Source organism: Nonomuraea sp. NPDC050786, assembly GCF_040654115.1.
GTDB lineage: Bacteria > Actinomycetota > Actinomycetes > Streptosporangiales > Streptosporangiaceae > Nonomuraea.
This window is the reverse complement of sequence record NZ_JBFAHJ010000028.1, coordinates 55931-171273: the sequence shown is the minus strand read 5'-3', so window position 1 is coordinate 171273 and position 115343 is coordinate 55931. Positions and strand designations below refer to the sequence as shown.

Annotated in this window: 99 protein-coding genes and 1 pseudogene (2 of these 100 running past the window's edge); 60 read left to right on the top strand and 40 right to left on the bottom strand. The window is 71.8% G+C overall.

What is annotated here, in order from left to right:
- On the top strand, window positions 1-357 hold the 3' portion of the coding sequence (locus tag AB0H84_RS39100) for a carboxylesterase family protein (RefSeq protein ID WP_357616291.1). The gene continues 48 nt to the left of window position 1, outside the view; 357 of the gene's 405 nt are visible here — the last part of the coding sequence; its start codon lies off the left edge, out of view; its stop codon occupies window positions 355-357.
- Between the two features lie 90 nt (window positions 358-447).
- On the top strand, window positions 448-882 hold the full coding sequence (locus AB0H84_RS39095; RefSeq protein WP_357616276.1) for an SRPBCC domain-containing protein: 435 nt from the start codon (window positions 448-450) through the stop codon (window positions 880-882).
- Window positions 883-946: 64 nt separating this feature from the next.
- Here the strand turns inward: AB0H84_RS39095 and AB0H84_RS39090 are convergent, their stop codons facing one another.
- Window positions 947-1708 (bottom strand): SDR family oxidoreductase, encoded by a 762-nt coding sequence (locus AB0H84_RS39090; RefSeq protein ID WP_357616273.1) that lies wholly within the window; start codon window positions 1706-1708, stop codon window positions 947-949.
- Between the two features lie 43 nt (window positions 1709-1751).
- Window positions 1752-2288 (bottom strand): GNAT family N-acetyltransferase, encoded by a 537-nt coding sequence (locus AB0H84_RS39085; protein WP_357616270.1) that lies wholly within the window; start codon window positions 2286-2288, stop codon window positions 1752-1754.
- Between the two features lie 84 nt (window positions 2289-2372).
- On the opposite strand from AB0H84_RS39085, the gene AB0H84_RS39080 reads away from it, so the two are divergent.
- Together AB0H84_RS39080 and AB0H84_RS39075 are read left to right on the top strand one after the other, a co-directional pair.
- The gene (locus AB0H84_RS39080) at window positions 2373-3197 is read left to right on the top strand and encodes a MurR/RpiR family transcriptional regulator (RefSeq protein ID WP_357616267.1); all 825 of its coding nucleotides are present in this window, start codon (window positions 2373-2375) and stop codon (window positions 3195-3197) included.
- 10 nt (window positions 3198-3207) lie between these two features.
- On the top strand, window positions 3208-4041 hold the full coding sequence (locus AB0H84_RS39075; RefSeq protein ID WP_357616264.1) for an aldo/keto reductase: 834 nt from the start codon (window positions 3208-3210) through the stop codon (window positions 4039-4041).
- A gap of 25 nt (window positions 4042-4066) precedes the next feature.
- Here AB0H84_RS39075 and AB0H84_RS39070 read toward each other — a convergent pair whose 3' ends face one another.
- Entirely contained in the window at window positions 4067-5080 is a 1014-nt protein-coding gene (locus AB0H84_RS39070) for an alcohol dehydrogenase catalytic domain-containing protein (protein WP_357616261.1), read from the bottom strand.
- A gap of 111 nt (window positions 5081-5191) precedes the next feature.
- Here AB0H84_RS39070 and AB0H84_RS39065 point away from each other — a divergent pair, with 111 nt between their 5' ends.
- A complete protein-coding gene (locus AB0H84_RS39065; protein WP_357616258.1) occupies window positions 5192-5380 on the top strand; it encodes a DUF1918 domain-containing protein in 189 nt (62 codons plus the stop codon).
- Here the strand turns inward: AB0H84_RS39065 and AB0H84_RS39060 are convergent.
- Window positions 5338-5901 carry a type II toxin-antitoxin system prevent-host-death family antitoxin gene (locus AB0H84_RS39060; protein ID WP_357616255.1) on the bottom strand — a complete coding sequence of 188 codons (564 nt, stop codon included), beginning with the start codon at window positions 5899-5901 and terminating at the stop codon, window positions 5338-5340. The genes AB0H84_RS39065 and AB0H84_RS39060 overlap by 43 nt on opposite strands.
- Before the next feature lie 67 nt (window positions 5902-5968).
- Window positions 5969-6970 (bottom strand): MerR family transcriptional regulator, encoded by a 1002-nt coding sequence (locus AB0H84_RS39055; RefSeq protein WP_357616252.1) that lies wholly within the window; start codon window positions 6968-6970, stop codon window positions 5969-5971.
- 169 nt (window positions 6971-7139) lie between these two features.
- On the opposite strand from AB0H84_RS39055, the gene AB0H84_RS39050 reads away from it, so the two are divergent.
- Window positions 7140-11192, top strand: a complete 4053-nt coding sequence (locus AB0H84_RS39050) for a hypothetical protein (protein ID WP_357616249.1) — start codon at window positions 7140-7142, stop codon at window positions 11190-11192.
- Between the two features lie 15 nt (window positions 11193-11207).
- Here the strand turns inward: AB0H84_RS39050 and AB0H84_RS39045 are convergent, their stop codons facing one another.
- Window positions 11208-12431: an alpha/beta hydrolase gene (locus AB0H84_RS39045; RefSeq protein ID WP_357616246.1), complete on the bottom strand. Its 1224-nt coding sequence runs from the start codon at window positions 12429-12431 to the stop codon at window positions 11208-11210.
- A gap of 25 nt (window positions 12432-12456) precedes the next feature.
- On the bottom strand, window positions 12457-12729 hold the full coding sequence (locus AB0H84_RS39040; protein ID WP_357616243.1) for a hypothetical protein: 273 nt from the start codon (window positions 12727-12729) through the stop codon (window positions 12457-12459).
- Window positions 12730-12831: 102 nt separating this feature from the next.
- Between AB0H84_RS39040 and AB0H84_RS39035 the strand changes: the two genes are divergently transcribed.
- Window positions 12832-13812, top strand: coding sequence for an acetylxylan esterase (locus AB0H84_RS39035; protein WP_357616240.1), 981 nt, complete (start codon window positions 12832-12834; stop codon window positions 13810-13812).
- A 45-nt stretch (window positions 13813-13857) separates the two neighbouring features.
- On the opposite strand, the gene AB0H84_RS39030 is transcribed toward AB0H84_RS39035, so the two are convergent.
- Window positions 13858-14145: a Fe-S cluster assembly protein HesB gene (locus AB0H84_RS39030; protein WP_357616237.1), complete on the bottom strand. Its 288-nt coding sequence runs from the start codon at window positions 14143-14145 to the stop codon at window positions 13858-13860.
- Window positions 14146-14268: 123 nt separating this feature from the next.
- On the opposite strand from AB0H84_RS39030, the gene fxlM reads away from it, so the two are divergent.
- Window positions 14269-15441 (top strand): methyltransferase, FxLD system, encoded by a 1173-nt coding sequence (gene fxlM, locus AB0H84_RS39025; RefSeq protein ID WP_357616234.1) that lies wholly within the window; start codon window positions 14269-14271, stop codon window positions 15439-15441.
- A 90-nt stretch (window positions 15442-15531) separates the two neighbouring features.
- The gene (locus tag AB0H84_RS39020) at window positions 15532-16170 is read left to right on the top strand and encodes a DUF4142 domain-containing protein (RefSeq protein WP_357616231.1); all 639 of its coding nucleotides are present in this window, start codon (window positions 15532-15534) and stop codon (window positions 16168-16170) included.
- On the opposite strand, the gene AB0H84_RS39015 is transcribed toward AB0H84_RS39020, so the two are convergent.
- On the bottom strand, window positions 16161-17855 hold the full coding sequence (locus AB0H84_RS39015) for an exo-alpha-sialidase (protein WP_357616228.1): 1695 nt from the start codon (window positions 17853-17855) through the stop codon (window positions 16161-16163). The two genes, AB0H84_RS39020 and AB0H84_RS39015, sit on opposite strands and share 10 nt — an antisense overlap.
- A 245-nt stretch (window positions 17856-18100) precedes the next feature.
- Here AB0H84_RS39015 and AB0H84_RS39010 point away from each other — a divergent pair, with 245 nt between their 5' ends.
- The 9 genes from AB0H84_RS39010 to AB0H84_RS38970 all read left to right on the top strand — a co-directional run bounded on the left by AB0H84_RS39010 (window position 18101) and on the right by AB0H84_RS38970 (window position 27045).
- A complete protein-coding gene (locus AB0H84_RS39010; protein ID WP_357616225.1) occupies window positions 18101-18997 on the top strand; it encodes a hypothetical protein in 897 nt (298 codons plus the stop codon).
- A gap of 69 nt (window positions 18998-19066) precedes the next feature.
- A complete protein-coding gene (locus AB0H84_RS39005) occupies window positions 19067-19333 on the top strand; it encodes a hypothetical protein (protein WP_357616222.1) in 267 nt (88 codons plus the stop codon).
- Between the two features lie 17 nt (window positions 19334-19350).
- Window positions 19351-20751, top strand: a complete 1401-nt coding sequence (locus AB0H84_RS39000; RefSeq protein WP_357616219.1) for an FAD-binding oxidoreductase — start codon at window positions 19351-19353, stop codon at window positions 20749-20751.
- 79 nt (window positions 20752-20830) lie between these two features.
- The gene (locus AB0H84_RS38995) at window positions 20831-22411 is read left to right on the top strand and encodes an MFS transporter (RefSeq protein WP_357616216.1); all 1581 of its coding nucleotides are present in this window, start codon (window positions 20831-20833) and stop codon (window positions 22409-22411) included.
- A 26-nt stretch (window positions 22412-22437) separates the two neighbouring features.
- On the top strand, window positions 22438-23586 hold the full coding sequence (locus AB0H84_RS38990) for an FAD-dependent oxidoreductase (protein ID WP_357616213.1): 1149 nt from the start codon (window positions 22438-22440) through the stop codon (window positions 23584-23586).
- 136 nt (window positions 23587-23722) lie between these two features.
- Complete coding sequence (locus AB0H84_RS38985) at window positions 23723-24742, top strand: acyl-CoA desaturase (RefSeq protein ID WP_357616211.1); 1020 nt, start codon at window positions 23723-23725, stop codon at window positions 24740-24742.
- Between the two features lie 40 nt (window positions 24743-24782).
- The gene (locus AB0H84_RS38980; protein ID WP_357616208.1) at window positions 24783-25265 is read left to right on the top strand and encodes a cation:proton antiporter regulatory subunit; all 483 of its coding nucleotides are present in this window, start codon (window positions 24783-24785) and stop codon (window positions 25263-25265) included.
- 8 nt (window positions 25266-25273) lie between these two features.
- Window positions 25274-26434, top strand: coding sequence for a cation:proton antiporter (locus AB0H84_RS38975; protein ID WP_357616205.1), 1161 nt, complete (start codon window positions 25274-25276; stop codon window positions 26432-26434).
- 17 nt (window positions 26435-26451) lie between these two features.
- On the top strand, window positions 26452-27045 hold the full coding sequence (locus AB0H84_RS38970; protein ID WP_357616202.1) for a pentapeptide repeat-containing protein: 594 nt from the start codon (window positions 26452-26454) through the stop codon (window positions 27043-27045).
- A 12-nt stretch (window positions 27046-27057) separates the two neighbouring features.
- On the opposite strand, the gene AB0H84_RS38965 is transcribed toward AB0H84_RS38970, so the two are convergent.
- The 4 genes from AB0H84_RS38965 to AB0H84_RS38950 all read right to left on the bottom strand — a co-directional run bounded on the left by AB0H84_RS38965 (window position 27058) and on the right by AB0H84_RS38950 (window position 29936).
- Complete coding sequence (locus AB0H84_RS38965) at window positions 27058-28047, bottom strand: hypothetical protein (protein WP_357616199.1); 990 nt, start codon at window positions 28045-28047, stop codon at window positions 27058-27060.
- Window positions 28037-28624: a copper resistance protein CopC gene (locus AB0H84_RS38960; protein ID WP_357616196.1), complete on the bottom strand. Its 588-nt coding sequence runs from the start codon at window positions 28622-28624 to the stop codon at window positions 28037-28039. The genes AB0H84_RS38965 and AB0H84_RS38960 overlap by 11 nt, the downstream gene beginning before the upstream one ends.
- Window positions 28625-28734: 110 nt before the next feature.
- Complete coding sequence (locus AB0H84_RS38955) at window positions 28735-29286, bottom strand: hypothetical protein (protein ID WP_357616193.1); 552 nt, start codon at window positions 29284-29286, stop codon at window positions 28735-28737.
- Window positions 29287-29663: 377 nt separating this feature from the next.
- Entirely contained in the window at window positions 29664-29936 is a 273-nt protein-coding gene (locus tag AB0H84_RS38950; RefSeq protein ID WP_357616190.1) for a hypothetical protein, read from the bottom strand.
- Here AB0H84_RS38950 and AB0H84_RS38945 point away from each other — a divergent pair.
- The 4 genes from AB0H84_RS38945 to AB0H84_RS38930 all read left to right on the top strand — a co-directional run bounded on the left by AB0H84_RS38945 (window position 29920) and on the right by AB0H84_RS38930 (window position 32916).
- Window positions 29920-30486 carry a hypothetical protein gene (locus tag AB0H84_RS38945; protein ID WP_357616187.1) on the top strand — a complete coding sequence of 189 codons (567 nt, stop codon included), beginning with the start codon at window positions 29920-29922 and terminating at the stop codon, window positions 30484-30486. The genes AB0H84_RS38950 and AB0H84_RS38945 overlap by 17 nt on opposite strands.
- A gap of 150 nt (window positions 30487-30636) precedes the next feature.
- Window positions 30637-31281 carry a response regulator transcription factor gene (locus AB0H84_RS38940; protein ID WP_357616184.1) on the top strand — a complete coding sequence of 215 codons (645 nt, stop codon included), beginning with the start codon at window positions 30637-30639 and terminating at the stop codon, window positions 31279-31281.
- 93 nt (window positions 31282-31374) lie between these two features.
- Window positions 31375-31794, top strand: coding sequence for an ATP-binding protein (locus AB0H84_RS38935; protein WP_357616181.1), 420 nt, complete (start codon window positions 31375-31377; stop codon window positions 31792-31794).
- A 90-nt stretch (window positions 31795-31884) separates the two neighbouring features.
- Window positions 31885-32916, top strand: a complete 1032-nt coding sequence (locus AB0H84_RS38930; RefSeq protein ID WP_357616178.1) for a PAS domain S-box protein — start codon at window positions 31885-31887, stop codon at window positions 32914-32916.
- A gap of 68 nt (window positions 32917-32984) precedes the next feature.
- Here AB0H84_RS38930 and AB0H84_RS38925 read toward each other — a convergent pair whose 3' ends face one another.
- Window positions 32985-35285 (bottom strand): phosphoketolase family protein, encoded by a 2301-nt coding sequence (locus tag AB0H84_RS38925; protein WP_357616175.1) that lies wholly within the window; start codon window positions 35283-35285, stop codon window positions 32985-32987.
- Between the two features lie 62 nt (window positions 35286-35347).
- On the opposite strand from AB0H84_RS38925, the gene AB0H84_RS38920 reads away from it, so the two are divergent.
- The 6 genes from AB0H84_RS38920 to AB0H84_RS38895 all read left to right on the top strand — a co-directional run bounded on the left by AB0H84_RS38920 (window position 35348) and on the right by AB0H84_RS38895 (window position 41751).
- Window positions 35348-37054 carry an IlvD/Edd family dehydratase gene (locus AB0H84_RS38920; protein ID WP_357616173.1) on the top strand — a complete coding sequence of 569 codons (1707 nt, stop codon included), beginning with the start codon at window positions 35348-35350 and terminating at the stop codon, window positions 37052-37054.
- Between the two features lie 100 nt (window positions 37055-37154).
- The gene (gene pgi, locus AB0H84_RS38915; RefSeq protein WP_357616170.1) at window positions 37155-38786 is read left to right on the top strand and encodes a glucose-6-phosphate isomerase; all 1632 of its coding nucleotides are present in this window, start codon (window positions 37155-37157) and stop codon (window positions 38784-38786) included.
- 1 nt (window position 38787) lies between these two features.
- Window positions 38788-40179 carry a glucose-6-phosphate dehydrogenase gene (zwf, locus tag AB0H84_RS38910; RefSeq protein WP_357616167.1) on the top strand — a complete coding sequence of 464 codons (1392 nt, stop codon included), beginning with the start codon at window positions 38788-38790 and terminating at the stop codon, window positions 40177-40179.
- A 36-nt stretch (window positions 40180-40215) separates the two neighbouring features.
- Window positions 40216-40572 (top strand): spore germination protein GerW family protein, encoded by a 357-nt coding sequence (locus tag AB0H84_RS38905; protein ID WP_357616164.1) that lies wholly within the window; start codon window positions 40216-40218, stop codon window positions 40570-40572.
- Window position 40573: 1 nt separating this feature from the next.
- Complete coding sequence (locus AB0H84_RS38900; protein ID WP_357616161.1) at window positions 40574-41110, top strand: hypothetical protein; 537 nt, start codon at window positions 40574-40576, stop codon at window positions 41108-41110.
- The gene (locus tag AB0H84_RS38895) at window positions 41107-41751 is read left to right on the top strand and encodes a LysE family translocator (protein ID WP_357616158.1); all 645 of its coding nucleotides are present in this window, start codon (window positions 41107-41109) and stop codon (window positions 41749-41751) included. Before AB0H84_RS38900 ends, AB0H84_RS38895 begins: the two co-directional genes overlap by 4 nt.
- Window positions 41752-41763: 12 nt before the next feature.
- Here the strand turns inward: AB0H84_RS38895 and AB0H84_RS38890 are convergent, their stop codons facing one another.
- Window positions 41764-42486: a VIT1/CCC1 transporter family protein gene (locus tag AB0H84_RS38890; RefSeq protein WP_357616155.1), complete on the bottom strand. Its 723-nt coding sequence runs from the start codon at window positions 42484-42486 to the stop codon at window positions 41764-41766.
- 229 nt (window positions 42487-42715) lie between these two features.
- Between AB0H84_RS38890 and AB0H84_RS38885 the strand changes: the two genes are divergently transcribed.
- The gene (locus AB0H84_RS38885) at window positions 42716-43291 is read left to right on the top strand and encodes a Uma2 family endonuclease (RefSeq protein WP_357616152.1); all 576 of its coding nucleotides are present in this window, start codon (window positions 42716-42718) and stop codon (window positions 43289-43291) included.
- A 42-nt stretch (window positions 43292-43333) separates the two neighbouring features.
- Here the strand turns inward: AB0H84_RS38885 and AB0H84_RS38880 are convergent, their stop codons facing one another.
- Both AB0H84_RS38880 and pulA read right to left on the bottom strand, forming a co-directional pair.
- Entirely contained in the window at window positions 43334-43990 is a 657-nt protein-coding gene (locus tag AB0H84_RS38880) for a hypothetical protein (RefSeq protein WP_357616149.1), read from the bottom strand.
- 93 nt (window positions 43991-44083) lie between these two features.
- Window positions 44084-46645, bottom strand: a complete 2562-nt coding sequence (gene pulA, locus AB0H84_RS38875) for a pullulanase-type alpha-1,6-glucosidase (protein ID WP_357616146.1) — start codon at window positions 46643-46645, stop codon at window positions 44084-44086.
- 175 nt (window positions 46646-46820) lie between these two features.
- Here pulA and AB0H84_RS38870 point away from each other — a divergent pair, with 175 nt between their 5' ends.
- Both AB0H84_RS38870 and AB0H84_RS38865 read left to right on the top strand, forming a co-directional pair.
- Window positions 46821-49043: a hypothetical protein gene (locus AB0H84_RS38870; protein WP_357616143.1), complete on the top strand. Its 2223-nt coding sequence runs from the start codon at window positions 46821-46823 to the stop codon at window positions 49041-49043.
- A 54-nt stretch (window positions 49044-49097) separates the two neighbouring features.
- The gene (locus AB0H84_RS38865) at window positions 49098-51188 is read left to right on the top strand and encodes a hypothetical protein (RefSeq protein ID WP_357616141.1); all 2091 of its coding nucleotides are present in this window, start codon (window positions 49098-49100) and stop codon (window positions 51186-51188) included.
- Here AB0H84_RS38865 and AB0H84_RS38860 read toward each other — a convergent pair.
- Complete coding sequence (locus AB0H84_RS38860) at window positions 51108-52319, bottom strand: cytochrome P450 (RefSeq protein WP_357616138.1); 1212 nt, start codon at window positions 52317-52319, stop codon at window positions 51108-51110. The two genes, AB0H84_RS38865 and AB0H84_RS38860, sit on opposite strands and share 81 nt — an antisense overlap.
- A gap of 96 nt (window positions 52320-52415) precedes the next feature.
- Between AB0H84_RS38860 and AB0H84_RS38855 the strand changes: the two genes are divergently transcribed.
- Window positions 52416-55823: a phosphodiester glycosidase family protein gene (locus AB0H84_RS38855; protein WP_357616136.1), complete on the top strand. Its 3408-nt coding sequence runs from the start codon at window positions 52416-52418 to the stop codon at window positions 55821-55823.
- 88 nt (window positions 55824-55911) lie between these two features.
- Here the strand turns inward: AB0H84_RS38855 and AB0H84_RS38850 are convergent, their stop codons facing one another.
- Window positions 55912-56721, bottom strand: a complete 810-nt coding sequence (locus AB0H84_RS38850; protein WP_357616133.1) for an SHOCT domain-containing protein — start codon at window positions 56719-56721, stop codon at window positions 55912-55914.
- A gap of 198 nt (window positions 56722-56919) precedes the next feature.
- On the opposite strand from AB0H84_RS38850, the gene AB0H84_RS38845 reads away from it, so the two are divergent.
- Window positions 56920-57153: an acyl carrier protein gene (locus AB0H84_RS38845; RefSeq protein ID WP_357616288.1), complete on the top strand. Its 234-nt coding sequence runs from the start codon at window positions 56920-56922 to the stop codon at window positions 57151-57153.
- A 28-nt stretch (window positions 57154-57181) separates the two neighbouring features.
- Here AB0H84_RS38845 and AB0H84_RS38840 read toward each other — a convergent pair whose 3' ends face one another.
- Window positions 57182-57871 carry a PIG-L family deacetylase gene (locus tag AB0H84_RS38840; RefSeq protein ID WP_357616130.1) on the bottom strand — a complete coding sequence of 230 codons (690 nt, stop codon included), beginning with the start codon at window positions 57869-57871 and terminating at the stop codon, window positions 57182-57184.
- Between the two features lie 206 nt (window positions 57872-58077).
- Here AB0H84_RS38840 and AB0H84_RS38835 point away from each other — a divergent pair, with 206 nt between their 5' ends.
- Window positions 58078-59229, top strand: a complete 1152-nt coding sequence (locus AB0H84_RS38835; RefSeq protein ID WP_357616127.1) for an amidohydrolase family protein — start codon at window positions 58078-58080, stop codon at window positions 59227-59229.
- Window positions 59230-59309: 80 nt separating this feature from the next.
- Window positions 59310-62111, top strand: coding sequence for a glycoside hydrolase family 2 TIM barrel-domain containing protein (locus AB0H84_RS38830; RefSeq protein ID WP_357616125.1), 2802 nt, complete (start codon window positions 59310-59312; stop codon window positions 62109-62111).
- Between the two features lie 202 nt (window positions 62112-62313).
- On the opposite strand, the gene tuf is transcribed toward AB0H84_RS38830, so the two are convergent.
- A complete protein-coding gene (tuf, locus tag AB0H84_RS38825) occupies window positions 62314-63501 on the bottom strand; it encodes an elongation factor Tu (RefSeq protein ID WP_357616122.1) in 1188 nt (395 codons plus the stop codon).
- A gap of 299 nt (window positions 63502-63800) precedes the next feature.
- On the opposite strand from tuf, the gene AB0H84_RS38820 reads away from it, so the two are divergent.
- The 13 genes from AB0H84_RS38820 to AB0H84_RS38760 all read left to right on the top strand — a co-directional run bounded on the left by AB0H84_RS38820 (window position 63801) and on the right by AB0H84_RS38760 (window position 76100).
- Window positions 63801-64274, top strand: a complete 474-nt coding sequence (locus AB0H84_RS38820; RefSeq protein WP_357616120.1) for a nitroreductase family deazaflavin-dependent oxidoreductase — start codon at window positions 63801-63803, stop codon at window positions 64272-64274.
- Window positions 64275-64311: 37 nt separating this feature from the next.
- Window positions 64312-66009: a sensor histidine kinase gene (locus tag AB0H84_RS38815; protein WP_357616117.1), complete on the top strand. Its 1698-nt coding sequence runs from the start codon at window positions 64312-64314 to the stop codon at window positions 66007-66009.
- Window positions 66000-66647 (top strand): response regulator transcription factor, encoded by a 648-nt coding sequence (locus tag AB0H84_RS38810; protein WP_357616114.1) that lies wholly within the window; start codon window positions 66000-66002, stop codon window positions 66645-66647. The genes AB0H84_RS38815 and AB0H84_RS38810 overlap by 10 nt, the downstream gene beginning before the upstream one ends.
- Before the next feature lie 96 nt (window positions 66648-66743).
- A complete protein-coding gene (locus AB0H84_RS38805; protein WP_357616111.1) occupies window positions 66744-67832 on the top strand; it encodes a hypothetical protein in 1089 nt (362 codons plus the stop codon).
- The gene (locus AB0H84_RS38800; RefSeq protein WP_357616108.1) at window positions 67829-69091 is read left to right on the top strand and encodes a hypothetical protein; all 1263 of its coding nucleotides are present in this window, start codon (window positions 67829-67831) and stop codon (window positions 69089-69091) included. Before AB0H84_RS38805 ends, AB0H84_RS38800 begins: the two co-directional genes overlap by 4 nt.
- Window positions 69088-69474 (top strand): hypothetical protein, encoded by a 387-nt coding sequence (locus AB0H84_RS38795; protein WP_357616105.1) that lies wholly within the window; start codon window positions 69088-69090, stop codon window positions 69472-69474. Before AB0H84_RS38800 ends, AB0H84_RS38795 begins: the two co-directional genes overlap by 4 nt.
- Before the next feature lie 305 nt (window positions 69475-69779).
- Window positions 69780-70448, top strand: a complete 669-nt coding sequence (locus tag AB0H84_RS38790; RefSeq protein WP_357616102.1) for a response regulator transcription factor — start codon at window positions 69780-69782, stop codon at window positions 70446-70448.
- A complete protein-coding gene (locus AB0H84_RS38785) occupies window positions 70448-71566 on the top strand; it encodes a histidine kinase (protein WP_357616099.1) in 1119 nt (372 codons plus the stop codon). The genes AB0H84_RS38790 and AB0H84_RS38785 overlap by 1 nt, the downstream gene beginning before the upstream one ends.
- A gap of 700 nt (window positions 71567-72266) precedes the next feature.
- Window positions 72267-73514, top strand: coding sequence for a DUF418 domain-containing protein (locus tag AB0H84_RS38780; RefSeq protein ID WP_357616095.1), 1248 nt, complete (start codon window positions 72267-72269; stop codon window positions 73512-73514).
- Between the two features lie 411 nt (window positions 73515-73925).
- Entirely contained in the window at window positions 73926-74252 is a 327-nt protein-coding gene (locus tag AB0H84_RS38775) for a PadR family transcriptional regulator (RefSeq protein ID WP_357616093.1), read from the top strand.
- The gene (locus AB0H84_RS38770; protein WP_357616090.1) at window positions 74249-74605 is read left to right on the top strand and encodes a DUF1048 domain-containing protein; all 357 of its coding nucleotides are present in this window, start codon (window positions 74249-74251) and stop codon (window positions 74603-74605) included. Before AB0H84_RS38775 ends, AB0H84_RS38770 begins: the two co-directional genes overlap by 4 nt.
- 1 nt (window position 74606) lies before the next feature.
- A complete protein-coding gene (locus tag AB0H84_RS38765) occupies window positions 74607-74933 on the top strand; it encodes a DUF1048 domain-containing protein (RefSeq protein ID WP_357616087.1) in 327 nt (108 codons plus the stop codon).
- A gap of 378 nt (window positions 74934-75311) precedes the next feature.
- Window positions 75312-76100: an alpha/beta hydrolase gene (locus AB0H84_RS38760; RefSeq protein ID WP_357616084.1), complete on the top strand. Its 789-nt coding sequence runs from the start codon at window positions 75312-75314 to the stop codon at window positions 76098-76100.
- Between the two features lie 159 nt (window positions 76101-76259).
- Here AB0H84_RS38760 and ligA read toward each other — a convergent pair whose 3' ends face one another.
- Window positions 76260-78335 carry an NAD-dependent DNA ligase LigA gene (gene ligA, locus AB0H84_RS38755; protein WP_357616081.1) on the bottom strand — a complete coding sequence of 692 codons (2076 nt, stop codon included), beginning with the start codon at window positions 78333-78335 and terminating at the stop codon, window positions 76260-76262.
- 276 nt (window positions 78336-78611) lie between these two features.
- Between ligA and AB0H84_RS38750 the strand changes: the two are divergent.
- Window positions 78612-78701, top strand: a pseudogene (locus AB0H84_RS38750) (hypothetical protein); the annotation flags it as partial.
- Between the two features lie 40 nt (window positions 78702-78741).
- Here the strand turns inward: AB0H84_RS38750 and AB0H84_RS38745 are convergent.
- Window positions 78742-79635, bottom strand: a complete 894-nt coding sequence (locus tag AB0H84_RS38745; RefSeq protein ID WP_357616078.1) for a helix-turn-helix transcriptional regulator — start codon at window positions 79633-79635, stop codon at window positions 78742-78744.
- 154 nt (window positions 79636-79789) lie between these two features.
- On the opposite strand from AB0H84_RS38745, the gene AB0H84_RS38740 reads away from it, so the two are divergent.
- Both AB0H84_RS38740 and AB0H84_RS38735 read left to right on the top strand, forming a co-directional pair.
- Window positions 79790-80707, top strand: a complete 918-nt coding sequence (locus AB0H84_RS38740; protein WP_357616075.1) for an NADP-dependent oxidoreductase — start codon at window positions 79790-79792, stop codon at window positions 80705-80707.
- A gap of 15 nt (window positions 80708-80722) precedes the next feature.
- Window positions 80723-80923 (top strand): hypothetical protein, encoded by a 201-nt coding sequence (locus AB0H84_RS38735; RefSeq protein WP_357616072.1) that lies wholly within the window; start codon window positions 80723-80725, stop codon window positions 80921-80923.
- Between the two features lie 18 nt (window positions 80924-80941).
- Here the strand turns inward: AB0H84_RS38735 and AB0H84_RS38730 are convergent, their stop codons facing one another.
- A complete protein-coding gene (locus tag AB0H84_RS38730) occupies window positions 80942-82141 on the bottom strand; it encodes an MFS transporter (RefSeq protein ID WP_357616069.1) in 1200 nt (399 codons plus the stop codon).
- 152 nt (window positions 82142-82293) lie between these two features.
- Here AB0H84_RS38730 and AB0H84_RS38725 point away from each other — a divergent pair, with 152 nt between their 5' ends.
- The gene (locus AB0H84_RS38725) at window positions 82294-82902 is read left to right on the top strand and encodes a dihydrofolate reductase family protein (RefSeq protein WP_357616066.1); all 609 of its coding nucleotides are present in this window, start codon (window positions 82294-82296) and stop codon (window positions 82900-82902) included.
- Window positions 82903-82925: 23 nt separating this feature from the next.
- On the opposite strand, the gene AB0H84_RS38720 is transcribed toward AB0H84_RS38725, so the two are convergent.
- Window positions 82926-83330: a cupin domain-containing protein gene (locus AB0H84_RS38720; RefSeq protein ID WP_357616063.1), complete on the bottom strand. Its 405-nt coding sequence runs from the start codon at window positions 83328-83330 to the stop codon at window positions 82926-82928.
- A 133-nt stretch (window positions 83331-83463) separates the two neighbouring features.
- On the opposite strand from AB0H84_RS38720, the gene AB0H84_RS38715 reads away from it, so the two are divergent.
- The gene (locus AB0H84_RS38715; protein ID WP_357616060.1) at window positions 83464-84114 is read left to right on the top strand and encodes a restriction endonuclease; all 651 of its coding nucleotides are present in this window, start codon (window positions 83464-83466) and stop codon (window positions 84112-84114) included.
- A gap of 8 nt (window positions 84115-84122) precedes the next feature.
- Here the strand turns inward: AB0H84_RS38715 and AB0H84_RS38710 are convergent, their stop codons facing one another.
- The 5 genes from AB0H84_RS38710 to AB0H84_RS38690 all read right to left on the bottom strand — a co-directional run bounded on the left by AB0H84_RS38710 (window position 84123) and on the right by AB0H84_RS38690 (window position 90027).
- Entirely contained in the window at window positions 84123-84512 is a 390-nt protein-coding gene (locus AB0H84_RS38710) for a nuclear transport factor 2 family protein (protein WP_357616057.1), read from the bottom strand.
- A 71-nt stretch (window positions 84513-84583) separates the two neighbouring features.
- Window positions 84584-86833, bottom strand: coding sequence for an alpha-xylosidase (gene yicI, locus AB0H84_RS38705; protein ID WP_357616054.1), 2250 nt, complete (start codon window positions 86831-86833; stop codon window positions 84584-84586).
- Between the two features lie 9 nt (window positions 86834-86842).
- Window positions 86843-87709: a carbohydrate ABC transporter permease gene (locus tag AB0H84_RS38700; protein WP_357616051.1), complete on the bottom strand. Its 867-nt coding sequence runs from the start codon at window positions 87707-87709 to the stop codon at window positions 86843-86845.
- On the bottom strand, window positions 87706-88632 hold the full coding sequence (locus tag AB0H84_RS38695; protein ID WP_357616048.1) for a sugar ABC transporter permease: 927 nt from the start codon (window positions 88630-88632) through the stop codon (window positions 87706-87708). The genes AB0H84_RS38700 and AB0H84_RS38695 overlap by 4 nt, the downstream gene beginning before the upstream one ends.
- Before the next feature lie 51 nt (window positions 88633-88683).
- The gene (locus AB0H84_RS38690; RefSeq protein ID WP_357616045.1) at window positions 88684-90027 is read right to left on the bottom strand and encodes an extracellular solute-binding protein; all 1344 of its coding nucleotides are present in this window, start codon (window positions 90025-90027) and stop codon (window positions 88684-88686) included.
- 134 nt (window positions 90028-90161) lie between these two features.
- Here AB0H84_RS38690 and AB0H84_RS38685 point away from each other — a divergent pair, with 134 nt between their 5' ends.
- On the top strand, window positions 90162-91715 hold the full coding sequence (locus AB0H84_RS38685) for a glycoside hydrolase family 43 protein (RefSeq protein WP_357616042.1): 1554 nt from the start codon (window positions 90162-90164) through the stop codon (window positions 91713-91715).
- Window positions 91716-91730: 15 nt separating this feature from the next.
- Here the strand turns inward: AB0H84_RS38685 and AB0H84_RS38680 are convergent, their stop codons facing one another.
- Both AB0H84_RS38680 and AB0H84_RS38675 read right to left on the bottom strand, forming a co-directional pair.
- Window positions 91731-92750: a LacI family DNA-binding transcriptional regulator gene (locus tag AB0H84_RS38680; protein WP_357616039.1), complete on the bottom strand. Its 1020-nt coding sequence runs from the start codon at window positions 92748-92750 to the stop codon at window positions 91731-91733.
- 142 nt (window positions 92751-92892) lie between these two features.
- Entirely contained in the window at window positions 92893-94311 is a 1419-nt protein-coding gene (locus tag AB0H84_RS38675) for an FAD-dependent oxidoreductase (protein ID WP_357616036.1), read from the bottom strand.
- Between the two features lie 81 nt (window positions 94312-94392).
- Between AB0H84_RS38675 and AB0H84_RS38670 the strand changes: the two genes are divergently transcribed.
- On the top strand, window positions 94393-95016 hold the full coding sequence (locus tag AB0H84_RS38670; RefSeq protein ID WP_357616033.1) for a TetR family transcriptional regulator: 624 nt from the start codon (window positions 94393-94395) through the stop codon (window positions 95014-95016).
- Window positions 95017-95149: 133 nt separating this feature from the next.
- Here the strand turns inward: AB0H84_RS38670 and AB0H84_RS38665 are convergent, their stop codons facing one another.
- The 3 genes from AB0H84_RS38665 to AB0H84_RS38655 form a co-directional block, all read right to left on the bottom strand.
- Window positions 95150-98503, bottom strand: a complete 3354-nt coding sequence (locus AB0H84_RS38665) for a beta-N-acetylglucosaminidase domain-containing protein (RefSeq protein WP_357616030.1) — start codon at window positions 98501-98503, stop codon at window positions 95150-95152.
- Window positions 98504-98697: 194 nt separating this feature from the next.
- Window positions 98698-99114 (bottom strand): RNA-binding S4 domain-containing protein, encoded by a 417-nt coding sequence (locus AB0H84_RS38660; RefSeq protein ID WP_357616027.1) that lies wholly within the window; start codon window positions 99112-99114, stop codon window positions 98698-98700.
- 89 nt (window positions 99115-99203) lie between these two features.
- Entirely contained in the window at window positions 99204-100475 is a 1272-nt protein-coding gene (locus tag AB0H84_RS38655) for a hypothetical protein (RefSeq protein ID WP_357616024.1), read from the bottom strand.
- Window positions 100476-100590: 115 nt separating this feature from the next.
- Between AB0H84_RS38655 and AB0H84_RS38650 the strand changes: the two genes are divergently transcribed.
- From AB0H84_RS38650 to AB0H84_RS38630, 5 genes are all read left to right on the top strand, one after another.
- Window positions 100591-101313 carry a TetR/AcrR family transcriptional regulator gene (locus AB0H84_RS38650; RefSeq protein WP_357616021.1) on the top strand — a complete coding sequence of 241 codons (723 nt, stop codon included), beginning with the start codon at window positions 100591-100593 and terminating at the stop codon, window positions 101311-101313.
- A gap of 98 nt (window positions 101314-101411) precedes the next feature.
- Complete coding sequence (locus tag AB0H84_RS38645) at window positions 101412-102026, top strand: hypothetical protein (RefSeq protein ID WP_357616018.1); 615 nt, start codon at window positions 101412-101414, stop codon at window positions 102024-102026.
- A 94-nt stretch (window positions 102027-102120) separates the two neighbouring features.
- Complete coding sequence (locus AB0H84_RS38640; protein ID WP_357616016.1) at window positions 102121-102543, top strand: hypothetical protein; 423 nt, start codon at window positions 102121-102123, stop codon at window positions 102541-102543.
- Window positions 102544-102931: 388 nt separating this feature from the next.
- Complete coding sequence (locus AB0H84_RS38635; RefSeq protein ID WP_357616013.1) at window positions 102932-105169, top strand: Orn/Lys/Arg decarboxylase N-terminal domain-containing protein; 2238 nt, start codon at window positions 102932-102934, stop codon at window positions 105167-105169.
- Between the two features lie 43 nt (window positions 105170-105212).
- Complete coding sequence (locus AB0H84_RS38630) at window positions 105213-107759, top strand: polysaccharide lyase family 8 super-sandwich domain-containing protein (RefSeq protein ID WP_357616010.1); 2547 nt, start codon at window positions 105213-105215, stop codon at window positions 107757-107759.
- 6 nt (window positions 107760-107765) lie between these two features.
- On the opposite strand, the gene AB0H84_RS38625 is transcribed toward AB0H84_RS38630, so the two are convergent.
- The 5 genes in view from AB0H84_RS38625 to AB0H84_RS38605 are tightly spaced (at most 26 nt apart) and all read right to left on the bottom strand, a layout consistent with a single transcriptional unit that may run on beyond the window.
- A complete protein-coding gene (locus tag AB0H84_RS38625; RefSeq protein ID WP_357616007.1) occupies window positions 107766-109370 on the bottom strand; it encodes an FAD-dependent oxidoreductase in 1605 nt (534 codons plus the stop codon).
- Complete coding sequence (locus AB0H84_RS38620; RefSeq protein WP_357616003.1) at window positions 109367-111214, bottom strand: trehalase family glycosidase; 1848 nt, start codon at window positions 111212-111214, stop codon at window positions 109367-109369. The genes AB0H84_RS38625 and AB0H84_RS38620 overlap by 4 nt, the downstream gene beginning before the upstream one ends.
- Complete coding sequence (locus AB0H84_RS38615) at window positions 111211-113082, bottom strand: beta-L-arabinofuranosidase domain-containing protein (protein ID WP_357616000.1); 1872 nt, start codon at window positions 113080-113082, stop codon at window positions 111211-111213. The genes AB0H84_RS38620 and AB0H84_RS38615 overlap by 4 nt, the downstream gene beginning before the upstream one ends.
- A complete protein-coding gene (locus AB0H84_RS38610) occupies window positions 113079-115181 on the bottom strand; it encodes an exo-alpha-sialidase (RefSeq protein ID WP_357615997.1) in 2103 nt (700 codons plus the stop codon). The genes AB0H84_RS38615 and AB0H84_RS38610 overlap by 4 nt, the downstream gene beginning before the upstream one ends.
- 26 nt (window positions 115182-115207) lie before the next feature.
- Window positions 115208-115343 carry the 3' portion of a dihydrodipicolinate synthase family protein gene (locus tag AB0H84_RS38605; RefSeq protein ID WP_357615995.1) on the bottom strand. The gene runs 833 nt beyond the window's last position, so the window shows 136 of its 969 coding nt (coding positions 834-969); its start codon lies off the right edge, out of view — the gene reads right to left on this strand; it ends in the stop codon at window positions 115208-115210.

The window sequence follows — 115343 nt, the reverse complement described above, 5'->3', positions numbered from 1 at the left end:
GGCCGCGAGCACGCCAGAAAGGCGCCCACCTACGCCTACGTCTTCACCGACCCGTCCGCGCCCACCCCCAGCGGACAGCCCCTTCCCGCCCACGTCCGCCCCGCCACCGCGCACGGAGCCGAGACCTTCTACCTGTTCGACTTCCCCGACGCTCCGAAACTCACCGCCGACCAGCGGCGCCTGGCCGACCAGCTCGTCGGCTACTGGACGCCGTTCGTGCGCACCGGCGACCCCAACGGGGCGGGCGACCCGGCCTGGCCCCGGCTCAACGCCGCCGACAGTGCGCTCAACCTCGCTCCGGATGCGGTACGCCCAGTCAACATGAAAGTCGCCCACCACTGCGGCCTCTGGTCCTGACGGCGCAGTTGTGCCCAGAAAACCCTGAAGGGCCCGCTTGATCCTTATAAGTAGAGTTTGCGTGGCATTGCTATAGAACGGGAGCCCCGCATGCGGCACATCAGCACGTCAATCGAGATCCACGCGACACCTGACCAGGTCTGGGACGTGCTCGTCGACTTCGCCGGATACAAGACGTGGAACCCCTTCATCCAGGAGGGCTCAGGACAGGCCACGGTGGGCAGCACCCTGACCCTGCGCATGCATCCGGAGGACGGGAAGCCGATGACGTTCCGTCCCAAGGTGCTGGCGGCCGAGGCAGGCAGCCGGCTCCGCTGGATCGGGCATTTCATCGTGCCCGGCCTCTTCGACGGCACCCATGAGTTCGTCCTGACCGCGACGAACGGCGGAACGCGCCTGGTCCAGAGTGAGACCTTCAAAGGCATCCTCGTGCCCTTCCTCGGCAAGATGATCGCCGGCACCGAGCGGAACTTCGCGCGTCTGAACGAGGCGTTGAAGAGGCACGTGGAATCGTCCCGGGTCTGACGAGGGCCTGGCCCCTCGCCGGTCCGGGCTCGTCCGCCCTGCTCTGGGGAATGGCGGCGGCGGATCAGTTGGGCGGGTCGAAGCGGCCGTCCACGGCGGTCCAGCCGCCGTCCACGTACAGGACGGAGCCGGTCACGAAGCTCGCCGCGTCACCCGCCAGGTAGACCACCGCCCCGGCCATCTCCTCCGCCGTTGCCCACCGGCCGAGCGCGCTCTTGGCGGCGTACGCGTCGTACCAGCCGGGGTTCTCCTTGATCTGCCTGGTCAGCGGCGTCTCCACGACGCCGGGCGCGATGGCGTTGACCCGCACCCCGTGCGGGCCGAACTCGGCAGCGGCCGTGCGCAGCAGCTGCACGAGGCCCGCCTTGGTGGCCGAGTAGACGCTTTGACCGGGCTCGGTCACGGACGCGCGGATCGACGCGAACCCGATGATCGAGCCGCGCCCCCGCTCGACCATGCCCGCCCCGAACGCCCGTACCACGTCGAAGGAGGCCCGCAGGTTCAGGCCCACCACCCGGTCGAACTCCTCGCCGGAGTAGTCGAGCAGCCGCTTGCGGACGTTCGTGGCGGCCGTGAAAACCAGCACGTCGGCGGGCTCCTCCTCGGCCGCCCTGCGCACCTCCGCGGCGTCCAGCACGTCGAGCAGCCGGGCGGCCCCGCCGCACGCGGCCGCGGTCGCCTCGGCCGAGGGCAGGTCGCGGTCGGCGCACACCACCGAGGCCCCGTGGGCGGCCAGCGCCAGCGCCGCCTCCCTGCCGATCCCGCTGCCTGCCCCGATCACCACGGCCTTCCGCCCGTCCAGGCGGAACAGTGCGTCATATCCCATGGAGGAACCCTAGCGACTGGTCCGACCAGTGCACCAGGTTAGGTCAGCGGCTCTCCCAGTCGGCGCGCGTCAGCTCGTACTCCACCTCGCCCTCCTCGGCGCCCGGCAGGGGGTCGTCCCACTCCGGGTGGAACGTCCGGGTGTGCCGCAGCCCGCACTTCTCCATGACCCGCCGGGACCGTACGTTCACGGCCATCGTCTGGGCGTACACGCGGCGCGCGCCGCGCTCGCGGAACGCCTTGTCGATCAGCGCGAGCGAGCCCTCGGTCGCGTACCCCTTGCCCCAGGCGGACTTGTGCAGCCGGTAGCCCAGCTCCGGCTCGTCGTCCGGCTCTTCCTTGCGCGGCCGCAGGTGGAACCAGCCGAGGAACGCTCCCGACGGCTTCTCGACGACGGCGAAGAAGTCGTGCGTGATGAACCAGGGCAGCGTCTCCTCGACGATCTCCTCGCGCGGCGTGGGCCTGCCGCCGTTGATGAACTCCATGACCTCGGGGTCGTTGTCGAGCGCGAAGAGGTCGTCGGCGTCCGACTCGGTGAAGCGGCGCAGGATCAGCCGCTCGGTCTCCAGGAAGATGTCCACCCTCGAAACGCTAGACATCCCGTGGCGGCGGCTCGACAGGTTTTTCCGGCAGTACGGAATTTCGTTCTCTGTTACTCTAGCGCCGTGGAACAGAATTCCGTGACCGCCACCGTGCGGGCCAGGCTCTCGGCGTTGCACGACGCCGAGGCGCGGGTCGCGCGGGTGGTGCTCGACCAGGGCGTCCGGCTCGTCCATCTGAGCGTGAGCGACGTGGCGGCGCTCGCGGGCACGTCGGCGTCCACCGTGGTGCGCTCGTGCCGGCGGCTCGGGTTCGGCGGTTACCAGGAGCTCAAGATCGCCGCCGCCCGCGAGGCCCCCGTCGGCGCCGAGCCCCCGGACGACCTCGACCCGCTGGCCGCGACCGTCCGCGCGGCGCGGGAGGCGCTCGGCGGGCTGAGCGCCACGCTGTCACGCGCCGATCTGAGGGCCGCGGCCGAAGCGCTCAGCGGGGCCTCCCGGGTGCTGCTCGCCGCCACCGGCCTGTCCGGGGCGACCGCCACCGACGCCGCCTACCGGCTACGGGCCCTCGGCCTGCCCGTGGACCTGCCGCCCGACCCGCTCACCGCGCACCTGGCCGCCGAGCTGCTGCCGGACCAGGCCGTCTGCCTGGCGATCAGCCACAGCGGCGCCACCCGCTCCACCGTCGAGACCGCCCGGCGGGCCCGCGCCGCCGGGGCGCGGGTCGTGGCCGTCACCAGCTACGCCAGCTCGCCGCTGACCGAGGAGAGCACGTGGGTGCTGGTCGGCGGCGGGCAGGACCTCGTCTTCGGGATGGAGGCGGTCGCCAGCCGCCTCGCCCACCTCACGATCGTCGACACGCTCTCCATGATCGTGCTCGCGCTGCGCGGCGGCGCGGCCGACCGGGCGGTCTCGGCCTCAGCCGAAGTCACGGCGAGCCACAGCTACTGAAGGGGCGGCATTGATCAGCCAGAGTTTCACCATCGCGGGCGAGCTGCGGGTCCAGCGGCTCGGGTACGGGACCGGCATGCTCACCGGGCCCGGCTACTGGGGGCCGCGCCTCGAGCCCGATGAGGCCGTGGCCGTGCTGCGCCGCGCCGTAGAGCGCGGGGTGACGCTCATCGACACGGCCGACAACTACGGGCCGGACATCGCCGAGGAGCTGGTGGCGCGGGCGCTGCACCCGTACCCGGACGACCTGGTGGTGGCGACCAAGGGCGGCGTCGTGCGTACCGGGCCCGACGTCTGGCACGTCGATGGTCGGCCCGAGCGGCTGCGGGCCATGTGCGAGGCCAGCCTGCGCCGGCTCAAGGCGGAGACCATCCACCTCTACCAGCTCCACCGCATCGACCCCGCCGTGCCGCTGGCCGACCAGCTCGGCACGCTGGCCGAGCTGCGCCAGGAGGGCAAGATCCGGCACATCGGCCTCGACACGGTCACCCTGGAGGAGCTGGAGCGGGCGCTGGAGATCACGGAGATCGCCTCGGTGCAGAACCGCTTCAACCTGCTGGATCGCGAGTCCGCGCCGGTGCTGCGGGCGTGCGAGGAGCGAGGGCTGGCGTTCCTGCCGTGGTTCCCGTTGGGCAACGGGGCGCTGGCCCGTGCCGACCTGCCGGAGGTGGCGCGGCGGCACGGGGCCACCGCCGGTCAGGTGGCGCTGGCGTGGCTGCTGCACCATTCGCCGGTCATCCTGCCCACGCCGGGCACGGGCGCGCTCGCCCACCTGGAGGAGAACCTGGACGCGGCCGCCATCGACCTCACCCCGGACGACCTGGCCGCTCTGGACCGGCCGTAGCGCGGACGGCTGCGACCGGCCGAGGCTACCGGCGGAGGCGGGGATCGATGTGGATCTTCGGGGCGGTGCCCCATTCCGGGCGCCGTTTCCCGGCCAGGACCATGGCCGCCTCGTCCAGCGAGACGGTGGCCGCGACCAAAGGCCGGGGATCGACCTGGCCGGACGCGTACAGCTCGGTGGTCCCCGCGAGGCCGCCGGACGCGCTGAGGACCCCGACCGCCGTGACGTCCTTGAGCACGAGTCGCCGCGTGTCGGCCGGGCTGGGGTCCGCCGACAGCCCGATGAAGACCACGTGCCGTCCCGGCTCGACGAGCTCCACGGCGAGCGCGGGCGAGCCGGGGCCGTTCGACGCGTCGATCACCGCGTCGAACGGTCCCGGGGGAGGGGCCGTCCAGGTGTGGGGGAAGCCCAGCGAACGGGCGAAGTCCAGCGAGTGCTCCGTGAGGCCCAGGAGGTGGACCTCCACGCCCTGCGCCGCCGCGATCAGGGCCGCCAGCAGGCCGATCGTGCCAGGGCCGATGACCAGCAGGCGTTCGCCGGGCTCCAGTGCGCCGGCGCGTACGGCCCGCAGCGCGTTCCCGCCCGGCTCCACCAGCGCGCCCAGCGTGGGATCCACCGTGTCGGGCAAGGGCTGGAGCGCCCAGGCCGGCACCGGGAGGCGTTCGGCCAGCGCGCCGGGGCGGCCATGGCGGATGCCGATCTCGTACCGGTCGGCGCACAGATGCTGCCTGCCCGCCCCGCAGCGCGCGCACCGCCCGCACCCGAGCATCGTGTCGCCGGTGACGCGGCGGCCCAGCCAGGCGGGATCCACGCCGTCGCCGACCTCGCGCACGATCCCCGCCCATTCGTGGCCGATCCGTACGGGATAGCGCGCCTCGCCCGTGTGCAGGTACGTCATCGCGCCCGAGTAGAACTCCATGTCCGTGCCGCACACCCCGGCCCGCTCGACCTCGACCACCACCTCGCCCTCGAGCGGTGCGGGAGGCTCGACCTCCTGGACCTCCGCGCGTCCCGGACCTGTGATGACGAAGGCACGCATGGCGGCAACGCTAGGGCATATGGGAAAGGCATGTCTTTCCCGGGCGGCCTGCCTGGTGCAAGGTGGGAAGGAACCTCAACGTTGCCGCAGTCCAACCGAGAGGAACCCATCATGCACGCGAGCGTCGGTGACACCCTGATCGTCCATGGTCACGTCGTCGGCCAGGGGGACAGGAAGGGCCAGATCATCGAGGTCCGGGGCGATAACGGGGCGCCGCCGTTCTTCGTCCGGTTCGACGACGGGCACGAGGAGCTCGTCTATCCGGGACCCGACGCGGTGGTGCAGCCGGCCGGGCCCTGAAAGTCGAGCGACCTGAGCGCCCCGGCCGCGCCGGCGGCCGAGCCGGTGGCGATCTCGTTGCCGTTCGCGTCGCGGGCGGTGGCGGTGATCCGGTCCCAGGGATCGAGGGCCAGGGTGATCGTGTGGCCGGCGCGCAGGAGCTCGTCGGGGTCCGCGCGGCGTCGCGGGGCCGGCCTGTCGAGCAGCCGGCGGGCGGCGACCAGGGCGGCGACCGGGGTGCGATGGCGGGACAGCAGCACGGGCATCTCGTCGTACGGCTGGGCGACCTGCCGTACGAGCTCCCCGAGCTTGCCGCGCGCCGTCGACAGCGACACCACGGGCAGGCCGCTCAGCATCCCCGGCACCTCCGACAGCGGGACCAGCGCGGCCCACTCCCAGCGCTCGCGGGTGATGAGGGTGGTGTGTCCGCTCCTGGCGCCGCGCACGAGGGCGCCCCATTGGGCGCGGGCGTCCTCGACACCGAGCGGGGCGCCGTAGCGGGACTCCAGCTCGTCGTACGGGGGGCGGTCGGGGTGGATCATCCGAAGATCGTAAGGCGTCTTACAAAAATTCCGCAAGCCGCCTTACGATTTGGCCGCGGGACGGTCGTCAGCACGCGCTCGGGAGCCGGGTGCGCAGGGCCGCGGTGAACCAGTCGAGGGCGGGGGACAGGCTCTCGGGCGCGGGCCAGCCGTTGACCACCGCCAGGAGCTCGAGGTAGCGCTCCCTGCGCGGGTCGTTCGCGCTCTCCAGCCGGGTCAGCAGCCGTCGCCGGTGCTCGGGGGAGTCGGGCAGGCCGCGGTCGCGGGCGTACCGGGTCGCGACCGCCGCCACCACCCGATCGGCCTCGGGCGAGGCCGGGTCGATGCCCGCCGCCAGGGCGGGACGGGCGTGGTCGCGGGCCAGCGCGGCGGCGTCAGGCCGTGGCGGGGCTGCGGGGTGTCCAGCGGTGGGGTGTCCAGCGGTGGGGTGTCCAGCGGTGGGGTGCCCGGCGATGGGGTGTCCGGTGGCGTGGTGTTCGGTGGCGTGGTGTTCGGCCGTGCGGCGGAGGCGGGCGCGGAAGGCCGGGTCCTGCGCCAGCTCCGCCAGCTCCACCCACGCCTCCAGCTGCTCCGGTGAAGGGTCGTCGGGCAGCTCGGGCGTCATCGAGCGCATGATCCCGGCGAACCCCGGGACGGAGTCCAGGCCGTCGAAGGCGGCGTCCAGGAAGTCGGCGACGAGGCGGCGGCGCTCGTCCGCGGAGAGCCGGGCCAGTCTGTGCATGAGATCCATCTCCTCAGGGCTGGAGCCGCGCCTGGCCACCGCCGCGAGCACCGCGCGCCGCAGGCCGAGCGTGCGGATCTGTACGGCCAGCGCCTCGGCGTGGGCCGCGGCGACCTCGGGGAGCGAGGCCTCCCGCTCCACGACCCGCCGGATCGTGGGCAGGTCGATCCCGAGGTCGCGCAGTGTCCGTACGAGCTCCAGGCGTGCGACGGCGTCGGCGTCGTAGCGGCGGTAGCCGGCGGGGCTGCGGTCGGCAGGCGGCACGATCCCCTGATCGGAGTAGAACCGGATGGTCTTGACGGTCAGCCCGGTACGCCGGGCCAGCTCGCCGATCGAGTAGTGCGCCATGCCCTCACCTTCCTGCCTCCCCTAAGTGGAGAGTCCACCGCATCCGGATAAGTCCTGAAAATTGGGGTCCCATGTCGAGGCAGGTTTGACTACCAGTGAGGGAATGTGGTCGCATCGTGACCTATGTTTCTGATGGGGTGAAGTTCACCGATCCGGGGGAGAACGTTTCATGCCGCACGCCCTCCCGCGCGTGCTCGCTTCCGTGTTCATCGCAGCGTCCATGGCGACCGTCACGCTCCTGGTGGCCGTGCCACCGAGCGCCCGAGCTCAGACCCAGCCGCAGCCCCTGACGGGGATCCAGCCCGTGCCCGCCGTGGAGGAGCCGCCGGCCGCCGCGGTCAGCGTCCCCACGCGGCCCTCGCCGGCGCTCCGGCCGGCGGGCAACGGGGCGGGCAACGGGGCGGGCAACGGGGCGGGGAGCGGGCGGGTGGGGCCGGCCGAGCCCGAGGTCACCACGCCGGCGGGGCCGCAACTGATCGACGAGATCACCGACGAGGCCGCCTCCATCCAGGAGAAGCGGGGCCTCGGCAGGCAGGCGCCCGCCGTGCGCAACGTGCTGCCCGACACCTCGCACGCCGAGACGCTGACGCTGATCAAGCCGCTGGCGGCCGTGGTCAAGGCGTTCGACGGGCTGGGCAAGGTCCTGCCGGGGCTGACGTACCGGCTCTGCGTCGAGAGCGAGGCGGTGCCGGTCTCCTGCACCGTCTCGCAGCCCGTAGCCACGCCGGTGGCCGCCGACGTCACCGGCGACGGCAGGCCCGACCTGGCGGCCGACCTGCTGCCCACCGCGGACCCGACCGAGGGCTCCGTCGGGCTGGGCTTCGCGGTCAAGCGGCTGTCGCGGAGCAGCCTCAAGGCGCAGGTCTGGGCGGAGTACGACGGCAAGGTGTCGGTCGGATTCGACGGCCTGCGGCGCGGCTCGTCGCTGTCGGCCTTCGACTGGGGCAACTTCACCGTGGACCTGGCGGGCAAGCAGGTCAAGGCCAGCCTCAAGCGCACCGAGCCGGGTCGGTCCGCGACGATGATCGCGGGGCTGACCGGCCGCAGCGCGGTGAGCCTGCGGCAGACGCCCGCCACCGCGAAGCTCGCCGTGACCGCCGCGCTCGACCCGCCCTCCCTGGACGTCGACGCCTCCGGCCCCGCCAGGCTGGAGGCGGTGGCGGTGACCGGCCGCCAGTTCACGGAGGCGGTGCTCGACCGGATGCCCTCCCGCGCCGAGGTGCGGCTGACGGACGGCCGGATCGGCTTCACCGGCCCGTCCTCGATCGCCCGCGCCCAGGTGCACAGCTACACCTACCGCGACGGCAAGCTCGCCAGGGTGCTGAGCGCCGAGCTCACGAGGGTGCCGCCGTCCCTGACCGCCGAGTACGGCGCCGCGGACGGCAAGCAGACCCTGACCGTCGACTCCCGCAAGGGCCGGGCCGGGGGCGGCACGCTGCTCTACTACGACCGCGCCGCGGACAAGACCGTCGTGAAGGCCGAGCTGAGCCACCTGCCGGCCAAGGTCCGCCTGGTCAACGACCTGGCCGAGCACCGCGTCACGCACACGACCAGCTCGCCCATCGGCAGGTTCGCCGTGGTGCTGCAGCGGAACGAGGGTGCCATCTCCAGCCCGCGCGGCGGCCACGTCACCATGATCAAGAAGGGTTCCGCGCTGGGGGTGTCCGGGCTGCTGTCGAAGCTGTCCGGGTTCGACATCACGTACGGGGCCGTGCCGCACGCCCGCCTGGAGGTGGGCTCCAGCGGGCGGTCGTTCCTGGGCGCGGCCAGCATCGACGGCACCCGGCTGGCCCGGCTGGAGATCTCCAACACGCCCGCCACCGTGGACGTCACCCTCGACCCCGCCCGCAGGAAGGCCGTCTACCAGGCCAGCGGCGTGATCAGGAAGCTCCGCGCCGCCTACGCCGACCGGAAGTCGGGCCCGACGATCGACGGAACCGTCATGGGCGTGCACGACGACGTCAAGGCGTCATGGGAGCTGGGCGGGCGCTCGACCGTGAAGGTGGCGACGCCCTCCACGATCGATGAGGTCCGGTTCTACGCGAGCAAGGCGTACGTGACGTCCCCCTCCGGGGAGGATCTGGAGGCGGCCGTCCAGGGCGTGCGCGGGGACGTCGAGCTGGTCGCCGACACGAACGCCAGGACGCTCACCTGGACCGCGGACCACCCGGTCGGCAAGGTCTCCGCCCTGGCCAGGGCGAAGGTCGGCGACCGGTACGTCAGGGCCGCCGCCGAGGTGAGCGGCGTCCCGGCCCGCTTCGACGCCTCGTGGGACCCGGCCTCGTACCGCTTCCGCGGCCTGTCTGGACCGGTCGGATCGGCGGAGCTGGCCTTCACCAACCACGACGGCGCCACGTCGCCCACGGGGCCGCACCTTTCCGCGCACTACAGCCAGGCCACCGGCAACCTGGACGCCAGCGTGCTGGTGAAGGGGCTGAAGCAGGTCGCGTTCGGCCCGGCGGAGAAGGGCTTCACCGCCGACTTCCGCTCGGCCAGGCAGACGCTCGCCGTGGACACGGACGTCACGCAGGGCGACACGCGCTTCGGGCTGATCGGCACGCTCGGGCCCGTGCCCGGCCGCCTGGCCGTCACCGCCGACGGCGGCAAGCTCACGTACGCCGGCTCCCGGCTGGACGTGCGCGCCCGCGCCTGGCTCGGCAAGGCGGCGGCGCTCGACCGCATGCGTGCCGCCCCCGCCGTGCCCGGCGGGGTGTCCCTGGTGGACGGCGGCTGCGCGGCCGGATCGCCGGGCTGCGCGCAGGGCCCGTTCTGCACGCCGGATCGCGGCTGCTTCGGCCTGCAGGGCTACCTGGACGTGACCGGGCTGCCCGACCAGGTGACGGTGGACATGACGGGCAGGACGTTCGCGTTCTCCGGCTTCAGCCCGCGGCGCAAGAGCCTCGGCGTCTACCTGGCCAGCAGCGTCCTGTCGCCCGTGCCGGTCAAGGTCAGAGCCACCCTGACCGGGCTGCCCGCCACGATCACCAGCATGTCGGTGGGGCCGTTCGGCGTCGCCGGTCAACCGGCCCAGGGCAACGTCGTGCAGGCCGCGTACCGCATCGAGCCGCCCGCCACGCTCGGCGCGCTCGACGTGCGGGCCGAGTCGGGGGACCTGCGCGGCCACGTGGCGATCGACCCCGTGCCCGCCTCGGTGTCCGTCCAGGGCACGTACGGCGCCAGGACCCGCATCCGCGTCAACAACTCCGCGGCCGTCAAGCGCCTCGAGGCCCAGGTCACCCTGGCCGGCAAGGGCAGCGGGGAGCTGCGGTTCTCGGACGTGCCGGCCGTGTTCGGGGTGGACGCCGACGCCTCCGCCGCCGGGCTGAGCGTGCCGGCGCTCACGTACAAGTCGAACGTCAGCACCCTCGACGGCCACCTCGGCGTCGAGGGCGGCCTCGTGGACCCGCAGGGGCGGCTCGGGGACGTGTCGTTCTCGGTGAAGGACCTGGCCGCCGACACCACGATCCGGCTCAACCCCGACCAGTCGCTCGACCTGGTCTCGCGACCCGCCCCCACGGGCCGTATCACGGTGCACGTGGGGCTCCGCGTCGACGCGGTCGCGCCGCAGCGGATCGCCGTGAGCAAGGAGGTCCCGTACACGACGGGCTTCCTCACCTACCACCTCGGGGGGAAGTTCGGGCTCGGGGCGAGCTCGGTCAAGGACCTGTCGCTGGAGCTGCAGCGGGTGTCGTGGCTCCGCATCCGCCCCGGGAAGATCCCGTTCGGCCTGAAGGCCGCCCCGGCGCTGGGGTACGTCGCGCCCGGCTTCGAGGGCAACTACGGCCAGGCGAAGATCGCCGCCAAGGGCGTGGACCTGCGGCCCGACGTGTCCCTGGACGTCCGGCTGAGCAGGGACGTCGGCAGCGACGTCTTCCACGACGCGGTACGGCTGGCGCCCACCGGCACGCTCGCGCTGCGCCGCTACGACCAGCGGATGCGGCGGATCGGGGCCAGGCAGGAGATCAAGGCGGCGGGGGTCAGCCTGGCGTGCGTGACGGTGGACGCCAAGCCGGGCTTCGCCGCCGGGGGAGACGGCGACTCCATCACGCTGCGCGGCGCGGACGGGCCCCAGATGGTGTCGCTGCTGGATCCCGGGGGCCAGGTGCCCGACTACGCGGTGGACCTGCTGACCCACTTCATGAGCCCGTTCCCCGGGGCGGAGTGGAAGGTCGCGGGCGCCAAGGCCGGCGCCTGCCCCGGCCGCGGCCCCGAGTCCCGCTGACCGCGCCCCCGCCCCTCAGCGGGGGCCGCGGTAGTCCGCGGGCGGGGCGTCGCCCTCGTACGCGCGCATCTCGCGGCCGGCCAGGAACGCGCGCAGCAGCCCGAGATACTCCTCGCCCCGGTACGTGCCGCCGCCGAGGTAGGCGAAGGTGGAAGAGGGCAGCGCCCGCCGGTACTCCGTGGCCGAGGCCCAGCTCTGCTCGTCGCAGGCCGCCTTGACGATCAGCACGGGCGCGGTCACCTCGGTCAGGCTCGGCCGCTGCGCGCCGGGCGCGGACGGCGCGGCCAGGCCGACGTAACCTCCGGTGCCGCCCGTCGCGGCGGCGGGGCACGGATGCGCGGCGCCCCGGCGGACGAGGCCGAGGTAGCCGTCCAGCTCCCGATCGCCCGCGAACGCGTGCGCCGCCAGGGGCTCCACCCGCAGCAGCGTGGAGACGGCGAGCAGGCGCGGGTCGGGCGTGCCGTCCCGGGCGAACACCGCCGCCTCCTCGACCGTGCCGCCCGGCCGCCGCTTGCGCTCCTCCCACGCGGGCGAGGCGAGGACCGCCCTGGCCACGCGGTCCGGGTGGGCGGTCAGGTAGGCGGACGCGAGCCGGGCTCCGTAGTCCTGGGCGATCAGGTTCAGCCGCCTGGCGCCCACGGCCTCGCGGATGGCCTCGAGGTCCGCCACGTCGCGGGTCAGCCCGTACCCGCGCGGGTCCGGCAGCCGCGCCGAGCGCCCGGCGCCGAGCTGGTCGTAGACGTACACCTGGTAGCCGTCCGCCGTCAGCTTCCGGAAGAACGCGGCGGACGCCGCCAGGTCCGCCACCCCGGGGCCGCCGTGCAGGAAGATCACGGGGTCCGGCCGGGTGACGTGCTTGGGCGCGAGCCGTACGTACGCCAGCTCCGAGCCGGTCGGCAGCCGCCACTCCCGCTGCCCGGCCACCGGCGCCAGGGGAGCGGGGGCGGCGGGCGGGCGCAAGGTGGCCACGCTCACGTGCCACACCACCACCGTCTCCACGCCGAGGATCAGCGCGGCCCGCAGCCACCGCCCCCACGCCGCCCTCGGCCTCGGCACGCACAGCAGCAGCCCCAGGAAGAAGACGGACGCGAACGCCGCCAGCCCCGTCACCGCGAACGCCGCCGGCTCCGCGCCCACCATCGCCATCCCCGCCAGCGCGGCCAGCCCCAGGACGGGCGAGAGCGCCAGCACTCCGGCACCCGCGACCGCCCGCCCGGCCAGCCTGGCGAAATAAGCCATAAGGGGACGTTAGTGGACTCCGCTCCTACAGCGTGTGGCCGATGCGCAGGCGGACGCGGTCGCCGTCGCGAATGCTCTCGCTCACGGTCCACACGGCCTCGTCGACGACCGCGCCGGTGGCCGTCATGTAGCCGCCCATCCTGAGCACCGGCCGGCCCGTGTCGTCGAGCAGCAATCGGGCGCGGGACTCGGTGTCGGCGCTGAACTGCACCAGGAAGTCGTCGGTGCCCGCGGGGAGCTCGAGCCACAGGCCGGGACGGAGGTGGGAGTCGGGGACCTCGATGACGTAGATGCTCACCTTGATCTCCCTACCCCGCCGAGACGCCCTCAGAGCTTGGGATAGCGCTTTCCAGGCACGATGTGGTGAAGTATCAGCATCCCTCTACAGGCTGGAGATTCCGTGCCACTGTTCGACCTGCCGCTTGAGCAACTCCGCGGCTACCTGCCCGATCGCGACGAGCCTGCCGACTTCGACGCGTTCTGGTCACGCACCTTGAGCGAGGCCAGGGAGCTCGACCTGGACGCGGAGTACGTCCCGTACGACCTGCCCTTCGCCTCCGTGGACGTGTTCGACGTCTCCTACGCGGGCTGGGGCGGGCACCGGATCAACGGGTGGTTCCTGGTGCCGCGTGGCGTGCAGGCTCCGGTGCCGTGCGTGATGCACTACATCGGCTACAGCGGCGGGCGCGGGTTCCCCAAGGACCACCTGTTCTGGCCGGCCGCGGGGTACGCGGTGTTCGTGATGGAGACGCGCGGCCACGGCGGCGTGAACCCCGGCGCCCCTGGCATGACGGGAGACCCGCACGGCGGCGCGACGCCGCAGGCGCCGGGCATGATGACCCGGGGCATCCTCGACCCGGACGACTACTACTACCGGCGGGTCTTCACCGACGCCGTCAGGGCCGTGGACGCCGCGCTCGAGCATCCGTCGGTCGACGCGAGCCGCGTCGTCGTCTCGGGCGGCAGCCAGGGTGGCGGCATCGCCCAGGCGACGGCCGCGCTGCACCCGTCGGTCAAGGCGGCGCTCATCGACGTGCCGTTCCTGACCCACTTCCGCCGGGCCGTCGAGATCACCGGCAAGGACCCGTACCAGGAGCTGGTCCGGTTCCTGTCCACCCGCAGAGACAGCGCCGAGCAGGTGTTCCGCACGCTGTCGTACTTCGACGGCGTCAACTTCGCCGCGCGCGGCCAGGTGCCCGCGCTCTACTCCGTGGCGCTGATGGACGACATCTGCCCGCCCTCCACGGTGTTCGCCGCGTACAACCACTGGCAGGGCCCGAAGGAGATCACCGTGTGGCCGTGGAACGGCCACGAGGGCGGCGGTGGGTACCAGTCCGAGGAGCAGCTGCGCTACCTGCACAAGCTGCTCGGCGAGGACTGACGGGTACGCCCGCCGTGCCGCGCGCCGGCACGGCGGGCGCCCGGCTCAAGCCGACTGCTCCTTGACCAGGAACGACACGCTCCCCTGGTCATCGGCTCCGGCGTCAAGAGACTTGTCGTCCAGCACGCTGGCCGCGACCGGGTCGAGATAGACCCGCGCCCCCTCGGTCTCGACCACCGCGTCCGCCGGCTCCGGCGCGGTGGCCAGCGTCAGGGTGAGCGCGCTCGCGCCCTCCCCCTGAGACGAGATGCGGATCCCGCTCTGGGAGGGCTCGGGCGTGGCCGCGGTCAGGTCGCGAATCGCCTGGGCTGCGTTGGCTGTCAGGGTGAGCACTACGGCTCCTCCTCTGAGTCGACGTTCAGGAATTGCCTGCCCTTCCCCCTGATCCCGCACCCAACCCTTCTTGACTTGTTCTTTACCAAGAATTCCGCGCGAGCCGCGTGGACAATGAGGGCCATGGACTTCTCGGAGCAGCGGCGGGCCCTGGTGGAGCGGCTGCGGGAGCGCCAGGAGATCAGCGGGCGCGTGGCCGGCGCGCTGCTGGCGGTGCCGCGTCACCTCTTCCTGCCGGGCGTCGCCCCCGAGGACGCCTACCGCGACGAGGCCATCGTCACCAAGCGCGACGACGCGGGCCTGCCGACCAGCTCGTCCTCCCAGCCCGCGATCATGGCCACGATGCTCGACCAGCTCGGCGTCGAGCCAGGGCAGCGGGTGCTGGAGATCGGCACGGGCACCGGCTACAACGCGGCGCTGCTCGCCCACCTCGTGGGGCCGGACGGGCACGTGGTGAGCGTGGACCTCGACGCGGACGTCGTCGCCCAGGCCAGGCTGAACCTGGCCGCCGCCGGGGCGTCGCGGGTGGAGGCGGTGTGCGCCGACGGCGCCCAGGGGCACGCCGCGGCGGCCCCGTACGACCGCCTGATCGCCACGGTCGGCGTGTGGGACCTGGCGCCGGCCTGGCTGGAGCAGCTGGGCGCCGGCGGGCGGCTGGTGGCGCCGCTCGACCTGCGCGGCGTGCAGGCGTCCGTGGCCTTCGAGCGCTCCGGCGACCACTGGGCCGGCCGGTCCGTCGCGCCCTGCGGGTTCATGCGGATGCGCGGGCCGTTCGCCGGACCGGAGGCGGTCGTGGTGCTGCGCCGTGATCCCGACCTGCTGCTGGCGCTGCCCGAGCGGCGCGACGTCGGCGACGTGCAGGCCGCGCTGGAGGCGCCGCCCGCCGAGATCGCCGTGCCGGAGGTGGGACCGGCCCACATCGCGAGCTTCTCGCTCTGGCTGGCGTTGCACGAGCCCCGGTGGTGCGCGCTCAGCGGGAAGCTGGGCCATGGCTACGGCATGAGCGTCGGCCTCGTCGAGGGCGACGGCATCGCCCTGCTCGCCGCCGAGGGCTCGCACGTGGCCCGCGGCCGGGCGGCCACCGGCGACGGGGTGGCGGCGCAGGGGCACGGGCCCGGTGGCGCCGGGCTGGCGGCCGAGCTGGCCGGGCACGTCCGGGCGTGGGACGAGGCCGGCCGCCCGGACATGCGCGATCTCCGCGTGGCGGCGTACCCGGGCCACGCCGGGAGGGCGGGCGGCGGGACGGTCATCCGCAAGCGGCACACCACGCTGGTGCTGAGCTTCACGGACGCCTGACGCGCCAGGATAACCGGAATGCCGCGGGCCGGCCATGACGGTGATTACGCTCTGTGACATAATCGTATCGCTATGTCATAGGAAAAGCTCATGCGCACTCTGTTGCTGGCAGCCGTGGCCGTCGCCGCCCTCGGAGGGTGCTCCGGCGCGCCGACGGACACCGCGGGCCTGGCGCCGCATACCGACTCCTCACCCTCACCCTCACCCTCACCCTCGCAGCCCTCCGAGCAGGACAGGGCCTGGATGCGGGGCATCCACGAGGGCAACCTGGCCGAGATGCAGCTGGGGCAGCTCGGCGCGGGCAAGGGCGGCACGAAGCAGATCAGGGCGATCGGCAAGCTGATCGTCAAGGACCACACCGAGTTCGACACCAAGGTCACCAAGGCGGCCACGCAGCTGGGCATCAAACTGCCCGAGTCCCCGACCGCCGATCAGCGTGCCGACGTGGTGCGGCTGCGTGAGGCCACGCGCAAGGGCTTCGACCAGGAGTTCCTCGCCATCATGACCAACGCGCACACGCAGGCGATCGCCGCCACCCAGACGGAGATCGCCCGCGGGTCGTCGCCGGCCGTGGTGGCGCTGGCCAGGACCGCCCTGCCGACGCTGGAGAAGCACCTGGCCGTGCTGCGGCAGGCCGAGGGCGGCGGCGCGTCGCCGTCACCGTCGCTGTCTCCGTCCCCCGGGACGGAGACGCCCGTGTCGCCGATGACGCCCACGGGTCACGAGTAGAGCTCGACCTCGTTGAGCATGCTGCACGACCGGCCGATCTCCGGCTCGCAGCCGGAGGTCGGGTCGGTGACGATCTTGACGTGGCGGCCGGTCGCGGCGATCTCCGAGTAGCGGAGCGCGTAGTCCGTCCTGTCGCTGATCGTGACGATCGGGCGGCCCCATGAGCGGCCGTCCCTGGAGACGTACACGCGGGCGCCGGCCGCGTGCCCCGGACGCAGGCTGAGGCCGATGCGGGTGAGCCGGTACTCCCGGTCCAGGTGCAGCACGTACCGGCCGCGGCCGGGGGCGACGGCGCTCGACCAGTAGCCGGTGCCGCCGTCGAAGGCCGCGCCGGGGCGCGACCTGGGGCGGCCGGTCCAGCGCATGGTGGTCTCGACGCCGAGCGCCCCGCGCCGGCGCATGGCGGCCAGGTCCAGCAGGCCCGGGGCGGGCCCCGCGATCGTGAACAGCCTGCGCTTGATCGCGTACCAGCCGCCGTTCTCGAACCGCCCGTGCGCCGGGCAGGCCGTCTCGTTCAGCGGCCCGTCGGGCCGCGCTCCGGGCAGCTTGCAGTTGTCGAACACCTGGATCAGCTTGTGCGGGCCCAGTGCCGCGATCCCGGTGTAGCCGGACGAGCCGTGCTTGTCCCAGATCCCGTCGCGGTTGTGGTACGTCACCTGCGGCCAGAGCCATTCGTCGCCGAGCCCGTCGGGGGAGACGGCCAGCCAGTTGTCCGGGCGCCCGGCGCTGAGCACCAGGACGCCGCCGGGGGTGAGCAGCAGCCGCGGGGCCACGCCGCGCACCACGCAGTCCTGCCCGCTGAAGCGCAGCTCGCCGGCCGGCGACCAGGTGCGGCCGCCGTCGGTGGACCGGCTCTGGTGCAGCGTGGAGTACGGGCCCCCGTCCCGGCGCAGCACCGCCAGCAGGCTGCCGTCCATCGTCTGCTCGACGGCCGCCTCGTTGTAGACGAACCCGTCCGAAGGCCCCGCGATCACCCCGCGCCGCTCGAAGGTGCGCGCGCCGTCCCGGCTGGCGTACAGCTCGGCCTGGTACGTCCCCGTGTCGCGGTACCGGGCGTACACCGTGATCAGGATCGTGCCGTCGGCGAGCTGGATCGGCACCCCGTGCGCGGCCCCGCCCGGCAGCAGGTCGCCGGGCGTGAACAGCGTCGACTCCGAGCGCTCCCAGCTCTCCTGGTCGTCCGGCGACCTGGAGGTGAGCACGCCCAGCCGGGCCGTGTGCGGGCCGGTCCGCCGCAGGTAGTACTCGGTGGCGAAGGAGCGCCCGTCGAGCAGCTCGACGGGCGCCTCGCGCAGCGGCGTCCGGCTCGCGGGGCCGAACGTCAGGCCGCCGTCGCCGGAGAGCGCCGCCGCGTTGGTGAGGGTGACGACCTCGTCCACGTTCGTGGTGAAGGTCGTGATCACCTTCTGGCGGGGAGCGCCGTCGGGCCCCACGACGTCAACTGCCGACACGTTGGGGAAGCCCGCGAAGTCGAGCCGTTCGGACTCCGTCGGCTCCCGGTCGGCGGGCGGAGGGAGGGGGTGAATCCAGCCGAGTGAGGAAGCAGTATCGATCGGGTTAGCCCCGCTCGTGGCGGAGTGATCCGGTAGCCGGCAGTAATCGGCCTCGGTCCGCGCCACGCCCGACCACGTGGGCGTCGTCGCGGCCATCGACAGGGCCACGACCATGGATCTTGCCACTGGCACGGTCCCGTTCCTCCCCGTCTTGCCGCGCTAACGGGACTCTAGATGATCGACGCTCCGTAACTCGGTATTCATCGGCGGGAAGTCGCCGGTCCACCGGGCGCTGCCAGGGGCCGCCCGGGGACCCATGCCGTCTTGGTTAAGTACCAGTTGACAGAAAAGCGCCCTGTGACGACTATCGGGACGGCACTATTAAGTGTCAATTTACGTAGGCCCGCCGAAGGCCGCGGGTCAGGAGGTGGCCCCAGATGAGCATCGAGCCCAGGGCGAGAGTGGCCCCCGAGCGAGTGCTGCCGGGCCCGGTGCCCCTGGCGCCGGAGACAGCCGCCCAGCAGCGGGTGGTGCAGCGGATCTGCGCCAGGGTGGCGCCCGACGGCGTGGACGTCGGCGTCGACGAGGTGCCCCCGGGCGGCCTGCAGGTGTGGATCGACACGCCGGTGCCGGTGGGCGCGCAGGAGTCCTGGGTGCTCCACCACCGCATGGCCCGCGAGGTGGCCCTGGTCGGCTGGCACTGCGAGGCCGACGCGGACCGCCTGCTGGTCCTCGGATGGAGCGCCGCCTGCCTGCACAACCGCGTACGCCTGCTCCAGAGCGGGCTGCGCAGGCTGACCGACTTCGAGACGACCGCGCAGCGGGCCGTGCAGCTCGACGGCCAGTCCCCGGACCAGCCCGCCACGCAGGTCGTGGCGGCCGTGTGCGCCTCGATCGAGCGGCGGCTGCGCTGGCCCGAGCGGCTGGCCGAGCTCGACGGGTTCGAGCGCAGCTCGGGCCTGGCCCACCTGCAGCTGCTCCTCGCCCAGGTCATCGGCCTGGAGTCGAAGCTCGCGGCCGCCTGCGAGGAGCACCTCGTCATGGCACGGGTGCTGGCGCGGGCCGTGTGCGAGCAGTACGCCCGGCACTCAGACCTGTCCCGCGCGCAGCGGGACGTGCTGGCAGAGTCGCGCCGATGGGTGCATGCCAGCTCCATGATCCGTGGCTCGGCCGGCGCCCGGCCGAGCTCCGGTGGCACCGCCGGCCGTCCCCACATGGGGCTGGCGGAGCGCCGCATCGCCGCGAGCGTCATCAACCACGGCGTGCCGCGGGCCACCCCCGCGGCCGTTGATCCGCTGGTCGAGCACCTCGACCACACGGAGGGCGCGCGCTGAACCAGATCCGCTCAACGGCGAGCGATCGCCCGGAAAACCCCGTCCGAGTCCGGTAGGAGAGCCCCCGCCATGCGAACCCCCCCGCACCTGCCCGCAAGAACCAGGCGTGACACCCGAGACACCGACACTGTCAGAGCCCGACGGCACCCCTACGGCCTGCACGAGGTCCCCGTGCAGGCGGCGCCGCGCGGAACCCTCGATCTTCCCGACGCCGCCCCGGGCCCCGACGTGCCCGACGTGCCCGACGTTTTCGTCGAGCAGCGGCTGCTCGGCATCAGGGAGATGTCCAACCAGGCCATCGGTTCCATCGACGACCTGCTCCAGCACACCGCGTGAGCCGAAAGAGGAGAGTCATGCAGGAATTAGAGCGACTGGAGCTGAGGTCGCACGACGTCGGGGGACACCACCCGCGGGCGGTGGCGGGCATCGAGACGCCGCGCAGCCTCGACGAGGTACGCGCGCTCGTACGGCAGGCCGCAGCGTCCGGGAGCCGCCTCTACCCGATCAGCACCGGCAGGAACTGGGGCATGGGCTCGGCCGTGCCGGTCACCGACGACAACGTGGTCGTCGACCTGAGCGGCATGAACCGCATCCGCAGCCTCGACCTTGAGGCCGGCTACGCGGTCATCGAGCCGGGCGTCACGCAGGCGCAGCTCGCCGAGGTGCTGCGCGACACGCCGTGGATGCTGAACGTCACCGCCTCCTGCGCCGACACCTCCGTCGTCGGTAACGCGCTCGACCGCGGCGACGGCTGCATCCGCTCGCGCGTCCACGACACGGCCGGGATCGAGGCCGTGCTCGCCGACGGCAGCGTGGTCACCACCGGCGGGCTCGACCCGGCCGGGCGCTACCACGGCCGGGTCGCCGGGCCCGACCTGACGCCCGCGTTCGTCCAGCACAACCTGGGCATCGTCACCGCCATGGCCGTCGCCCTGGTGCCGCGCCCGCAGACCATCGCCTTCGTGCACGGCCGCTTCCACCGCGACCAGGCCGGGACGGCGGTCGGCGCGATGACCGGCTTCCTGCGCCGCGGCAACCCCGCCGACGGGCTCATGCGTGTGCGCGAGCTGTCGCTCACGCCCGCCGGCGGCGACTGGACGCTGCCCAAGGGGGTCGACCCGAGCCTGTTCACCATCATGGGGCCGCTCATGGGCAGCGCCGCCACCGTGGAGCTGGCCGAGGAACTGCTCCGCAAGGCGCTCGTCGAGGTCGAGGGCGCCGAGGCGCTGCGCGTGGTCAACGCGGCCGAGGTGGACCTCGACGACCCGCTCTACCCGAGGGCGCTCATGGCGCAGGGCATCCCCACCTGCCAGGGCGTGCGCAACGCGCTCGGCGTCACCTCCTGCGACCAGATCGACGACGGCGACATGGGCTTCCTGGCGCTGCTGCCGCTCATGCCCATGCACGCGCGAAGGACCGACCACCTCATGGCCGCGCTCCAGACGGCCGTCGACGCGCACAGCACCGCCCTCATGGTCGAGTGGAACCTCGTCAGCAAGCACATGGCCAACGGCGTCATCCAGATCTTCTTCGACCGGACCGCGCCGGACGCCCCCTACCGCGCCCACCAGCTCCGCAACGACGGCAACTGCCTGCTGCGCGGCAACGGATGCGCCATCTACCGCTCCGACATCGACCACGCCGCGGCCGACGTGTGGTCGGAGACCAGCACCGCCGGCCTCGGCATGCTGCACCGGCTCAAGACCGCTCTCGACCCGGACGGCCTGCTCTCGCCCGGCCGTTACGGCGCCTGACTGACCTGTTGTGCTCCGCCGGTCGCACAGCCGGAGAGTGCCGGTCGGCGGAGACCATACATAGCTTGGAGGTGACCACGTGCGTTCGTCACCAGCGCGGGGGACGAGCACCGTAGACCGCCGTCACGCCGTGATGCTGCGGCTGGTCGGCGCGGGTGTCATGTTGACGGTGATGGCCGACACCACGGCCACCACCCTGGCAGTCGGAGTGCTGCGGTACACATCCGCCGGCGCCGGCATGCCGCTGGGCGACCTGGTCTGGCTGACCAGCGCGGCGTTCATCCCGATCGCGGCGCTGCTGGCCACCGCGGGCCGCTGGGCGGACCTGGCCGGTCGGCGACGGGTGCTCGTCGTCGGCCTCGTGGTGTTCGTGCTGGGTGGGATCGCCACCGTCCTGGTGGACTCCTGGTCGTACGTCCTGGCGGCGCGGGCCGTCCAGGGCGCGGGCGCCGCGGCGATGATCCCCGCCAGCCTCGGGCTGCTCCTCGGTGAGCTGCCGGAGTCGCAGCGGCGCGGCGCGATCGCGCTGTGGAGCTCGGCCTCCGGGCTGGGCTGCCTGCTCATGCAGGCGGGCGGCGGCTGGCTGGCCGCCGCCGTCGGCTGGCGGTCGCTGTTCGTCCCCGACGTCGTGATCGGCGTCGCGCTCCTGATCGCCTGCGTCGGGCTTCCGCCGGGTAAGCGCGCCGGGGCCAGGGGCCTGCCTGACATGCTGGGCGCGTGGCTGCTCGCCGCGGGCATCGCGGTCATCGTGCTGGCCATCTCCAAGGCCATGGCCTGGGGCATGGACGTGGTGTGGCTGGCGCTGGCCGCGCTGGCCCTGCTGGGCGGCGCACTCGCGCAGGCCAAGCACCACCGCCTGCCGGCGATCGACCTGGCCCTGTGGCGGCGGCCCAGGTTCGTCTGGGGCTGGCTGGCCACCTGGGGGTTCGGCGCCCTGTCGTACGGGCTGCTGACCGTGCAGCCGCTGTACCTGCTCCACCTCGGCTATCCCATGCTGGAAGTGGCCATGTGGCTGACGCCCACCTCGGTGGCCGTCGTCGTGACGAGCTTCCTGGCCGGCCGCCTCGTCAAGCGGGTCGGCGCGTACGGCCTGATCTACGCCGGCTCGCTGCTCTGCGGCGGCGCCTGCGTGATCGTGCTGATCCAGGTCGGACCCACCGTGTGGGGCCTGGTCGCCAGCGTCGTGGTCGGCATGGGCGTCGGCGCGCTCGCGCCCGGCACCTCCGTCGCCACCACCCTGGCCGCCCGCCCCCACCAGTACGCCTCCGCCGTCGGCGCGGCCACCATGGCGCGTATGGTCGGCGGCGCCGTGGGCGTCGCCGTCGTGTCGGTCGTCATCGACCACCCGTTCATGACCGGCCCCTTCGCCGGACTGGCGGGCGCGCTGGCGCTGTGCGTGGCCATCTCCGTGCTGATCGGCGCACTGGCCCTCACCAAGATCACCCGGCTGCGGACCGACCCTGGCGACGTCATGATCAAAGTGCCGCGCCGGCTGCTGCTGGAGTTGCGCATGACCCTCGCCACCGTGGCGGCGGAGGCCGACGCGCTGCTGCCTGTCGAGACCCGCACACCCCCCATGGACACCGCTGCCGAGAGTGTCCCGCGGCAGCGGGCGGCCGAGCCCGGCCCGCTCGCCTCCACCCGCGGGCACACGAACTAGTTCAACCATTCGAAAGGGCTCTCGTCATGGCAACCACATCGTGCGACGTAGCCATCGTCGGCGCCGGTCTGGGCGGCTGCTTCCTCGCCCTCCTGCTGAGCCGCCGCGGTCAGCGCGTCGTCGTCATCGAGCAGGGACCCTCCGTCCCGGGCGCGGGCGCCGACTTCCTCAAGCCCCCAGGACTGCAGGTGCTCGCCCGGCACGGGCTGGCCGACCTCGCCGGACGCCATGGCCTCAGGCGCGACGTCGTCCGCTACTACCACGACGGCGAGCCCATCCAGGAGTGCCACTACCCGGACGGCTTCCTCATCCGGCCCTACCGTGAGCTCGTCGAGCTCATCTACACGTGGTGCGCCATGGAGGGCGTCGACTTCTGGTTCGACGCCGGCGTCGACGACATCGCTATGGACGAGGGCCGCGTCGGCGAACTGGCGCTGTCGAACGGGCGGCGGCTGCGGGCCGGCGTCGTGATCGGCGCCGACGGCACCAAGTCCGCGATACGGCAGGCGCTCGACATCGAACCGCGCACGATGCCGTACGAGCGGCTGCCGATGCGGGTGGCCACCGTGCCGCTGACCGCCAGCATCGCCCGGCTCAACCGGCTGTACTTCAGCTCGGAAGGGTGGTTCTCCTACTTCTACCCGCTCAACAGGGACCAGGCCAGGGTGTTCGTCGGCCTGCCCCCGGAGGACGAAGAGGCGATCTTCCAGGACGGCATCCCGGCGCTGACCGACGAACTGAAGAAGTTCGTCACCGAGAGCTCGGACGCCTTCGACTCGCTCCAGCCCGCGGCCTGGCAGCGGATCAAGGTCTCCACGCTGCGGCTGGGGGCGTACCACAAGGGCAACGCGGCACTGCTGGGCTCGGCCGCGTTCGCCTGCCACCCGATGACCGGGATGGGCATGAGCTACACCCTGCGCGACGCGGAGATCCTGGCGGACGTCATCTGCGCCGCCGGCGGCGACGAGGAACTGCTCGACCGGCTGCTGTCCGCCCACTACGAGCCCCGCAAGCACGCCCACGAGCAGCTCATCGCCTACGGTGACGCCCTGGTCGCCACCTTCCCCGACCGGGACGCCTATCTCGCGGCCTTCAGCCGCGACCTGCACGTCCACGGCGAGACCGCCCTGCCGGCACCGGGCCCGGTGGCGCTCCCCGCCCTGCAGCCGATCTGAGCCGGCGCGCCGCCACCCCGATGATGGTGGGGTACGCACTACCACGAGAAGGGGTGACAGCGGGGGTCCGCCGGACCCGCTCTCCCGCGATGCTGATGAGTGATCATGTACGACTCATCAGCATCGGAGACAGATCGTGGGGACCTCCACCATCACCGCCCAGCGGGGCAGCGACTTCGCCAGGCTGTCGCGCCGCATCGCGGAGGCGGGGCTTCTGGACAAGCGGCCGGGCTATTACACGGCCAGGATCGGCCTGGTCGCGGCCCTGTTCGCGGGCAGCTGGGCGCTGTTCGCCACGGTCGGGGACTCCTGGTGGCAGGTCCCGGTCGCGGTGCTGCTCGCGGTGGCGTTCGCCCAGGTCACGCTGCTCGCCCATGACCTGGCCCACGGGCAGATCTCCCGGTCGCGGCGGACCTCCAGGGCGGCCGGGCTGCTGGTGGGCAACCTGGCCGTCGGGCTCAGCTACGGCTGGTGGATGGACAAGCACACGCGCCACCACGCCAATCCCAACCACGAGGAGCACGACCCCGACGTCGCGCCCGACATCCTGGTCTGGTCTGAGCGGCAGGCCGAGACCGCGCGGGGGATCGCCCGGTTCATCGGGCGCCGGCAGGCGTTCCTGTTCTTCCCGCTGCTCACCCTCGAGGGGATCAACCTCAAGGTGTCCAGCTTCCGCGCGCTGCGCCGCCCGTCGCTCAAGAGCAGGAAGCTCGAGGGGCTGCTGCTGGCCGCGCACGTGCTGGCGTACGTGGGGGCGGTGTTCCTGGTCCTGCCCGCCGGCAAGGCGCTGGTCTTCCTGGCCGTGCACCAGGCGTGCTACGGCGTCTACCTGGGCTGCACGTTCGCGCCCAACCACAAGGGCATGCCGGTGCTCACCGCGGAGGACGAGCTGGACTTCCTCCGCCGCCAGGTGCTGACCTCCAGGAACGTGCGCGGCGGGCGCCTGGTCAACACCGCCCTCGGCGGCCTCAACTACCAGATCGAGCACCACCTGTTCCCCAGCATGCCGACCGCGAACCTGCGCCGGGCGCGGCCCATCGTCCGCGAGTACTGCGCGGAGATCGGCGTCGACTACGTCGAATGCGGCCTGTTCGAGTCGTGGGGCCAGGCCATGCGCCACTTGCACGAGGTAGGGCGTCCTCTTCGCATTAGGTAGGGTTTAGGCGAAAATAGACGGATCTAGACGGGTGGGATAGGTGGAGGTCGAGCAAACAGCGCTGCCGGGAATCGGGCTACGTCACGATTTCACCACCCGTAAAGGACAGCGGGTCGGTGTCGTGTCCCACCGCACCGGCCGCCGGGACCTGGTGATCTACGACCAGGACGATCCCGACGCCGTGTGCCACGTGGTCAAGCTCAACGACGAGGAGGCCGACGCCCTGGCCGAGCTCCTCGGCGCCCCCCGCATCGTGCAGCGGCTCAACCAGCTGCACCGGGAGGTCGAGGGCCTGGTCAGCGTGCAGCTGCCGATCCCCGACAGCTCGCCCTACGCCGGGCGACCGATGGGCGACGCGCGCGTGCGGACCCGTACCAGCGCCTCCGTCGTCGCGATCGTGCGCGCCGGGCAGGTGTTCGCCAGCCCCGGGCCCGAGTTCGTGCTCAGGGCTGCCGACGTCGTGGTCGTCGTCGGCAGCGAGGACAGCACCGCCGAAGTGGCCGGCATCCTGGCGGACGGGTAGGGCCGCGGGTGCACGAAACCGCGGTGCTCTTTCTCGAGTTCGGTGCTGTACTGCTTGGTCTGGGAGTCCTGGGCGCGCTCGCGCTGCGCGTCGGCATCTCTCCCATCCCGCTCTATCTGATCGCCGGCCTGGCCTTCGGGACCGGCGGGCTGGTGCCCCTGGCCACCAGCGAGGAGTTCATCTCCGTCGGCGCGGAGCTGGGCGTCGTCCTGCTGCTGCTGACGCTCGGCCTGGAGTACAACGCCGACGAGCTGGTGACCAGCCTGACGGGCAACGCCCGCGCGGGCATCGTCGACCTGGTGCTCAACGCCGCCCCCGGCGCTGTCTGCGCGTTACTGCTCGGGTGGGGTCCGGTCGCGGCCGTGGCCATGGCGGGCGTCACCTACGCCACCTCCTCCGGCATCACCGCCAAGGTCCTGTCCGACCTCGGGTGGCTCGGTAACCGGGAGACGCCGACGGTGCTGTCGCTGCTGGTGTTCGAAGACCTGACGATGGCCGTCTACCTGCCGGTGCTGACGACCATGCTGGCCGGGCTGAGCCTCGTCAGCGGGGCCGTCTCGGTGGGCATCGCGCTGCTGACCGTGAGCGTGGTGCTGGTCGTGGCCCTGAAGTTCGGGCGGTTCATCGAGGCGTTCGTGTCCAGCCCGAACTCCGAGGTGCTGCTGCTCAAGGTGGTCGGGCTGGCCCTGCTCGTGGCCGGGCTCGCCCAGCAGCTGCAGGTGTCGGCGGCGGTGGGCGCGTTCCTGGTCGGGATCGCGCTCTCCGGCCAGCTCGCCGAGGACGCGCACGCGCTGCTCGCGCCCTTGCGCGACCTGTTCGCGGCGGTGTTCTTCGTCTTCTTCGGCTTCCAGACCGACCCGGCGAAGATCCTGCCGGTGGCGGGGCTGGCCGCGCTGCTCGCCCTGATCAGCATGGTCACCAAGCTGCTGACCGGCGCGTACGCGGCCAGAAGGGCGGGCATCGGCAAGGCCGGCCAGGCCCGGGCGGGCATCGCGCTCATCCCGCGCGGCGAGTTCAACATCGTGATCGCGGGGCTCGCGGTGGGCGCGGGCGCGCATCCCGACCTCGGCGCGCTGGCGGCGGCGTACGTCCTCATCCTGGCGGCCTTCGGCCCCCTGGCGGCCAAGCTGGTGCAGCCGCTCATCACGTCCATCGCGAAGCGAGCCTGATCCGCTAGTTTGTTCGCATGGCCCTGCCCACTGAGAAGACGATCTGGTCCACCGACTGGGACAGCCTCGAGATCTCCGGTGAGAGCTACCGCCGGGTGCTGTTCCAGGACGTGGACATGACCGAGCTCGTCGACCACGGCTCCTCCTTCGAGGAGTGCCACTTCAGCAACGTGCGGTTCAACGTGTCGGCGCACGACGAGGCCCGCTTCCTCAACTGCACGTTCACGCGGTGCTCGTTCTTCGACGCCACGTTCGACGGGTGCAAGCTGACGGGCAGCGTGTTCGACGGCTGCACGTACGGGCTGCTCAAGGTCGAGGGCGGCGACTGGTCGTACGTCAGCCTGATCGACGCCGACCTGCGGGGGAGCGTCTTCCGCGGCACCCGGCTGCGGGAGGCCGACCTGGCGGGCGCCCGGCTGGAGCGCGCCGAGCTGCGCCGGGCCGATCTGTCCGGGGTCTCGCTGCGCGGCGCCGACCTGACGCGGTGCGACCTGCGCGGCAGCGACCTGAGCACGCTCGACCCGCACACCGTCACGCTCAAGGGCGCGATCATCGACCCGTTCCAGGCGACGGTCGTGGCCACGGCCCTGGGGCTGGACGTACGGGACTAGCGCCCGCCCGCGTCAGCACAGGGCCATCGCGGTCTGCCACACTCCCGGCAGCGCCGCCAGGACGAGGTCCCCCCGGCGGCGGCGGTCCTTGCGCGTCTCGGCGCCCAGGTCGGCCAGCAACTCGCGGAAGCCGTCCTCGTAGCCGGAGCGGCCGGCCGCCGACCGCTTCGCCAGGCAGCGCGAGTACGTGGCCACCAGCCAGAAGACCGCCTCCCGATGCAGCCCGCGCCGGATCAGGTCACGGGTGCCGTCGATGGCGACGGGCCGCGCCGGAGGGGTGATGTCGGAGTCGAACCGGTAGGAGGGCGCCCGCAGGCCGGCCGTCGCGTCGAACACCTTCTCCAGCGCGGTCAGATGCCGCCCGACCCGCGCCGCGCTGAGGTCGGCGCAGCCCAGCAGGCCGAGCAGGCTCTCGTGGAAGTCCAGCCGCCCGTGCTCGGCGAGCAGGTCGCGGACGTCGACGTACCGGCGGCGGATCGTGGGGTTGCGCAGCGCGGCCACCAGCAGCACGTGCGTGGTCACCCCGGTGCCGAACAGCCACGAGTTGACCTGGTCGGGCAGGGACGCGCGCTCGTCGATGCCGTTGATGAACCCGCGCACCCGGTCCATGGCGTTGGTGCAGCGGGCCAGGATCCACGGCCGCTGGGCGAAGTCGCGCGAGACCACCCGCTGCATCTCGGTCAGCCGCCCCGACGGGTCGGCCAGCACGCACGGGAGGTGGAAGCTGCCGGCCAGGTGGTAGTCGCTCAGCACGTCGTGGGTGGAGCCGAGCGCGGGAACGGAGGAGACCTCGAGCAGGACCCCCTTGTAGGCGAACTTCCCGAGGTGGGCGGGCCGGCTCGCGACCACGACGACGTCCACGTCGGAGGTCGGCGCCAGCTCCTCGGCAGGGCCGGCCCACAGGGCCGACCCGGTCAGGAACGCACCGTCGAAGCCCGGCAGCGCGGCGCCCTCCTCCTGGACCCACTGCCGAGCGATCTGTCTGGCTTCCTCAATCAGCATCCACTTCCTCCCGATCTGGGCCGCGGCGCGCGGTCCGGATCAGGACGAACGCACCCAGCACGACAAGCACCGCCAGCCCGCCCCAGATCCATCCGGGAATGCCCCCCGACGCCGCGGACCGCTCACCGGCCGCAGCGCTCACTGCCGCCTGCGGCGCCGGGTTCGTCGTGGGTTGCCCGCCGGTGGGCGAGGACGAGGCCGATGAAGAAGCTGATCCTTTCACGCTGAAGGGGATCTCGCCCTCAATGGGATGCCCATCGGACGAAACGACCCGCCAGGCGATGACGTACGCGCCCGGGGCCAGCGGCTGGGGCACGTCGGTGAGCACCTTGGGACCGGCGAGCCGCGGCTTGCCGAGCGGGACCGCCTTGCCGGCGGCGTCGTGCAGCACGACGAACGGGAACTTGACGCCGGCGCTGTATTCGAGCTCGATCTCCTTGACCGAGTCGACCTGTGCGCCCTTGGCGGGCGAGCTGCTCTTGAGCGCGTCATGGGCGAGCGCCGGAGAAGCGGTGACCATGAGGGCGAGGGCACCCGCGAGTGCCGCCCCGAGGATATGACGTGGCAGGAATGCCATGATGGGTCTCCAGAACGATCTTCCGGACCGCGCGCGTCGTTGGCCGGCGGGCGCCGTCCGGACATAGGCAAGGGTACGCCCACGCGGGCGCGAGCCGAGGGGCACGGACTTCAGCCCACGTGCCCTGGCCCGCCGGGCGGGCCTCGCCTGTGGATCGCGCCGGAGACGGTCCTGTCGGAGCGCACGGGAAGATCGGAGGTCACCGGCCGCCACAAGGGCGTGGCGAACTCCGCCGGGGCGGCGGCGAGCAGCCGGATGAGCGGTGGCGGCCCGGCGTACAGGCGGATCATGAGCCACAGCGCGCGCTCGCCGCGGTGCAGCCACCACGCCGTCAGCGCCGCCACCGTGAGATGCACCAGGGCCATGCCCGGCGCGGGATGCCCGTGCCCCGCGCCCGCCCCCGCGGCCGGCGCGAGCCGCTCGAAGAGCTGGTGCAGCACCATCTGCGTGCCGATGGCCGCCGTCAGCACGGCCGCCGGCCCGCGCTCGCGCCCGTCGATCAGGTACGCCAGCCCGAGCGCGGCCAGCACCCCGGCCAGATAGACCTCGAACGGCACGGGCCCGCCGCCCGCCAGCGCGTGCCCGCCCGCCGACACCGCACCGCAGACCGTCGCGAACACGACGGCCCGCGCGAGACGCAGCACTGAGGACGCGGAGGGCACAACCGATATTCTCCTCGAAAATCAGTGAGGAAGTCTCAGATTTCACGCGCGGCCGAACCCTGCCGGGGTCGGGAGGCGTCACATGCCCGGCCGTCGCGGCGCGGGTCGCCATGGTGGCTCTTTGCCAAAGACGCGACCCGATGACGACACTTCTTCACCGGCTCTTTCCGGGCACGGGGAATTCGCCTCCGGCGTGGCGCGGCGGCCTGGCCGATGGCAACTGCAAACATCGTACCGATCTTGTTCGGGCCGCTCGGCAGTACGGGCCGCATTGGGGCTCGCGGGTCAATTTGCGACACATTCCGAAAGGAACGGTACATGTTCACGCCCATTCTCCGGACAAAAGCCAAAGCCATGCCTGGCCGGCCTACGGCACGTCACGCGATGAAGAGGGCGATATGCGGCTCCCTTTCGATGGCTCTGGTCGCGACCTCGACCCCGGCGGCGGACGCGGACGGCGGCATCGACGTCCGCATCGGTGTCGCGACCCCGACCCCGACCCCGACGCCGAACCGGACCCCGACCCCGAACCGGACCCCGACCCCGAACCGTACCCCGACCCCGACCCGGACCCCGACCCCCACGCCGACCCTGAGCCCCACGCCGACCCCGACCCCGAGTCCCACCCCGACGGTGACCGAGACGGCCACGGAGACCGCCACGGCCACGGCGACGGCGACCGACGCCCGTCTCTTCCCGCACGACGTCCTCGGCCGGGGCAGATGCGACGAGCATCTGTTCTTCAAGGTCCATCGCCTCTCGCCGCGGAACTTCTTCCTGCCCCGCACCCGCTTCATCGACGGCCCCGGAGGCACGATGACGGTGACGGTGACGAGGGAGCACGAAATCCGCGCGTTCCTGGAGACCGAGCAGGAGAGGCTGTGGTCGGTCACCGAGAAGTTCACCACGAAGGACCTGGTGCGCCAATTCCGCCTGATGGGACTCCCGCACCTCGAAGAGCGGCACATGGTCTTCACCGGCCACGAATATTCGCGGGAGATCACCAAGGGAATGTACGGCAATATGTGGTATCGGGTTTTCGGATACCGCATCGGCTGGTCGGCCTGGTCGCAGCTCGGGACGTGCCGCGACGTCAAGGTCGCCAGCGGGATCGCCAACGTGCCGGCCCGGGTGGAGGGCTGGCGATACTGGGAGACCAAGCACCCGATGTTCAAGGGGCACCCGATATCCAGCAAGTAGACAGCCGGCCAGGAGGACGCCGCGCGGCGAGCAGAAGCGCCATGGGGTCGTGCGGGCGCGGTGGATCGTGGCAGACTTCTCGTGGCGCAGGCCGTTCCTGAGGCGGCTTGAGCGGGAGCAGGACCCCCACGGACAGAGGCACGACGCAGGATGGCGACTCCCCCCACGATCCGGGTGATTCTCGTCGAGGACCACGCCATGGTCGCCGAGGCGATCGGGCTGGCCTTGGGCAAGGCGCCCGACTTCGAGGTGGTGGCGCAGACCGGGACCATCGCCGGGGCGGTGGCGGAGACCCGGAGGTTCCAGCCCGACGTCGTCGTGCTCGACCGCCGCCTGCCCGACGGCGACGGGATCACGGCCATCGAGAGGCTCTCCGCGGCGGCCCCCAAGGCGCGGGTGCTGGTGCTGACCGGCGAGGCGACCGCCTCCGTGGCGGCCAGGGTGGTCTCGGCCGGGGGCGCCGGGCTGATGGTGAAGTCGTCCCGGCTGGGAGAGTTGGAGTCGGCCGTACGGGAGGTGGCCTCCGGCGGGGTGGTGCTCGCGCCCGGGCTCCTGCCGGGGATGCTCGACCGGCTGACCGGGCGGGCGGGACTGCTGGGGTCCGCGCTGACGGCTCGCGAGCGGGAGACGCTGCTGCTGCTGGCCGAGGGCGCCGGCACGGCCCAGATCAGCGAACGCCTCGGCGTGGCCCGCAACACGGCACGCAACCACGTCCAGCACGTCCTGGAGAAGCTCGGTGCGAGCTCGAAGCTGGAAGCGGTGGCCATCGCCCGCAGGGACGGGCTGCTCGACTGATGCATCTGCATCATGTCCCGTCCCCAGGTGCATCAGGCGTAATGGAGCGCCTGCGTCTCGTGATCGAGTGCCGCGTTCCCCGAGAGTAGAGGGGTGGGCAGCGAGGGGGTGGGGACGTACCAGGTGGACACGCCTCTGCCGAAGGAGATGGGCAGCATCACGGCGGCGCGCCGGATCGCCCGACAGGCCCTGGCCGAGTGCGGCTACAAGGGCCAACACGAGGATGTTCTGCTGGTGGTGTCCGAGCTCGTGACGAACGCGCTCGTGCACGGCGACGGCCCGCCGTCCCTCCGGATGAGGGGCGACTCGTCGCGGGTGCGCATCGAGGTGGGCGACGACGGCGAGCGGCTGCCCGAGCAGCGCGAGCCCGGTCCGGCGAACGGCTGGGGGCTGCACGTCGTGGGTCTGCTCTCCACCGGCTGGGGGATCTCGCCCCGCGATGGCGGCAAAGTGGTGTGGTGCGAGCTGGAGCCCCGCCTTGCCCCGATGCGGGGCATTCGCTCAGAATCCTGAGCATATGGGGGACCTGAGTTTGGGTCCTCACGCTGTGTCATGAAAAGCTGCAGTATGGCCGTGGATGACCTCCCGCAAGAAGATCTGAGATTGCTCGTGCAGAGCATCCGCGATTACGCCATCTTCATGCTGGACCCGCGCGGCAGGATCGTGAGCTGGAACGCCGGAGCTCAACGCATCAAGGGCTACACGGCCGAGGAGATCATCGGCACCCACTTCTCCGTGTTCTACCCGCCCGAGGACGTGGCGGCCGGCAAGCCTCCCATGGAGCTGGAGGCGGCCGCCGCCGACGGCCGGTGGGAGGAGGAGGGGTGGCGGGTGCGCAAGGACGGCACCCGCTTCTGGGCGAGCGTGGTCATCACCGCCCTGTTCGACGAGAGCGGCGACCTGCGCGGGTTCGGCAAGGTGACGCGCGACCTGACCGAGCGGCGCAGCATGGCCAGGGCGCTGGACGAGCGCGGCCTGCTGCTCACCCACCTCGTCCAGGCCCAGGAGCGGGAGCGCCGCCGCATCGCCTCCGACGTGCACGACGACACCATCCAGTCCATGGTGGCGGTCGGGATGCGGCTGCGCGCCCTGCGGGAGCGGCTGCCCGCGGAGTACGCCGCCGCCGTCGCCCCGCTGGACGACGCCGTCGAGGCCGCCGTGGACCGCCTGCGCGACCTGGCCTTCCGGTTACGGCCGCCGGGCGACGGCCTGGCGGAGGGGCTGGCCGCGTACCTGGAGCGGGAGATGGCGGGCATGGCGTACGAGCTGGTGCTCGACCTGGACGGCGAACCGCCCCCCGAGGCCGCGATCACCGTGTTCCGCATCTGCCAGGAGGCCCTGACGAACGTGCGCAAGCACGCCGGGGCGAACTCCGTCAGCGTGCGGCTGGTCTCGCTCGACGGCGGCGTCCACGCGCGCGTGCGCGACGACGGGGTCGGGCTCGCGAACCGGGAGAGCCGGGACGGGCACTTCGGGCTGATGGAGATGCGCGAACGGGCCGAGACGGCGGGCGGCTGGTGGGACATCCGCGGCGCTCCCGGCGAGGGCACGACCGTGGAGTTCTGGGTGCCCGCCGTCCAACGGGCGGCGTCAGGACCGGGCGAGCTCGGCCTGACCGGCACCGCCCCACCATGACCTGGACCGCCTCTGTCGGGATCCGGACCGCGAGACGCAGACCCAGGGCTTCAACCCTGGGTCCTTGACTACGAGGATGCGTCCGGCCACGTCCACGACCTGATCTCGGGGGTGTCCTCGCCGTGGTCGCGCGTGTGGGCGCGGGCCCGCAGCCGGGCGTCGCTCATGCGCTGGCGCAGATGCGCCTGGGTGGCGCCGAGTCCCGGCACGCGGTCGATGACGTCCATGACGAGGTGGTAGCGGTCGATGTCGTTGAGCATGGCCATGTCGAAGGGCGTCGTCGTGGTGCCTTCCTCCTTGTAGCCGCGCACGTGGATGTTGGCGTGGTTGTGGCGGCGGTAGGTGAGCTGGTGGATGAGCGATGGATAGCCGTGGAAGTCGAAGATGACCGGCTTGTCGGTGGTGAAGAGGGTGTCGAACTCGGCGTCCGGCATGCCGTGCGGGTGCTCCGACGGCGGCTGGAGCCGCATCAGGTCCACGACGTTGATGACCCGTACTCGCAGGTCGGGGACGTGCTCGCGCAGCAGGGCGGCGGCGGCCAGCGTCTCCTGGGTGGGCACGTCGCCCGCGCAGGCCAGCACCACGTCGGGGGCGGCGCCGTCGTCGGTGGAGGCCCAGGGCAGGATGCCCAGGCCGCGCGTGGTGTGCGCGACGGCCTCCTCCATGGTGAACAGGTCCAGCACCGGCTGCTTGCCCGCGACGATCACGTTGACGTAGTCGCGCGAGCGCAGGCAGTGGTCGGCGACCGACAGCAGGGTGTTCGCGTCCGGCGGCAGGTAGACCCGCACCACCGACGCCTTCTTGTTCACCACCACGTCGAGGAAGCCCGGGTCCTGGTGGCTGAACCCGTTGTGGTCCTGCCGCCACACGTGCGACGACAGCAGGTACGTCAGCGACGCCACCGGCCGCCGCCACGGGATCTTCTGCGACGACTCCAGCCATTTCGCGTGCTGGTTGAACATGGCGTCGATGATGTGGATGAACGCCTCGTAGCAGTTGAACAGCCCATGGCGGCCCGTCAGCAGGTAGCCCTCCAGCCAGCCCTGGCACAGGTGCTCGCTCAGCACCTCCATCACCCGCCCGCCGGGGGCCAGGTTCTCGTCCGTCGGCAGGACCTCGGCGTTCCACGCCCGGTCCGTGACCTCGAACACCTCCGACAGCCGGTTCGACTCGGTCTCGTCCGGGCCCATCAGCCGGAACGTCCGGGGATTGGCGGCGATCACGTCACGCAGGAAGCCGCCCAGCACCCGCGTCGGCTCGCTCGACTGCGTGGCGGGCGACTTGACCTCGACCGCCAGCCTGCGGAAGTCGGGCAGCCGCAGCGGCGCGAGCAGCTCGCCACCGTTGGCGTGCGGGTTCGCGCTCATCCTGCGCGTGCCGCGCGGCACGGTGTCCAGGATCCCCTGCACGGGCCTGCCGCCGGAGTCGAACAGCTCCTCCGGCCGGTACGAGCGCATCCACTCCTCGAGCATGGCCAGGTGGGCCGGGTTCTCGCGGACCTTGGAGAGCGGCACCTGGTGCGCCCGCCAGGTGCCCTCGACCTGCTTGCCGTCCACCTCGCGCGGCCCCGTCCAGCCCTTCGGCGTGCGAAGGACGATCATCGGCAGCCGGTCGGCCGCACCGCGCTTGTAGGCGGCCATCTGGTCGAACGCGCTGTCCAGCGCCCGTGCCATCTCCCCGTGGTCGGGGCCCACCACGTGGGGGCGGTAGCCGTACCCCTCCATGAGCTTGAGCAGCTCCGCCTCGGGGACGCGGGCGAGCACGGTCGGGTTGGCGATCTTGTAGCCGTTCAGGTGGAGTATGGGCAGCACGATGCCGTCGCGGTCGCGGTCGAGGAACTTGTTGGAGTGCCAGCTCGCCGCGAGCGGGCCCGTCTCGGCCTCGCCGTCGCCGATGACGCACGCCACGACCAGGTCCGGGTTGTCGAACGCGGCCCCGTACGCGTGCGCGAGCGAATAGCCCAGCTCCCCGCCCTCGTGGATCGAGCCGGGCGTCTCGGGGGCGACGTGGCTCGGGACCCCGCCGGGGAAGGAGAACTGGCGGAACAGCCGGCGCATGCCCTCCACGTCCTGCGAGATGTCCGGATAGCGTTCGGAGTACGAACCCTCCAGCCACGAGTGCGCCACCGCGGCGGGCCCGCCGTGCCCGGGACCGGCGATGTAGATCATGTCCTGGTCCCGCTCCTTGATCACCCGGTTGAGGTGGGCGAAGCAGAAGTTCAGCCCGGGTGTCGTGCCCCAGTGGCCGAGCAGGCGCGGCTTGACGTGCTCCGGCCGCAGCGGCTCGCTGAGCAGCGGATTGTCCAGCAGGTAAATCTGCCCGACGGACAGGTAGTTCGCCGCCCGCCAGTACGCGTCGATATGGTCCATGCCTCTGCAGCTTCCTCCACAGGACGTGCTGAATCCCGGGCCGGCCCGATAGGGTGGCGCATATGGCTCTGAGGAGTTCGCTCTGGTATTCGGGAAACGACCGCAACTCCTACATCCACCGGGCATGGATGCGGCGCGGCCTGCCCCGCGAGGCGTTCGAGGGCGGCAAGCCGCACATCGCCATCGCCAACACCGCCTCCGACCTCACCCCGTGCAACTCCCACCTCAACGAGGTGGCCGAGAGCGTCGCGCACGGCGTCTGGGAGGCCGGCGGGGTCCCGCTCAACCTGCCGGTCGTCTCCTTAGGTGAGACAAACGTGCGGCCGACCGCCATGCTCTGGCGCAACCTGGCCGCCATGGCCACCGAGGAGATGCTGCGCGCCAACCCCATCGACGGCGTGGTGCTGCTCGGCGGCTGCGACAAGACCATCCCGTCGCTGCTCATGGCGGCCGCCTCGGTCGACCTGCCCGCCGTCGTGATGCCCGGCGGCCCCATGCTGACCGGCCACTTCCGGGGCGCGCCGCTCGGCTGCGGCACCGACGTGTGGCGCCTGAGCGAGGAGGTGCGCGCGGGCACGCTCTCCCGCGAGGCGTTCCTGGACTCCGAGTCGTCCATGATCCGCAGCCGCGGCCACTGCAACACGATGGGCACCGCCTCCACCATGGCCTGCATGGCCGAGGCGCTCGGCATGACGCTGCCCGGCACCGCCGGCACCCCCGCGCCCGACAGCCGCCTGCTCGAGCGCTCCCACGAGACCGGCCGCCTCGCCGTGCAGCTGGTCAAGGAGGAGCGCAGGCCGAGCCAGGTGATGACCAGGGCCTCGTTCCTCAACGCCATCGTCACCCTCGCCGCCGTCGGCGGCTCCACCAACGCCGTCGTCCACCTGCTGGCCATCGCCGGCCGCCTCGGCGTGGACCTCGCCCTCGACGACTTCGACCGCACGGGCTCGGGGGTGCCGCTGCTCGTGGACCTCCAGCCGGCCGGGCGGCACCTGATGGACGACCTGTTCAGGGCGGGCGGCCTCGCGGCCGTGCTGAAGGAGGTCGAGGACCTGCTCGACCCGCAGGCGATCACCGTCACCGGGCGGCCCCTCGTCGAGCACCTGGCGGGCGCGGAGATCTGGGACGAGAGCGTCATCCGCCGCCGCGCGACCCCGCTGCTGCCCGACGCCGGCATCGCCGTCCTGCGCGGCAACCTCGCCCCCGGCGGCGCGGTGATCAAGCCCGCCGCCGCCTCGCCCGAGCTCCTGCGGCACCGCGGCCGGGCCGTCGTCTTCGACAGCATCGAGGACGTGTACGCCCGGCTGGACTCACCCGACCTCGACATCGACGAGACCTCGGTGCTCGTCCTGCGCGGCTGCGGCCCCAAGGGCTACCCCGGCATGCCCGAGGTCGGCAACCTCCCGCTGCCCGCCAAGCTGCTGGAGAAGGGCGTGCGCGACATGGTGCGCATCAGCGACGCCCGCATGAGCGGCACCGCGTACGGCACGGTCGTCCTGCACACCGCGCCCGAGGCGGCGGCCGGCGGCCCGCTGGCGAAGGTGCGCACCGGCGACCCCATCGTGCTCGACGTGGCCGCCAGGCGGCTCGACGTGGACCTCCCCGACGCCGAGCTGGCCGCCAGGGAGCCCGTCTTGCGGGGGCACGCCACGCCCTTACGCGGGTGGGAGCGTCTCTACGTCGAGCACGTCACCCAGGCCGACCGCGGCGCCGACCTCGACTTCCTCGTCGGCTCCAGCGGCGACCACGTGGGCCGCGAATCCCACTGAGCGCTTAAAGACTCCCCTCCGCCGCGCGAGGAATCAACCTCATGGGGTAAGGGTTGGCAGGGACAATGATGATCCGGTTTTGGCGACACGAGGAGCAAGCGTGAACGGCGACATCACCCAGAGCCAGGAGTGGGCGGCTCTCGGCAAGCACCACGAGGAGCTGGCGGGCAGACATCTGCGCGAGCTGTTCGCCGCGGACCCGGGCCGGGCCGAGCGCATGACCGTGACCGCCGGCGACCTCTACCTCGACTACGCCAAGCACCGCGCGACCGGCGAGACGATCGACCTGCTGGTGTCCCTGGCCGAGCGCGCGGGGCTGCGCGACAGGATCTCCGCCATGTTCGGCGGCGAGCACATCAACGTCAGCGAGGACCGCGCCGTCCTCCACGTCGCACTCCGCATGCCCCGTGACGCCGAGCTGGCCGTCGACGGGCAGGACGTGATCGCCGACGTGCACGCCGTGCTCGACAAGATGAGCGCGTTCTCCGACCGGGTCAGGTCCAAGGAGTGGAAGGGCGCCACGGGCAAGCCGATCGAGACCGTGGTCAACATCGGCATCGGCGGCTCCGACCTGGGCCCCGCCATGGCCTACGAGGCGCTGCGCGACTACGCCGACGCGGGCATCGCGGCCCGGTTCGTCTCCAACATCGACCCCGCCGACATCACCGGCAACCTCGCCGGGCTCGACCCGGCGACCACGCTGTTCGTGGTCAGCTCCAAGACGTTCACCACGCTCGAGACGCTCACCAACGCCAGGGTCGCCCGCCGCTGGCTGGTCGAGGCCCTGGGCGAGGAGGCGGTCTCCAAGCACTTCGTGGCCGTCTCCACCAACGCCGCGAAGGTCGCCGAGTTCGGCATCGACACCGACAACATGTTCGGCTTCTGGGACTGGGTCGGCGGCCGCTACTCCTACGACGGCGCCATCGGCCTCTCCCTGATGATCGCGATCGGGCCCGAGCGCTTCCGCGAGATGCTGGCCGGCTTCCACACCATCGACGAGCACTTCCGCACCGCGCCGTTCGAGGCCAACATGCCGGTGCTGATGGCCCTGCTCGGCATCTGGTACGCCGACTTCTTCGGCGCCGAGACCCGCGCCGTGCTCCCGTACAGCCAGCGGCTGCACCGCTTCCCCGCCTACCTGCAGCAACTCACCATGGAGTCCAACGGCAAGTCCGTGCGCGCCGACGGCAGCCCCGTGACGGCGGCCACCGGCGAGATCTTCTGGGGCGAGCCGGGCACCAACGGGCAGCACGCCTTCTACCAGCTCCTCCACCAGGGCACCCGGCTCGTGCCGGCCGACTTCATCGGCTTCGCCGAGCCGTTCGAGGACCGCGAGGGCATGCACGACCAGCTCACCGCCAACCTCCTCGCCCAGACCTCGGCGCTGGCGTTCGGCAAGACGGCCGAGGAGATCGCCGGTGAGGGCACCCCGCCCGACATCGTGCCGCACAAGGTGATGCCCGGAAACCGGCCCACCTCCACGATCCTCGTGCCCAAGCTGACCCCCTCGACGCTCGGCCAGCTCGTCGCGCTCTACGAGCACATCGTGTTCGTGGAGGGCACCATCTGGGGGGTCGACTCCTTCGACCAGTGGGGCGTCGAGCTGGGCAAGAAGATGGCGCTGGACCTGGCGCCCGCGCTCACCTCCGAGGAGGCGCCCGCCACGTTCCCCGACGCCTCCACCGAGCGGCTCGTCCGGAAATACCGCGAGCTGCGCGGAAGGCGCGTCTGACATGGGGCACACACGCGCGCACGGCACGGAGCGGGCGGGAGCGCTGGTGCTGTTCGGCGTCACCGGTGACCTCGCCCGCAAGATGGTCCTGCCCGCCCTCTACCGCCTCACCGCCGACAGCCGCCTCGACCTGCCCATCATCGGCGTGGCCAAGACCGACATGGACCTCGACGGGCTGCGCGAGCACGCCCGCGAGGCCGTCGGCGGCGTGCGCGACGCCGCCTTCGACAAGCTGGCCGGCAACCTCCGGCTGGTCAAGGGCGACTACCGCGACCCCGAGACGTTCGCCAGGCTGCGCGAGGAGGTGGCGGGCAAGGGCTTCCTCGTCCACTACCTCGCCGTCCCACCGGCGCTGTTCGCCGCGGTCGCCGAGGGGCTGGCCGGGGTGGGGCTCAACCAGCACGCCAGGCTCGTCGTGGAGAAGCCGTTCGGGCACGACCTCGACTCCGCCCGCGCGCTCAACGACGAGCTGCTGAAGCACTTCGACGAGGAGCACCTGCGGCGCGTCGACCACTTCCTGGGCAAGGAGCCGGTCGAGGACCTCATGGTCTTCAGGTTCGCCAACACCCTGCTCGAGCCCATCTGGAACCGCAACCACGTCCGCAGCGTCCAGATCACCATGGCCGAGGACTTCGACGTGCGCGACCGCGGCGCCTTCTACGACGCCAACGGCACCATCCGCGACGTGGTGCAGAATCACCTGCTCCAGCTCCTCGCCATCCTCGCCATGGACCCGCCGCCGTCCACCGACGCCCGTGCCCAGCTCGACGAGAAGTGGCGGGTGCTCCGCGCCGTCCAGGCCATCGACCCGTCCGACGTCGTACGCGGCCAGTACGCGGGCTATCTCGACACCGAGGGCGTGCGCCCCGGCTCCACCACCGAGACGTTCGTCGCCCTGCGCGCCTACGTCGACAACTGGCGCTGGGCCGGCGTGCCGTGGTGCTTCCGCTCCGGCAAGGCGCTGCCGACCACCGACCTGGAGATCGTCGCCGAGCTGCGCAGGCCGCCGGTGACGATGTTCCGCGGCGGCGACGCGCCCGCGAGCCCCAACCTCATCAGGTTCCGGCTCCAGCCGGACGCCGGGGTCACCTTCGACCTGCTGGCCAAGGAGCCGGGCAAGCAGCACACCAGGCCGGTGCCGGTCAGCGTCGACTTCACCAAGGTGCTCGGGCCGATGGAGGCCGCCTACGAGCGCGTCCTCACCGACGCCATCAGCGGCGACCCGCGGCGTTTCGCCAGGTTCGACCTGGTGGACGAGTCGTGGCGGATCGTCCAGCGGGTGCTCGACCTGCCGGACGCGCCGCTGCCGTACGAGAAGGGGTCCTGGGGGCCCGAGCCGGCGGCGAAGATCGCGCCGGGCGGCTGGCACGAGATCTCCACCACGTTCGACTGAGGTGGCCAGGCGGGCGATCCGTGGTAACGATGGGGCATGGACATCATGAAGGTGGTCGAGCAGGCGCAGGACACCGCGACCGTCAGACGCGTCTTCGGCGAGCCGATCCGGCAGGGCGACCTCATCGTCGTCCCGGTCGCCAGGGTTCTCCACGGCGGCGGCGGAGGGCATGGGCAGGGCAAGGACGAGAAGGGCGATGAGAGGGGCAGCGGCAGCGGCGGCGGCTTCGGACTCAGCGCCACGCCCGCGGGCGTGTTCCTGATCAAGGACGGCGACGTCCAGTGGCGGCCCGCCGTCGACGTCAACCGCATCGTGATCGGCGGCCAGATCGTGCTCGTCGTGGTGGCGCTGACCATCCGCTCCATCTTCAAGAAGTGGCGGCGTAGGCGGTGACGTGCTGATCGACCTGCTCGGCGCGGAGCTGGCCTTCCGCGACTTCCTGATCCCCGGCTCCAACCTTCCGGTGCGGCAGGCCCCGCTGGACGGCTCGGCCTCGCTCGTGCGCTTCCCGCCGGGCTGGGCCCGCGCCGAACACGGGCACTACCTGGCGGGGGAGGAGTTCGTGCTGCTGGAGGGTGAGCTGCGCGTCTCCGGCATCACCTACCGGGCCGGGCATCACGGCTGGCTGCCCGCCGGGACGCTGCGCCACTCCAGCGCGGCCCCCGGCGGGGCGCTGGCGTTCACGTCCTTCGACGGGGAGGACACCTGGGTACGCAGCGAGCTCGACGAGCCGGACGGCCCGACCCTGCGCACGCCGCTCGAGACCGTCGTCATCCCCGAGGGCGGCCTGCCGCTCACCCCGCACTCCGCGCTTCTCGACACGCCCGTCCACCTCGACCGTCCGGCCGAGATGATCACCGTGCCGACCTGGACGTGGGAGCGGTCCACCTTGATCCCGGAGGGCCGGGTGCTCGTAAGATCGACCGCATGATCTCTCTGGCGCAGATCGCGGGTTTCGGCGCAATTGTGATGCTGGGGGCGATGTCGCCCGGTCCCGACTTCGCGGTCGTCGTACGCCGCTCCGCCGTCTCCGGGCGCCTGTACGGCATGGCGGCGGCCATGGGGATCGCCGTGGGCGTGTTCGTCTGGGTGGTGGTGGCGGCCACCGGCATCGCTGCCCTGCTGGCCGCCTCCGCGATGGCGTTCACCGTGGTGAAGGTGGCCGGGGCCGCCTACCTGCTGTACCTGGGGGCCAGGGCGCTCCACTCCGCCCTGCGCTCGGGCGGCCGGTTCAAGCTGGACCTGCCCGATGCCGGGGGGCGCGGCGCGTGGGCGGCGTTCGCGGAGGGCCTGTTCACGAACGTGCTCAACCCGAAGGCGGCGCTGTTCTTCGTGGCACTGGTGCCGCAGTTCGTCAGCTCGGTGGGCTCGGTGGCCCCCTTGGGGGAGACCCTCGTGCTGTCGGTGATCGCGCTGGTGGGGACGGTCGCGTGGTTCCTGGTGGTGGCGAACGTGGTGGGCACGCTGCGCAAGCTCTTCGCCCGGCCCGTCGTACGGCGGGTGGTGGACGGCCTGACCGGCACCGCCCTCATCGCCCTCGGCGTCAAGCTGGCCGCCGCCTCCCGCCCGTGAACGCGCGGCGCGTCATGAGACGGTGACGCCCAGCAAATGCCCGAGCCCGAACGTCACGGCGGCGGCTCCCGCGCCCAGCGCGAGCTGCCGCAGCCCGCCCAGCCACCACGGCCGCGCGGTCATCAGCGCCACCGCCGCCCCGAACCCGAACAGCGCCAGCACGCTCACCACCACGGCGAGCACCAGCCCGGAGGCCCCGAGCAGGAACGGCGCCAGCGGCACCAGCGCCCCGGTCGCGAACGCGCAGAACGACGAGGCGGCGGCCACGTACGGCGAGGGCAGGTCGTCGGGGTCCACGCCCAGCTCCTCGCGCACGTGCACCCGCAGCGCCTGCTCGGGATCGACCGACAGCCCCGCCGCCACCCGCCGGGCGAGGTCGTCGTCGAGCCCCCGCGCCCGGTACAGCGCCGCCAGCTCAGCCTGCTCGCCCTCGGGGTTGCGGGCCAGCTCCCGCCGCTCGACGGCGATCTCCGCCCGCATCAGCTCGGTCTGCGACTTGACGGAGGTGTACTCACCGGCCGCCATGGAACAGGCGCCGGCGATCAGCCCCGCGGCCCCGGCCAGCACTGCCCCCCGCCCCGCTCCGGCGGCGCCCACGACTCCGGCGATCAACGCGAGATTGGACACCAGCCCGTCCATCGCCCCGAACACCGCGGGTCGCAACCACCCACCGGTGACATCCCTGTGACTGTGGTGCTTTTCCGGCGAATACGGCCGCGTCAACTCAATCGTCATGAAATGCCTCCACTTTTCCGATATTTCATCGAAATGTAGGCACACATCACCAAGATCCGCAACGAAGGCGAGGCTTCCCTGAGCTGCGAAGAAGCGGGTACTCGCGTAACGGGCGCGCGGCGGGTCAAGGGAGTGTAATGTCGTCGCGTCACTTTGTGTGATCGTGTGAAGGCGGCCAGAAATGAGTTCTCAGCCGATTGCGGGGTGGTTGGTCGCACATCCGCCGCCCATGCGGACCCTCCTGTTCCCGGTCGGCCAGGTCACCGGTTACACCGTCGATGACTGGCTCAAGCTGCCCGAGGCCGGGGAGCGCATCGAGTTGATCGACGGGAGTTTTGTGATCAGCCCGCTGCCCACGGCGCTGCACGCGCTGTGCGCCGGCCGCCTGCGGACGATTCTCAGCGCGGCGGCCGGCCCGGAAGGGCTCGTGGCGGTGGAGAGGGTCGGTGTGCAGGTGGTGGCGGACGGCTTCCTGCCCGACGTCGCGGTGCTGCCCCGCGACCTGGTCCTGGAGCGCGCGGATGTCTTTCTCGCCTCAGAGGCGGCCGCGGTGGCCGAGGTCGTCAGCCCGGGGCCGGGCAATCGCCGACGAGACTACGAGATCAAACCTCCGAAATACGCCAAAGCCGGCATTGAAGTGTTCATCAGGGTCGAGATCGAAGGCGCCGACATTCCGCAGGTCGAGGTGCTCGAGCTGGGCCCGGACGGATACGAGACAGTCAGCCGCGCCAAGGCAGGAGAGATGCTGACCTTGACCAAGCCCTTCCCCGTGTCGTTCGATCCCGCCGAGCTACTCGAGGCATAGGCCGCGGCGCCCGCACCACCAGGCGCCGCGTAAGAAGGACGGTCAGGCGTGGACCGGGGCCGAGATGGTGGGTTCCGGGGTGCGGATGAGGGCGGCGCAGTCGTCGATCGCCTCTTCCAGGAGCCGGCGCAGCAGCGCGTCCGGGTCGGCGATGCAGGCCTGGACGATGCCCACCACGGACAGCTGCACCGCGTTCGGCGCCGCGTACCGGCGGAAGCCCTTCTCCGTGATCCTGGCCGCGCGGCTGAAGCGGCGGGCCTGCTCGGCCGCGTGCGGCACCTCTTGCATCGCCCGGCGGCTCAGCTCGCCGAGCCGTCCCGACGGGGCGCCGTCGAGCCGGGCCAGCATCTCCTCGGCCGCCAGCACCGACACCGCGAGGGCGAGCTGGCGCTCGGCCGCCGCCACCGGCAGGGCCGTCGTGGCGCAGCGCAGCGCGATCTGCGCGTCCACCCTCAGGTCGTCGCTGGCCAGGCCGATGATGGACGGCACGAGCCGGACGAGCTGGGCGCGGCTCTCGTCGCTGGTGTTGTCGTTGACCAGGCGGGCGAGGGCGGCCAGCAACGGGTGGGTGCAGGCCGGATGGTCGCTCCACCGTTCCCCTGCCAGGTAGGAGGCCAGCTCCATGAAGCAGGCACCGCGTTTCGGGTTGCGATGTCTGCCGCGGGACAGGACCGGCATGTGATCAAGCTGATTGTCCACGGGTGCTCCACTGCTCCACGCGATCGCCGTCTGTCCAGTCTGCGCTGCGGCGACCGCCAACGCCAGTGATGTGCATTCCTGGTTACTGTTCCCTCAACTCGGGATGTCGCACCTATATCCGTGCGGGATTTGCCGATCCACGAACACCGCCACCGTGCGGCCCGGGACCGTCAGTGTGCCGGTGGCCCGATCGAACGCCGACTCCCGTACGACCGGGTCGCCGGAGGCCGCCTGCACGGGGTGGAGCGAGACCTCCCGCCCTACTAGGGACTCCACGACCTGGGCGCGCGTGTACGGGGTGGCGTTGAGGACCACCGTGACCGACGACCACCGCGGGTCCAGCCCGGACGTGTCCACCTGCATCGTGATCACCCCCTCGTCGGAGGCCGGGAAGGACAGCCGGCGGCGCACCTCGACGGCGGACCCCAGCGCGAACGCCGGTGACGACGCCCTGATCCGCAGCAGCTCCCCGAACCGGGCCCGGCAGGTCTCGATCTCCGCGCAGCCGGGCCGCAGCGCCGGGTCGGCCAGCAGCGGCCGGGCGTACGGCCACCTGTCCTCGTTCTCGGCCCGGGGCGGCAGGCCCCCGCCGAACCCGTTCCCGGCGGCGCAGTCCCACAGCAGCCGGTTGAACCAGTCGCCGGAGTCGTAGGAGTTGCGGTCGAGCGACTTCGACCGTAGCCGCTCGCTGCCCGCGTGCACGAACGCCGGACCCTGCGCCAGCAGCACCGTGGCCAGCGACAGCACCTGCATGCGCACCCGGTCGGACATCGGCGTCCACTGCGGCAGCTTGTACGCCAGCGCGTCGAAGAGCGTCTCGTTGTCGTGCGCGTCCACGTACGCCACCGCCTCGCCGGGCTCGGCCGCGTACCCGGCGGGAGCGCCGTTGTAGGAGATCTCCGAGCCCTTCCGACCCGAGGGCAGCACGTAGTCGCGCAGGCTGCCGGTCAGCCCGACCCTGACGAGGTCGGCGTAGTAGGCGAGCCGGGCCCGCTGCTGCTCGGCCATGCCGTTGGCCGGGGACCCGTTGGGCGCGCCCGCCAGCCCTGAGCCGAACCCCTGCACCCGGGGGTCGGCGTCGAACGGGCTGCCGCCGCGCACCGCGTCGCGCAGCCTGTCGGTGAACGTGCCGATGCCGGTCCCCGCCAGGTTCGCCTGCGTGGCCTGCTCGAACCTGGCCCCGTCGGCCACCTCGCCGAAGTTCCAGCCCTCGCCGTACAGGATGATCGACCTGCCGTCCACGCCGTCCGCGGCCGGGGTCAGCGCGTCGAGGGCGCGGCGGACGGCGAGGAGGTTGGCCTTGGGGTGGTGGCCCATGAGGTCGAAGCGGAAACCGTCGATCTTGTACTGCTTCGCCCAGGTGACGACCGAGTCGACGACCAGCCTGCCCATCATCGTGTGCTCGGTCGCGGTGTTGGGGCAGCAGGTGGAGTCGGCCACCGTCCCGTCCTCCAGGAGCCGGTGGTAGTAGCCGGGCACGACCGGGTCGAGCATCCCGGTGCAGTGGGTGTGGTTGTAGACCACGTCCATGACCACGCGCAGCCCGGCCCGGTTGAGCGCCGCGACCATGCCGCGGAACTCCCTGATCCGCCGGTCGGGGTCCGTCGCGTACGAGCCCTCGGGCACCGTGTAGTGCAGCGGGTCGTACCCCCAGTTGAAGGAGTCGGTCGCGGCCGTGCGCGCCACGCACTCCTGCTGGCGGTCGGAGTCGGGGGGCAGCGCGGCGAAGTCGCAGCCGGGCTCGGTCCTGTCGGCCGCGCGCTCGGGGACCGTGGCGAAGTCGAAGACCGGCAGCAGGTGCACGTGGGTCAGCCCGTCGCCGGCCAGCGCCCGCAGCTCCCGCATGCCGGCCGAGTCCGCGCCGAAGGCCGCGTACGTGCCGCGCAGCCCGGCCGGGAGGCTCGCGTCGGAGGCGGAGAAGTCGCGCACGTGCAGCTCGTAGATCGTCGCCCGGTACTGGGGGACGGCCGGGGGCTTGGCGAGGCGGTCCCAGCCGGGCGGCTTGAGTGCGGGGCTGTCCAGGTTGACGAGCCTGCTGCGCCCGCCGTCCGGCGTCACTGCCACCCCGTACGGGTCGGTGACCTCGTTCGTGCCCGAGTGGAGCGTGACGAGGAACGTGTACGCGCGCCCCCACCACGTCGGCAGCCCGCGTACCGACCAGACGCCGGTCTCGTCGTCGCGCCGCATCGGGTGGAGCGTGCGCGCGCCGGCGCCCCGGCGCGGCCACCACCCGCCGCCGTACAGGGCCAGCTCGACCTTGCGCGCGGTCGGCGCCCACAGCGAGAGCTCCGGGAACAGCCGCCCTGCCGGTCCGAGCCTGGCGCGGGCGGCCGCGGCGTACAGGTCGTCGAGCACGCCGGGGATCTGCACCCCCGTGGCCGCCAGCAGCGCGCCCGACGCGTCGCGCTCCTCGGCGACGACCCGTTCGCGCAGCGCCGCACGCACCAGGCCGGCATCCTGAGGGTCCACCTTCAGCGCGGTGTACGACGCCAGGTGCGGCCAGCGGCGCCGCTGCTCGTCGCTCAGCGTCCCGGGCGTCAGGCGGACGACCTCCGTGCCGAAGGCCAGGGAGTGCCGGTACGACGGGTCGACCTGCCACGCCACCGTGTCGCGGTCGATCCAGTGGGCCCTGGCCTCGCCCTCACGGATCACCACGCTGGCAATCCCCTCTGAAATCTCCGAAAACGACCATCCAGCATCTCTCTCCGAGCGTCATGTCGGCGTACTCCTACCCGCCGCAGCGGTCGTTGCGGCATCCGCTCCGCTGCTCGCCGCGGGCGCCACCAACTCGTGACTGTTCGTAGTCGCCGCCCGGCAGGACGATGGCGGCATGGACGGTTTCCTCGACGAGACCCGCGGCGGTGTGAGCGAGCTGCGCGTGCACGGCGTCTCCGGCACGCCCCCCGAGGGCATGCTGAACCACCCCCATCCCCGGATCGTCGCGGGCGACGGCACCACCGGGTTCTACCGGCGCTGGTCGACGGATGGCAGGCCGCACGGCGAGCACGCGGACGTGCCCGGCACCCGCCACCGCGAGGCGTACGCCTGGGGCGGCCTCACCTCCGGCGGCAGGACGATCGCGCTGTGGCTGCTCCTGCTGCCGTTCGCGCTGGCGAACCTGTCGTACTTCATGCTCCCCAGGCCGCCGGGCGGCGCCTGGCTGCGGCACGTGACCGAGGCGGCCCAGCGGCTGTTCGCCCTGCTGCTGACCGGGACGCTCGTCGGGGCCGTCACCCGGGCGAGCGTCGATCTCGTCGGCTGGCAGTGCACCGCCGCCGGCCGGGCCTGCACCTACGACACCGCGCCCGTGTGGGTGCGCTGGCTGGGCGCGCTGTGGGGAAACGAGCCGTCGAAGCGGCTGGCCGTGACCGCCCTGGTCCCGCTGGCGGTCGTCGTGCTGCTGTGGTGGATCGCGCGGCGCACCTGGGAGCGCGACGAGCGTACGGTCCTGCCGCCTGGTCGCACCGCAGGTGACGGCCCGCTGCTGGCCCAGCCGCGGCTGTGGCACGGCGGCGCGCCGGTGTGGCGGCTGCGCGTCGTGCACGTGTGCTTCGCGATAGCGTCGATCGGGCTGGCCGTGGCCGCGCCGTTCGCGGGCACCTCGCTCGGGCTCGCCCTGACCGTCGCGAACGCGGCCGTGCAGCTCGCCGCCGCGCTGCTGGTGGTGCTGCCGTGGATCGCCCGGCGGCTCGACCCGGGCTCGGACGAGGGGATCCCCGGGTGGCTGACGTTCGCCTGCCGCGCCCTGCGGGTGGCCGCGCCGCTGGTGTGCCTGGCCACGCTCGGGGCGGCCTTGGCGGGGATGTCGCCGGGCGCTGCCGGGCGGCAGCTTCCCGGCGTCGGCGTGGGGGCGTTCCAGTTCGCGCTCACGGTAGGGCTCGGGCTGTTCATGCTGGTCACCATGTGCGTGCTGGCCCGGATGGACCGGGCGTCGAGGGAGCCCCGCGCGATGGGCGGGATCGCCGCGTGGTTCGTGCTGATGGTGGCCGCGGGCAGCGCGAACGTGCTGGCGCTCGGCGTGCTCTTCTGGACCGCCACGTTCTTCGGCGTGCCGGGCACCTCGGCCTCGCCCGAGCCGTCCGGCAGGCAGCTCTTCCTCGACGACCCGGTGTGGTGGACGGCCGCGCTGGTGCCGCTGCTGACCGCCGGGTTCGCCGTCCTGGCCGCCGTCCTGTACGCGATCCGGGGCTCCGTCGCCGACCGGCTCACGCCGCAGCTGACCCGCTACTACGGCGAGCGCTACGACGACGAGGTGGCCGCCACGTGGGCACTCGCCTCACTGACCGATCGGGCCGGGCTCGTGCTGGCGGTGTTCACCGGCATCGGCGTGGCCGGGTTCGCCGCGGTGACGGTGATCTACCAGTTCCACCTGTTCACGCCGGAGGGCGGACTGGCGGGGCTGCTCGCCACGCTGGGGAGCTGGGCCATGACGGCGGTCATCGTGGGTCTGGTGCTGCTCGGCCGGCGCACGTACACCGACTCCGGGCTGCGCCGGACGATCGGCATCGTCTGGGACATCTCCACCTTCTGGCCCCGCGCGATCCACCCGCTGGCGCCGCCCTGCTACACCGAGCGGGTCATCCCCGAGCTGATCGACCGCGTGGGCCGGCTCGCCGGGCACCCACGGGACAAGGTCGTCCTCTCCGGGCACAGCCAGGGGAGCGTCATCACCGCCGCCCTGGTGCTGCAGCTCGGCCCCGAGCTGCGGGAGCGGGTCAGCATGCTCACCCACGGGTCGCCGCTGCGCCGCCTGTACGCCGCCTTCTTCCCCGCCTACTTCGGCACCCCGGCGCTGACGGCCGTCCGGGACGCCGTCCCCTGGTACAACCTGTACCGGCTGAGCGACCCCATCGGCGGGCCGGTGTTCGGGCGCGTCGACCCCCTCGCCCCGGCGCCGGACCACCCGAACGGCGTGGACCTGTTCTGCTGGGACCCGATCCGGCCCGGCCCCGGCGAGCCGCTGCCCGAGGCGCGCGGCCACTCCGACTACTGGCTCGACCCGCCGTACGACGAGGCGCTGGCCCGGCTGATCGTCAAGAAGCCCGCCGTCTGACCACCCGGGCCGGTAGGGTTTCGGGCGTTTCCCAACAGCGACGGGGGTGCGTCCGTGAGGTGGGTGCTGTTACTGCTGGTCTCGTCCGTCCTGTGGTGGCTGCCTGCGCCCGCCCAGGCGTCGGCGGGGCGGGTGGCGTTCATCGGGGTGCCGGGGCTGCTCTGGGACGACCTCGACCCGGTCGAGACGCCGCGCCTGTGGCGGCTGGCAGGGGAGAGCGCCATCGGGTCCGTGTCGGTGAAGGCCGTGGGCACCGTGACCTGCCCGTACGACGGGTGGCTGACCGTGTCGGCCGGGGTGCGCTCGGCGGTCGGGCACCGGTGCGGGATGCCGCCCGAGCCGGTCGCGCAGGGCAGCGGCGCTGTGGTCACCGAGCTCCGCGAGCTGCTGCGGCTGCGTGACGGCACCTACGCGGGCACGCTCGGCGCCGCCGTGCACGCCGCCGGACAGTGCACCGCGGCCGTCGGCCCCGGCGCGGCGCTGGCCCTGGCCGACCGGGAGGGCAAGGTCGACCTGTACGCCTCCGAGCCGGCCGGCCTGGCCGACTGGTCACGCTGCCGGGTGCTGGCCGTGGACGTGGACACGCTGGTGAAGCCGTACATCGTGGACGGCAAGCTGCCGCAGGAACCCGAGCTGATCGCGCCGGAGCGGCGGCGCGCCCTGGTCCGCGAGGCCGACGCCCGGGTCGGCGCGGCGCTCGACAAGTTGCCCCCGGACACCGAGGTCGTCCTGGCCGGCATCGGGGACCACGGCTCGGTGCCGCACCTGCGCGTGGCGATGTGGCGCAAGCCGGCTGACGGCGTCGCGGGGCTCTCCGTGGGCACCAACTCGACCAGGCGCGACGACATCACCGTCCTGCCCGACATCACGCCCACGATCCTCACCGCCGCCGGCATCGCGCCGCCCGCCACCGTGATCGGGCTGCCGTGGCGGCTCGGCGACCGCACCACCCCCGGCGATCTGCGCAGGTCCGACCTCAAGGGCACCACCGTGCGCGGCACGACCGGCGTCTTCTTCACCGCCTTCGCCGTCATCCAGGTCGCCTTCTACGCGCTCGCCTACTTCCTGCTGTCCAGGCGCAGGCGCCTCGGCGTCGTCGGCACCGCCGCCATCGTGCTCGCCTGCGTCCCCGTCTCCACGTACGCGGTCAACCTCCTGCCGTGGGAGCGCAGCCCGTACCCGGTGCCGACGCTGATCGGCGGCGTGCTGGCCTGCACGGCGCTCTTCGCGGCGGTCGCGCTCGGCGGCCCGTGGCGGCGCGACCCGCTGGGACCGCCCGCCGCCGTGGCCGCGATCACCGCCACCGTGCTCGTGGGCGACCTGCTGACCGGGACGACGCTGCAGTTCAACAGTTTGATGGGCTACACCGCGGTGGTCGGCGGGCGCTACTACGGGCTGGCGAACATCCCGTTCGCGCTGCTGGCCACCGCCGTGCTCATGGTCACCGCCATCGCCGCCGAGCACCTCGTACGGGCCGGGCGCAGACGGCCGGCCGTGGCCGGCGTGGCGGGGCTCGGCGTGGCCGCGATGCTGCTGGCGGGCTGGCCGGGCGTGGGCAGCGACTTCGGCGGCGTGATCGCGTTCGTGCCGGGCATCGCGGTGACCGCGCTGCTCGTCGCGGGCAAGCGGGTGTCGGTGCTGAAGCTGGGCGCGTTCTGCGTGCTCGGCGGGGTGGCCGTGTCGATCATCGCAGTCCTCGACCACCTGCGGCCGCCCGCGTCGCAGACGCACCTGGGCAGGTTCGTGGGGCAGGTGATCGACGGGACGTTCTGGCCCATGATCGGCCGCAAGCTGGGCGCCATGCTCAGCACCATGCTCTCCCCGAACCTCATGCCGATCGTGCTGGCCGGGCTGGCCTTCCTGCTCTTCGCCGTGCTGCGGCCCGGGCAGATCAGCGCGGGAATCGTGCCGAGGGCGTTCGCGCGGGCGCCCATGCTGCGGGCCGGGCTCGTCGGGGCGCTGGTCAGCGGCGTGGTCGGCATGCTGGTCAACGACTCGGGCACCGCCGTGCTCTCCATGGCGGTGGCGCTGGCCGTGCCGCTGGTGCTGCACGCCGGGGTGCGCTCACCAGGTGAGGAAGAGCTCCTCGGGCGCCCGGTGGATGAGGGTGGCCGCCATGACGACGTCCTCGCCGGCGAGACGTAGGCCGGGCAGCTCGCGTACGAGCAGGTCGAGGGTGATCCTGAGCTGCTCGCGGGCGAGCAGCGCGCCCGGGCAGCCGTGCACGCCGTGGCCGAACGACAGGTGCCGCACCGGCTCCCGGGCGATGTCGAACTCGTCCGGCCGCTCGAACACCGCCTCGTCCCGTCCCGCCGAGCCGTACGAGACGAACACCGTGTCGCCCTCGTCCAGCGCGGTCCCCGCCAGCTCCAGCGGCCTGGTCACCGTGCGGCGGAAGCCCTGCACCGGCGCCTCGAACCTGGCGGCCTCCTCGATGGCCGCGCCCGCCAGGTCCGGCCGCGCGCACAGCAGCTCCCACTGGCGGCGGTCGCGCAGCAGGCGGTGCACGAGGGTGCCGAGCAGCGCGGTGGTGGTGAGGTGGCCGGCCAGCATGACGTTCTGGGCGTTGGCCACGATCTCGTCGCGCTGCTCCGGCGCCGGCTCGCCGGGGCCGGGGGCGAGCCCGCGTGACAGCTCGCCGGTCAGGTTCTCCTGGCTCCTCGATCTGGCGGCGTGCGCGGCCAGCATCCGCCGCAGCGCCGCCACCTCGCGTGCCGCCGCGACCTGCCGCTCCTCCGGCATCGGCGTGAACAGCAGCTCCTCGGCCCGGTTGCCGGCCTGGATCGCGCCGGGGACGTCGGCCGGGTCGAGGCCGAGCAGATGGCCGATCACGGCGGCCGGGAGCGGCCTGGCGTACCCGGCCATCCACTCCACGCGGCCGTCCCCACTCCCAGGGCGCGCGAACGACGCGACCAACTCGCCCGCCGTGGCCCGGATGAACGGCAGCGCCGCCGTCACCCTGGCGGGGGAGAGGCCGCGGGTGAGCGGCCGGCGGTAGCGGGCGTGCGCCTCGCCGTCCGTGCTCAGCACGACCGGCGCGTTGCCGGGCACCCCCGCCAGCTCGGCGAACGCCGCCGGAGCCGGGATCACGTCCGGCCGCAGCGCGCCCTTGGAGGAGAAGTCGTCAGGGCGCGCCAGCACCTCGCGCACGTCGGCGTGCCGGGCCACCAGCCAGGCGTCCAGCTCCTCGACGAACGTCAGCCCCGGCGCGGCGCGGGCCCTGGCGTAGACGGGATACGGGTCGCGGTAGAGCGCCTCTCGATCCACGCGTCCCATGCTCGTAGCAGGGCGGTCGCCCGGCAAGATCTGAAATTTTCTTTTAGTTCACTCTTAAGTCTTGAAAGTTATATCCACGAGCGATTGAGTTCGGTCGTGCAGTCCCTCAGAATCCTGGCCGCCGCGGCCCTGGCGTTAGGCCCCCTGGCCCTGGCCGCCGCCCCCGCGCAGGCCGATCCCGCGACCCCCGCAGAGGACGCGCTCGAAGCGTCGTCCTATCCGCCGCCGTCCACGCTGCTCGCCACCCAAGACCCCGGGCAGAAGCTGGAGACGGCCAAGAGGACCCGGCCGGTGGCGCCGGGCATCTCGCTGACCTCGTTCGACACCTATGACGCGCTCGGCTGGCTGCGCGCCGACGCGGTCACCGCCGACCTCGGCGGCGCGAAGGCCGACTACCTGTTCTCCGGGGAGGTGACCAGGACCGAGCCGCTGTCCGGGTCCGCCAAGCGCGCGCACGCCGTCGCGGCCGTCAACGGCGACTTCTTCGACATCAACAGCTCCGGCGCGGCCCAGGGCGTCGGCGTGCAGGACGGCTCGCTGGTGCAGTCGCCCGTCGCCGGCCACGAGAACGCGGTCGCGGTCACCGGCGACGGCGTCGGCCGGGTGCTCAAGATGTACTTCGAGGGCACCGCCACGCCGGCCGGCGGGTCGCCGATCAAGCTGACCCAGTTCAACCAGATGGTGCAGAGCGGCGGCGTCGGGCTGTTCACGCCCCTGTGGGGCTCCTACACCCGGGCCCGCGCCGTCGAGGGCGCGACGTCCGTCGCCGAGGTCGTCCTGGTGGACGGGGTGGTCTCCGAGGTACGCGCGTCCGCGGGCAGCGGCCCGATCCCCGCCGGCACCACGATCCTGCTCGGCCGCGACGCCGGCGCCACCGCGCTGTCCGCGCTGAAGCCCGGCGACCGGGTCGACGTGAAGTACCAGCCGAAGGCGTCCGACGGCAGCCAGGTCAAGGCGGCCGTCGGCGGCAACCAGCTGCTGGTCAAGGACGGCGTCGTGCAGAACTCCACCGACCCCGCCGCGCACCCCCGCACCGCCGTCGGGTTCTCCGCCGACGGCAGGAAGATGTACCTGCTCACCGTGGACGGCCGCCAGGCCGACAGCCGCGGCGTCACGCTCAACGAGCTCGCCGCCATGATGGTCGACCTCGGTGCCGCCAACGCGCTCAACCTCGACGGCGGCGGCTCCTCCACCATGCTCGCCCGCGAGCCCGGCTCCGCCGACGTGCAGGTCGAGAACAGCCCCTCCGACGGCGGCGAGCGGCACGTCCCCAACGGCCTCGCGCTCTACGCGCCCGAGGGCAGCGGCAAGCTCAAGGGCTTCTGGCTGGAGACCGCGACCGACCCCGCCAAGGCCCCCGGAGTCGCTCCGATCGCCGGCGGCCGCCCCGACCGCGTCTTCCCGGGCCTCACCAGGCGGCTGACCGCCGCCGGATACGACGAGACGTACGGCCCCGCCGCGGGCACCCCGTCGTGGCGGGCGAACCCGGCGGTGCACGGCGTCATCCGCGACGGCAGGTTCCACGCGCTGGTGCCCGGCCAGACCACCGTCACCGCCTCGCGCGGCGGCGCGAAGGGCACCATCGACCTCACCGTCCTGCAGCCGCTCGAGCGGCTCGGCACCACCGCCGACCGGCTCGGGCTGGCCGGCGCGGACGCGCCAGGAGCGTCCGGGGCCACGTTCGGCGTGGTCGGCTACGACCGCAACGGCAACTCCGCGCCCGTCGAGCCCTCCGACGTCACGCTCGACTACGACAAGAGCATGTTCGAGGTGACCCCCGCCGAGCAGGGCTACTTCTCCGTCAAGGCCAGGAAGGCCCCCGCGTCCGGGCTGATCACCGCCAAGGTCGGCAGGATCGGCACCGCCGTGCCGGTGACGGTCGGGTTCGAGGAGAAGCCGGTCGCCGACTTCGAGGACGCGGCCAAGTGGACGTTCGCCGCCGCCCGCGCCACCGGCTCGCTGTCGGCCGCGCCGGGGCAGAGCGGCGGCGGCCTCAAGCTGTCGTACGACTTCACCACCTCGACCGCGACCCGGGCCGCGTACGCCAGCCCGCCGCAGCAGATCGTGATCGACGGCCAGCCGCAGGCGTTCGGGCTCTGGATCAACTCCACCGGCAAGGGCGAGTGGCCGAGCCTGGAGTTCTACGACGCGCTCGGCCAGTCGCAGATCCTGCGCGGGCCGTACATGACGTGGACCGGGTGGAAGTACGTCGAGTTCACCGTGCCGCCCGGCGTGAACTACCCGCTCAAGCTCCGCCGCTTCTACGTGGCCGAGACCAAGGCGGACGCGAAGTACACCAACGAGATCCTCATCGACGGCCTGGTCGCGAAGGTGCCGCCGTCGGTCGCCGCGCCCGCCGCGCCCAGGATCGCCGATCCGGTGGTCAAGGCGGACGTGGCCAGGATGCCGTGGCGCTTCGCGGTCATGTCGGACGCGCAGTTCGTGGCCAGGGACCCGGACAGCGACATCGTCAAGAACGCCCGCCGCACGCTGCGCGAGATCAAGGCCGCCAAGCCGGACTTCCTGCTGATCAACGGCGACCTGGTGGACGAGGCCTCGCCGGAGGACTTCGCGCTGGCCAAGAAGATCCTCGACGAGGAGCTGGGTGGAACCCTGGAATATCACTACATTCCCGGCAACCACGAGGTCATGGGCGGCAAGATCGACAACTTCAAGGCCGTCTTCGGTGACACGTACGGGACCTTCGACCACAAGGGGACCCGCTTCATCACGCTGGACACCTCGCGCCTGAACCTGCGCGGCGGCGGCTACGACCAGGTGGCCATGCTCCGCTCCCAGCTCGACAAGGCGGCCGCCGACCCGTCGGTGGGTTCGGTCGCGGTCCTGTTCCACGTCCCGCCGCGCGACCCGACGCCCGGCAAGGGCAGCCAGCTCGGCGACCGCAAGGAGGCGGCGCTGGTCGAAGGCTGGCTGGCCGACTTCCAGCGCACCACCGGCAAGGGCGCCGCGTACATCGGGGCGCACGTGGGGACCTTCCACGCCTCGCACGTGGACGCGGTGCCGTACTTCATCAACGGCAACTCCGGCAAGAATCCGGCCACCCCGGCCGACGACGGCGGGTTCACCGGGTGGTCGCTGTGGGGCGTCGATCCGGTGACGCCCGCGGAGGCGGAGCACGTCCGGCGCAACTGGTTCGCGGACGCGCCGGACTGGATCGGCACGCAGGTCCGGCCGCACGTGGACGACCTCGTGCTCACCGCGCCCGCCACGGTCGCCGTCGGCGCGCCCGGCACGGTGACGGCGGCGGTCAAGCAGGGGGCCCGTACGGTTCCCGCGGCCTACCCGGTCTCGGCGGCCTGGTCCGGCTCCCCGAACCTGCACATCGGCACCCGCCAGACGGCCAAGCCGTGGCACGTGGCCGTCTTCGACCCCGCCACGGGGACGCTGACGGCGCTGCGGCAGGGCCAGGTCACGCTGGCCGTGACGGTGAGCGGCGTCACGCGGCAGGCCGCCGTGGCGCTGACCGCCAAGGCCGCCGCCTGACGGGCACGTGAGGTAGCGAGCGCACGACGCCAGGGTCCGGCGTCGTGCGCTCGTCCCGTACCAGGAGCGGGAAGACCTGCGCCCGCCCTCAGAGCTCGGAGATGATCTGCTGCCGCTTCGCGGCGTACTCGGCGTCGGTGATCGCCCCGGTCCCGCGGAGCGCCTCCAGCTCCTCCAGACGCTGTGCGGCGGAGCGCTCAGGCGGCGGGAACCCTGGCGCGGCGGCGGCCGGCGGCCGATCGGCGGCCCGGCGCACCACGTCCTGGATCCGCTGCCGCAGCTCCGGGTCGGAGCGCATGTCCAGCATGCCCTTCAGGGGGATGCCGGCGGCCTTGAGGATCTGCAGGATCTCCATCAGCGGGCCGGCCTGCCCGCTCAGGTCGTAGGTCCTGCCGTCCTCCTCCACCGTGAACCGCGCCGGCACCAGCCCGTTCACCAGAGCGCTCCGGTCCCAGTCGATCAGGTGCTGCTTCGTGGCCGGATCGACGAGGACGACGAGCTTGCGCGCGGTGAAGTTGCCCATCCGCGTCACACTGGCGAGCACGCGGTCCTGGGTGTCGAACGCGAACCCCGGTCCCGCGATGTGCAGGCCGAGCCTGATCAGCGGTTGGTCGTTGACCCTCGTGCCGGTCTCCGACATGCCCGTGATCTGGGCGAGCGCCAGAACGCCGTTCCGCTCCAGGGCGGCGACCCTGGCAGCCAGCTTCGCGCCAGACCTGGCCAGCGCCAGTGCGATCAGCACGTCGGCCACCGTGACCAGTAGCCCGATCGTGAGCAGCCATTGGACGTGTTCGCGGCTCCCCGCGCTCATCCCGAGATACACGAACAGGAAAATGGGCCCGACCAGCCCGCCACAGAGCAAGACCAGCAGTTGTGACTTCACATAACGCCAGAACATCGGCTTGCTCCAGTCATGGGGCAGTGGGTCGCGTGCCAGGGTAACGACACGTGATCTCGGCCTGGGCTCCATTTGGCGAAGAACGTCATACGACCGGATCGCGCCTCAGCCCCTTCCCCGCAGGCGCTTGCCGACATCTGGCACCCCGTGACACACTCGCCCCGGATTCCCCGACGAGGGAGGGTTCACCAGGTGCAGATGGATGGGGAGCTCCGCGAGCGGCTCGCCGACATGATCGCCAAGGCCGCCGACGGGGCGGTCGACCCGGGCGAGGTGCTGTCCGGGCGGGCCCGGCTGAGCGATCTCGGCGTCACCTCGCTGGCTTATCTGCGGCTGATCGACGCCGTGGAGGCCGAGTTCGGGGTGGAGCTCGATCCGGCCGCCGTCGACAATCTGGACGCGCTGGTGGACTACGTACGGCTGCACGGGTGAAGCCGCCGGTGCGCGGACGCGTCCGCCTTCACAGGACCTCCCGCAACACCCCGAAGGCCTCCGCGTGAGCGACACCGATCTCCGCCCCGCGCAACGTGGCCAGCGCCGTCACCGCCTCCTCGCTCCTGATGTGCGGCGCGGGCCGGTGCTGGCTCTTGTACGCCCGCAGCGCCTTCAGCTTCGCGTCCATGTGCGCGGAGATGTCGCAGTACGCGGTCGAGCGGGGCATCGGCTCGGACGCCCACTGGATCTTCGACATCTCGTACGTGAGGACGCTCGGCACCAGCCACCTGCCGGACTGCTGCGCGATCGGCCGGGCGGCGGCGAACCCGGCGTCGAAGACGGCGATGTGGTCCTGGTCGTGGTCGGCGAAGCCGGGCAGCAGCAGCAGGTCGGGCCGCCGCTCGTTCAGCGCCTGCTCGAAGAGGCCGACCAGTTCCCTGCGCGGCAGCGTGTCGAGCCGCTCGGTCAGTCCGGCGTCCCCGTACGCGATCTCGAAGGTGAAGCCGAGCAGGTCCCGCACGGCCTCGATCTCCTGCAGCCGCTGCGGGTAGGTCGTGGCCCCGTCCAGCCCGTAGTGGCGCAGGCCGTCCACCGCGAGATACAGGACGTGCACCTCGGCCCCGGCCCCGGCCTGCGCGGCCATCAGCCCGGCGCAGCCCAGGACCTCGTCGTCGGCGTGGGGGGAGATCACCAGGACGCGGTCAAAGCGGCGCATTCACTGCCCTTCGGTTCTCCCAGGCGCGGTAGTAGCCGGCGGTGCAGGCCCCTTGGTCGCTTAGCCCGGATTGAAACAGTTTTCGTGGTTCTTGTCACCTATGGCCACAATTTGCACCAGGGCGTGTGAAGCCTCGCCCTCGGGGGGTAACACGGCTACGTTGACCTTGGGAGACGCCTTGGGAGACGCCTTGGGAGACCTCGCCGATGTCCATTGAGCTCGACCTCCTGCCCAGCGGCTTCGTGCGGGCCATCGAGGAGATGGCGCTGGTGGACCACCACGTGCACGGCGCCACGTCGCACGACCTGTCACGCAAGGCGTTCGAGGAGATGATCACCGAGTCCGACCGGCCGGTGCCCTCGTGGATGACCCAGTTCGACTCCCAGCTCGGCCACGCCATCCTGCGCCACTGCGCGCCGGTGCTCGGGCTCGAGCCGTTCTGCACGCCGGAGGAGTACCTCGCCAGGCGCGCGAGGCTCGGCGCCGCCGAGACGAACCGGCTGCTGCTGGCCGCCGCCGGCATCGGGCACTTCCTCGTCGAGACCGGCTACCGGAGCGAGGAGCTGCTGGGCCCCTCCGGCATGGCCGAGGCGAGCGGCGTGCCCGCCGACGAGATCGTGCGGCTGGAGAGCGTGGCCGAACGGGTGGCCGCCGCCGGGTGCGAGGCGGGCGCGTTCGCCGATCGGTTCGCCGAGGCGCTATGGGAGCGCACGCGTACGGCGCGCGGCCTCAAGAGCGTCGTCGCCTACCGGTACGGGCTCGACTTCGACCCCGCGCCGCCCGCGCGCGAGGAGGTCGCGGAGGCCGCCGGGCGCTGGCTGGCGGCGGGCGGCGGCCGGCTGACGGACCCCGTGCTGCTGCGCCACCTCATCTGGACGGGGCTGGAGCGCGGGCTGCCGCTCCAGTTCCACATCGGGTTCGGCGATCCGGACGTGGACCTGCGCCGGTCGGACCCGCTGCTGCTGCGCGGGCTGATCGAGCTGGCCGAGCCGACCGGGGTGCCGCTGCTGCTGCTGCACTGCTACCCGTACCAGCGGGGGGCGGGGTTCCTGGCGCACGCGTACCCGAACGTCTTCTTCGACGTGGGGCTGGCGGTGAGCCACACGGGGGCGCGCAGTGCGGCCGTGGTGGCCGAGAGCCTGGAGGTGGCGCCGTTCGCGAAGATCCTCTTCTCGTCCGACGCCTTCGGGCCCGCCGAGCTGCACCACCTCGGGGCGCTGCTGTGGCGGCGGGCGATGGCGCGGGTGCTGGGCGGATTCGTGGCCGAGGGGGAGTGGTCGGTGGAGCAGGCCATGCGGGTGGCCTTCATGGTGGGCGCCGGGAACGCGCGCCGCGTCTACGACCTGGGGGACGCATGAGCGCGGGCCTGCCGCTGTCCCGGACAAGCGGACAGAAAACTCATCGGTGACGAAACCGGCTGGAACCTCTAGGCTCGGCCATGATGGATCTCCAAACTTTCGCCCCCGGTTCAGGACTGCTCGAACCCAGGGCCGCACTCCGCTCAGACGCGCCCGCACTCGACCTCAACGGGATGTGGCGCTTCCGTTTCTCACAAAACGTGAACGTTCACGAGGACTTCGCCGAGCCGTCCTTCGACGACTCGGACTGGGACTCGCTCCCGGTCCCGTCGCACTGGAATCTCCACGGCCACGGCGCGCCCGCGTACACGAACGTCGACTTCCCCATCCCGATCGACCCGCCCCGGGTCCCCGACGAGAACCCGACCGGCGACTACCGGCGCGTCTTCGACCTGCCTGAGGGCTGGACGGGCGGCCGGCTGCGGTTCGAGGGCGCCGAGTCCTTCGCCAGGGTCTGGCTCAACGGCCACGAGCTCGGCTTCTGGACCGGCAGCAGGCTGCCCGCCGAGTTCGACGCGGGCCCGTACCTCCGTCCCGGGCGCAACGTGCTCGCCGTCCGCGTGCACCAGTGGTCGGCGGCCACGTACCTGGAGGACCAGGACATGTGGTGGCTGCCGGGCATCTTCCGGGACGTCACGCTCACCCGCTCCACCGCCGACGTCTTCGTGCGCGCCTCCTACGCCGACGGCCGGGGCACGCTCAGCTTCGAGGGCGACGGGACGCTGAGCGTCCCCGAGCTCGGCGTCGCCGACCTCGCGCCCGGGGCCGAGGTGTCGGTGGAGGTGGAGCCGTGGACGGCCGAGACGCCCCGCCTGTACGACGCCGTCGTGACGTTCCCGGAGGAGACGGTACGGCTGCGCATCGGCTTCCGCACGATCTCCATCGTCGACGGCGTGCTGCTCGCCAACGGCCGCCCGCTGCTGTTCAAGGGCGTGAACCGGCACGAGTTCCACCCGGAGCACGGCCGGGCGGTCCCGTACGAGACGATGCGCGAGGACGTGCTGCTGATGAAGCGGCACAACGTCAACGCCGTCAGGACCAGCCACTACCCGCCCCACCCCGACTTCCTCGACCTCTGCGACGAGCTGGGCCTGTGGGTGATCGACGAGTGCGACCTCGAGACGCACGGCTTCGGCGAGGTCGGCTGGCGCGCCAACCCCACCGACGACCCGCGCTACGCCGACGCGCTGCTCGACCGCATGCGCCGCATGGTCGAACGCGACAAGAACCACCCCAGCGTCATCATGTGGTCGCTCGGCAACGAGGCGGGCGTCGGCCGCAACCTCGCCATCATGGCGGACTGGACCCGTGCGCGCGACTCGTCCCGGCCGATCCACTACGAAGGGGACCGGTCGTGCGCGCACACGGACGTGTATTCGCGCATGTACGCCTCCCACGCCGAGGTCGAGGCCATCGGGCGGCGCGAGGAGGCCCCCCTCGACGACCCCGCGCTGGACGCGCGCCGGCGGGCGATGCCGTTCATGCAGTGCGAGTACGCCCACGCCATGGGCAACGGGCCCGGCGGGCTGGCCGAGTACCAGGAGCTGTTCGAGCGGTATCCGCGGCTGGCCGGCGGGTTCATCTGGGAGTGGATCGACCACGGGCTGGCGCACCCCACGTACGAGTACGCGTACGGGGGTGACTACGGGGAGCCCGTGCACGACTCGAACTTCGTGATCGACGGGCTGGTCTTCCCCGACCGCACGCCGTCGCCCGGGCTGCACGACCTGAAGAAGGTGTTCGAGCCGGTCCGCTTCGAGTTCGGGGACGGCGTGGTGCGGGTCGTCAACGGCCACGGCTTCCGTGACCTGTCGCACCTGGAGTTCGTCGCCACCATCGAGGCGGACGGGGATACGGTGGCCGAGCACCGGCTGGCGGTGCCCGCCGAGGGCGGCGAGGTCAAGCTGCCCCCGCCGCCCGCTGGGGACGGGGAGCCGTGGGTGACCGTGCGCGCCGTACTGGCCGCCGACCAGCCGTGGGCCGCGGCCGGGCACGAGGTCGCCTGGGGCCAGGCGCCCCTCGAGCTCTTCCCCTCTCCCGTGGCACCCGCCACCCCCGCCGCGGGGGACGCTCCGGTGCGGGCTGTCCTGGACGGCCGGGAGCACCACGTGCTGGGCGGCGCGGCGTTCGACGCGGCCACCGGCAGGCTCGTGCGGCTGTTCGGGACGGAGGTCGAAGGGCCGCGGCTCGACCTGTGGCGGGCGCCGACCGACAACGACACCTACGGCGGGCTGGCCGGCACCTGGCGGCGGCTCGGCCTGCACCGGCTCACCCACCGCGTGGACGCGGTCGAGGCCGGCGACGGGCTGACCGTCCGCACCCGGGTGGCGCCCGCCGCGACCGACCTCGGCATGCGGGCCACGTACACCTGGGCGGCTGTGGGCGGCGGCCTGGAGCTGACGGTGGACATCGAGCCGGAGGGCGACTGGGCCGATCCGATCCCGCGCCTCGGGCTGAACATGACGTTGCCCGTCGGCACGGTCGAGCACGTCACCTGGTTCGGCAGGGGACCGGGCGAGGCGTACCCGGACACCGGGATGTCCGCGCGGGTCGGCCGCTGGCGGGCGAGCATCGACGAGCTCCAGACCCCGTACGTGTTCCCGCAGGAGAACGGCCACCGGGCGGACGTGCGATGGGCCGACTTCGGCGCCTTCAAGGTGCGCGGGTACCCGGTGTTCGGCCTGACCGCGCGCCCGTGGAGCGTGGCCGAGCTGGACCGGGCCCGGCACCGGCCCGACCTGGTGCCGGGCGACCGCCTGCACATCGGCCTGGACCTGGCCCAGCAGGGCATCGGCACCGCCACCTGCGGTCCCGGCGCCCTTCCCGCCTACGACCTCCGGGCCGGGCGGACGACGTTCAGGCTCAGGTTCGAGCCCAGCTGACGGGCGGCGGCGACCGGCTCGCGCCCTTGACGGGGAACGGGCCGGTCGCGACACCGACCGGCTCGCGCCCTTGACGGGGAACGAGCCGGTCGCGACACCGACCGGCTCGCGCCCTTGACGGGGAACGGGCCGGTCACGGCACCGACCGGCTCGCGCCCCTGGCGGGGAACGAGCCGGTCGCGGCACCGTTCATCTGTGCGGGTCAGGCGGGCACGGTGAGGATCGTGCCCGCGCCGACCGTCAGCCCGCCCTCGCGGATCGCGAAGCCGAGCCCGGGCTCCAGCGCCACCGCCTTGCCCAGCTCGACCAGCACGTCCACGGTGTCACCCGGCCGGGCGACCAGCTCGGCGCCGTCCGCGGCGGACGGCAGCGTCATCTCGCCGGGCACGTCCGTCGTCCGCAGGTAGAACTGCGGCCGGTACCCGGACGCGATCGGCTTGCGCCGCCCGCCCTCCTCCGCGGTCAGCAGGTAGACGCGGGCGGTGAAGGAGCGATGGGCCCGCTGGCTGCCGGGCGCCGCCAGCACCATGCCGCGCCGCACCTGCTCGCGCCGGACCCCGCGCAGCAGCACGGCCGCGTTGTCGCCGGCCTCGCCCCGCTCCATCGTCTTGCCGAACGTCTCCACGCCCGTCACGACGGCCCCGAACCCGTCACCGAACCCGATCGCCTCCACCGTGTCACCGACCCGGACCGTGCCGCGCTCGATGGCCCCGGTGACGACCGTGCCCCGGCCGGTGACCGTGAGCACGTTCTCGACCGGCATGAGGAACGGCGCGTCCACGTACCGCACCGGCACGGGGATGTGCTCGTCCACCGCCTGGAGCAGCGCCTCGATCGAGGCCGTCCAGACCGGGTCGCCCTCCAGCGCCCGCAGCCCGGACACCCGCACCATCGGGACGCCGGTGTAGCCGTGCTCGGTCAGCAGGTCCTGCAGCTCCAGCTCGACCAGGTCGGTCAGCTCCGGGTCCGCGCCGTCGGCCTTGTTGACGGCCACGACCAGGTGCTCGACCCCGACCCGGCGGGCGAGCAGCACGTGCTCCCGGGTCTGCGGCATGATCCCGTCGTGCGCGGACACGACGAGGATCGCGCCGTCGAGCTGCGCCGCACCCGTGATCATGTTCTTCACGTAGTCGGCGTGGCCGGGCATGTCCACGTGGGCGTAGTGGCGGGTGGCGGTCTCGTACTCGACGTGCGAGATGTTGATCGTGATCCCCCGCTGCGCCTCCTCGGGCGTGCGGTCGATCCGCTCGAACGGCGTGTACGTGGCCTGCCCCCGCTCCGCCAGCACCTTCGTGATGGCCGCGGTCAGCGTGGTCTTCCCGTGATCGACATGCCCCATCGTGCCGATGTTGAGGTGGGGCTTGTTCCGTACGTAGGCCTGCTTGGCCATGGTCCCTTCCTGACTTGCCTGGAAATTTCGTGACCCGTTCGGGCCGACAACCTCTCCCCGCCGGGTCACCTCGGGACGTACGGGAAGAGGTCAGCGCTCCAGGCCGTCGCAGACACGCTCAAGCACACCCGGCACCGCGGGCGTGGCGAGGAGAGCGTGCAGGAACATGCCGTACATAGTGCTGCCACCAGCACGGAACCGCAACGGAATATTCCCCCGCCGGATCTGTCCCCCGGGCGGACCGGACCGATCAGGAATGGAGAAGCGGGCCCACGGCCCCGCTGCCTACCGTTGGCGACATGGCACAGAACCAGCAAGCACGTGGCCGCGCGGCACGCGAGCCCGGCACGCCCGGGGCGCTGTCACGGTGGGTGCAGCGGAAGGTGAACGCCCGCATGAACCGCAAGATCCGGCGCGGCCGCGGCACGTTCATGGGCATGGACGTGCTCATCCTGAACACGGTGGGCCGGCGGAGCGGGCAGCCGCGCCAGACGCCTGTGGCGTGGTTCGCCGACGGCGCGGACGCCTGGCTGATCGTCGCATCGGGCGGTGGCAGCCGGCACCCGGACTGGCACGCCAACCTGATGGCGCACCCCGACCGGGCGTCGATCGAGCTGCCCGGCCGCGCCGCCATGCCGGTGACGCCGCACCGGCTCGACGGCGCCGACCATGAGCAGGCCTGGCAGCGCATCGCCGCCGCCCAGCCCCGCATCGCGAAGTACCAGAGCAAGTCCGACCGCGAGTATCCGGTGATCCGACTCACGCCGCGGTGACGCGGTTCGCCCGTAGAATCCCCATCGGGGGTGGGCGATGGCGACGCGTTCCAGGGGCACCACCGGGTTACTCACCGTCGCGGCGGCAGGGACGTGGCTGCTCGTCGTCAACGTCCTCGGGTCCGGTCAGGGCCCCATCTGGCGGCACGGCCCGATCTGGATGCTCGGCGCGCTGGTCGGCGTCTCCTTCCTCACGGCCGGGATCGTGGCCTGGCGGGAGCATCCGCGTAACCAGGTCGGCCCGCTCATGGTGGCGGTCGGGGTCGCCTGGCTTCCGCAGCAGCTGCTCTTCCGTCCCGCGAACGCGCTGTGGGCGGTGGCGTTGTGCGGCATGTGGGCGGCGGCCGCCTGCCACCTGTTCCTCGCCTTCCCCACCGGCAGGCTGCGCTTCGTGTCCTACCGGGTGGTGACCGGGCTGGCGTACGTGGCGGCTCTCCTGCTGCCCTCGGCCCAGGCCGTCACCTACCTTCCGCTGCCCGTACCGCTGCGGACGTTCGCCGCCGCACTCGACGACTTCTCCTGGCAGGTGACCCTCCTCATCTCCGGCGCGGTGCTCGCTCTCACGGTCAAGCGCTGGCAGCAGGCGAGCGTGGCGCAGCGGCGCGCGGTCGCGCCCGTCACCGGCGCGTCGATGCTGGCCACGCTCGCCTTCGCGGTGGACCGCATGTCCGGCCTCTTCGGCCCCAACCCCCTGCAGGTCCCGCTCGCGCTCGTCATGCTGGGGGCGTTCATGGCGGTCCCGCTGGCGTACCTGGCCGGACTCATGCGCAGCCGGATGGACCACGGCCGCGTGGCCGACCTCGTGGTACGGCTGAGCAGGCGCGAACGGCCGCACAGCCTGCGTGACGAGCTGGCCGCCACCCTGCGGGACCCGGGGCTGGCCGTCGGCTATTGGACGGCCGAGCAGGACCGCTACGTGGACGCCGACGGCCGCCCGGTCGACCTGGAGCCGGGGCCGGGCCGGGTCGTCACCCGCGTCGACCAGGGCGAGGCGCCGCTCGCCGTACTCGTGCACGACGCCGCCCTCCTCGAACAGCCCCAGCTCGTCGAGGCCGCGTGCGCCGCCGCCGGGCTCGCCCTGGAGAACGAGCGGCTCACCGCGGACCTGCGGGCCCAGCTGCGGCAGCTCGCGGCCTCGCGGCGGCGGATGTTGCAGTGGGGCGAGGCCGAGCGCCGCAGGATCGAACGCGACCTGCACGACGGCGTCCAGCAGCGGCTGCTGTCGGCGGCGATGACGCTCGGGCTGGCGGAGGCCGGCACCGATCCGGGGCGGGCCGTACCGCTCATCGGCGAGGCCAAGACGGCGGTGCTGGCCGCGCTCGACGACCTGCGTGCGGTCAGCCACGGCATCCACCCGCCGGTGCTGACGGAGCGCGGCCTGGCGGGCGCGGTCAAGGAGCTGGCCGCGGTCGCGCCCACGGCCGTCACCTGCGATCTGGCGCTGGACCAGCCGCTGCCGCAGTCCGTGGAGAGCGCGGCCTACTACATCGTCAACGAGGCCCTGGCCAACGTGACCAGGCACGCCGCCGCGTCGAAGGCGTGGGTGCGGCTCGCCCACGACGGCCGTCGCCTCTGGGTCGAGGTGGGCGACGACGGCGTCGGCGGGGCCGATCCCGCGCGCGGCTCGGGGCTCGCCGGGCTCGCCGACCGCGCCGAGGCCAACGGCGGCAAGCTCACGATCGACAGCCCACCGGGGAAGGGAACCGTGCTGAAGGTGATCCTGCCGTGCGCGTAGCCATCTGCGAGGACTCGATCCTGTTCCGCGAGGGCCTGGCCCGGCTGCTCGCCGAGTCGGGGTTCGAGGTGGCGGCGTGCGTCGACTACGCCGAGGACCTCCTCGCCCATGTGGAGAAGGACCCGCCCGACGTGGCCGTGCTCGACATCCGGCTGCCGCCCACGCACACCGACGAGGGGCTGCGGGCGGCCGTCGCGCTGCGGGAGCGCCACCCGGCGGTGGGGGTGCTCGTGCTGTCGCAGTACGTACGGGTGAGCTACGCGGTCGAGCTGCTCGGCGGCCGCACCGAGGGCGTGGGCTACCTGCTCAAGGACCGGGTGTCCGACCTGGCCGAGTTCGCCGCGGCCATCCGGCGGGTGGGATCGGGCGGGTCCGCGCTGGACCCGGTCGTCGTCGAGCAACTGGTCGGCCGCCACCGGCAGCCCGGCGACCCGCTGGGCCTGCTCACCGAGCGTGAGCGCGCGGTGCTGCGGCTGATGGCCGAGGGGCGGACGAACATGGCGATCGCCGAGCGGCTGGCCATCGCCGAACGCACCGTGGAGAAGCACTGCACCAGCATCTTCGCCAAGCTCGGTCTGGAGGCGAGCGCCCACGACCACCGGCGGGTGCTCGCGGTGCTGCGCTACCTGAACGCATGAGGAGGTGCGGGTAACCGTACCTCTCCGTGAGTGCCACCCGGGTTCCCTTTCCGGGCCCGGTCGCGAAGGATCGGATCGACTGAAAGGAGCGTATTCATGACGGCGGTGAGTCCTGGGGTGCAGCGGCTGCTCGCGGACTCCGGGGAGACACGCACGTGGGTGACCCCCCGGACGGACCTGGTCATGGCCTTGCTCGGCGTCTGGTTCGGCGTGGGGCTGATGATCGACGCTTGGGCGCACAGCAACCTGGCCGGGCTGGAGACGTTCTTCACGCCCTGGCACGCGGCGTTCTACTCGGGATTCGCGGCGGTGTCGGCGTGGATCATCTGGCAGGTCTACCGCAACGTGCGCGCGGGCCGGAGCGGCGTGGCCGCGGTGCCGAACGGGTACCTGGCGGGGCTGGTCGCCATCCCGGCGTTCGCCGCGTTCGGGTTCGCCGACATGATGTGGCACACGTTCCTGGGCATCGAGCAGACCATCGACATCCTGTTCAGCCCCTCCCACCTGGGGTTGATCGTGACGATGATGCTCATCATCACGACCCCGCTCCGCTCGGCCTGGACCGCCCCGGACCTCGGGGACCGGCCCCGGCTGTCGCGGCTGCTGCCCGCGCTGATCGGGCTCGGCTTCGGCGCCACGCTGGTGTCGCTGTTCCTGTCGTACGCCGACGCCATGGAGTGGGGCGCGGAGGGCGTGGTCCGGGCCTTCTCCACCATGGAGGACGGCATGACCTCCCGCCTGGCCGCGTCGATGGTCATCACGAACGTCATCCTGCTCGCTCCGGTGCTGTTCCTCCTGCGACGGTGGCAGCTCCCGTTCGGCAGCGTGACCGTGCTGTCCGTGGTCGGCGTGCTCATGCCGGGCGCGCAGACGGCCTTCCGCAACCTGCCGATCCTGCTGGCGTTCGTCGTCGCGGGGGTGGTGGGCGACCTGCTGATCCGGTGGCTGCGTCCCTCGCGGGAGCGCCGGGGCGCCTACTGGGCCTTCGCCGGTCTGTCGGCGTTCGCCACGTGGTCCCTTTACATCGCGGTCGCCTCCGCGGTCACCGGGCGGCTGCCCGCCATTCCCGAACTGTGGACGGGCTCGCCCATCGTGGCCGGTCTCATCGGTCTCGCCCTCGGTGCCCTGTTCCTCCCGAACGCGATGCCCGCGGAGGCCGGCGGGTCCGGCGACCGGCGGGCATGACCCGGCTCCTCTGCCTGGTCGCCCTGCTGCTGGTGGCGCTGGCGCCACCAGCGGCGGCACACGTCGTCAAGGCGGGGGCGGACCTGCGGATCGCGCAGACGATCGCGGGCTCCGAACTGACCCTGGTGATCAAGGCCACGACCCGGGTGCCGGGGCCGCTGCGCGTCGAGGCGATCGGCTTCCCGACCGCCCCCGAGCTGGACCTGCGGCTCCGCTCCGTCGCCGACGGGCGCGTCGTGCGGGGCACGGTGGCGCCGGGCCGCCCCGCCCAGCTGGGGGTCGAGGAGACCGGTCCGCACGAGCTGACCGTCAGCGCCGGGGGCGAGAGCGCGGTGATCCCGTTCCGGGTCCTGGTGGACCGCGGGTCGGGGTGGGAGTTCCTGATCTACGGCGGCCTGTTCGTGGCCGCCCTGCTCCTGGTGGGCGGCCTGCTCACCGGGGCGTTCAACCGGCGCGGCCGTCCGGCGTTCGTGGTGACCGCGGTGGCCGCCGCGGGAGTCGCGGTGGCCGCGCTGATCGTGATCCTCGAGCCGTGGCTGCCCGCCGCCGCGCCGGACGGCGCCGAGCCGCGTCCCACGGATTCCGCGGTCGGCCGGCCGTACGTGCAGCGGGTGCTCTCCACCGTCCCCGCCCGCCCCGCCGCGGGCGAGGAGTTCGTGGCGCGGGTGGAGCTGTTCGACGGCTCCACCGGCCGGCCCGTCGACGACCTCGCCATCCACCACGAGGCCATGGCCCACCTGGTGGTCACCAGCGAGGACGGCCGCTACTTCCGCCACGTCCATCCGCTGCGCACCGCGCCCGGCCGCCTGGAGGTTCGGCTGCGCGCCGACCGTCCCGGACGCTATCTCACCTACGTCGAGCTCGAACGCACCGACTCCGGCGGCCAGCTCCTCACCGGCTCGTTCACGGTCACCGGGTCGGCGACCGCCACGGCTGCCACGTCTGACCCGGCGATCCAGGACGCCAGCACTGCCGGCACGGTCACGGTGACGCCCGCCGTACCGCAGGCGGGACGGCCGGCCACCGTCGAGGTGACCACGAGCGGGACGCCGCGGCCGTGGCTCGGGATGGCGGGTCACCTCATCGTACGCAGCGAGGACGGCCAGTTCCTCGGCCACGTCCACGAGATGGGGACGCCCGGCAGCCGGTTGCGCTTCACCTTCGGCTTCCCCGCGCCAGGCCGCTACCTGGCCTGGACGCAGTACGCCACAGACCGCGGCATCACCACCGTGCCCTTCACCGTGGAGGTCCCCCGATGATGCGGAGCAAGGGCCTGAGGAGCCTGCTGGTGCTCGCCGGGCTCGTGGCGGTGGTGGTGGCCGCGTTCATCGTCGCCCGCACCTCGGACCCGACCCCGGTGAGCACGACGGGCACCCGCTACGCCGTCACCGTCACGGCCGAGCGGAACGCGATCGACGTACGGGTGGACAAGGGCCAGGCCGACACGGTCACCATCGACTCCGTGATGCTCACCATGGGTCACTCGATGCCCGAGGTCACCGCCAGGAGGACCGGCCCCGGCCACTTCGTCGCCGAGGGCGACGACCTGTTCCTCATGACGGGCGCATGGGAGCTGTCGATCCGCCTCACCGGCCCGTCCGGCGAGGAGACCCTCACGCTCAACACCCTCGTCGCCGACTGACCGGGAATTGTCGGTGCCACAAGGCAGGTGGAGCCATGAGCGACGTGCGGACAGGGTGGCTGGCCGTCTTTCGCAGTCGTCGGGCACGGTGGTGCATGGCATGCCTCGCGCACCCACACGGCTCCCCCCAGCCGGCGGGGATATGACCCCCGGCTGGCGGGGATGTTACGGACTTCAGGCGGATGTCCCTAACCTGCCTGTTTCTCCATCTTGAGGCATGGCGCAGCGCTCAGGCACCGCGACCAATCGGAGTTTTAAGATCGGACAGCAAGCCGGCCAGAGTGGGCGAGAGCGAGGCATAGCACGTGATCCGGGTAGTGGTGGTGGACGACGAGGCTCTGGTGCGGTCGGGATTCAGCCTCATCCTCGGCGCGGCTGACGACATCGAGGTCGTCGCGACCGCGAGTGGGGGCGACGCCGTCGAGACCATCCGCCGGGAGCAGCCCGACGTGGTGCTGCTGGACATCCGGATGCCGGACGTCGACGGACTCACCGTTCTGCACCAGCTGCAGATGATGCCGAACGCACCCGTGGTGGCGATGCTGACGACGTTCGACACCGATGAGTACGTTCTGACCGCGCTGCGCTCCGGCGCGGCCGGTTTCCTGCTCAAGGACACCGAGCCGGAGCAGCTCGCCCACCTGGTGCGCACCCTCGCAGCGGGCGGGGTGGTGCTGTCGCCCAAGGCGTCACGGGCCCTGCTGCACACTCACCCCGGCGCCGAGGCGGCTGTCGACGAGGAGGCGGCTCGCGTCCGGCTGCTCACCCCCCGCGAGCGTGACGTCCTGGTCCTGGTGTCGGAGGGGTTGTCGAACGCCGACATCGGGGCGCGTATCCACCTGGGCGCCGGCACGGTCAAAGACCATGTCAGCGCGATCCTCACGAAACTGCGGGTGACGAGCCGGGTACAGGCCGCACTGCTGGCACAGCGGGCCGGGCTGCTCGACGAACGCAAGCAGTCGCAGGCCGGCTGATGAGCCGCGCAGGCGCCCTGTGGGGGCGCGTGCCCGCGCCGGTCGTCGACCTCGCCCTGGTGGCGGTGGCGGCCCTGGACGTGTGGGTGAACACCTGGGAGGAAACCCGCCTCGGCGTCGCGTTCGCCGTGCTCGGCTGCGGTGCGCTGGTCTTCCGGCGCAGATTCCCGTTCACCGTCTTCCTGCTCACCCTGCCGATCATGGTCACGACCGAGGTGGCCGTCGCTCCGCTCTTGGCGCTGTTCACCGTGGCCGAACGCTCCCGCAACCGCCGCTTTCTCGCGGTATGCGGCGCTTTGACCGCCATCGCGGGCAGCATTCCGTGGCCTCCGTCCGACCTCTCCGATGTCGGCCAGACCTTTACGCTGCTCTTCTTCGTCTACAACCTGGCGATCGCCGTCGCCCCGGTCCTGTTCGGCCAGCTCGTCCAGGCGCGACGGGACCTGGCCCGGCGCCTGGAGGAGATCGAGGAGGCCAGGGAACACGAACGTGCCCTGCACGCTCAGGCCGTGGTCGCCAGGGAACGTGCCCAACTGTCTCGGGAGATGCACGACGTGGTCTCCCACCAGGTGAGCCTGATCGCGGTGCAGGCCGGAGCCCTGCAGGTCGCTACCAAGGACGCGGACGCCAAAGAGGCTGCCCGCACGATCCGTTCGCTGAGCGTCACCACGCTCGACGAGCTGCGCACCATGGTCACGCTGCTGCGCGCCTCCGGCGGCAACACCACCGAGCTGACTCCTCAGCCCACCCTGGCCGACCTGCGCAAACTGGTGAAATCAAGCGGCACGCACGCGGAGCTGACGGGTGAGCTGCCGCCCACCGTGAGCACACCCGCGCAACGGGCCGTCTACCGCACGGTCCAGGAGGCGCTGACCAACGTCCGCAAGCACGCCCCCGGCGCGAGGGCCACTGTCGAGCTGTGGCAGGAAGGCGACGGCATCGGAGTGACCGTCACCAACACCCCGCCCACGCGTCCCTCCCTCTCCCTCCCCGGGTCGCAGCAGGGTTTGGTCGGTCTGCGGGAACGGGCCGACATCCTGCACGGCACCCTGGACGCGGGCCCGACCGCGGAGGGTGGCTACCGGGTGCGGCTGCGGATTCCCCTCAGCGCGGACTGACCGACCCCTCATGCCGTTCCGTCTGCTTGCGGCTCACGAGACCACTCGTGGTCCGCGTCCGGACAACGAGAAAGGGGGCTGGCGCCCGTGCTCCGCCCGGCCCTGCACGCTCGTCCAGCTCCCCGTCCTGACCGTGTCCGGTGCCGCATCAGGACAGCGAAGATCCCGGCACCAGGCTGACGGCCCTGGTTTCTCGCCTCCCCCCGGGCGGACGACGGGAGCTTGACGAGGCGTCCCAGGCGGCCGTGATTCACCATGCCGTGGTGTCGCGCACGTCGGCATGGCCACGCCTGGGCAGCGGCCGTACCCTCCCGGTGCCCCTTCATGAGGGTGCGTGCTGAGTCCTCGGTCGGCTGACCAGCGTGGATCTCGCCTGCGGGCTCACCGATGCCTGTGGCCTCCGTCAGCGGCCAGACGGAGACCGCACACGGCCGATATGCGACTCAGCGACATCGGCCACGCCCTCCTCACCGGCATCGGTCTGTCATGCCCCCAGCCTGGAAGCCCGTCCGCCCCACGCCCACCCGGCAACTGTCGGGTCCACCCTCGCCGAGTGGCTGAAGAAGATCGTCGTCCGGTCGCACAGGACCGGCCGGGGACGGGACTCCGCCGGTCGGCAGGGCGGTACCCGCCGATCGGCGGGGGCGTTACCGAAGCCTGCCGGATGGTCCGCCCCTGACGTCCACGCGAGATTCTCCATATGACACAGACACAGCCGCCGCAGGAGACACCGGCTCTGCAGGAGAACTCGCCTCCGCAGCCCCGAACCCCGCCCGAGTCCGCCGTGCCGGCCTTGCCCGGTCCCTCGATGGGACGCCTCGTCGGGGTGGACCTGGCCCGCGCGCTGGCCGTGTTCGGCATGTACGTCGTGCACATCGGCCCCCCGCTGTCGGCCACGGACGGCGTCGCCAGCTGGATCCGGTACCTGTCGGACGGTCACTCATCGGTCCTGTTCGCCACCCTCGCCGGGTTCTCCCTGATGCTGATCGCCGGCCGCCGGGAGCCGAAGACCGGCCTGGCCGGTCGGCAGGCGAAGGCCAGGATCGCGATCCGGGCCGTGATCCTGCTGGCGCTGGGCACGTCGATGGCGATGGTTTACGGGGGAGTGATCATCCTCAACTTCTACGGCGTCTTCTTCCTCCTCGCCCTGCCCCTGGTGCGACTGCGCGCCAGGACCCTCGCGATCATCGCGGCCGCCCTCGCCCTCGTCACACCGCAGCTGGCGTTCATCCTGAACCCGCTGCTGGGCGAGTCGGTCCAGCAGGGCATCAACGCCTACGACCCGCTCCACCGGCTCAGCGGCGTGGGAGTGCTCGATCTGCTGCTCACCGGCTTCTACCCGGCGCTCACGTGGATGTCGTTCGTGATCGCGGGCATGGCGCTGGGCCGCCTCGACCTGTCCTCCGGCGCTGTCCAGCGTCGCCTGGCCGCGCTCGGTGCCGCCCTCACCGTGACCGCGTACGGCATGTCCTTGCTGCTGGCCGGCAAGGACGCGTTGAGGAGCATGGCGGAAGACGGGTCGTCGTCCAGCGGCTCCGGGTCGATGCCCCTCGACAGCGGGTCGTTCCCCGATATGCCGGCCTCGTCGCTCCTGACGGCCGGGCCGCACAGCGGCACCACGTTCGACATCATCGGCAGCGTCGGAGTCGCGATCCTCGTGATCGTCGGCGCGACGGTGGCGATGGACCGCCTGCCGCGACTGCGCCACCTGGCCAAACCCGTCATCGCCGTGGGCACCATGTCCCTGACCGCCTACGTCGGCCACTTCGTCGCACAGTCCGTGCTGTCCGTGCCCGGCGGGACCGGCACCCAGCAGTCCTGGATGCCGCTGCTCATGTTCATCGGCGGGGCGATCGCGTTCGCCTCCATCTGGTCCCGCTTCTTCCGCCGCGGACCCCTGGAGTACCTGCTCAACGCCGCCACCAAACCGGCGAAGTACATCCGATGAGACCCGGCCGGGGTGGCCCGCCTCCAGCCCCCCGGCCTGGACCGCTCAAGGATCCAGCAAACGCATAGTCCTCGCAGGCTTCCACCCGTAAGCCTGGCTCATCGCCGAAAGGTGCACCGAGGGCCGCCAGTTCGTGCAGCCTGGCTCCGCCCACCACCCGAACTGCTCGCGCCGCCACTGCTTGACCGCATACGGCACCTCAGGGATCTTCATGCCAAGGATGAACGACAGTCCCGCATCTTCGATGGCCTGATTGTTCGCCTCGAGATCATCCCGGCGTCGGCCACGATCGTAACGATGCCGATGTACACGCTGTGGCCGGGCGCTCGCTAGGCATGGCTGCACTACTCTGTGGTACCGTGTAGCAGTACTCGGTGCTACAAGGTACCGGGAGACCGAAGAGGACTCACGATGGACGACCTGACGGAGATGCTGAAGGGCACGCTGGAGGGCTGCGTGCTGGAAATCATCGGCAGCGAGGAGACCTACGGGTACGCCATCACGCGTCGGCTGAACGAACTCGGCTTCGCCGACGTCGTCGAGGGGACGGTTTACACCATCCTGCTGCGGCTGGAGAAGAACGGGCTCGTCCAGGTGACGAAACGACCGTCCGGGCTGGGCCCGCCGCGCAAGTTCTATGCGCTCAACGACGCGGGGCGCAAGGAACTCGGGAGGTTCTGGGCGAAATGGGAGTACGTCTCATCACGGATCGACAAGCTGAAGGAGGGCGGGAGATGAACTTCTGGGAGACCATCACAGGCAGCGATCTCACCAGGGAATGGAAGGCGTTCGAAGTTCGGGCCGCGGCATTGCCGGCCGACTACCGGGCGGCGTGGGAACAGGTCAAGGCTCACCTCTTCCCCTACGGGGACTTCACAGGCCGAAACCTGATGCCGATTCTCGACGGCGCTCTTGGGCTGCTTGAAGAGACAGCGGCCGACGGGCAGAGCATTCACGAGGTGCTGGGTGACGACATCCAGGGCTTCTGCGCGGCGCTGGCCGGCGAAGAAGGGGCTCGCGGCTATCGCGACCGGTGGCGCGAGCAGTTGAACAGGAATGTCGCAAGGAAATTGGGCCGGCTAGGAGGCTGACGTGGGCATCCAAGACATCATCGAGGGCAAGAAGCAGTGGCGGGCGCACATGGCGCGGGTCAAGGCGCTCCCGCGGGACTACCAGATCGTCTACAAGGAGATTCAGAGGTACTTCTTCAAGGTTGGACCGGTCGACTTGTCTGACGGGCCCCTGCTCTCGGGGATCGTCGATTTCTTCGAGGAGGGCGTCGCGGCCGGCAAGGGAGTGCTGGAACTCATCGGCAACGACGTCGCCGCCTTCTGCGACGACCTGGTCAAGGACTCGCGCACCTACGCCGACATCTATCAGGAGTCCATCAGCGGGAAACCCGGCACGGGCGAGAAGTAGCACCCGTCGCCCCGGCCTTTTACCGCTTGATCAGCGCCGGCGCCTGCATCATCGGCGCATGCACGGTGTCGGTCGACCCGGACTCCAGCGCCTCAATCAAAGAACTCCAGCCCTCTCACCGGCGCGGCCCGAATCAGCGAGGCCACCGGCGACCTGCCGGGTGAACCCGCCGAGCGGCGACATCGTCGTCAAGCGTGCGCACGGCGCGCTCACCGCGAAGACCGACGCAACGAGCTGGGCACCGCCGACGGCCCCAGAAAGGCCGAGCAGATCGTCAAGGCGCGCACACCAGCACCGGTGACATGGTGCTCCGCAGTCTCTGCCCGGCGGCTCCGGCGACAGACGAACCCACAAGACAGACGACAGAGACGAGGAACCATGACCAATGCGACATGGACCGGCATGATGCCGGTCGAGGACACGGCGCTGGCCGTGACCGACACCGGCGGCCCCGGTATCCCTGTGGTCTACCTCAACGGCGCCTATGCCGACCAGTCACACTGGCGGCGCGTCATTGCCGGCCTGGGCAGCGGCTACCGGCACATCACCTACGACGAGCGCGCCCGCGGCAGATCGAAGCGCTCGGCGGACTACTCGTTCGAGGCGTGCCTCCGTGACGTCGATGCCGTCCTGGAGGCGAGGGGTGTGGACCGGCCGATCCTGGTGGGATGGTCCTACGGTGGGGTGCTGGGGTGGCACTGGGCCGATCGGAATCCGGACCGCGTCGCCGGTCTGGTCACGGTCGACGCTTTTCCGGTCGGTCTCACCGGCGAGGCCGGTGCGGAGCGGATCCGCAAGCTGTTCCGCCGCATGCGGTTATTCTTCCCGATCGCCGCCCGGCTGGGGCTGGCGGCGCGGATGAGCGCTGAGCAGCACGCCGAGGTCAACATCGAACTCAACGAGATCGCCGCCGCCAGCGTGCCGGTCCTGGAACGCCTGACCCGCCCGGTGCGGTTCGTCCTGGCCACGGGCGACAGCCTCGGAAGCCAGAAAGGGGAGATGGAACAGGGACGGGCCGTGCTCGATCCGGTGCTCGCCCACAACCCGAACGTCAAGATCAGCGCGAAGGTCGCGAGCAACCACAGCAAGATCCTGCGCAACGACTCACCTGCCGTCGCCCAGGCCGTACGCGAGCTCGCCGCCACCCACGGCCACGCGGTCGGCTGATAGAGCCGTGACAGATGGCAGCACGATCGGCCAGGCGAGCTCACTCGCGCGGCGTCCGACGCGGACCGCGACCGGATCATCGAAGTGCTGCGCGCCGCCGTCGCCGACGGCTCGGCTCGACCCGATCGAGGCCTTGCTGCGCCACTTCGACGCCGCCGCTCACAGGAAGGCGCTGACCTGGGTGGCGAACTCCTCCGGATCGACGATCCGCACGCCCAGGCTCTCGGCCTTGGCCCGCTTGGACCCGGCCTTGTCGCCGGCCACCAGCAGCGACGTCTTGGCCGAGACGCTGGAGGACGCCTTGCCGCCCGCGCGCTCGATCAGCTCGTTCATCTGGTTGCGGCTCAGCGCCTCCAGCGCTCCGCTCATCGCGCCGGTCACCACGACGGACATCCCGGCCAGCGGCAGCTCGAACGCGCCGTCGGCCTTCGCGGCACCGGGCTCGGCGGGTGGTGTCCAGCCCGGCTCCGTCATGGTGAAGCCGGCCTTGATCAGCTTGTCGATGAGCGGGGCCAGCTCGATCAGCTCGGTCACCACCACCGGGGCCTTCTCCGAGCCGATGCCCTCGACCGCCTGGATCGCCTCGGCGTCGGCGGCGCGGATGGCCTGCATGCTGCCGAAGTGCCTGGCGATGCGGCGGCTCATGGACCGGCCGGTGCCGCGCACCCCGAGAGCGCAGAAGACCCGGCTGAGCGGCCGGCCCTTGGCCCGATCGATGGCGGCCAGCAGGTTGTCGGTGCTGGTCTCGCCCATACGCTCCAGGCCGAGCAGCTGCTCGCGGGTCAGGAAGAACAGGTCGGCGAAGTCGGCGATGAGGCCCGCGTCGAGCATCTGCTTGATGCGATTCTCGGCCAGGCCTTCGATGTCGAGCTGGTCGCGGCCCGCGGCGTAGACGATGGAGGCGATCGCGCGGCACGCGCGCCCGCGCACGCACCGCCAGCGCTCCTGCGAGCTGTCGATCGCGTCCCCGCACGACGGGCAGGCCGCCGGGATCTCGATCGGCTGCTCCTCACCCGTGCGCAGATGCACGACCGGCGCTTCGACCCTCGGGATGACGTCGCCCGCCTTGTAGACGGTGACGCTGTCGCCGAGCATGAGGCCACGCCGGGCGATGTCGGCGGGATTGTGCAGGGTGGCGTAGGTGACGATGCTGCCGTCGAGCTCGACCGGCTCCAGCACGGCGCGTGGGGCGATGATGCCGGTGCGGCCGGTGTTCCACTCCACGGCGAGCAGTTTGGTGATCTTCTCGGTGGCGGGCAGCTTGTAGGCGATGGCCCAGCGGGGCGCCCGCGAGCTGAACCCGGCCTCGGCCTGGTCGGCCGCCAGATCACACTTGATCACGATGCCGTCGATGCCGAACGGCAGCCCGGCTCGCGCCGCCGCGATCTCTCCCACCCGCTCCTGCACGTGCTCAACGCTGTCGGCCACGATCCCGGCGACCGGCGTGGCGGCGGTGGTCTGAACACCCTGCGCGGCCACCCAGCCCATGATCTGGCTGCGCGGCAGCTCCCGCAGGCGCACTGCCAGTGCGGAGTCGTCGTCAGAAGAGGGCAACGCCCCATAAGCGAAGAATGTCAGCTCGCAGACGTACGGCCTCTCTTGGGCACGGAGCGTGCCCGCAGCGGCGCTGCGCGGGTTGGCGAACGTGGTGCCGTCGTGTGCCTGCCGCTTGGCGCAGGCCTCCTCGAACTGGGAGGCGGTCATCATGACCTCGCCGCGCAGCTCCACCGTGACCGGGTCGGCCAGCCGATCGGGCAGCCCGACGATGGTGCCGATGGCGTGCGAGACGTCCTCGCCGGCGCTGCCGTCGCCGCGCGTGACCAGCTGGGCCAGGCGGCCGTGCCGGTAGCGGGCCGAGATCGCCAGGCCGTCGAGCTTGGGCTCCACGCTCCACGCCGTGACCGGGCGGCCGAGCCGGCGCTCCAGCCCGGCCGCCCAGTCGGCGAGTTGCTCGGCGCCGAACACGTTGTCCAGGCTCAGCATGGGCACGGTGTGCGGCACGTCGCCCACCACGGCCCCGCCTGCCACCTTGCCGGTCGGCGAGGACGGCAGCACCGCCTCGGGATGGGCCTCTTCGTACGCCTGGATGCCCCGCACCAGCCGGTCGTAGGCGTCGTCGTCAAGCGTGGAGGTGCCGTCGGCGTAGTAGGCGGCGGCGGAGTCAACGGCGAGCTGAACGGCCTCGGCGTAGGCCGTGTCATCGGAGAGGATGGTGAAGGGGGGCGTCTCGGTCATGGCACCACCATGCCGGTAGCCACCGACAATTCCGAGACCCAGAACCCTTCCAAACCGGCGATCGGGCCGCGGCGCCTCGGACGCCGGCCCGGCACGGAACGGCGGTCATGGCGGCGCGGCGGCCGCCAGGCTGCCCCGCCCCCGACACCGAGCCCGAAAAAGGGCTCCTCATGCGCACAATGAAGTTCTTCTGGTCTGTGGTGGTGACACGGTGCAGCAGCATGGTGGCAAGTCACCGAAAATCCACACCGAATCCGAGCGAACTGCGCCCTGGGCGTGCGCGGCACCGGCCGCTCCATGAGCCGCCGCATCGCCCGCCACTTCGCCACGATGGACGCCGTCCGCGCCGCCGACGCCGAGGTGATCCAGCAGGTTCGCCGCCCAAGTCGCCGCCCATCTGTAGTGCTCAAAGAGGCTCAGGGGGGTCGCCAACCCCGCCCGCTCTCGTTCCTGCCCGCGTCGCGGCGGTGTCGTGCCGGTGCTGCGGGCCGAGCACGCGCAGCATGTCCAGCGCCTCCGTGCCGCCGGGCGGGGGAGTGAAGATCCGCAGGCGCTGGTCCGCCGCGGGCGTCGCGAGCACCTCGCAGTCGAAGTCGATCCTGCCGAGTTCGGGATGCGTGAGCCGGTACGGGTGGGACCTGCGCACGGCGACCTCGTGCCGGTCCCAGAGCGCCGCGAAGTCGGCGCTGGCCGCGCGGAGCCGTGTGACGAGCGTGCGGGCCGCCGCGTCGTCGCCGCGGCGGGCCACCGCGGCGCGCAGGTCGGCGACCAGCTGCCGGGAGTGCTCCTCGTGCTCCTCCGGTGCGAAATGGCGCCGCACGTCCGGCTCGGTGAACCAGCGCAGCACGATGTTGCGGTCCTCCCGGGCCACCGTGCACACACACCCGAACAACGCCTGCGCCATTTCGTTCTGCGCCAGCAGGTCTCCCAGATCGCTCAGGACCTGGACCGGAACGCTGTCCAGCCGGTCGAGGAGGTACAGCATGCTCGGCCGCAGGTACTCCCCGGCTCTCGCCCCCTCCGGCGGACGGTGCCCGGCGAGCAGGTACAGGTGGTCCCGCTCGTCGATGGTCAGCCGCAGCGCGCGCGCCAGCGCGGCCAGCAGCTGGACCGAGGGCTGCGGGCTCCTGGCCTGCTCGAGCCGCATGTAGTAGTCGGCCGACATCTGGGCGAGCGCCGCGACCTCCTCGCGGCGCAGTCCTGGCGTGCGCCGCCTCGGCCCCTCGACCAGCCCGACGTCGCGTGGCGTGAGCCGTTCTCGGGACCGCCGCAGGAAATCGGCGAGTTCGTCGCGATGCATCCCCATATCGGTAGTGATATCACCATTCGTCAAGCCCATCCTCGGACCGCCGGTCCTAGGTAGATCGCTCCGTTCCTGCGCCATCGAGGGTGATGGCACGGTCGAGGGGTGGCCGTCCGAGGCCATCCGGACGAGGAAGAGCGGTGATGACGCGATGAAGGCGGTGCGGTTCCACGAGTACGGCGGGATCGAGGTCCTGCGGGTGGAGGAGGTGGAGCGTCCGGTGCCCGGCCCCGGGCAGGTGCTGGTCGAGGTCCGCGCGGCCGGGATCCAGCCCGGCGAGGCGATGATCCGGCAGGGTGCGCGGCACGGGCGCTGGCCGGCGACGTTCCCCTCCGGGCAGGGCAGCGATCTGGCCGGCCTCGTGGTGGAGGTCGGCCCGGAGGTGCGCGGTGTCGCGGTGGGCGACGAGGTCCTCGGGTTCACTCACCGGAGGGCGAGCCACGCGGAGTTCGTCGTGGTGGACGATGTGCAGCTGACCCCGCTTCCGGAGGGGCTGTCCTGGGAGGTGGCCGGGTCGTTGTACGTGGCCGGCACGACGGCGTACGCCACCGTGTTCGCGGTCGACCCCGGGCCGGGCGACACGGTCGTCGTGTCCGGTGCGGCGGGCGGCGTCGGGTCCCTTGCCGTGCAGCTCGCGCGGCGGCGCGGCGCCACGGTGATCGGGCTGGCGAGCGAGCGGAACCACGCTTGGTTGCGGGATCGCGGCGTCGTCCCGGTCGCGTACGGGGAGGGTGTGGCCGAGCGGATCCGGCGAGCCTGCGGCGGGAACGTCGACGCGTTCATCGACACGTACGGGGACGGCTACGTGGAGCTGGCCGTGGAGCTGGGTGTGCGGCCCCAGCGGATCGTCACGATCCGCGACTGGCAGGCCGCGGCCAAGGTCGGCGCGCGGACCGACGGAGAAGGCGCCGCGGCGTGCGCGGTGGTGCTCGGGGAGCTGGCCCGGCTCGCCGCGCGCGGGGAGCTCGAGGTGCCCATCGCCCGCACGTACCCGCTGGAGCAGGTGCGGGAGGCGTTCCGCGAGCTCGAACGGCGGCACACCCACGGCAAGATCGTGCTCCGTCCCTAGCCGTATTGGCATGAAATGATCGTTTTATTGCGCCGCCATCGCCACGAACGCCGAGTCGCCGTTCGCGCTCGGGCAGAAGGCGATCTCCCTGCCGGTGACGTCCTGGGCGGCAAGCAGGTGCAGGCCGACGAGACGCTGCAGGGCAAGCTGGAGGCAGGCTTCTTCGGCACCCGGCCGGAGCACCCCGACGGTGCCCCGGCCGGGTGCCGGCGTTGACCGTGCGAGTGACGGCGCTCAGCGTGGTGGCACCGGCGCCGCGACCGGGCTCCCCGTCTCGGCCGCCGCCCGGCGCCGGGCGAGGAGGAACAGCAGCCACGCCACCGCGCTGAGCACGCCACAGGCAAGCAGGGCCGCACGGTAGCCGAGGGCATGGGAGAGGCCGCCGGCGGCGATGCCCGACACAAGCGAGCCGGCCGTCGCGGTGTTGGCGAACAAGGTGGTGGCCCGTCCCGGGGCGGCCGGCAGCAGGTCCTGCATGTGGCTGATGCCCAGCGCGCCCACCACCGCGATGGCCACCCCCCGGGCGATGTGGACCAGCACCAGCGCCACGATCCCGGTGAACGCCGCCACCAGCACGAAGTACGCGATCATGAGCCCCATGCCGATCAGGATCACCCGCTCCCTGCTCCAGCGGCCCGGTAACACCAGCAGAGCGAGCGCCGCGGGGATCTCGGCCGCCGCGCAGACGCTGAACATCCATCCCACAGCACCGGCCGAGCCGTGCAGCGCCTCGGTGACATAGAGCGGCAGCGCCACCGCGCCCGAGAACATCGCGACGTGGAAGAGCGCGAAGCCGGCGATCGACAGCGCGACGGCCGGCGAGGACAGCGGCCGGTCGCCTCCTTCCTCAGCGGGCCGGGGCGGATCCGGCGGGCGGACCTCGACCCCGAGCACGGCCACGACCACCAGGCAGAACCCGCAGGCCGTGGCCGCGAGCACGCCGGAGTAGCCGGGGCCGCCCAGCAGCGCGCCACCCGCCAGGGGGCCGAGCGCCCAGGCGAGCGACCACGCCGAGCGCAGGACGGGCGTGCCGCCGCCCGGCCCGTCGGCGTCGCTCTTGGCCAGGGTGAAGAGCTGGGGGAACACCGCGCTGCCCGCGCCGAGGAACGCCATTCCGATCAGGAGCAGCAGCGGATACGGCGGGGTCAGCAGGAGCAGCAGGTATCCCGTACCGGCCAGCGCCGCGGCCACCACCGCGGGCCACCGGCTGGGACGGCGGTCGTAGCGGCGGCCGAACCAGACGCTGACGGCCATGCCGCTGACCGCTGTGAGCGAGACGAAGACGCCGATCTCAAGTGCCGACAACCGTAGGCGTTCGACACCGAACAGGACGAGGTAGGGCCCGATCATGGATTCTGTTACCCCGAGCAGCAGAACCGCGATCAAGAGAGTGATGAGCCGCCGCCGCAGCCCGGATGCCGGAGTCGATCCCATTCGCAGCGCGCTACCCAGCCGGCTCTGCTCGTATGCGCTCGTCCGCCCGGCCGAAAGGGAGACCTTAAGGAATCCGTAAGCAGGCCCCGCGAGACTACAAGCACATCAGAACGGCAGGGCCGGACGGCCCCGCCCCTTCCTTGGAGGACTTCATGAGGTCGATCGTCGCAAGCCTGTTCATCTCGCTCGACGGTGTCGTCGAGGAGCCGGCGGCGTGGCATTTCCCGTACTTCAACGATGAGATGGGCGCCGCCGTGGCCGGGCAGATGGCCGACACGCTGCTCCTGGGGCGCAAGACCTATGACAGCTTCGCCGGAGCGTGGCCGGAGCGGGAGGCCGAGGGCGGCGAGGACGCCGGCTTCGCGAAGACGCTCGGCGACGCGCGGAAGATCGTCGTGTCGCGACAGCCCCTGGAGTTCACCTGGCGCAACTCCGAGCTGCTCCAGGGCGATCTGGCCGAGGCCGTGACCGCGTTGAAGAAGGAGCCGGGCGACCGGATCGCCGTGAGCGGCTCGGTCTCGGTGGTCCGCCAGCTGCTGGCCGAGGGACTGCTGGACGAACTGCACCTGCTGGTCCACCCGATCGCCGTCCGTAAGGGCGAGCGGCTGTTCGACGAGGGGGAGAACCCTGTCCCGCTGGAGCTGATCAAGTCCGAGACGTTCACGACGGGCGTGCTCTACCTGGTCTACCGGCCTGCCGAGGCGGGCGGCGACGCCTCCTACGACGACGCCAAGGCCCACCTGTCCCAGGGCGAGCAGTAGAAGCGACCCCGGTCGCCGCCTCCCTAGGGCGCGGTGACCCTCAGGTGTCGCCGTTCGGCCAGTTCCTCCGCGCTGACCAGGGTCAGAACCGGGGTGCCAGGCGGCGCCAACATGGTCACCACCAGCTGGGACTGCGCGTCCGGCAGGTTGTTGGCACCCTGGAGGTGGATCACGTCGCCGCCGGGTTCGAACAGGGCGTCGCCGGCCTTGAGCACCCGGGGCGGCTGCCCCTCCAGCTCGAAGAGGATCTCGCCCTGGGTCACGTAGCCGAAGAGCGGCCCGGGGTGGCGGTGCGGTGGCGCGCCGGGGTCGCCGGGGGGCAGGGTGACCCTGATGGTCCTGGCCTCGGCGCCGGCCGGGATCCGGGCCGCCGCCTCCGGCAGGGTTGCGATCACCTCGACGCCCGGGGGCAAATGTTCAGCGCTCATGTTCTCCTCCGTTCAAACAGGGACTGTTCAGAGTGAGGACAAGACGGCCTCCCTGTTTGTGACAGCTCTCCGCGCTTTCTGTCGGTCCTCCCGCTCAGACTCGATGTTCGACACCACCCATCGAGGAGGGACCATGGCGAGGGGCTCCAGGAGAGGAAGCGGCAAGCGGAGATCAAGCAAGAGGGAATGGCTGGTGACGGGGGCGTGCCTCCTGAGCGTCGTCGTCGTGTGGTTCGTCAGCGCGTACCCGGGCTGGGCCGCGGGGATCGCCTGCCTGCTCGCCGTGCTGTTCGTGGGCGGGCTCATCCTCCGGCACCGCATGATCGAGATGGAGCGACAGCGGTTCCTGGCCGCCAATGCCGAACTGGAGAAGGTCGACCGGATGACGGGCCCCGCGTTCGAGCACCTCGTCGCCGAGCGGATGATCGCGGACGGCTTCCGCAAGGTCCGAGAGTGCGGCCGTGCCGGTGACGGCGGCGTGGACATCACGGCCGTCGTTCCGGGACACGGCCGGTACGCCGTCCAGTGCAAGCGTTACAGCAAGACGGTCGGCGCGCCCGAGGTGCGCAACTTCCTGGGCGCGCTGGCCAACACCTTCGCCGGGCACACCGGCGTGCTGGTCACCTCCGGCCGCCTCACCAAGCAGGCCAGACTCGAGGCGCTGGGCGCGCGGACGCCGCTGATCCTCGTCGAACGCGACCGCCTGGCGGACTGGCTGCTGGGTACGGTCTCGCTGCTGCCGGCCAGGTCGGCCAAGGCGCTGACCGAGGAGGAAGCCACGTAGCGATCGGGTCAGGGCCTGATGGCGGTGCCCTGGGCGGAGGCGAGGCGCCAGGCGCCGGGGGAGTCGGCGGTGTACACATGGGTGTAACGGCTCCCGGCGCTGTACGTGGTGCCGTCCGGGTTGGTCACGTTCATCCCGGTACGTCCCACGACGATGCCGACGTTCCCGATGACGCGGACAATCGCCTCGTCCGGGAACGCGTCGATCCCGGGAAACCGAAGAGCCCCGGACGCCACAAGGTCGAGCACGATCCGCTTGTCCGCGACGGCCCCGTCCTGCAGGCCCACCAGGATGAAGTCGTCCGACAGCAGCCCGTCAAGCAGCCCATGGTCGCCCGCCACCAAGGCGTCGAAGAATCTCTGGTCGTGCTTGAGGAGGCTGTCCCGGTCCGTGCTCATATCCGTCCGTTCGTCGATGTCAGAGGGGTCGAGGGTAAACCCTGACGCCCGTGACAAGGTCAAACGGCTCCTCAGGCGAGTTCGTACCTCCAGCCGGTGGCCAGGGAGGACGAGACCGAGACCGCGCCGCCGGAGCGAGTGACGGTGAACCCGGTGGGCTCGCCGGAGGCGTGGTCGGTGACCGTCAGGGTGCTCTCGCCGTCCGGTCCCGGGTACACGCGCAGGGTCAGGCCGTCGAGGTAGTCGTAGTCAGGCCGGTCATCCCTGGCCCCGACCGGCAGCACGGCGCCTTCGCGCACGTAGATCGGCATCGAGGTGAAGCCGTGCGTCTCGGTGCGCCAGCGGCCGCCCTCGACGCGTTCGCCCGTCAGGTAGTTCGTCCACGTGCCGTCGGGCAGGTAGAGCTCGACCGTCCCGTCGGGGCTGAGGACGGGCGCGACGAGCAGGTCGGGGCCGAGCATGTACTGGGTGTCGAGGTAGGTGACGTTGCGGTCCTCGGGGAACTCCATCGCCATGGGCCGCATGACGGGTGTCCCGCTCTCGTGCGCCTGGACGCCCGCCTGGTAGAGGTACGGCATCAGGCGGAGCTTGAGTTTCGTGAACAGCCGGGTCACCTCCACGGCCTCCTCATCGAAGGCCCACGGCACGCGGTACGACGACGAGCCGTGCAGCCGCGAGTGGGAGGACATGAGCCCGAAGGCGACCCAGCGCTTGAAGACACCGGAGTCCGGGGTGCCCTCGAAACCGCCGATGTCGTGGCTCCAGAAGGAGAAGCCGGAGAACGCGAGCGACAGGCCGCCGCGCAGGCTCTCCGCCATGGACTCGTACGTCGATCCCGAGTCGCCGCCCCAGTGCACCGGCAGCCGCTGACCGCCGGCGGTCGCCGACCGCGCGAACAGCACCGCCTCACCCCGGCCGCGTCGTTCCTCGAGCACCTCGAACACCGCGCTGTTGTAGAGGTGCGTGTAGAGGTTGTGCATCCGTTCGGGCGCGGAGCCGTCGAAGTAGGCGACGTCGAGCGGGATGCGCTCCCCGAAGTCGGTCTTGAACGCGTCGACTCCCTGGTCCAGCAGCGCGCGCAGCTTCGACTGGAACCACCGCGTCGCATCGGGGTTGGTGAAGTCGACGAGTCCCATGCCGGCCTGCCACAGGTCCCACTGCCAGACCGACCCGTCCGGACGCCTGAGGAGGAAGCCCTGCCCGGCGGCCTCGGCGAACAGCGGCGAGCGCTGGCCGATGTACGGGTTGATCCACACGCAGACGCGCAGGTCCTTGGCGTGCAGGCGGGCGAGCATGCCTTCGGGGTCGGGGAAGACGCGCGGGTCCCACACGAAGTCGCACCAGTTGAACTCGCGCATCCAGAAGCAGTCGAAGTGGAAGACCGACAGCGGCAGGTCGCGCTCGGCCATGCCGTCGATGAACGAGGTCACCGTCCGCTCGTCGTAGCTGGTGGTGAACGAGGTCGACAGCCACAGGCCGTAGGACCACGCGGGCAGGCGCGCGGGACGGCCGGTGAGCGCGGTGTACCGTTCGAGGATCTGCTTGGGGGCCGGCCCGTAGATCACGAAGTACTCGAGGCTCTCTCCCTCGACCGAGAACTGCACCCGCTGCACCGCCTCCGAGCCGATCTCGTACGAGACGTGCCCGGGGTGGTTCACGAAGACGCCGTAGCCGCGGTTGGTGAGGTAGAACGGCACGTTCTTGTAGGCCTGCTCCGAGGAGGTCCCGCCGTCGGCGTTCCAGATCTCCACCGTCTGGCCGTTCTTGACGAGCGGTCCGAACCGTTCCCCCAGCCCGTAGACGACCTCGCCCACGCCCAGCGCGAGCTGCTGGGCGAGGTGGGCGGAGGGGCCCGTCCGGGGGTTGCCGACCGGACCGCGGTCGGTCAGCGCGTCCGCGGCCAGCTGGAAGTATCCGATCGACTTGGAGCCGCTGGAGGTCAGCGGACGCCCGTCGCCGTGGAAGGAGAGGCTCCAGGGTGCTCCGGGTGCCATGGTCGCGCTGAGCGCGCCGCTGGTGAGCGTCGCCCCGTTCGCCTCGTCCGCCTTGACGATGCCGTGGTCGCCCTCGGCGCCGATCAGTTCGAAGCCGCGGTCGTCGCTCATGTGGTGGTCGATGCGGACGCGGATCACGTTCTCCAGCGGTGCCGACAGCCGCAGCGTGAGCACCGGCCGGTTGAGCGTGTCGCCTCGGCGGTTGATGACGGTGGTGGGCGCGGTGACGGTGAACGCGCTCTCCTCGACGTCGATGTCGTAGGGCTCGGCCGCGTACAGCGGGGTGACGCCGGGCCGCATCAGCCAGAGCCCGTCGGTGAACTTCATCTGGTGCGGCTATCCCTTCAATCCGCCGGCCAGCAGGTCGGCGCGCCAGAACCGCTGCAGGACCAGGACGAGAACGATCAGCGGGATGACGGCGACGGCCGAGCCCGTGATGACCAGCGAGTACAGGTCGCCGTCGCCGGCGCCCTTGCCCAGGAACGTGTACAGGCCCAGGGTGATCGGATATTTGTCCTGGTCGGACAGCATGATGAAGGGCAGCAGGAAGTTGTTCCAGATGCCGACGAACTGCAGCAGGAACACCGTGACGAGCCCCTGCACCATCATGGGCAGCACGATGGTGCCGAAGATGCGCAGCTCGCCGGCGCCGTCCAGGCGTGCCGCCTCCAGCGTGCTCTCCGGGACCGAGGCCGCGGCGAAGACCCGGCACAGGAAGATGCCGAACGGGTTGATGATGACCGGCAGGAGCACCGACCAGTGGGTGCCGGCCAGGCCGACGGCGGCCATCAGCAGATACTGCGGGACGGCCAGCACGATGCCGGGCACGAGCACGCCGGCGAGGATCACCGAGAAGAGGACCTGGCGTCCGCGGAAGCGGAACTTGGCCAGGGCGTAACCGGCCATGGCCGACACGAGCGTGGACAGGACCGCGCCGAGGCCCGCATACAGCAGCGAGTTGAGCCCCCACTTCCAGAACTGGCCGCCGCCGTAGGTGCTGAGGGTGGCGATGTTGTCGAACAGGCCGCTGCCCGGGGCGAAGGAGAAGGTGGTGAACAGCTCGCGCGAGGTCTTGGAGGCGGCGACGACCACCCAGGCCACGGGGGTCAGGCAGTACAGCCCGCCGAGCAGCAGCACGATCAGCGCCAGGCGCGGCCGCCGCCGCGCGCCGGGGCGGCGGTGGTGAAGGAGGGTGGCGCTCATGCGTTCTCCCCGAAGGTACGGCGCTGGAAGAAGCGGAGCAGGAGCAGCGAGATGACCAGGATGCCCACGGCCAGCACGACGGAGGCGGCGGCGGCCCCGCCGAGGTTGTCGTTCATGAACGCCTCCTGGTAGATCTTCATCAGCGGCACCCAGGTCGAGCTGATGGTCGTCGTCATCGGGCGCAGCGTGGCCGGCTCGCTGTACAGCTGCAGGGTGCCGATCACGGAGAACAGCCCGGTGAGCACGAGGGCGGGGGCCACCAGCGGGATCTTGATCCGCCAGGCGATCTGCAGTTCGCTCGCCCCGTCGATGCGGGCCGCCTCGTAGACGGAGGTGGGGATGGAGCGCAGCGACGTGAAGATGATGATCATGTTGAAGCCGACGCCGGACCACAGCGCGATGTTGGCCAGGGAGAAGTACAGGGCGGGGAAGCTGAAGAAGTCCAGCGGCCCGGTGTGCAGCTGCCTGGCGATGTAGGTGAGCGGGCTGGTGCTGGGCAGGTAGAGGAAGCCCCACAGGAGGCTGGCGATCACACCCGGCACCGCGTACGGCAGGAAGATCGCGGTACGGGTGAAGCCGCGCGCCCGCACCCTCGGGGTGTCCAGCAGCAGCGCGAACAGCAAGGCCAGGCCCAGCACGCTGGGGATGGCGATGACGCCGTAGAGCAGCACCCGGCCGAGCCCGGCGACGTACTCGGGGTCGGTGAGCGCGGCGGTGTAGTTGTCGAACCCGATGAAGGTCTGTACGCGCCGCCCGAACGCGCCGCCGCCTTCGATGCGGAAGCCACGGAAGCTCAGGTAGATCGCGTAACCGATCGGGATGATCAGAAACAGGGTGAAAAGCACGATCGCGGGCGTGGCGAACAGCCAGGGGGTGGCTGTGGCACGCAGGCGCGTTCGCCGGCCGGCGGAGGTGGCGGGCATGAGACGTCCAGAGATGGGTCGAACCGGGGACCCGGCGGGCCCCCGAGTGTCCTACTTGGTGACGGTATAGCCAGACTTCTGCAGGTCGGCGACGACGGCCTGCTGCGTGGCCTGGTAGACCGCGCGGAAGGAGGCCTTGTCGAGCGCGGCCTTGTTGAGCGCGTCGCCGAAGGCGGTCTGCGCCACGTTCACGTTGGGTCCCCAGGTCACCGGGATGGTGGTGTTCTTGATCACCTGGTCGGTCACCTGGTAGAAGTCCTTCTGCTGCGGCATCAGCTTCGGCGGCGCGGCGGTCAGCGTCGCCTGGCGGCCGGCGTTACCGCCGGGATAGATGTCCAGGGTGAGCTGCAGCTTGGAGCCCTCGTCGGAGGCGCCCAGCCAGGCGGCGAAGGCCGCGGCCTCCTTGGCGTGCTTGGACTTGGCCGGCACCAGATAGGCCGAACCGCCCAGGAACGGGACGGCGGGATCGCCCGGCGTCCACTGCGGCAGCGGCGCCGACTCCCACTTGCCCGCCGTGTCCGGCGCCACCGAGTAGAGCACGCTGGGCGCCCAGGCGGCGGCGGCCCAGCTGAGGATCTTGCCGTCGTTGACCTGGGCGTTCCATTCCGGCGTGAGCAGCGGCTCCACCTTGACCAGGTCGCGCTTCACGAGGTCCTCCCAGAAGTCGGCCGTCTTCAGCGACGCCTCGCTGTCGATGCCGACCTTCCACGCCTTGCCGTCGTTGCTCCACCACTGCGCTCCGGCCTGGGCGGCCTGGGCGGCGAAGAACTCCAGCTGGCTGGCCGAGAAGCTGGCGATGTAGGCGTCCGGGTCCTTCTTGTGGATCTGCTCGGCGGCCTTGGCGTACTCGGCCCAGGTGGTGGGGACCTTGACGCCGTACTTGTCGAACAGGTCCTTCCGGTAGGTGAACGTCATCGGCCCGATGTCCTGCGGCACGCCGTAGACCTGGTTGTTGAACGTGGTCAGGGCCCAGATGTTGGACTCGATGCCCGACTTGACGCCGGCCACGTCGGCGGTGATGTCCTTGACGGCCCCGGCCACCACCACGGCCGGCACGCCGCGGTACTCCAGCTGCACCACGTCGGGGGCGTCGCCGGCCTGGTCGGCCGCCAGCAGCTTCGAGGCGGTGTCAGCGGTCCCGCCGACCTCCGACAGCTTGATCGTGACGTTGGGGTTCTCCTGGTGGTACTTCTTGATGATCGCCTCGGCCTCCGGGTCGCCGCTCTTCAGGTTCCAGGTCCAGACCTGCAGCGTGACCGGCCCGCCGGCGCTCGCCGTTCCCGGGGAGGAGGTGTCGCCGGACGAGCAGGCGGCCAGCGACGCCGTCAGGGCCAGCGCCAATGCGGCGCTCACCATGCTCCGGCGGCGGAGCGGGGGAACGGTGGGTGGGGTCATGACGATCTCCTCGGACAGGTGCTGCATCCGGCGGACTGCCGGGTCGTGCGCTGGGATCTAACCTGATGTTAACGTTGTCATCCTGTCAAGCCCTCGCTCGTAACAGAGCCGACATCGCTTCGGAGCCCACCCCCGTGCTCACCTTCCGCAACCCGGTCCTGCCCGGCTGCCATCCGGACCCGTCGATCTGCCGGGTCGGCGAGGACTTCTACCTGGTCACCTCGTCGTTCGCCTACTATCCGGGCATCCCGCTCTTCCACAGCCGGGACCTGGTCGGCTGGCGCCAGCTCACCCACGTGCTGACCCGGCCGGGCCCGCTGTCGCTGGAGGGACTGGACGTCTCCGACGGGATCTGGGCGCCGACCATCCGCCACCACGACGGCACGTTCTACGTGGTCTCCACCCTGGCCAGGAACCGGCAGGGCAGCCTCACCTTCATCGTCACCGCCGACGACCCGGCCGGGCCATGGTCGGAGCCGGTCCCGCTGGAGGCCGAGGGCATCGATCCCTCGCTCTTCTTCGACGACGACGGCCGGTGCTGGTTCACCGCCTGCAGGGACGCGGTCGAGGGCGGCCCCGGCGAGCTGTGGATGCGCGAGCTCGACCTCGACCGCCTCAAGCTCGTCGGCCCCACCCACGTGCTCTGGCAGGGCGCCGTACGGGGGGCGTGGGTGGAGGCGCCGCACCTGTACAAGCGCGACGGCGTGTACCACCTGATCGCCGCCGAGGGCGGCACCGAGGGCAACCACAGCGTCACGGCCGCGCGTTCCGACGTCGTCACCGGCCCCTACGTCACCGATCCGCGCAGCCCCCTGCTGACCCATCGGCACCGCGGCCCGGACGAGCCCATTCACAACGTCGGCCACGCGGACCTGGTGGAAACCCCTGACGGCGAGACGTGGGCGGTGACGCTCGCGGTGCGGCCGATCGAGGGCACCCACACGCTGGGCCGCGAGGTGTTCCTGGTGCCCGTCGTCTGGACCGCGCACGGCCCCGTCTTCGCCCCGGACTCGGGCGAGGTGCGGCTGTCGGAGCGGCTGCCGTCGATCGCGCCGGAACGGCCGGCCGAGGACCCCGCGGTGGTGGGCCGGGATTACTTCGACGGGCCGGCGCCGGGCCTGCACTGGAACAGCCTGCGCGGCCCGATCGGCGACCGCGTCAGGCCCTCGGCACACGGGCAGGGGCTCGAGATCGACCTGGTGCCGGAGCCGCTCAGCTCCACGGGCGTGCCGGCCTTCCTCGGCCGACGCCAGCAGCACGTCCGTTTCCACGCGCAGGCACGCGTCAGCTTCACCGCGGCGGATCCGTCACAGGAGGCAGGACTGGCTGTCTTCCAGAACCAGAACCAGTACGCCACGCTTGCCCTCACCGTGGACGGTGACGGGAGGCCGCAGGCGACGCTGACGGTCCGGGAGGCCGGCGTGGAGACGTCGCCGGCCGCCGTACCGATCCCGGTGGGCGAGGCGCTGCTGGCCGTCGAGGGTGACGAGGCCGGCTACACCTTCCGCGTCAAAGCTCCGGACGCCGATCACTGGATCAGCCTGGCCACGATCGAGCGCCCCTTCTTCAGCACCGAACGCGCGGGCGGCTTCGTGGGCGTCCACCTCGGCCTCTACGCCACCGGCAACGGACGCCCCGGCGACGGCCGCGCGTACGTCCACTGGTTCGAGTACCAGCCGCGGCGCTGAGCCCGCCCGGCATCGTCAGGGCGCTGAGCGGGGCGGCGCCGTGCTCCGCCGGACCACCAGCTCGGGGGCGATCCGCTCCGACGAGGCCGGCTCGCCCCGCATCATCCGCAGCACCTGCTCGATGGAGCGCTCGCCGAGACTGACGAAATCCTGGCGTACGGTGGTCAGCGCCGGCACCAGGTAAGCCGCCCCGGCGATGTCGTCGAAGCCGACGAGCGAGACGTCGTCAGGGACCTTCACGCCGAGCTCGGCGAAGGCCGCCAGCACCCCCATGGCCATCTGATCGTTCCCGGCGAAGATCGCCGTCGGGAGCTCGGCCGTCGGGCGAGTGGTGAGATAGTGCGCCAGCCGGTAGCCGCTGTTGCCGGTGAAGTCGCCCTCGAGCAGCTCGCCCTGGGCCTGCGGCGCGTCTTTCAGCGCGGCTCGCCAGCCTTCGACGCGGGCTCGGGCGTCATACGTACGCAACCGTCCGGTCAGATGAACGAGCCGGCGATGCCCCAGCTCCAGCAGGTGCCGTACGGCGAGCAGCGCGCCGTGCTCCTGATCCAGCTCGACGAAGCCGACCTCGGGATTGGGCACGCTGCCGGACATGACCACCGTCATCGGGACACCGGTGACGACGTCGGCCAGGGCGTCCACCACCATGGGCCGGTCGGCGATGACCGCGATGGCCTCGACCGCCTGATCGGTCAGCCGCTGCAGCGTCTCGGCCAGATCCCTGGTCGTGCCGCCCTGCCAGCTGGCCAGGTTGACCCAGTATCCGGCCCGCTGCGCCGCGGTCTGCACGCCGCGCAGGATGCGGGGCAGCTCGTACAGCTCGGCCCCGGCGAGCACCACTCCGATCGTGGAGGACCGGCGGCTCTTCAGCGCGCGGGCGACACTGTTGCGGCGATAACCGAGCTTCTCGATGGCGGCCTCGACCCGCGCCCGGGTCTCCGGCCGGACGGAAGGGTGATCGTTCAGGACGCGAGACACCGTGACGTGGGACACGCCGGCCTCGCGTGCCACATCCACCATGCCAGGTGCCCGGTTCATGTCCTTCGCCTTCTGTCATCACCGCCACGCGTCCCGGCAGAGCAGGGGAGTGGCGTCGCCGGTACGCCCGGCCTGCTCTCACTCTACGGAAGACAAGGCACACGGCGCCGTACCCGACAGGTTGATCATATCCATGCGGACCTCAAGCCATGAGCGACCAGCACGGATCGCCGGTGAGGGCGTCCAGGTCGGGATCGGTGTCCGCCGCCCAGGCAGCGTAGCCGTCGGGCCGGACCAGGATCGCGCCGGGCAGACCGGCCACCGGCTCGGCGCGCGTGGCGCCGAGGTCGGGCGGGAGTATCCCGGCCAGGTCCAGCAGGACGGGCCTGCCGGTCAGGAAGAGCGACGGATCGAGACCGGCGACCCGGTGGCCGACCAGCGGGTGGTCGCCGGGCAGGTCGTAGGAGTGCGACAGCCCCGACATGAGGCCCGCCAGGTGCCTGTTGGCCTCGGGCAGGCGCATCAGGTCGGTGAAGACCTTGCGCAGCTCGATGACGTCCGCGCCGGGGCGGGGGTCGGCGAAGACGCGCTGCGCCTGGGTGATGTGCAGGACCCAGGCTCCGGCCGGGTGCCGCTCGGCGTGGTAGCTGTCCAGGAGGTCGGTCGAGGCCCGGCCCCGCAGTACGGCGGCCATCTTCCAGCCCAGGTTGAAGGCGTCCTGCACGCCCAGGTTCAGGCCTTGCCCGCCGAAGGGCGGGTGGATGTGCGCGGCGTCGCCGGCGAAGAACACGTCGCCCACCCGGTAGCTGTCGACCTGCCGGGTGGCGTCGCCGAACCGGGAGGCGTTGTCCACGGCGGCCAGCACGGTCTGCTCGCCGTACACGATGCGCAGCAGTCCGGCGATCTCCTCGAACGTGACCGGCCTGTCCTTGGCCGGCTCCTCGCCCGCCGCCCCGCCGGTGAACCGGTAGCGGTCGCCGCCCAGCGGCACCAGCATCACCCAGTGGTCGTCGACCTCGCGCGTCATCGTGCTGATGTGCCCGAGAGCCTTCGGCACGAGGTCGGACACTGACGACAGCCGCACGTCGGCGAGCACCGCCGTGTACGTCCCCGGCCTGCCGGAGAACGGCACCTCGAGCAGCTTCCTGACTGTACTGTGCGCGCCGTCGCAGGCCACCAGGTAGCGGGCCTCGATCCGCCGGTCGCCGGCCGTCACGACCACGCCGTCGTCCGACTGCTCCACGGCCGTCACCTCGGTCTCGCGCAGCACCTTGACCCCCAGCGCCGCGGCACGTTCCTCCAGCACCTCCTCGACCTCCCACTGCGGGATCGAGAGCGGGTAGGGGTGCGCGGTGTCCCACGCCGTGCAGTCGAGCGGCACGGGCAGCAGCGCGAAGTGCCCGCCCGCCGGCTCGCGTGACAGCGCCCTGGCCTGCATCGGCTCCAGCAGGCCGCGGAGCTCGAGCAGCTCCTGGGTGCGCGCCTGGATCGTGCCGCCCTTGGTCTGCCTGATCCGGTGCGGCAGGCGCTCCGCCACCAGGACCTCCACTCCGGCCAGAGCCAGCTCGCAGGCCAGTGCCAGTCCGGTCGGTCCCGCGCCCGCCACGATCACTTCGGTCATCGTTCCTCCAATACTCGACCAGGTGCAAATATATACCTAGCGCAAGAAAAGTCCCAGTGCAGGTTCTTGTATCGTGGAGGCATGACAGGGCTGCGTGAACGCAAACGGGCACGGACCCATGCCGCCATCTCGGAAGCCGCCATCGCGCTCTTCCTTGAGCACGGGTTCGACCAGGTATCAGTGGCGCAGGTGGCGGAGGCCGCCGAAGTGTCGAAGCGGACCCTGTTCGCCTATTTCCCCGCCAAGGAGGATCTGGTCGTCCACCGCTTCGCCGACCACGAGACCGAGCCGGCCCGCGTGGTGCGCGCCCGCCCGCCGGGCGTCGGGCCGCTGGCCGCCCTCCGCGACCACTTCCTGGCCGGCCTGCGCGACCGCGACCCGATCACCGGCCTCAACGACGTCCCGGAGATCCTCGCGCTCATCCGCATGGTCCGGGAGACCCCGGCGCTCCGATCGAGGGCGATCCGCTTTCAGGAGAGTGCGAAGGACGCGCTCGCGGAGGCGCTCCAGGACACCGCGGGCGTGCCCGTGCTGACCGCGCGCCTGGCGGCCACCCACCTGGTGGCCACGCACTGGCTGCTGACGATGGACAACTCCCAGGCCCTGGACGGGGGCCGGTCCGCTGACGAGCGCTATCCGGAGGCGGTGGCCGACGCCGAACATGCCTTCGCACTGCTGTCCGAGGGCCTGGCCGGGCACCTGTAGCGAACTTCACGGGATGACGTCGGCCACGATCTTGGTGGCGGCCCGCGAGGGCCGAGGCGCCGGTCCGCGACCGCATGGACGGGTGCTCATGCCATGCGGTCGCGGACACGACATAGGACGGACAGAGCTCCCATCAGGAGGCGGGATATGCCTCCAGCTCCCACAACGAGTAGCCGTAACTCGTGGCGCGCTTGACGCCCTGCACGCGCAGGAACCGGGTCTGGTTCGGCTCGTCGAGCCAGAGCGTGTCGAGGCCGCCGTCCCCGCCGGAGACCGTGGCCAGCGGCTGCCACGTGGCGCCGTCCGCCGAGCCCTCGATCCGGTACGCCGTGCCGTACGCGGCCTCCCAGCGCAGCGTCACCTTGGCCACGTCGACCGGTTGGGCCAGCTCCACGGCCAGCCACTCGCCGTCGGTGCGCGCGGACGACCAGCGGGTGGCCAGGTCGCCGTCCACCGCGTTGGCGGCGGCGAAGGAGGTGCCGCCTTCGACCGAGGACGCGGTCACCGGCCGTCTCAGGGCGATGTCGGCGTCGCCGGCCGGACGGTGCGCGGTGACCGTCACCTGGGCCTCGACCGGCTCCGCATGGCTGGGGGTGAACGCGATCCGCAGGGTGCCCGACGCGGTCGGCGTGAACGCGACCGGCAGCGTCAGCGCTCCTCCCCGGGGCACGGTGACCTGCCGGTCCTCGGGCACCCGCCAGCCCTCCGGTCCGGTGACGCTGAGCGTCCCGGTGACGTCGGCCGCACGCTCGGAGACGAGCGTGGCGCTGACCGTCGCCTCGACGCCCTTGGTGGCGTCCATGGCCGCGGGGTCCGCGATCAGGGTGGCGGCGGAGCCGTCGCCGTAGACGGGGACGATCTCGGCGATCCGCGGTGGCGGTCCGCCGGGCGTCCAGACGAGGCGCACGGCGTCGGTCCGCACGTCCTCCGGATCGAGGTCCGTGTACGGCCCGGCGAGCCATCCGATCGCCCGCCACTGGCCGTCGGCGCGCACCTGTACCTCGGCCGATCCGGTGCCGACGACCAGGATCCGCTCGACGAGCCGCGGCCCGGACAGGGTCGCGACCAGTGCGTCGCCCCGGGCCGGCGCCGTGCCCGCCGTGTACGCGGTGCCCAGGTCGCCGTCGGCCGCCAGGTCGAGGCCGGTGCCCGCCGGGGTGCCGCTGACGGTGATCCTGGTGACCGAGTCGTCGCTCACCTGGACCGTGAACTCCCTGACCACGAGCCAGGTGCTGTTGGCGGCGGTGGCGCGGTAGCGGACGTAGCGGGCCACGGTGCCGGAGGGCGCCGCCACCTTGATCTCGGCGGTCGTGCCCGTGGCCAGCCGCGTCCAGGCGACGCCGTCACGGGAGACCTCCAGCGCCCCCGCGTGGATGTAGTCGTTCGGACTCCCCGGTTTGCCCATGAGCAGCGTGATGTCCCCGATCGCGCGGGAGGCGCCGAGGTCCACGGTGACGTGGTCGCCGGAGCCCGGTGAGCTGTTGCTCCAGTAGAACGTGGCCGGGTCGCCGTCGACCATCCGGTCGGGGGTGTTGACCTGGTAGGTGCCGAGGCTGCTGGTGGCGCGCGGCCTGGTGGAGGTGACGCCGACCCAGCGGTCCAGCTCGGCGAGCGCGTCGGCGACGAACCTGTCCAGCACGCCGTCGCCGACGCGCGGCGCCTGGGTGTCGTGCGGGACGCGGGTGTCCCGGACGGCGTTCGCGGCGGCGACGAGTTCGCGTGCCTGGTCGGCGGCCCGTACGGCGCTCCTGCCGTCGTCGTCGCGTACCGCTCGCAGGACGTCGAGAGCCTTCACCATGGCCTTCGACCACAACTCGGCCGCCCGCAGCCAGGACCCGGCCTCGGCGACGAACGCCCGGTCGGGCAGTCTCTCGTCGATCCGTCTGACCGCGGCGCCCAGGCGCTCGGCGTGCTCCCGCAGCGTGGTCGGCCGCCCCTCGCGCCAGGCGGGCCAGAACGCGGCGACCTCGGCGGCCAGCCGGGGCGACTGCGTGCGGTGCAGGCGGCCGTCGAAGAAGTTCAGGTCGGCGAAGTCGCGCAGGGCCCGGATCAGGGCCTCGTCGCCCCCGGCCAGCTCGCTCAGCGCGCGCAGCCACGACTCCTCGGCGTTGAACGCGGTGTCGTGCCAGCCGAAGTCGGCGAAGGAGTACAACGCGATCCGGCTGACGGAGGGCTGGTTCATCGGGTTGGAGATGATGCCGGCCAGGTGTTCCGACAGGCCGGACTCCCGCCCGTCGTACGGGGCCAGCGGCATCCGCCCCCCGGCGTAGTCGTTGACCGGGTAGTTGTCCCAGACCAGGATCTGGTGCCCGAAGACCTTCCTGGCCTGGGCCGCCTGCGCCTTGGTGATCTTCTCGGGCACGACGGCGGTGCCGGTCCAGTGCACGATGACGTCCTGGCTCATGAGCTCGCGCAGAGCCTTCTTGTAGGCGGTCTCGGTGACGTTGTAGTACTCGGTCGGCACCATCTGCACGGGTGCGACGTCGCCCTTGCCTGCCGCCCACGCCTGCACGGCGTTGACCAGCTCACTCTGCGCCCTGCCGGTCGCCGCCCCGCCTGGCGCGCCGTACTTCGAACGGTCGCCGTCGCAGTTCCACCGCCCTGAGTCGATGTCGTCCAGGGCGATGGTGAAGGACCGCCCGCCGAGCGCGTACAGCGCGTCGAACTTGGCCAGCAGCGCCGTCACGTCGCCCGGCGAGCTGTAGCAGACGGACAGCCCCGGCGAGACGGCGAAGGTGAAGTCGACGTGACCCGCCTGCGCGCGCCTGATGAGCTCGCCGAGCTGGGCCAGCTTCTCCGGCGGGTACGGGTCGCGCCACCGGTCGCGGTGATAGGGGTCGTCCTTGGGCGCGTACACGTAGGTGTTCATCTTGTGCGCGGCGAGGTAGTCGAGATGCGCCAGGCGCTCCTCGTGGGTCCACGGTGTGCCGTAGAAGCCTTCGACCGAGCCCCGGTAGCGCATGCCGGGCCAGTCGCGAACCTCGATACCGGGCACCCGGTCGTTGCCGGGGTGCTCGCGGACCAGCTGCTGGAGGGTCAGCGCGGCGTAGTAGGTGCCGTCGGCGTCGATGCCGTCGAGCACGACGTGCTTTCGGCCGCTCGCGTCGCGGCCCGCCGCCAGCACGTACCCTTCGGCGGGCAGGCCGGTGGCGTCCTCGACACCCAGGCGGCCGAGCGCGGTGGCGCCGTCGCCCAGCCAGACGGTGACGGGAGTGCGGGGATCGGTCTCATAGGTGGCGCGGACCTGCTTGACGCCGGCCCGGGCCAGGGTGCGGCGGACCACGGCTTCCGCCGAGGGGTCGCTCTGTCTGGTACGGACCAGCCCGACCACAGGGGTGAGGGGGAAACCGTCGTCGCGGCCCTCCACCTGCTGGGCGGGCGGGTTGACAGGAGCGGTGGCCGCCTGCGCGGATGAGCTGGTCAGGATGAGGAGAGGGAGCGAGAGCGTCGTCGCGATCGCGCCGGCTAACAGGCGGCTGAGAGGCAAGCGTCCTCCTGGGCAGAATCGGAGCCAAGACCCGAAACCCCGCTAAAAGAGGGCCGAATCGCCCCATTCGACCATTTGCCTCTTCTCCTGGTCAATACCAGTGCCCGCTGCGTGCACTTCTGGTCCAGACCAGTCCCTGATCCCGTGCTGGACGAGGTCACCGCCCCCCACCGCCGGCCGGAAGGCCGGCTCGATCACTCCGGCTCGGCGCGGCGGTCCCGCCGCCCCTCCGCCGCCGGGCGTCCGAGCAGCCTGTCGATGCTGCGGCGTTCGCGTTTGGTGGGACGGCCCGCGCCACGAGCCCGGACCGCCACCGTCACGGTCTCCTCGCGGGGCGGAGGCGGAGGGCTCTTGTCGACGTAGCACTCGGCGGCCACGGCGGCGCCGACGCGCTTGGTGATGACGCGGGAGACGACCACGATGCGTTCGCGCCCCTCGTGCCGCAGCCGGACCTCGTCGCCGGCCCGTACGGCGTGCGCGGGCTTGACCCGCACCCCGTTGACCCGGACGTGACCGCCCCGGCAGGCGTCGGACGCGATCGAACGGGTCCTGGTGAGCCGCACCGCCCAGATCCAACTGTCCACGCGCGCACTCAGCTGCTCACCTGCCACCCCGACACTGTACTGACAGCGCCGCGCCGCCGGCATCCGAGCCTCGCCCGGCCGAGGTCAGGGGGTCAGCCGGGTCGCCGGGGTGCCAGTCAGTGCGAAGCGGCGTCGACGCGTACAGGCAGCTGCCAGTTGCTGAGGAGAGTGAAGTGCTCCCTGGACTCGGCCGGGATCGGGCCGAGTTCCACCGGATCGGAGGGGGAGGCCAGGCTGACGCGGTAGAGCTTGGCCGTGTCGTTGTTCTCACCGGCCGCGATGATCAGGGAGCGGCGGTCCCGGGAGACGGCCACCGAGATGATCGGCGTCTCCGTCTCGGGGGCCATCTTGTTCTTCACCTTCACCTCGGTGTGCTGGATGTGATCGATGTCGTCCCGGGCGAGCCCGGGGTTGACCCGCGCGGTGTAGAGGTCGTTGCTCCCGCCCAGGCAGAGCAGGTCGGTGGCGTTGAGCCAGGCGAGCGGGTCGCAGTGGCGCAGGCCGCCGTCGCGCATGACGATCCTCATGCCGAACGGCAGCTGGAGCGGAGCGTCCTCGTAGCGCTCCACCGTGTTCGCGAGGAGCTCGAGCTCGGCCCCTTGGAACAGGTTCCACCCCACGGCCACCCGGCTGGGGTTGGCCGCGAACCTCCCGGAGGGATGGATGGTGCCCGGGCAGAGGACGGCGACCGAGCCCACGACGCGGTAGAAGGTGGACTCGTGCCTGTTGTTGAAGCAGGCCAGGCTCACCCTGCGCGGAGTCAGCCGGCCGTCCGGGCCCGCCGAGAAGAACTGCTGGGAGTCGCGCAGGAACCAGAACGACCCGTCGGGCGCGAACCCGGGGTTCTCGTCGGAGAACGTCTCCTTGACGTATCCCTTCTTGTTCGACCGGTCGGTGAGGTCCACGAACGTCCCGGTGCCGAGGTCGAGCCAGCCGACGTGCGTCGGGTCGCTGTCGGAGGGGAAGTCCACCTGGACGGCGATCCGGCGGCCGTCCGGTGAGATCGGGTTGACGCCGGGATCGACCTCTTCGTCGCACGGGCTCTGGACGACGGCCTTCTCCCCGCCCGCCTTCGCGGCGATCTCGGTCAGGAGCGGCGCGAGCGTCACGCTGGAGAAGTCGGCGACAGGGGTACGGAACGCGTCGTCGTAGGCCGTGGCCCGCCACCCGTCCTCATTCCACGAGCAGGCGACCGGCCCCTGGGCGGCGAGCACGGCCGGTAAGCGCTTCGCCGTCTCGGCCAGTGCCGTCTTCCTGGCGTCCGGGGTGACGGAGACGCGCGGGCTGGGCTGTGACAGGGCGGCGGGGCGGGGGGCCGCCGAACAGCCGGTGGCCGCCAGGAGGATCGCGACGGCCGTCACCGGCCAGCCACCTCTACGGGAACGCATCCAAGGGCTCCTTCACGCCTTCAATGATGATCCATAAAAGAGTGAATACCATTAACCATGTATCGACCCTTCACTGCAAGTCGCCGGGGCCGCCGAGACCCGACAAGATGGTCGGGTGACAGCGTTGACGCGACGGGAACGACTGCGGGCCGAACTCGAACGTGAGGCCAAGGTCGTCGCCCGCAGGATCGCCGCGGAGGAGGGCATCGCGGGCCTCACCCTCGCCGCCGTGGCCCGCGGCGTCGGCGTGACGCCCCCGGCCCTCTACCGCTACTTCAGCGGCAGGGCGGGCCTCGTACGCGCCATCTACGACGACATCACCGCGGAGTTCATCGACACCGTGGAGCGGGCCGTGCGGCGCCAGGACCCTGACGACCTCAGCGCCCAGCTGCACGCCGGCACCCAGGCCGTGCTCGACTGGTCGGTGGCCAACAAGGTCGAGTTCGACCTGCTCATGGGCGCCGGCTACGCCAAGGTCGCCGCGTCGGAGGAGGGCATCCCGGTGGTCATCGCGCGCGAGCTGGGCGGCCTGTTCGGGCGGCTGTTCGCCCGTCTGTGGAACGAGGGCCGGCTGGCCTGCCCGGCGGACGAGGAGATCGACCCCGTGCTGGCGGCACAGCTGCGCACCTACCGCTCGGAAGTCGGCCTGGAGTTCCCCATCGGCGTGGCGTTCCTCATGGTCGTCTGCTGGCGGCAGATCTACGGGCTGGTCTGCATGGCCGTCTACGGACACCACGGATTCGCCTTCGACGACCCGCAGCCGCTCTTCGACCACATGATGGACGACCTGCTCGGCCTCCTCGGGCTCACCCGGAGCCCCGACCTGCGCCTGTCGTGAACGACTGTCCTGGAATTGGTCCAAGCTTCGGAGAGAGGACGCCTCATGCCCTTAGCCGCAGCCCGGCCGCCCTGGGCGGTGTCACCGTCGTCACCGCGATGCTTCTCACCGCCCTCCCCGCGACCGCCGTGGCAGCGCCCCCCTCGACCGCCCAGGCGGGCGCGACCGAGGACGGGGTCGACCGCCGAGTGCTGCTGACCAAGGCGGATCAGCCCCCGGTCGGCGAGTCGTACGGGGACCCATGGGTCAACCCGTACTCCGAGCCCGGCGTCACCGGCCCGTCCTGCTGGGAGTACGGGCGCGGCACGGGCGCGAGCGCCGGCATCAGCGCCAGGTTCTCCACGCCGACGTGGTTCCACTCCTACAACGACGTCTGGGTCTTCCCGAGCGCGGACGACGCGGCGGCCTTCGAGCGGCGGTGGCGGGCCGACCTGGCCACCTGCGTCGACCGCAACCCGCCCGGCGAGAGCGGCACGGCGGTCTCCGAGGTCGCCAAGGTGGGTGAGGCGGACGGCGTGGAGATCCTCCGCGTCACCGCCGCCACCAACCCGTACTCGACCATGACGTACCACTTCTGGGTCGCCATGGTCCGCCAGGGCCGCGCCGTGTACGCCGTCCAACTCCTCGACTACCGGCACGGCGATCCGCAGCCCGTGCCCTTCGACGGCACCGTCGCCAAGATCAAGGCCAAGCTGGCCGCGTACTACCCCTGATACCGCCCCTGGCGACCGCCTCCCCGAGTAGGGCGGCGGTCGCCGTACCGGAAAGTGAATTGATCGGATCTGCGGCTGATGTCACCATCCTCGGATGAACGAAGAGGAGCTGCGGCAGATCGAGGCGAACGTCAGCCTCGCCATCGACCGGCTCGGGCCGGTGAGCGACGTGGACTTCGGTCTCAACGAGGAGTCGGTCGAGTGGGTGGATGGCTTCATCGAGCGCCAGCGGTCGCGCCCCGACTTCGATCCGGAGCAGATCGGCGGCCTGGTCGGCGTGCTCGGCTCGTTCCTGGGCGCATGCATCGTCGCCGCTACGGGCGGCAGCTGGTGCAGGTCAGAGGATGACGGGTGGGGGGTGCTCCTTCCGGACGGCAGCGTGGCCTTCCCGTTCGTGAAAGTGCGCAAGCAGTTCCGTTCCGGGGCGGAAGACGGCGAGTCGATCGCCAGTTTCTACCGGGTCGCAGTCGGCTTCGTCGCCACGGGGAAGCTGCGGCCGCCTCGAACGCCTCGATGATCCGGTAGGCGACCCGCTGATGGGATCTCCAGGGACGACGGGCGGAGATCATCTTCTTCTACTACCGGTACGACCAGTTCGTCCTCGCCGCCGACACGTTCGGCTGGGGCGTCGACCGGGCCGTCCGGTGGATCACCGGGCAGATCGAGGCGGCGATTTTGAAGGGTTGAGCGGCTGGCGCAGCCAGGATCCGCTCCACTCGCCGTTACCGGGATCCATCACGGGCTCCACTGGGATCAGGTGAGCGGAGGCGGTGGCCCCCATCTCGGCGAACGGCTGCCGCACGGTTGACTCCATGGAGCGATCATCACGTTGGGTTGCCATTCGGCCGCACACCGTTACCATCGCGATAGGACCACCGTCCCTTCCCCCGATCATGGAGTGCCGCATGGAACGAACGGTTCTGGCCGCCGTCACCGAACGCCCCGACGCCGATTCGGCGCTCGCCGAGCAGCTCCGCCGCGTGTGCGCGGCGATGGACGAGCTCGGTCTCCAGGTGCGCTGGACCCATCGGGCCGAGGACGCCCTGGCGGTGGTCGGGTCGGACGCGTCGCTGACGGCGGTCCTCGCGGCATGGGAAGCGCCGGGGGCCGAGGAACTGCTGGGCGCGGTGGCCCGGCGCTTCCGCGGCCTGCCCGTCTTCCTGATGACCCAGGAGCAGGAGCTCCCGCTCTGGGTGTACGAGGTCATCCAGGGCTACGTCTTCCCGCTGGAGGACACCCCGCGCTTCATCGCCGGGCGCATCGCCTACGCGGCCGACCAGTACGCCGAGAAGATCCTTCCGCCGTTCTTCGGCGCGCTGCGCCGCCTCGAGGATCACCACCGCTACTCCTGGCACACGCCGGCGCACGCCGGCGGCGTGGCGTTCCTCAAGTCGCCGGTGGGCCGGGCGTTCTTCGACTTCTACGGTGAACGCCTGCTCCGCACCGACCTGTCCATCTCCGTCGCCGAGCTCGGCTCGCCGCTCGACCACACCGGCCCCATCGGGGATGCCGAGCGCAACGCCGCCCGCGTCTTCGGCGCCGACCGCACGTTCTTCGTGGTCAACGGCAACTCCACCGCCAACCGCATCGTCGGCCACCACGCGATCGCCCGTGACGACACCGTGCTGGTGGACCGCAACTGCCACAAGTCCGTCCAGCACGCGCTGGCCATCAGCGGCGCCCGCCCGGTCTACCTCGTGCCCGAGCGCAACGGGCTCGGGCTGGCGGGCCCGGTCCCGCCGGCCGCGCTGGAGGCGGACGCGGTCCGCGCGCGGGTGGCCGCACATCTCCTCGCCACGGGCGGCCCGTCGTACGCGGTGATCACCAACTCCACGTACGACGGGGTGTGCTACGACGCGGTGCGGGTCGGCGAGCTGCTGGGCGCCAGCGTGCCGCGGCTGCACTTCGACGAGGCGTGGTTCGCCTACGCCCGGTTCAACCCGCTCTACGCCGGCCGGTACGGCATGGCCATCGACGAGCGCACGCTGCCCGGCCCCGATCGCCCCACCGTGTTCGCCACCCAGTCGACGCACAAGCTGCTGGCCGCGCTGTCGCAGGCGGCGATGCTGCACGTCCGCCCCGCGGAGCGGGCCCCGATCGACTACGACGCGCTGAACGAGACCTATCTCATGCACGCCTCCACGTCGCCGCTCTACCCGATGATCGCCTCGCTGGACGTCGCGGCGGCGATGATGGACGGCCCGTCGGGGCCGTTCCTCACCGGGGAGGCGATCGTCGAGGCGGTCCGGTTCCGCCAGGCGATGGTGCGCCTGGCCGCCCGCCTCCGCGAGGACGGCCGGCGGCCCGGCTGGTTCTTCGGCGTCTGGCAGCCCCCTGCGGTCACCGATCCGCGCACCGGCGAGACCGTCTCGTTCGCCGACGCGGACCCGGCGCTGCTGTGCGCCGAGCCCCGGTGCTGGACGCTGGAGGCGGGAGCCGAGTGGCACGGGTTCGACGGGATGTCCGAGGGCTACTGCCTGCTCGACCCGGTCAAGGTGACGATCACCTGCCCGGGCGCCGACGCCGCCGCGGGCACGCTCGAGTGGGGCATCCCGGCCCGCGTCGTGGCCGCCTACCTGGAGCGGCGCGGCATCGTGGTGGAGAAGACCGGCGACCACACGTTGCTGGTGCTGTTCTCCATGGGGATCACCAAGGGCAAGTGGGGCACGCTGATCGACGCGCTCACCGACTTCAAGAACGCCTACGACGACGACCTGCCCCTGGCGGAGGTGCTGCCCGGCTTCGGGCCGCCCGCGATCTCGTTGCAGAAGTTCTGCACGCTGGCCCACGAGCGGCTGCGTGACTCCGAGGTCGGGAAGCTGCTCGACCAGGTCTTCACCACGCTGCCCGAGCCCGTGTCCACCCCCGCCGACTGCTACCAGGCCATGATCCGGGGCCGCACCGAGCGCGTCCCGCTGGACGCGCTGCCGGGCCGGGTCGCCGCGGCCACGGTGGTGGTCACCCCGCCCGGGATCCCCATGCTGATGCCCGGCGAGGCGACCGGCCCGCACGACGGCCCGCTGATGACCTATCTGCGGGCCCTGGAGGACTTCGACCGGGCCTTCCCCGACCTGGCCACCGACATCCACGGCGCGCACCGTGACGGCGACGGCCGCTACTGGGTGGAGGTCCTCAAGAACTGACCACGTGCGCGCTTTCTAGGCCGGCAAAAATGGATCATGTAGGGTGAGCCCGGCATATCCCCCCGACGGCCTGGAGTTCGCCGTGCCGCACATGTCCCGTCGCCAGGTTCTCTCCCTGATCCCCGCCGCCGGCCTGCTCGCCGCGGCCGCTCCCGTACGTGCCGCGGCGGGGATCGATCACGCGCGGCTGATCGCCAACACCGTGGCGATCTTCGCGGGGACCCCGGAGGTCAACGCCCGGCCCGAGGTCGCCGCCAAGCTCGCGGCGATCCTCGGCACCGCCAGGCAGCGGCTGGCGGCCATGGACAAGGCGGGCGAGGGCGAGCTGTTCTCCGGATTGAAGCTCGGCACCGACGACGTCAACCTGCGGCTGGCCTACCAGTACCTGTACGAGATCGCGCTCGCCACCCGCACGCCGGGCGGCGCGCTGGACGGCGACGCCGCCGCCCAGCGGCGGGTCATCGACGGTCTGGTGTGGCTGCACGAGCGCTACTTCGGCGACCAGGCGGCGGGCTACTACGGCAACTGGCACAACTGGGAGATCGGCATCCCCACCCACGTCAGCAGGACGCTGGCCCTGCTGGCCGAACGCGTGCGGGACGAGCGGCCCGACCTGACGGCGACGTACCTCGCCTCGATGGACGCCTACCTGCGCAGCGGCAAGGACGGCGACGTCGACCTCGACTCGCGCTTCCACACCGGGGCGAACCTGGCCGACATCACCGCCAACAGGATCGTGCAGGGCGCGCTCACCGGGGACGACGCCCGCGTCGGCAAGGCCATCTCCGACCAGGCCACCGTCTTCGCCACGATCGACCCCTACAACCTCCAGCACGGCAACACCGACGGCTACTACCGCGACGGCTCCTTCATCCAGCACCACTCGGTCGCCTACACGGGCTCGTACGGCAAGGCCCTGCTCACCCGCGTCGTACAGACGCTCAAGACCCTCGAGGGCGCCACCGGCGGCGGCACCTCCGAGGACCTGGCCGGCGTGGTGTACCGCTGGGTCGCCGACGGCTTCGCCCCGCTGATCTTCGAGGGGTGGATGATGGAGATCGTCAAGGGGCGGGCGGTCTCCCGCACCACCACCGGTTACGCCGACGTCTCGGTGATCGTGGAGGCCGTCGCCGACCTGGCCGACCACGTCGAGGGCGCCGCAGCTCTCGCCCTGAAGAAGTACGTCAAGTTCCTGTCGGCCGCCGACACCTCGGCCTTCGTCTCCCCGGTCAGCGTCGCCCGCTACGCGGCCATCCGCGCCGACTCCGCCATCGCGGCCGCCGACCTGAATCCGGCCGAGCGCTGCGTGGCGTTCAACGCCATGGACCGGACGGTCCACCGGCGCCCCGGCTACGCCTTCGCCCTGGCGCGCAGCTCCGACCGGATCAGCAAGTACGAGTACATGAGCGGCGAGAACCTCATGCCCTGGTTCCAGGGCGACGGCGCGTACTACCTGTACCTCGCGGGCGAGGACCAGCGCGAGGTCTTCGGCGTCGACTACTACACGGCCGTCTCGCCGTACCGGCTGGCCGGGATCACCGCGCCGGTGGAGGAGCGGCGGACGGTGCCCGAGCTGTACGGCCGCCTCTGGTACGAGAACCCGGGGCACCCGCTCAACTTCACCTCCTCCTCGGAGTCCCAGAACACCTACGTGTACTTCCCCCGCGGCGGCAACGCCTTCTCCGGCGGCGCGACGCTCGGCGCGTACGGCGCGGCCGGCATGGTCCAGTCCGACGACGCCGCCTACACCGCCAAGCAGGCGGGCATCCTGCCCGACGACTTCGTCGTCTACCGCAACGCCCGGGCGACCAAGTCCTGGTTCATGCTGGACGACGAGATCGTGGTGCTGGCCGCGGGCGTCTCCGGCCAGGGCGGGCGCGACGCGGTGACCACCGTGGACAGCCGCATCGCCGCACCCGGCGACGCGGTCGCGCTCACCGGCGAGAGCTGGGACGGCGGGGCCTGGCAGGCGGGCGGCAGCACGCCGCCGCGCTGGCTGCGCTACGCCAACGGCACCCGGCGTACCGCGATCGGCTACGCCTTCCTCACCCGCCAGCCCGTCGCGGCCGGGCTGGAGACGGTGACCCGCAGCCGCCAGGTGGTGCGCACGTCCAACCCCGCCACCGCCGTGACCAAGAACGTCTTCACCGCCTCCATCACCCACCCCGCCACCGGTCACCTCACCGCACTGGCCTACGCCCTGGTCCCGAACGCGACCGAGGCCCGCCTGCGCGGCTACCCGCACGGGCCGCTCGCCGTCCTGGCCAACGACCGCCACGTGCAGGCGATCAAGCACAGGACCCTCGGGATCGTCGCCGCCAACGTCTTCGCCGACGGCCCCCGCCCGGTGGAGCGCCTGCTCGTCGACGGCCCCGCCTCGGTCATCGTCCGGTACGGCGAGCGCACGACCATCGCCCTGTCCGACCCCACGATGCGGCGTGACCGCGTCAGCGTGGTCCTGCACGGCGCGCCGCTCCGCCTCGCCGCGGCCGACGACGGGGTGACGGTACGGCGCGTGCCGGGCGGCACCCTGGTCCAGGCCACGACCCGCCACTCCCACGGCCGCACCTTCACCGCCACCCTGCGCTGAGGCGGCTCAGTACCCCCGCACCTGAGGCCAGGCCAGCTCGAACCCGTCGGCGACCAGCTCGGCCTGGAACCGCTCGAGCGCGGCCGGGTCCTCGTGCACCTGCGCCGGCTCGAGCCCGTACCGCAGGCAGTGCGCCGCCAGGGCGCCGGCCGCCTCGCCGGCGTTCCACTCCACCGGGTGCAGGCGGTAGCAGCCGTTGGTGATGTGCGTGGTGCCGAGGTTCTTCCCGGCGGCCAGCACGTTGCGCACGCGCACGGGCAGCAGCGTGCCCAGCGGGATCTGGAACGGGCAGCTCGCCACGTCGATGTAGTTGTCGCCGCCGGTGGAGGGGTGCAGGTCGATGCGGTACATCCCGACGCCCACGGTGTCGGGGTAGGCGACCGCGCCGTGCTCGCCGCGCACCGCCAGCGACAGGTCCTGCTCCACGACCGTGCGGCGGGCGCGGATGCGCCGCGACTCGCGGATGTAGGGGCTCTTGGCCAGGCCGTCGGCGGTGCCCATGACGTCGGGGCGCAGCCGCAGCCCCGGCCAGCCGGTGCCGCCGTCGGGCCGGGGCGCCTCCGTCTGCAGCCAGTAGAGCATGCTGAGCGCCTGCTCCCTGGCGCCCTGGAGGTGCAGGGCCCGCTCGGCGTCGGAGACCCCGATCAGTGGGCCGGGCAGGTAGTCGATCTGCGGCCAGTTGACGATGACGACGTCGCTGGCCGCGAAGCCGGGCTCGAACACCTCCCGGCACAGGACGCGCCGGAACACCCACAGGTCCCTGTCGCCGGGGTCGAGGCTCTGGTCGGCGACGACCGGCCCCGAGGAGGCGTGCGGCACGAACGTGCGCGGCTTCGGCTCCAGCGTGCGCGGGTCGGGCGCCACGAGGCTGAGCAGCCGGTCCGGCCAGAACGGCGGCTGGTAGTCGCGCCAGAAGGCGTACTCCTTGGGCCGGTCGATGGTGTGGTCCTCGCCGTCGCGGTGCTCGATGGCGAAGACCCAGGAGAACGCCTGCATGTTCGCCGGCTGGGCCTGCGCGGGCGCGCTGGGCTCGCCGGTCTCCGCGGCCGGCTCGAAGCCGGTGACGTGCTCGATCCCGGCCAGCGGCAGCAGGTCGCCCAGCTCGGTGGCGTCCAGCACGTACGGCGCCCGGACATGGAACAGCTCTCCGTCCGGCCCCGCGAAGCTCACTCCGGTCACGCGGTCGCCGTCCACGTCGGCGGCCACCGGCCGGTGCAGGTAGCGGATCGTCAGCCGCCCGGCCGCGAGATAGGGGCCGACCATGGCGGCCAGCACCGCGGCGGCCACCCGCGGCTCGCAGCAGAGCCTGCTGACCGTGCCGCGCCCCGGGTTGAGGTCGGGCGCCTCCAGCGACTGCCTGGTCAGCGGGTACCAGGCCCGGTAGTGATCGCGGATGGCCGCGCGCAGTCGGCGGTAGGAGCGGGTCGCGCCGAACTGCTCGATCCACGGATGCTCGTCCGGCGGCACGCCCTGGCTGGTGAGCTGCCCGCCCAGCCAGTCGCTCTCCTCGGTGAGCACGACGCTACGGCCCCGCCGCAGCGCCGCCAGCGCCGCCGCGACCCCGCCCATCCCGCCCCCGACCACCAGCACATCGGCCTCGGCCCCCGTCATGCGTCACCTTTCTCGAAGAAACTTTTCTCGAAGAAGTCGACCTCGCCGCGTTCCATGAGGACGATGAGGCTCAGCAGCGCGCCCCAGGTCTGGAACGGCTCGCTGTTCGGCTTGTCGCAGGCGCCGCCGTGCACGCTGGAGTAGTTCTCGTGCACGTGGCGGTGCTCGTTCCATTCCTTCAGCACCAGCCGGGAGCTGCCTTCGGCCAGCCACGCGGCCGCTTCGCGCTCGCCCGCGCGCAGCAGCCCCAGGTAGACGAGGAAGTTCACCGGCGGCCACGCCCGGCCCGCCCAGTAGCTGCCTTCGCCGATGTCGACCGGCTCGCTGCGCGGTGAGGTCGGCAGCACCCATGCGCCGCCGAAGCCGTCGTCGCTCATCAAGTAAGACATCATGCGCCGCGTCCGTTCCCCCGCGCCGACCCCGGCCAGCAGGGGGTAGAAGCTCATGGTGGACAGCCGCTCGGTCGGCAGCCCGGTGTCGGTGCGCCGGCTGCGGTAGAGGCCGCTCGGCTCGTCCCACAGCGACTCCATCGCCGCCACGACGGCCGCGTGCCGTTCGCGCAGCTCCGCCGCGGCCTCCCGGTCGCCGAGGACGTCGGCGATGCCGGCCAGCGCCTCGCAGTCGGCCGCGTACAGGCTGTTCAGTCCCACGTCGTGCGCGGCGAGCAGGCTCTTGCGCTGGTCGAAGGGCACGTCCTCGAAGACGGGGTGGTTGTCCCAGCCGGTCTCGCAGGTCGCGCCGAAGTGCTGGTGGATGCGGGGGATGTCCTGCGGCGAGGGGAACTCGGGGTCGAAGTACGTCGACCCGGCGCAGAGCAGGCCGCCGTCCCTGCGCACCCGCCACCACCACCGGTTCCAGGACAGCAGCGGCTCGAAGGTCTCCTCCAGGAACCACCGGTCGCCGAACCTGCGGTAGAGCTCGCGGGTCACCAGCGAGCCCACCGGAGGCTGGGACCCGTCGTAGGTCTTGCGGCCGGTGCCCTGCTCGACGTTCGGGACGAAGCCCTCCGGCGTCAGCGCCCGGAGCATCTCGACGGTGTTGACGTAGGCGAGCTCCTTGCTCGACACGGCCGCCAGCAGCGCGTTGAAGAACGCGTCCCAGCAGAACAGGGCGTAGCCGCCGCGCTTGCCGACGTTCCAGAACCGGCTGACGGTCGTGACCACGCGGGAGCGCGACGGCTCGTAGATCGTGTTCCAGGAGATGGCGTCCCTGACGATCTCGCGGTGCTGCGCCACGGGGTCGGTGCCGGCCGCCCCGATCCCGTCGGAGGCGCGGGCGACGATCTCCGCGATCTCCGCCAGGTCGCGGGGGCGGCCGGTGCTGATCCCGACGGCGCCGGTCAGCTCCATGGCCAGGTACGGCCCGTCCACGTCGGCGTAGGGGTCGTCGATGTGCGGGGCCGTGCAGAAGACCTGGACGGTTCCGTCGGGTCCTTCGGCGGTGATCCGGTCGCCCTCGCGGGTGACGGAGCCGGGCCGGTTCCACAGATAGGCGACGCCGGCGGTCAGCAGCGCGCTCCTGCGCTGGTTGGCGGTGGGCGTCACCAGCGCCACCAGGTCGTCGCCCGCGTGCGCGGTCTGCACCCGGATCGTGATGCCCGCCCACGTCACTGCCGTCTCGGTGTAGCTGCCGTCGTAGGCGTGCCGGCCCAGGGTGACGGTCTCCGCGCCCTCGGTGCGGCGGCCGATCTGCGCCGTACGCAGTGACGTGCCCCGGTAGTACTCCTTCAGGCCGAGGGACAGGCCGAGCGCGTCGGGGAGGAGCACCTGGGTGAGCACGCTCCGCGTGTCCCAGGTGTTCCACCCCCGGGCGAGCGAGGCCTGAACGTGGGCGTAGTTCGTCATGTGTTCCCTTGTGTCGGTATCCACACGCGCATGGCGTGCGGGCCGCGGTTGGCCCAGGCGTAGTAGGGGATCAGCGTGAGGTCCGTGGTACGCGGCGGCGGGACCGGCTGCCCGTAGGGGCGGTAGGGGGAGTCGGCGGGCCCCGTCGCGAGCACGCCTGCGGCTCGGAGCACGGTCACGCCGTCGAGCAGGTCCGGCCGGTGTTCGGGCCGCGGCGGCGTGGTGGGGTCGATGCGGAGGTCCTCCAGCACGACGCCGGACGGCTGGTCGGGCTCCTCGATCGCGTACACCAGCGGCCCGCGGGTGACGGCGACGCACCCGCGCGCCGCGTCCACGCGGTCATCGGCCACCAGGAGCCGGGCGGGCATGGGCATCCGCAGCGCCACCCGGTCGCCGGCCTGGAACACCCGCCGGACGCGGGCGTAGCCGCCGGGCGCCACCGGCTTGCCGTCCACGGTGGAGCCCTCGGCCCAGTCCGGTACGCGCAGCGCCAGCTCCACCTCCCGCCGGGGCGCCTCTCGTACGGTCACCGTGACCAGGCCGTCCCACGGGTACTCGGTCTCGACGTCCACGGTGAACCCGCCGGAGGTCAGCGTGCTGCGGGCGTACAGGTGCACCTGGAGCCCGTCCTCCGTGCCGGTGGCCAGGTACGCGGGGAGGCCGGCCAGCGTACGCATCACGTTGGGCGGGCAGCAGGCGCAGTTGAACCACGGACGGCGGCCGTGCGCCGGTGACCGCTGCACGTCACCGCGTGCGCCGGTCCGCCGGTGCAGCGTGTTGACGTAGAAGTACTCCGCTCCGGCCAGCGACACCGCGGGCAGCAGGGCGTTGTACAGCAGCAGCTCGATCTGGTCGGCGTAGGCGGATTCGCCGGTGGCCAGCAGCAGCCGCCACGCCCACTGCATCGTCCCGATCGCGGCGCAGGTCTCCGCGTACGCGCGATCGGGCGGCAGCTCGTACGCCTCGCCGAACGCCTCGCCGTCCCAGCGCGAGCCGACCGCGCCGGTGACGTGCTGCTTCCGGCGGCGCATCGTGTCGTACTGCCGGCGCACCGCGGCCAGCAGCTCGGCGTCGCCGGTCTCGATGGCGACGTCAGTGGCGCCGGCGGCGAAGTAGACGGCGCGCACGGCGTGCCCCTCCGGTGCAGCCGCCTCGCGTACGGGCAGCCGGTCGGAGTAGTGGGCCGGGTCGCCGTAGTGGGAGGGGTCGAAGCCCGGTTTGGTGGCGCGGCCGTGCCCGCGGGCTTCGACGAAGTGACGGGCCAGGTCGAGGTAGCGGCGCACACCCGTCTGCCGGTACAGCTCCACGAGCGCCATCTCCACGACGGGGTGCCCGTCCAGCCGGTCGGGGCTGAAGGTGTCGGCGAGGTGGTCGGCGAAACGGGTGGCGACCTCCAGCAGGTGCGTCTGGCCGGTCGCCCGGGCCGCGGCCACGGCCGCCTGGAAGAGGTGGCCGGCGCAGTAGTGCTCGTGGCTCGACCACAGCCGCTCGTACCGTTCCTCGCCGCGCAGCTGGATGGCGGAGTTGAGATAGCCGTCGTCGCACTGCGCCGCCGCGATCGTCCGGCTGAGGGCGCGCAGCCGCTCCAGCAGCGCTTCGTCGGGGCTGCGCGCGTACTCCCAGGCGACCGCCTCCAGCCATTTGTAGACATCGGAGTCGCGGAAGCTCGCTCCCTGGGCCGCGCCCGTGCTCTCGCCCGCGGCGATCCGGAGGTTGCCGATGCTGCCCGCCTCGACGAGCCGTTCGTGTCCGAGGGGGATCGCGGCCCGGTTGGCCTCCAACCGGCGGGCCCAGAACCCGCCGGTCACCCGGTTGGTGGCGAGCGGGCGCAGGGCCACCGCGGTGGCAGGGCTCGGGACGGCCGTCACAGGGGTGCCGCCTGCCGCCGGAACCGTACGGCGTCGGCGATGACGTAGCCGTCGGCCGCGTCGCTGAGCTCGACGTATCCGGCGAGGCCGGCCTTGAAGGAGAAGGTGCCCAAGGAGACCCATTCGCCGGTGCGGGGGTCCGGCACGCCGCGGTTGCGCTGGTTGACGGTCACCGAGGTCGTGCCTGAGGCGTGGTGGACGACGTACTTGGCGTTGGTCGCCCGGTTGGGGTCGGCCGTGTAGGAGACGAGCACCTCGTACCGGTCGTCGCCCGGGAGGGCCGGCCGCCACCGCGCCACGTTCGCGCCGGTGCCCTTGGCGTGCGTCAGGTAGTTGAAACCGTAGTACCCGGGGATGCTTCTGCCGTTCGGCCAGGTGCCGGTGACCTCGAAGCCGAGCCCGCCGTTGTCGACGGTGACCTCCTCTCGGACGTCCGGTGACGCGGATGCCTGGATGAGGCTCAGCTGGTCGAGCGAGATGGTCGTGCCGCCGCCCCGGCCGGGGCCGGCCAGCGTGAAGCGGATGGTGTGCTGGCCGGCCCGAAGCGACATCCGGCCCAGCAGGGCGACGTCGTAGCCGTCGCCGCGGAAGGCCGTCAGGTCCACCGTGGAGGTGCGGGGCTTCTTCCCGTCCACGGTCACCGTCATGAGACCCCCGCCGGCTGACCGGTAGTAGCGCAGCCATAATTCGTGCGTACCGTCCTGGGCGACGGTGAAGGGGTACTCGATGTAGTCGCCGGTCGCGGCGGGCAGGAAGAGCGCGCGGGCGCCGCCGCGCGCGGTGGCCTCGAGCACCACCGACACCCGTCCGCCTGACCGGCGGGCGCGCACTGCCGGGACACCCAGGTCGTGTGTGCTCTCGGTCAGGCTGGGGCCGGTGGCCAGGCTGTCGCGGCCGCGCGTCAGCCACTCCAGGTTGAAGCGGGCGGCGGCCACGCGGCGCGGGGTGCCGTCGAGGTCGCCGTCGCAGCCGTACAGGAGCACGATGGTGCCGTCCGACAGCGACGCCAGGTCCGAGTAGTACCCGCGGCCCGGGTTGACCGACCGGCCGTACCTGAAGGAGTAGCCTTCGTCGTAGCTCACCGCGACGGTCATGTTCCAGCGCATCGGCGCGTCCGGCCGGCTGAACAGCACGCGGTTGACGTTCTGGCTGCCCGGCCCGCCGGTGTAGCGGACGAGGCTGCTGTCGACGCCGTTGAAGAGGCCGGGGCTGAAGTCCATCCTGGGCGGCGACCAGGTCAGGCCGCCGTCATCGCTGACCGCGGTGTCGCGGGGCCAGTCGTTGCCCGAACCGGGCCGGCTGTTCATCACCACCCTGTCGTCCGCGCGCTGCACCAGCCGGGCCTCTCCGACGACGGGGTAGCCCTCGCCCATCGGCACCTCGCCGCCGGCCTGCCAGGTGCGGCCGTGGTCGTCGCTGTAGACGGTCGAGACGCCGTAGTGGCGGTCGGCTGTGGGGACGCCGGTGATGATGGTCCGGTGGGAGACGGTCAGGAGCAGCCGGCCGGAGTCGAGCTGGATGCCGTGACCCGGCCCCGGGCCGTGCATCGCCCAGTTGTACGGGAAGTGGTCGAAGAGGCCGGTCAGGTCGCGCCGCTCGCCCCAGGTGAGGCCGCCGTCCGTGCTGGAGATGACGTGGAAGGTGCTGGAGTCGGCGGAGCAGCTGGTGTTCTCCGGCAGCCGCACGCAGTTCCCGTGGAACAGGAAGACCTCGCCCGTCACCCGGTCCACCACGAAGGTGGGGTTGGACCAGCACTGGCCGGCGTCGGCGAGCGCCACCGCCTGGGACGCGCTCCAGGTCTGGCCCTTGTCGGTGCTGCGGCGGACGAGCAGGTCGTGCGGTCCGGCGTCGCAGTTCTCGTGCCGGCCCTCGGTGCAGGCCAGGATCGTGTCGTCGGGCAGGACGGCCAGGCCGTACACGTGGTAGCTGGCCAGCGGGTCCACGGCGGTGTCCCACAAGGTGGTCTCCGCGAAGAACGGCGCGGCTCCGGCAGTGGTGTCCGCTGTGGGGGAGGCCGCCGCGGGGGAGGGGAAGGCGGTCGCGGCGGCGCCTGCGGCGAGCCCGAGGGCGAACGTCCGCCGGCTGATGGGCATGGTCATGCGACTCTCCTGGGGCGAGGGCCGGTTCAGGGGGATTGACGTGCTGCCGGCAGCGCGGCCGGCCGTACGAGGTCGTGCAACGGGGCCAGCGCGGTACGCAGCGCGGCGAGCTCGGTGTCGTCGAGCGGCAGGAACGGCGCCGCCGCGTGCGGCGGGCAGAGC

Bases quoted from the DNA above. Each gene is read 5' to 3' on its own strand.
- AB0H84_RS39095 (WP_357616276.1), top strand. From the start codon at position 448: ATGCGGCACATCAGCACGTCAATCGAGATCCACGCGACACCTGACCAG.
- AB0H84_RS39090 (WP_357616273.1), bottom strand. From the start codon at position 1,708: ATGGGATATGACGCACTGTTCCGCCTGGACGGGCGGAAGGCCGTGGTG.
- AB0H84_RS39070 (WP_357616261.1), bottom strand. From the start codon at position 5,080: ATGCGTGCCTTCGTCATCACAGGTCCGGGACGCGCGGAGGTCCAGGAG.
- AB0H84_RS39065 (WP_357616258.1), top strand. From the start codon at position 5,192: ATGCACGCGAGCGTCGGTGACACCCTGATCGTCCATGGTCACGTCGTC.
- AB0H84_RS39060 (WP_357616255.1), bottom strand. From the start codon at position 5,901: ATGATCCACCCCGACCGCCCCCCGTACGACGAGCTGGAGTCCCGCTAC.
- AB0H84_RS39055 (WP_357616252.1), bottom strand. From the start codon at position 6,970: ATGGCGCACTACTCGATCGGCGAGCTGGCCCGGCGTACCGGGCTGACC.
- AB0H84_RS39050 (WP_357616249.1), top strand. From the start codon at position 7,140: ATGCCGCACGCCCTCCCGCGCGTGCTCGCTTCCGTGTTCATCGCAGCG.
- AB0H84_RS39045 (WP_357616246.1), bottom strand. From the start codon at position 12,431: ATGGCTTATTTCGCCAGGCTGGCCGGGCGGGCGGTCGCGGGTGCCGGA.
- fxlM (WP_357616234.1), top strand. From the start codon at position 14,269: ATGGACTTCTCGGAGCAGCGGCGGGCCCTGGTGGAGCGGCTGCGGGAG.
- AB0H84_RS39020 (WP_357616231.1), top strand. From the start codon at position 15,532: ATGCGCACTCTGTTGCTGGCAGCCGTGGCCGTCGCCGCCCTCGGAGGG.
- AB0H84_RS39010 (WP_357616225.1), top strand. From the start codon at position 18,101: ATGAGCATCGAGCCCAGGGCGAGAGTGGCCCCCGAGCGAGTGCTGCCG.
- AB0H84_RS39005 (WP_357616222.1), top strand. From the start codon at position 19,067: ATGCGAACCCCCCCGCACCTGCCCGCAAGAACCAGGCGTGACACCCGA.
- AB0H84_RS39000 (WP_357616219.1), top strand. From the start codon at position 19,351: ATGCAGGAATTAGAGCGACTGGAGCTGAGGTCGCACGACGTCGGGGGA.
- AB0H84_RS38990 (WP_357616213.1), top strand. From the start codon at position 22,438: ATGGCAACCACATCGTGCGACGTAGCCATCGTCGGCGCCGGTCTGGGC.
- AB0H84_RS38970 (WP_357616202.1), top strand. From the start codon at position 26,452: ATGGCCCTGCCCACTGAGAAGACGATCTGGTCCACCGACTGGGACAGC.
- AB0H84_RS38965 (WP_357616199.1), bottom strand. From the start codon at position 28,047: ATGCTGATTGAGGAAGCCAGACAGATCGCTCGGCAGTGGGTCCAGGAG.
- AB0H84_RS38960 (WP_357616196.1), bottom strand. From the start codon at position 28,624: ATGGCATTCCTGCCACGTCATATCCTCGGGGCGGCACTCGCGGGTGCC.
- AB0H84_RS38940 (WP_357616184.1), top strand. From the start codon at position 30,637: ATGGCGACTCCCCCCACGATCCGGGTGATTCTCGTCGAGGACCACGCC.
- AB0H84_RS38925 (WP_357616175.1), bottom strand. From the start codon at position 35,285: ATGGACCATATCGACGCGTACTGGCGGGCGGCGAACTACCTGTCCGTC.
- AB0H84_RS38920 (WP_357616173.1), top strand. From the start codon at position 35,348: ATGGCTCTGAGGAGTTCGCTCTGGTATTCGGGAAACGACCGCAACTCC.
- zwf (WP_357616167.1), top strand. From the start codon at position 38,788: ATGGGGCACACACGCGCGCACGGCACGGAGCGGGCGGGAGCGCTGGTG.
- AB0H84_RS38905 (WP_357616164.1), top strand. From the start codon at position 40,216: ATGGACATCATGAAGGTGGTCGAGCAGGCGCAGGACACCGCGACCGTC.
- AB0H84_RS38895 (WP_357616158.1), top strand. From the start codon at position 41,107: ATGATCTCTCTGGCGCAGATCGCGGGTTTCGGCGCAATTGTGATGCTG.
- AB0H84_RS38890 (WP_357616155.1), bottom strand. From the start codon at position 42,486: ATGACGATTGAGTTGACGCGGCCGTATTCGCCGGAAAAGCACCACAGT.
- AB0H84_RS38885 (WP_357616152.1), top strand. From the start codon at position 42,716: ATGCGGACCCTCCTGTTCCCGGTCGGCCAGGTCACCGGTTACACCGTC.
- AB0H84_RS38870 (WP_357616143.1), top strand. From the start codon at position 46,821: ATGGACGGTTTCCTCGACGAGACCCGCGGCGGTGTGAGCGAGCTGCGC.
- AB0H84_RS38860 (WP_357616138.1), bottom strand. From the start codon at position 52,319: ATGGGACGCGTGGATCGAGAGGCGCTCTACCGCGACCCGTATCCCGTC.
- AB0H84_RS38850 (WP_357616133.1), bottom strand. From the start codon at position 56,721: ATGTTCTGGCGTTATGTGAAGTCACAACTGCTGGTCTTGCTCTGTGGC.
- AB0H84_RS38845 (WP_357616288.1), top strand. From the start codon at position 56,920: ATGGATGGGGAGCTCCGCGAGCGGCTCGCCGACATGATCGCCAAGGCC.
- AB0H84_RS38840 (WP_357616130.1), bottom strand. From the start codon at position 57,871: ATGCGCCGCTTTGACCGCGTCCTGGTGATCTCCCCCCACGCCGACGAC.
- AB0H84_RS38835 (WP_357616127.1), top strand. From the start codon at position 58,078: ATGTCCATTGAGCTCGACCTCCTGCCCAGCGGCTTCGTGCGGGCCATC.
- AB0H84_RS38830 (WP_357616125.1), top strand. From the start codon at position 59,310: ATGATGGATCTCCAAACTTTCGCCCCCGGTTCAGGACTGCTCGAACCC.
- tuf (WP_357616122.1), bottom strand. From the start codon at position 63,501: ATGGCCAAGCAGGCCTACGTACGGAACAAGCCCCACCTCAACATCGGC.
- AB0H84_RS38820 (WP_357616120.1), top strand. From the start codon at position 63,801: ATGGCACAGAACCAGCAAGCACGTGGCCGCGCGGCACGCGAGCCCGGC.
- AB0H84_RS38815 (WP_357616117.1), top strand. From the start codon at position 64,312: ATGGCGACGCGTTCCAGGGGCACCACCGGGTTACTCACCGTCGCGGCG.
- AB0H84_RS38805 (WP_357616111.1), top strand. From the start codon at position 66,744: ATGACGGCGGTGAGTCCTGGGGTGCAGCGGCTGCTCGCGGACTCCGGG.
- AB0H84_RS38800 (WP_357616108.1), top strand. From the start codon at position 67,829: ATGACCCGGCTCCTCTGCCTGGTCGCCCTGCTGCTGGTGGCGCTGGCG.
- AB0H84_RS38795 (WP_357616105.1), top strand. From the start codon at position 69,088: ATGATGCGGAGCAAGGGCCTGAGGAGCCTGCTGGTGCTCGCCGGGCTC.
- AB0H84_RS38785 (WP_357616099.1), top strand. From the start codon at position 70,448: ATGAGCCGCGCAGGCGCCCTGTGGGGGCGCGTGCCCGCGCCGGTCGTC.
- AB0H84_RS38780 (WP_357616095.1), top strand. From the start codon at position 72,267: ATGACACAGACACAGCCGCCGCAGGAGACACCGGCTCTGCAGGAGAAC.
- AB0H84_RS38775 (WP_357616093.1), top strand. From the start codon at position 73,926: ATGGACGACCTGACGGAGATGCTGAAGGGCACGCTGGAGGGCTGCGTG.
- AB0H84_RS38770 (WP_357616090.1), top strand. From the start codon at position 74,249: ATGAACTTCTGGGAGACCATCACAGGCAGCGATCTCACCAGGGAATGG.
- AB0H84_RS38760 (WP_357616084.1), top strand. From the start codon at position 75,312: ATGACCAATGCGACATGGACCGGCATGATGCCGGTCGAGGACACGGCG.
- ligA (WP_357616081.1), bottom strand. From the start codon at position 78,335: ATGACCGAGACGCCCCCCTTCACCATCCTCTCCGATGACACGGCCTAC.
- AB0H84_RS38745 (WP_357616078.1), bottom strand. From the start codon at position 79,635: ATGCATCGCGACGAACTCGCCGATTTCCTGCGGCGGTCCCGAGAACGG.
- AB0H84_RS38740 (WP_357616075.1), top strand. From the start codon at position 79,790: ATGAAGGCGGTGCGGTTCCACGAGTACGGCGGGATCGAGGTCCTGCGG.
- AB0H84_RS38735 (WP_357616072.1), top strand. From the start codon at position 80,723: ATGATCGTTTTATTGCGCCGCCATCGCCACGAACGCCGAGTCGCCGTT.
- AB0H84_RS38730 (WP_357616069.1), bottom strand. From the start codon at position 82,141: ATGGGATCGACTCCGGCATCCGGGCTGCGGCGGCGGCTCATCACTCTC.
- AB0H84_RS38725 (WP_357616066.1), top strand. From the start codon at position 82,294: ATGAGGTCGATCGTCGCAAGCCTGTTCATCTCGCTCGACGGTGTCGTC.
- AB0H84_RS38720 (WP_357616063.1), bottom strand. From the start codon at position 83,330: ATGAGCGCTGAACATTTGCCCCCGGGCGTCGAGGTGATCGCAACCCTG.
- AB0H84_RS38715 (WP_357616060.1), top strand. From the start codon at position 83,464: ATGGCGAGGGGCTCCAGGAGAGGAAGCGGCAAGCGGAGATCAAGCAAG.
- AB0H84_RS38710 (WP_357616057.1), bottom strand. From the start codon at position 84,512: ATGAGCACGGACCGGGACAGCCTCCTCAAGCACGACCAGAGATTCTTC.
- yicI (WP_357616054.1), bottom strand. From the start codon at position 86,833: ATGAAGTTCACCGACGGGCTCTGGCTGATGCGGCCCGGCGTCACCCCG.
- AB0H84_RS38700 (WP_357616051.1), bottom strand. From the start codon at position 87,709: ATGAGCGCCACCCTCCTTCACCACCGCCGCCCCGGCGCGCGGCGGCGG.
- AB0H84_RS38695 (WP_357616048.1), bottom strand. From the start codon at position 88,632: ATGCCCGCCACCTCCGCCGGCCGGCGAACGCGCCTGCGTGCCACAGCC.
- AB0H84_RS38690 (WP_357616045.1), bottom strand. From the start codon at position 90,027: ATGACCCCACCCACCGTTCCCCCGCTCCGCCGCCGGAGCATGGTGAGC.
- AB0H84_RS38680 (WP_357616039.1), bottom strand. From the start codon at position 92,750: ATGAACCGGGCACCTGGCATGGTGGATGTGGCACGCGAGGCCGGCGTG.
- AB0H84_RS38675 (WP_357616036.1), bottom strand. From the start codon at position 94,311: ATGACCGAAGTGATCGTGGCGGGCGCGGGACCGACCGGACTGGCACTG.
- AB0H84_RS38670 (WP_357616033.1), top strand. From the start codon at position 94,393: ATGACAGGGCTGCGTGAACGCAAACGGGCACGGACCCATGCCGCCATC.
- AB0H84_RS38655 (WP_357616024.1), bottom strand. From the start codon at position 100,475: ATGCGTTCCCGTAGAGGTGGCTGGCCGGTGACGGCCGTCGCGATCCTC.
- AB0H84_RS38645 (WP_357616018.1), top strand. From the start codon at position 101,412: ATGCTTCTCACCGCCCTCCCCGCGACCGCCGTGGCAGCGCCCCCCTCG.
- AB0H84_RS38640 (WP_357616016.1), top strand. From the start codon at position 102,121: ATGAACGAAGAGGAGCTGCGGCAGATCGAGGCGAACGTCAGCCTCGCC.
- AB0H84_RS38635 (WP_357616013.1), top strand. From the start codon at position 102,932: ATGGAACGAACGGTTCTGGCCGCCGTCACCGAACGCCCCGACGCCGAT.
- AB0H84_RS38625 (WP_357616007.1), bottom strand. From the start codon at position 109,370: ATGACGGGGGCCGAGGCCGATGTGCTGGTGGTCGGGGGCGGGATGGGC.
- AB0H84_RS38620 (WP_357616003.1), bottom strand. From the start codon at position 111,214: ATGACGAACTACGCCCACGTTCAGGCCTCGCTCGCCCGGGGGTGGAAC.
- AB0H84_RS38610 (WP_357615997.1), bottom strand. From the start codon at position 115,181: ATGACCATGCCCATCAGCCGGCGGACGTTCGCCCTCGGGCTCGCCGCA.